The sequence below is a fragment of the Sphingomonas sp. genome, assembly GCA_019635535.1.
Taxonomy (GTDB): Bacteria; Pseudomonadota; Alphaproteobacteria; order Sphingomonadales; family Sphingomonadaceae; genus Allosphingosinicella.
Map to the genome: position 1 here is coordinate 1258749 of JAHBZH010000001.1, position 108689 is coordinate 1367437.

A 108689-nucleotide genomic window follows, 5' to 3' on the forward strand; every position below is an offset into this window, starting at 1 on the left:
TACGACCTGCCCGATGCGGCGGCGCAGTCCGGCCTCAGCCAGTATGAGTTGCTGACGACGCTCGGCTCGCGCTTCGAGCGGGTCTGGCGCTAGGTCCGTGCCCGGCCGGATTCAGCTGGCCGGGCACGGCATCGATTCGGGTGCGGAAGTTGACGAACTTCACGCTACGTCGGGGACCAGCACCCCCTCCGCAAGGGTGGTTCAGGGAGGAATGGGGGGATCGACGGTTCAAAAAGCCGGAGACCTGGACAGCGCCCGAGTCGCCCGAGGATGACAGAGGAAATCCTACATTCCAAGCGCGGGGCGGAGCACCTCAATCCCGCTCCACGCACAGCGCGATGCCCATGCCGCCGCCGATGCACAAAGTGGCGAGACCTTTCTTCGCGTCGCGCTTGCCCATTTCGTAGATGAGCGTGGTCAGCACGCGCGCGCCGCTGGCGCCGATCGGGTGGCCGATGGCGATGGCGCCGCCGTTGACGTTGACCCTGTCCGCGTCCCAGCCCAGCTCCTTGCCGACGGCGAGCGCCTGGGCGGCGAAGGCCTCGTTGGCTTCGATGAGATCGAGATCGCCGATGGTCCAGCCGGCCTTTTCCAGCGCGCGCTTCGTGGCGGGCACGGGGCCGATGCCCATGATCGAGGGATCGACACCGGCGCTGGCCCAGGAGGCGACGCGGGCGAGGATCGGGGCGCCGCGCCGCTCGGCCTCTTCGCGGCTCATCAGCACGAGCGCGGCGGCGCCGTCGTTGAGGCCGGAGGCGTTGGCGGCGGTGACGGTGCCGTCCTTCTTGAAGGCGGGGCGCAGGCCGGCAAGGCCAGCCTGCTCGACGCCGTCGCGGATATATTCGTCGGTGTCGACGACGGTTTCGCCCTTGCGGCTCTTCACGGTCACGGCGGCGATTTCGTCGCTGAACCGGCCGGCGGCACGGGCGGCGGAGGCCTTGTTCTGGGATGCGGTGGCGAAGGCGTCCTGCTCGTCGCGGGTGATCTGATATTGCTCGGCGAGGTTCTCGGCGGTGATGCCCATGTGATAGCCGTTGAAGACGTCGGTGAGGCCGTCCCTGATCATCGTGTCGATCAGCTCGAGGCCGCCCATCTTGGTGCCGCCGCGCAGATGCTGGGCGTGGGCGGAGAGGCTCATGCTCTCCTGCCCGCCGGCGACGACGATCGCGGAATCGCCGGTCTGGATCGCCTGGGCGGCGAGCGCGACGGCGCGCAGGCCGGAGCCGCAGACCTGGTTAAGCCCCCAGGCCGGTATCTCCTTCGGCACGCCCGCCGCCATCGACGCCTGGCGGGCGGGATTCTGGCCCTGCGCGGCGGTCAGCACCTGGCCCAGGATCACCTCCGAGACCTCGTCCGGCGCGACGCCGGCCTGCGCGAGCGCGGCTTCGATCGCGACCCGGCCGAGCTCGTGCGCGGGCGTTGCGGCGAAGCTGCCGAGGAACGAGCCAACCGGGGTGCGCTTGGCGGCGGTGATGACGACGTCTGTCATGGAATCGGGCCTCTTCGGATGTGAAACTTTCACGCGAGGGCTAGCACTTTGCTGCGGTGCGGGAAAGCCATGCGGCGAGCGGTTGCCACAGCGCGTCGCGGCCGCGCGATCCCACCACCATGCCGACATGGCCGAGCGCGAGGTCCAGCCGTTCGCCGGCGCGGAAGGCGCTGGCATGGGGAACGATGCGATCGGTGGTGGAGACGATGTGCAGCATCGGCGCGGGGATCCGCGCGGGATCGACCACCTCGCCCGCCACTCGCCAGGCGCCGGTGCCGGTGAGGTCGGCGCCGAACAGATCCTCCATCATCTCGCGCGCTGCCGCCTTCGGGAGGGGCGGGCCGTCATTGGCCCAGTCCTCGAGCGCGACGAAAGCGGCGGCCGCGTCGCCCGTCATGGCCGCGAACGCCTCGAACTTGGCGACGGTGCGCGCCGGGTCGAGATTCCAGAAGGCGCTTTGCAGCACCTCCATCGGCAGCACGCCGAGCGTGTCCGCCACGGCGCGCGACTGGTCCCAGAGCCGGGCGAGCGCGGCGCGCGATTCGTCATCGAACCCATTGAAATGCCAGGGCGCGGCGATCGTCGCGAGACTCCGCGCGCGGCCGGGGCGGGCGGCTGCGGCGGCCATCGTCCCGCCCAGGCAATAGCCGACAAGATCGACCGGCTCGCCCAATTCCGCCATCAGCGGCAGCAGGATGCGTTCGACATGGCCGGCGACGGAGAGGGTGCTTCGCGCCGCGTCCGGCCAGCCCCAGTCGAGCAGCAGCACGCGATGCCCGCGCGCCGCGAGCCAGCGCAGCAGGGAGCGCTCGCCGAGATCGAGCACGGTGGGCGGATTGATCAGCGAGGGGACGAACAGCACGAACGGCCCTTCGCCGCCATAGTCGCGCAGCCTCGCGCCCTCCGCCGTCGCGATCGCCGGCATCGGCGCGGGCGGCGGGATGCGTTCGGCCTGCTGATAGCGCGCCAGACCGGCCAGCGCGCGCCGCAGACGCTTCGGATTTGCTGCGGTTTCTGCCTGCAGCATGGAGAGGAAAAGCGGCAGGGGGCGCGGCCTGTGTTGCGGCGCGGCAAAAGATGGTGCTAGAGCACTGTCTCCCGCAGCAAAGGAGTTCGGCATGGCGGCTTCCCGGTCCGATGACGATATCGTCATCATCAAGAAATATGCGAACCGGCGCCTCTATGACACCGAAAGTTCGGCCTATATCACTTTGGAGCGGCTCGCGCAGATGGTCCGCCAGAAGCGCGACTTCAAGGTGGTCGATGCCAAGAGCGGCGAGGACATCACCCGCTCCGTCCTCACCCAGATCATCATGGACGAGGAAGCGCGCGGATCGGAGATGCTGCCGGTCAATTTCCTGCGGCAGCTGATCGGCATGTACGGCGATCAGATGCAGGGGATCGTGCCGCAATATCTGGAAGCGAGCCTCGATGCGCTGCAGCGCAACCAGAGCCAGCTGCGCGACGCGATGGCCGGCGCGCTGGCCGCCAATCCCTTCGCCGAGCTGGCGCGGCGCAACATGGAGATGTTCACCGCCGCCGCGTCCGGCAAGGCCGCCCCGGCGGCGCCCCGCGCCGAGGCCGGGAGCGACACGAAGAGCGAGCTGGCCGAATTGAAGGCCCAGCTCGCCGCGCTCCAGACGAAGCTCGACAAGCTGGGCGACTGACCCTTATTCCGGTTTGACGAAGCGGAGCGTCATCCGGTCGCTCTCGCCGATCGCGGCATAGCGCTCGCGGTCTTCGTCGCCGAGCCGGAAGGTGGGCGGCAGCGTCCACACGCCGCGCGGCCAATCGGCGGTGTCGCGCGGATTGGCGTTGATCTCCGAGGCTTCGACGAAGCGGAAGCCCGCCGCCTCGGCCATGCGGCGCACGGCCGAGACCTTCACATAGCCGCTGGTCCGCTCGCGCTCGTCGTCGGCGTTTTCGGGCAGGCGATGATCGACCACGCCGAGCGTGCCGCCCGGGCGCAGCATCGCGAACATCTGGCGAAACGCCTCTTCGCCATAAGGCTGGCTGTCGCGCTGATAGCCCATTCGCCAGTTGTGGACGTTGCGGAAGGTGACGACGACGTCGGCGGTGCCGTTCGGCACGCGCGTCTCGCTCGCCTCCCAGGCGGGGAAGGCGGCGGTGCGGATGTTGCCGTAGAGCCCGGCATTGGCGGCCATCAGCCGGCGCACGCCGTTATGGCCGTTCTCGCCCATCGCGGCGGCATAATAGGTGCCGCCGCCCTGAGTGACGTAAGGCGCGAGGATTTCGGTGTACCAGCCGCCGCCCGGCCAGATTTCGACCACGGTGTCGGTCGGCCGCACGCCGAAGAAGGCGAGCGTCTCCATCGGATGGCGATAGCGATCGCGCGCGACATTGGCGGGCGTGCGCGTGTCGGCGGCGACCGCGGCATGAAGCGCGTGGTGCCAGTCCTGATGGCCGGCATGGGCGGAATGGTCCTGGCCGCCATGACCGGAATGGTCCTGCGCGGCGATGGCGGCGGCGGCGGCGAGCAAGGCTGCTCCGCCCGCGAAAGCGGCGATGCGGCGAACGGGGGCCTGGCGGATCATGCGTCTCTCCCTAGATATCGGTTATGGGATAGCCCATGACGGAGCGGGCATGACGACGCAAGAATGGATGTGGGCGGGCGACATCGCCGCTTTGCTGGTCGTGCTGGTCGCAGGCCTGGCCGAATGGCGGCGGACGCGGCGCGCGAATCTGGACGATCCCGGCTGGATTCCCTGGCGCGGCATCCAGGTCGCGGCCCTGTTCGCAGCGATCGGATTCACGATTCTGGCGATGCACCGCTGAGGCGGGCGCCGTGCTAGCCCGCCGCGCGGCGGAGCGGCATGTCCTCTTCCTCTGCGCCCAGCAACCAGGTTTCGGCTTCGCGCGGATCCTCGAAAAAACGGGCGTCGCGGCCGGTAAGGGCGCGGGCGAGCTGGCCGCGTGCCAGGGTCGATGCGACGACGAAGGCGAGGCGGCGGGAGCGATAGGCCGGGTCCGACAGCAGATCGCGGAAAGCGGCGACCGATTCGCTCGGCTGAATCTTCATGCCGCGCAAGTCGTTCAGCGTCAGGTGCCGGTTCGGGCCGCAGCGCAGCCGGGCATGAGCCTGGCGCCGCGCCTCGAAAAAAGCGGCGATATCGGCCGGCGTGAAGAAACCGGACATCGCGATGCGGATCAGATCGCGATCGGGATCGCAGGTGATTTTGAAGGCGGCGCTCATATCGCGGAATTTACATTGGGAAGGTGACGGAGCGGTAAATGTGTGGACCGTGAGAGCCCGGTCTGGAGGCTCGACCTACAAACATGCTTCCAGATACGGTTGGTCGAAGCCGAACATCTTGGCCTTTTCCAGCGTGTAGGGACGCAGGCCCATGCTCCGATATTCGCCGATGATCTTGCCGTCGGGCGTCTCGTCCAGATATTCGAACTTGAACAGTTCCTGGGTGACGATCACGTCGCCTTCCATGCCGATCACTTCGGTGATGTTGGTGGTGCGGCGGGAACCGTCGCGCAGGCGCTTCACCTGGACGATGAGGTCCACGGAATCGGCGATCTGCCGGGAGATCGCTTCCTTCGGCACCTTGATGTCGCTCATCATCACCATGTTCTCCATACGCGCGAGGCATTCGCGCGGAGAGTTGGAGTGGAGCGTCGCCATCGAGCCGTCATGGCCGGTGTTCATCGCGGCGAGCAGATCGAAGCACTCGCTGCCGCGAATCTCGCCGAGGATGATCCGGTCCGGACGCATACGCAGCGCGTTGATGACGAGATCGCGGATCGTGATCGCGCCTTGCCCTTCCAGGTTCGGCGGACGCGTTTCGAGCGGCAGCCAGTGCGGCTGCTGCAGCCGAAGCTCGGCCGCGTCCTCGATCGTGATGACGCGCTCGCCCGGATCGATCAGCTTGGAAAGGGCGTTAAGCATCGTCGTCTTGCCCGAGCCGGTGCCGCCCGAGATGATGACGTTCATGCGGCTCGCGCCGGCGATCTTGAGCACCGTCGCCATCTTCTCCGACATCGAGCCGAAGCCGCGCATCATGTCGAGCGTGATCGGCTTTTCGGAGAATTTACGAATCGAGATGGCAGTGCCGCGCAGGGAGAGCGGCGGGATGATGACGTTGACGCGGCTGCCGTCCTGAAGGCGGGCGTCGGCGAGCGGCGTGGTCTGATCGACGCGGCGGCCGACCTTGTTGACGATCCGCTGGGCGATCTGGAGCAGATGCTCCTCGTCGCGGAACTGGATCGAGGCGATCGAAAGCTTGCCCTTCTTTTCGATATAGGTCTGCTGCGGACCGTTCACCATGATGTCGCTGACATCGGGATCGTTGAGCAGCTCCTCGAGCGGGCCGAGGCCCAGCAGTTCGTCCACCAGCACCTTTTCCAGCGCGAACTGCTCGCGCCGGTTCAGGTTGATCTTCAGCTCGGCGAGCACCTCGCCGATGATCGGACGGAATTCCTCGGCCAGCTCGTCCTTGGAGAGCGTGGCGGCGGCTTCCGGATCGACGCGCTCCAGCAAACGCGGGAGAACCTGCTCCTTGATCCGGTGGATCGAAGCCTCGAAGCCCTCATTCTTCGACGAGCCCTGGGCGCCCGATTGCGCCTGGCGGTCGTCGAGGCGAGCCATCGCTCCGGTCGGACTGCGGTCGAGCGGCGCTGCCGTCTCCTCGACGGCAGCTTCGGGCAGGGATTCGATCGGCGGAAACTGCTCGCCGCCCTCGCTCGTGCGCGCGGGCGCGGGCCCCTTCATCGGCGCAGCCGTGCCGAAGCTCGGCCGCCCGCCGGCGCCTCCCATGCCGTTCCGTCGTCCAAACGCACCCATAAGCCAGCGAACCTTGCCGTTCCGGAGTTGAAATTTCCCTAGGTCGAAATGGTGAATAAGTCGGAAACTTTGACAAACACCTAACCCGGCCCGAAGGGGCGGCATGGCCGCGACGACCGCCCGAACCGCTCTGCTGATGGCGTTGGCCGGCTTTGCCATGCTCTCGGTCGGCGATGCCGTGGTGAAGACGATGGCTGGGCAGTGGGCGGGCAGCGCGATCGCGGCGCTGCGCTATGTGTTCGGCGCGCTCGGGCTCACTGCACTGGTGGCGTTGCGTTACGGGCGCGCCGGCTTCGTCTTTCCCCGGCCCATGCTTCAGTTCGGGCGCGGCGCGGCGGTGGCGATGGCGACCTGCGGCTTCTTTCTGGGCGTGATGGTGATGCCGCTGGCGGACGCGACCGCGATCGTCTTCACCAGCCCGGTCTGGACGGTGGCGCTCTCCATTCTCCTGCTGCGCGAGCGGGCGCCGGGCGGCATGAAGATGTCGATCCTGCTCGCCAGCGCCGGCGTGTTGTTGATCCTCCGACCCAATGTGCTGGCCTTCGGCGCCGAGGCGCTCCTGCCGCTCGTCGCCGCCGTGGGCATGGCGGCGCTCATCATGCTGAACCGGCGCGGAGCGGGACTCGCCCCCGTCTTCGTGATGCAATGGCTTGTCGCGCTGACGGCGGTACCGGTGCTGCTCGCCATGGCGCTGGCGGGGCATCTGTCGGGCGCCCCGTCGCTGACGCTCTCCCTGCCGGACTGGACGGTGGTGACGCGTTGCGCCGTGGTGGCGGTGACCGCGACGATGGGGCATTGGTTCATCTTCCGGGCGACCGAGCTTGCGACCGCGGCCACGGTGGCGCCGATGACCTATGTGCAGCTGCTGGTGGCGACGGCGGCGGGGATCGCGTTGTTCGGCGACGTGCCGACGACGGCCATGGCGGCGGGATCGGCGCTGATCGTGGCAGGCGGACTGTGGCTGTGGCGCGCGCAAAGGGCCCCGATCATCGCCGAAACACCGGATTGAGTTGTCCCAAATATTGTCAGGCGCGCCCTATCGTGCGACATATAAGCGGACAATATCGCTAGCTAGGGGAATTCCATGCGCAGATTCGCGTTCGCATTGGCGGCTGCCGCCATCGCCGTGCTGCCCGCCGCTCCCGCATTGGCCGGTTCGTCGGCTTCGGAAAATGCGGGCAACGACCGGTCCGATGCCGGCAACAGGATGATCTGTCGCCGGATCGAGCGGTCCGGATCGCGGATGAGCACGCAGCGGATTTGCCGCACCGCGCGGCAGTGGGAAGCGGCCCGCAACGGGCAATCCATCGACCAGGAGCTGGACGAAACCGTCGGGCAGCAGATGGATGTCGTCAGCCGGGACATGAACACCGGCTGCCTGGGCGGCATGACGGAACGCGCCGGACCGAGATAATCGCCCCCGAACGGGCGGGGCCGCGGTTCGTCCGGATCAGGCCCCGGCCTTCTCCGCGAGAACGGTCAGCCCCTTGTCGTTGACCTCGGCGAAGCCGCCCTCGACGCGAATGCGTTCCGGCTCGCCCCCTTGGGTCTTGTAGACCGCCAGCTCGGCATCGGCGCGGATCGTCGACATGACCGGCGCATGGCCGGCCAGCACGCCGAAATCGCCCTCCGTGCCCGGGACGACCACCATGTGGACGTCCTCGGACCGGACCAGCTTTTCCGGGGTGACCAGCTCGAAGTGAAGGTCGGCCATCTGCCTTACGCGTCCTGCGCCAGCTTCTCGGCCTTGGCGACCGCTTCCTCGATGCCGCCGACCATGTAGAAGGCCGCTTCGGGAAGGTGGTCATATTCGCCGTTCACCACCGCCTTGAAGCTCGCGACCGTATCCTCGATCGACACGAACTTGCCGGGGATGCCGGTGAAGACCTCGGCGACGTGGAAGGGCTGCGACAGGAAGCGCTGGATCTTGCGGGCGCGCTGGACGGTCAGCTTGTCCTCCTCGGAGAGCTCGTCCATGCCCAGGATCGCGATGATGTCCTGCAGCGACTTGTACTTCTGCAGCGTTTCCTGAACCTGACGGGCGGTCTCGTAATGCTCCTGGCCGACGGTGCGCGGCTCCAGCACGCGGCTGGTGGAATCGAGCGGATCGACGGCAGGGTAGATGCCCAGCTCCGAAATGGCGCGCGACAGCACGGTCGTGGCGTCGAGGTGGGCGAACGAGGTGGCCGGGGCGGGATCGGTGAGATCGTCCGCCGGCACGTAGATCGCCTGCACCGAGGTGATCGAGCCCTTGTTGGTCGAGGTGATCCGCTCCTGCAGCGCACCCATGTCCGTGGACAAGGTCGGCTGGTAACCCACCGCCGAGGGAATGCGGCCGAGGAGCGCCGACACTTCCGAGCCCGCCTGGGTGAAGCGGAAGATGTTGTCGACGAAGAAGAGCACGTCCTGGCCCTCCTGGTCGCGGAAATATTCGGCGATGGTGAGGCCCGAGAGGGCGACGCGGGCGCGGGCGCCCGGCGGCTCGTTCATCTGGCCGAAGACCAGCGCCACCTTGGAACCGTCCGGCGTCGGATTGCCGTCCTTGTCCTTGGCGATGACGCCCGCGTCGAGGAACTCGTGATAGAGATCGTTGCCCTCGCGGGTGCGCTCGCCGACGCCGGCGAACACCGAGGTGCCGCCATGGCCCTTCGCGATGTTGTTGATCAGCTCCTGGATGAGCACGGTCTTGCCCACGCCGGCGCCGCCGAACAGGCCGATCTTGCCGCCCTTCGCATAAGGCGCGAGCAGGTCGATGACCTTGATGCCGGTGACGAGGATGCTGGTCTCGGTCGACTGGTCGACGAACAGCGGGGCCTCGGCGTGGATCGGGGCGGTGAGATCGGTGTCGACCGGGCCGCGCTCGTCGATCGGCTCGCCGACGACGTTGAGGATGCGGCCCAAAGTGCGTGGGCCGACGGGCACGCGGATCTGCGAGCCGGTGTCGGTCACCGGCTGACCGCGGGTGAGGCCGTCGGTCGCGTCCATCGCGATCGTGCGGACGGTGTTCTCGCCGAGATGCTGGGCGACCTCGAGGACGAGGCGGTTGCCGCCATTGTCCGTCTCCAGCGCGGAGAGGATGTGGGGCAGCGCGCCATCGAAGGTGACGTCGACGACGGCGCCGATCACCTGGCTGACGCGGCCGGTGGCGGTGCCGGCGGTCGCGGCCGGCGTGGCGGCGGCCTTCTTGGTCGCGCGGGGCTTGGCGGTCTTAGCGGCGGTGGCCATGTTCTCGTTTCCTGCTCAGTTCAATTCGGGGTTGGTGTCGTCGCAGCGCGTCGGGCCGTCGATCCAGACCCACTGGCCTTCGGCGCGCTGCAAAATGGCGGTCTGTGGCGCCCAGCGCCCGTCCGCGCCCTGCGCCTCGTAGCGGCAGCTATACTGGACGGAGCCTTCGTCATCGAGCGTGCAGGCGATGTTGCGCGTCGCCTGGCGCGGCTGCGGGCAGGCGTCGGCCAAAGCGGCCTGGAACTGCGCGGCGGTCGGCGCCGCCGTCTGGGCGAACGCGGCGCTGGAGACCAGCGCGAAAGCGAGCACGGAATATTTCGTCATGTTACAGGGCCTCCGCTCCGGAGATGATCTCGATCAGCTCCTTGGTGATGGCCGCCTGACGGGTGCGGTTATATTCGATGCTCAACCGGTTGATCATGTCGCCGGCATTGCGAGTCGCATTGTCCATGGCGGTCATGCGGCTGCCCTGCTCCGAAGCGGCGTTCTCGAGCAAGGCCCGGAAGACCTGGACCGCGACATTGCGTGGCAAAAGCTCGGCGAGGATCTCGTCCTCGTCCGGCTCATATTCGATCGCGGCGGGAACGCCCTCGGCGGCCTTGCCTTCGGCTTCGACCGGCGGAACCGGAATGATCTGCTGCGCGACCGGCTCCTGGACCAGGGCCGACTGGAACCTGGCGTAGAAGAGATGGACGACGTCGATGCCGTCGGTCGTGTAGCGATCGACGATGTCGTTCGCGATCTCGGCCGCGTCGGCGAAGGAGACGAACTTGATCGCGCTGGTGTCGTGCTGGTGGATGATCTGCTTGGGGAAGACGCGCTGGATCACCGCGCGGCCCTTGCGGCCGACCAGGTAGAAATAGACGCTCTTGCCCTCGGCCTGCAGCTCCTCCGCCTTGCGGCGGGCGGCGCGCACGATGTTCGAATTGAACGCGCCGGCGAGGCCGCGATCGGACGTGGCGACGACGAGCAGATGCGTGTCGTCCTTGCCGGTGCCGGCGAGCAGCTTGGGGCTTTGCGGGCCGGGCTGGATCGAACCGGCCAGGCTCGCCATCACGCCCGCCATGCGCTCGGAATAGGGACGCGCGGCCTCGGCCGCCTGCTGCGCGCGGCGCAGCTTGGCGGCGGCGACCATCTTCATCGCCTTGGTGATCTTCTGCGTCGACTTGACCGACGCGATCCGGTTCTTGAGCGCCTTGAGGCTGGCCATCTATTCCTCTGTCGTTCCCCGGCGAAGGCCGGGGCCCAGTCCTAGATAAAGAACGGCGCGGGAGCGCCGCCTGGACCCCGGCCTTCGCCGGGGAACAGGATCAAGCAAACGTCTTCACGAAATCGCCGACGATCGACTTCAGCTTGGCAGAAGTGTCGTCGTCGAGCGTCTTGGTGTCGCGGATCGTGGCGAGCACATCGGCGTGATCGCTGCGGACGTGCGACAGGAGCGCGCTCTCGAAACGGGTGACCGCGTCGGTCGGCACGCTGTCGATGAAGCCGTTCACGCCGGCGAAGATCGACACGACCTGCTCCTCGACCGGCATCGGGCTGAATTGCGGCTGCTTGAGCAGCTCGGTCAGCCGGGCGCCGCGGTTGAGCAGGCGCTGGGTCGAGGCGTCGAGGTCGGAGCCGAACTGGGCGAAGGCGGCCATCTCGCGATACTGGGCCAGCTCCAGCTTGATCGAGCCGGCGACCTTCTTCATCGCCTTGGTCTGCGCCGAGGAGCCGACGCGCGACACCGAGAGACCGACGTTGATCGCCGGGCGGATGCCCTGGAAGAACAATTCCGTCTCGAGGAAGATCTGGCCGTCGGTGATCGAGATCACGTTGGTCGGGATGTAGGCGCTGACGTCGCCGGCCTGCGTTTCGATGATCGGCAGCGCGGTCAGCGAGCCGTTGCCATTGTCGTCGTTGAGCTTGGCGGCGCGCTCGAGCAGGCGGCTGTGGAGATAGAAGACGTCGCCCGGATAGGCTTCGCGGCCCGGCGGACGGCGCAGCAGCAGCGACATCTGGCGATAGGCGACGGCCTGCTTGGAGAGATCGTCATAGACGATGACGGCATGCATGCCGTTGTCGCGGAAATATTCGCCCATCGTGCAGCCGGTATAGGGCGCGAGGAACTGGAGCGGCGCCGGCTCCGAGGCGGTGGCGGCGACGACGATGGAATATTCCATCGCGCCATTCTCCTCCAGCGCGCGGACGATCTGGGCGACGGTCGAGCGCTTCTGGCCGACCGCGACATAGATGCAGTAGAGCTTCTGGCTCTCGTCCTTGCCCGAATTGACCTGCTTCTGGTTGATGAAGGTATCGAGCGCGACGGCGGTCTTGCCGGTCTGGCGATCGCCGATGATCAGCTCGCGCTGGCCGCGGCCGACGGGCACGAGCGCGTCGAGCGCCTTGAGGCCGGTCTGCACCGGCTCATGGACCGACTTGCGCGGGATGATGCCCGGCGCCTTCACCTCGACGCGGCGGCGCTCGGTCGCCTCGATCGGGCCCTTGCCGTCGATCGGGTTGCCGAGGCCATCGACGACGCGCCCCAACAGGCCCTTGCCGACGGGAACGTCCACGATCGTCTGGGTGCGCTTGACGGTCGACCCTTCCGTGATCGCGGCGTCCGAGCCGAAGATCACGACGCCGACATTGTCGGCCTCCAGGTTCAGCGCCATGCCCTTGATGCCGCCTTCGAACTCGACCATCTCGCCGGCCTGGACGCTGTCCAGCCCGTGAACGCGGGCGATGCCGTCGCCGACCGACAGCACGGTGCCGACTTCGGAGACCTGGGCCTCGGTGCCGAAATTCGCGATCGAATCGCGAATGACCTTGGAGATTTCAGCGGCGCGGATGTCCATTTCTAGCCTTTCATCGCTTGCGCGAGCGTGTTGAGTTTGGTGCGGATGGAGCCGTCGATCATCTGGCTGCCGACCTTGACGACCAGGCCGCCCAGGATGGCGGGGTCGACGCGCGATTCGACGGCGATGTCGGTGCCGTAGCGGCTCTTCAGATTGGCCTTCAGCGCATCCACCTGGCCCGCATCGAGCGGATAGGCGGAGGTGACTTCGGCGCTGATCTCGCCGCGATGACGGGCGGCGAGGAGATTGAAGGCGCGGATGATCGCGCCGAGCTGGGCGAGGCGCCGGTTGGTCGCCAGCACGCCGAGGAACTTCGCGGTGATGTCGTTCAGCTTCATCGCTTTGGCGGTCGCGGCGGCGGCCTGCACGGTCTCCTGCCGGCCGATCAGCGGGCTGGTCGTCAGCGCCTTGAAATCATCGGATTCGTCGAGCGCCGTGCGCAGCGCGGCGAGATCGGCCGCGACCGCATCGAGCTTGTTCTCATCGCGGGCAAGCTCGAACAATGCGAGGGCGTAACGGCCCGCGAGGCTTGCCTGAATGCCGCCGGAAATATCCACGCGCGTGTCGACTCCTGGATCGGATTTTTGGCCCCGTCGGGTTGTGAGCGCGCGCAGCGCCCCCCGTGGGTCGCGGGCGCCGTAGCAGGGGCTTTGCTGCGATGCAAGGCGGCGCGCTTTGAAAGCAAGCGCCGGGACGCGCGGGGGCGCGGGATCGGGCAGAAAGACGCCCTGACCCAAGGAGATTGAACCTCATGACCTACCGAATCGAAGGGCTGGCGCCGGAGGCTTTCGAGCCGCTGTTCGCGATGAGCGACGAGGCGCTGGCGGCCCGCAGCGCGCGGCGCGTCACGGCGGATTCGCCGACCGGCTATCCATGCCGGATCACGCTGGAGGACGCTCGCGAAGGTGAGACGCTGATTCTTCTGAACCACGTCTCGCACGACGTCGGTAATCCCTATCGCGCGGCTTACGCCATTTACGTGCGCGAAGGTGCCGATGCGTCCGCCGCCTATGTCGACGAGACTCCGCCGGTCTTCGTCGGGCGCCCGATCTCCCTGCGCGGCTTCGATGCCGAAGGGATGCTGCGCGGCGCGCTGCTCGCCCTGCCGGGCGAGGCCGACGCGAAGATCAGGGCGCTGTTCGAGCGGCCGGAGATCGCGACCATTCATGCCCACAATGCCGCGCATGGCTGCTTCGCGGCGCGGATTGAGAGGGATTGAGCGATGGCGACCCTTGCAACCCGCATCGATAGATATAGATCGCCTGCCGTGAACGATCCCGCGCCCATTTCCGACGAAAAGGCCTGGGCGGCCGTGATGGCGCGCGACCGGACGATGGACGGACGCTTCGTCACCGGGGTCCTCTCGACCGGCATCTATTGTCGCCCGTCCTGCGCAGCGCGGCATCCGAAGCGCGAGAATGTCCGCTTCTTCGCGACCGGGGCGGAGGCGCGATCGGCGGGGCTGCGGCCCTGCAAGCGCTGCGCGCCCGACGATGTGAACCGCGAGGAAGCGGCGCTGGCGCGGGCCTATGCGCTTTTCCGCGCTGCCGAGGAGGCGCCTTCGCTGGACGCGCTGGCGGCAGAGGCGGGCTATTCGCCGCATCATTTCCATCGCCTGTTCAAGCGGGCCACGGGCGTGACTCCGGCGGCCTATTACCGGACGCTGCGCGCGCGCCGGGCCGAGGCTGCCTTGGCCGACAATGGCCGGATCACCGACGCGATCTACGATGCCGGTTATTCCGGCCCGGCGCGCTTCTATGCCGAGGCGAAGGGGCGGCTGGGCATGACGCCTTCCGCCTGGCGCGACGGCGGGCGCGGCGCGACGATCCGCTGGGCGACCGCCGAGACCGATCTCGGCACGATGCTGGTCGCGGCGACCGATAAAGGCATCTGTCGCTTGTCCTTCGACGAGGAGGAGGGGGAGTTGCACCGCCGCTTTCCCAATGCCGTCATCGAGCCCGGCGGCGCGGCGCTGGCCGATCTGCTGTGCCGGACGGTCGCGGCGGTGAACGCGCCGGAAAAGCCGCACGACCTGCCGCTCGACGTGCGCGGCACCGCCTTCCAGGAGGCGGTATGGCGCGAATTGACGCGGATTCCGCCGGGCGAGACGCGCACCTATGCCCAGATCGCCGCCGCGGTCGGCAGGCCGAAGGCGGTGCGCGCGGCGGGCAGCGCCAATGGCGACAACGCTGTCGCGGTCCTCATCCCCTGCCACCGCGTCATCCGCACCGACGGCACGCTCGGCGGCTATGCCTATGGGCTGGCGCGCAAGGAAAGGCTGCTGGCGAAGGAGCGAAGCGCCTAGAGTCTGTTTCAGCTTTGCTGAAACAGGAGCGGCGCCGACTCAGCGAGGCTGAAAACGACTCTAGTCGCCCCGCTGATTCTCGCACTGGTAGACCAGCCGCTCGTTCGGCAGGCTGGGCAAAGCGGTGCCGATCTCGCGCTGCTGGTCGGTCAGGATGGCGCGCGCCTCGTCGTCGGCGCCGCAGGATTTGAGATCGACGCCGCGCCGCAAGCCGCGCACCCGCTCCATCTCCACTGCGCCCAGTTGATAGCGATTGACGACATATTCGCCGCGCGCCGGACGGAATTCGAGCACCGAGACGGCCGGCTCGCCGTCCGGCACCAGGATGCGGGTCCAGACATCGCCGGCCCGGGCATATTGCGTGCGGCCGTTGACGCAGCCGCTGTCCGACCATTCCAGCGTCACGTCGTCGGTCGACGACAGCGTGACGCGGCTGCGGTCCGGCACGAGGCGGCACAGATTGCGCCCGGCGAAGCGGCTTTCCGGCGCGGCTTCGGCGCTGTCGCCTTCGCGGGCCGGCGCGGCATCCGCATCGTCACGATTCGGCCTCGCGAGGAAGACGACGATCGCCGCGACGATCAGCAGCCCACCAATGCCGGCCAGGATCGCGGCAGGGCGATTCCGGTTCTTGATCCACAGGACGCCGGCCGCGCCGAACACGATCAGCGCCAGCGCCAGCATCAGCGCGGCGACGGCGAGCCCGGTTTCGCGCGAATCCTGTATCGCCGCGAGCATCTCGGCGCGTTCGTCGCGGGCGCGTTGGGCGGCGGCATCGCGCGCGCGTTCTTCCGCTTCGGCGCGATCGCGATCCTGGCTTAGCCGATCAGCCATGCTGATGCAGGGGCCGGAGGCGGCGGCGAACGGTTGCGCCGCGCCCTGCAGGAAGGCGGTCAGCTCGCGATTGGCCACCGCGAAGGCGAAGGACGCGTCGCCTTCCTGATTGCGGGTGATGAGCGTGTTGACGCCGAGCACCCGGCCGCACGGATCGAGCAGCGGGCCGCCGCTGTTGCCGCGCGCGATATTGGCGGTGTGGAGCAGGGTGGCGATGCCGTTGATCGTGCGCGCGTTGGAGAAGATGCCGGTCGACCGGGTGGGCGGCAGCGGCGTGATATAATCCTGTGCCGACTGGGCGGTGGCGAGATCGACATTGCCCGGATAGCCCAGAGCGGTGACGGCCGCCCCGTCGGCGAGCGGACCGGTATAGAGCGGCAGCGGCGGGAAGCGTCCGCCCTCGGCGATCTCGATCAGGGCGAGATCGCGGGCGGGATCGACGGTGAGGACGCGCGCGCGAAACGCCTGACTACCTTCCGACGGGACCACGCCGACGGCGACGTTCAGCCCCTCCTGCTGCTGCGCCGCCTGCGCCACGACATGGGCGTTGGTGACGATCCGGTTGGGCGCGACCGCGAAGCCGCTGCCATGGCCGAAGCCGACCACCTCGCCATCCTCGAACGCGACCACCACGACCCGCACCACCGAGCGCCCCGCCGCCGAAATATCGTCGGCGCGCGCGGGGGTGGCAAAAGCGAGCAGCATCGCCAGCAGCAGCAGGTAACGACCCATTCGACCTCCGTCGCCGTTTCTAGAGGGGCGTCCTACAGGAAGGAATAGGGATCGACATCCACCGCCACCCGCACGCCGCGCGGGAATTGGAGGGCGCCGAGCCACTCCCGGATAATCTCCTGCACCGGCACGCTGCGCGCGGCGTGGACGAGCAGGCGGTGGCGGTGGCGGCCGCGCAGCATCGCGAGCGGGGCGGGGGCGGGGCCGAAGACGATCATATTGTCCTGCGCCGGCGCGCTTCGGCCGATCAGGCGCGCGGCCTCGGCGGCCTCGGCCTGATCCTCGGACGAGACGATGATCGCCGCCAGGCGGCCGAAGGGCGGCATGCCCGCTTCGCGCCGCGCCGCGGTTTCGGCCGCGTAGAAGCCGTCCGCGTCGCCGCCGATCAGCGCCTGCATGACCGGCGCGGCGGGATCGTGGGTCTGGACGAGGACGCGGCCATGCTTCTCGCCGCGCCCGGCGCGCCCTGACACTTGTTGAATCTGCTGAAAGGTCCGCTCGGCGGCGCGCAGATCGCCGCCCGACAGGCCGAGATCGGCATCGACGACGCCGACCAGGGTCAGGTTCGGGAAATGGTATCCCTTGGTGACGAGCTGGGTGCCGATGACGATGTCGATCTCGCCCGCTTCCATCCGCGCGACGAACTCCGCCGCCTTGGCCGGGGACCAGATCGTGTCGGAGGTGACGATGGCGGTGCGGGCGTCCGGGAAGAGCGCGGCGACCTCGTCGGCGATCCGCTCGACGCCGGGGCCGCAGGCGACCAGGCTGTCCTCCTCGCCGCAATCCGGGCAGGCATGGGGGGCGGGCATGACATGGCCGCAATGGTGACAGGCGAGCCGGTGGGTGAAGCGGTGCTCGACCATCCAGGCGGTGCAGTTCGGGCACTGGAAGCGGTAGCCGCAATGGCGGCACAGGGTGAGCGGGGCATAGCCGCGCCGGTTGAGGAAGAGCAGGCTCTGCTCCTCCGCCGCCAGATTCTCCTCCAGCGCCTTGACCAGCTCCGGCGCGAGCCAGCGCCCGCGCGGGGGCGGATCGGCGAGCAGGTCGAGCGCCGCCATGTCGGGCAGGCGCGCGCCGCCGAAGCGGTCGGGCAGGCGCAATTCGGCATAGGTGCCGCTGTCCACCATATGCCGCGTCTCGATCGCCGGCGTGGCGGAGGCGAGGATGACGGGCGCCTCCTCCAGCTTGGCCCGCATCACCGCCACGTCGCGGGCGTGATACTGGACGCCGTCCTCCTGCTTGAAGCTCGCCTCGTGCGCCTCATCGACGACGATCAGGCCCAGATTGCGATAGGGCAGGAAGAGCGAGGAGCGTGCGCCGACGGTGACCAGCGCCTCGCCGCTGGCGATGGCGCGCCAGGCGCGGCGGCGCTGGGACTGGCGCAGGCCGGAATGCCAGGCGACCGGCTCATGCCCGAAGCGCGCCGCGAAACGCTTCAGGAAGGGCTCGGTCAGCGCGATTTCGGGGAGCAGGACGAGGGTCTGGCGGCCCGCGCGGATCGCCTCCGCGATGGCCTCGAAATAGACCTCGGTCTTGCCCGATCCGGTGACGCCGTCGAGCAGGAAGGGGGCGAAGGCGCGGGCGTCCACCGCCGCGCGCAGGGTCGCGGCGGCGTCGGCCTGCGCGGCCTCCAGCGCGGGCGGATCGTGATCGGGGTCCGGCGCCGGGAAGGGATCGTCGATCGCCACCTCGACCGCCTCGATCGCCCCGGCCTTGACCAGGCCCCTTATCACCCCGTCCGACACGCCGCCGACGATCGCCAGCTCGCGCACCAGCCCCTGCCGCTCGCCGATCCGCTCCAGCGCCTGCGCGCGCTGCGGGGTGAGGCGCTCGGGGATATGGCCGGTCAGGCGATATTCGGTGATCGACCGCGCGCCCTCCAGCGCGCCGGAGGAAGGCAGGGCCATGCGCAGCACGGAGGCGATCGGCGCGAGATAATAATCGGACGTCCATTCGATCAGCCGCCTGAGCGGCGCGCCGAGCGGCGGCAGGTCATAGGCGTGGAGCAGCGGACGCAGCCGATTGTCGCCGACCTCTTCCGCCGGCAGCCGCTCCGGCTCCCACACCACGCCGACGAGCTGGCGCGGCCCCAGCGGCGCGACGACGATCGACCCCGGCGCCACCGCCATGCCCTGCGGCACCCGATAGTCGAGCGGGCCGAGGGCCGAGTTCATCACGATCAGGCGGGCGCGGGACATGGGCGCCCTAGATCGAGTTCCGCGCGGCGAAAGGCAACCGGGGATTGTGTTCGTCGCTTATTAGTGTATTATGTAAGCAATACACATGGAGAATGCCATGAGCTATCGCGCCGCGCGACGCATCCATGTGCTGCTGATGAGCTGGCTGACGCTGGGCTTCGTCACGGCCTGGCTGCCGTTCGTGCGCGGCGCGATGGACGGGGAAAGTTATCAATGGGGCGCGGGCCTGTTCGGCCTGAACTTCGGCGGCGCCGGCATGAGCGGGGATTACTGGTATGCCGCGCTCATGGCGGGAACCGGCGTCGGTCTGCTCTGGTGGGGCTGGCGGCGGCCGAACGGCGCGTTCCGGATCGTGCTGATCGCCTGGCTGGCGCTGATGCTCGCCGACACCATCTACCACGTGGCGACCGCGCCGGAGAGCTATCGCTTCCGGGGCGACACGCTCGGCATCGACGTCTCGCTCGCGCTCGTCGCGCCGGCGGTGAAGGGCGCGGTGCTGGCGCTTGCCTTGTGGTGGTTCCAGTCGGGGCCGGCATTGCCGGTCCCTCCGCTTCGCCGGGCCAATGCCACGCTGATCGCGATGGCGGTGGCGCTGCTGCCGCTGCAATATGCGTTGCTGAGCCGCGGTCAGGGGCAGGAGACGGCGGATGTCGTCGGCGTCCTGCTCACGATGGCGGGCTGGGCGATCTTCAGCGCCGGGCTCGGCCTGTGGCGCAATCCAGCCACGCAGCCGCTGCCCGCGCGAGCGATCTAGGTTGCCGTCCGGGGAAGCGTTCGGTTAGGCGGTTCGGGAACCTCCCGCAGGAAGCCCGAATCATGAAATTCTTCGTCGATACCGCCGACACCGCCGACATCCGCGACCTGGCCGAGACCGGGCTGCTCGACGGCGTCACCACCAATCCCTCGCTGATCCACAAGGCGGGGCGCGATTTCCTCGAAGTGGTGAAGGAGATTTGCGGGATCGTCGAAGGCCCCGTCTCCGCCGAGGTGGTGGCGACCGAGCATGACGCGATGATGCGCGAGGCCGAGATATTGCGGAAGATCGCCGACAATATCGCGGTCAAGGTGCCGCTCACCGTCGACGGGCTCAAGACGTGCAAGAAGCTGACGAGCGACGGCACGATGGTGAACGTCACGCTCTGCTTCTCGGCCAATCAGGCGCTGCTCGCGGCCAAGGCCGGGGCGACCTTCGTGTCGCCCTTCGTCGGGCGGCACGACGATGTCGGCTATCCGGGCATGGAACTGATCGCCGATATCCGGCTGATCTACGACAATTACGATTTCGCGACCGAGATCCTGGTCGCCAGCGTGCGCAACCCGATCCACGTCCACGATGCCGCCAAGCTTGGCGCCGACGTGATGACCGCGCCGCCGGCGGTGATCCGGCAATTGTTCAAGCACCCACTCACCGACAACGGCCTTAAGGCGTTCCTCGCCGACTGGGAGAAGACCGGCCAGAAGATCGGCTGATCTGGAGCCGGACACCTAAGCCGGGTCGAGCAGCCCCAGCCGGCGGAAGCTCGACCAGCCGCCGCGCGAGATGATGATATGGTCGTGGACGCAGATGCCCATGATCCGCGCCGCCTCGACGATCCGGCGCGTCGCCTCGACATCGCCCTTGCTCGGCTGATGATTGCCGGACGGATGATTGTGGACCAGCAGGATGCCGGTCGCGCCGACCTCCAGCGCCCTCTTGACGATCTCGCGCGGATAGGAGGGTGCTTCGCCGACCGTGCCGTCCCAGACGAGATCGTCCGCCATCAGCTCGTTCTGCGAGGTGAGGAACAGGGCGCGGAACCGCTCGGTGAGCAGGTTCGCCATGTCGGCGCGCAGATAGTCGAGCAATTGTTGCGAGGTCGTGATCACCGGGCGCTCGGCGAGCGGCAGGCGCAGGCAGTGGAGCAATGCGTCCTGCACCCGGTCGAGATAGCGCGCGGCCGCGCGGCCGATCAGGCGGGCGCGGGCGGCGGAATTGGCGGCGAGCGCGTCCGGCAGCGAGCCGTATTCGGCGATCAGCCGGTCGGCCCAGGCCCCGGCCCGGTCGGGCCAGGCGGGGCGAAAAAGGGCGTCCAGGAGGAATCGGCACCGGTCCGTTTCAGCCGCCGCCGGTGGGCGAACGTTCCCGCCGCGATCAGCGCGAGGATCGGGTAGCTCCACATCGAAAGCACGACCGCATAGGCCCACGGAATCACGAGCGGGCGCAACATCATCGCCAGATGGCCCAGCAGCCCGAGCCCGAGCAGGGCGGCGACCCAGATCGGCCAATATCTGTTCGCGCGCAGCGCGAGCGCTGTGAACGCGCAGAAGGCGGCGACATCGACCGCAAAGATCCCGAACTCGACGTCCTGAAAGCGTCCGGCCGCGGACGACACCAGCCCGTAGCTCAGGACCGCATTGGCAGCCACGATTCCCATCCCGATACGTTCGGGCGCGGCTCCCCGGATGAAGGCGTAGGCGCAGCATAGGATCAGCAGGACCAGATAATGGATGTTGACGCCCATGCCCTGACCGGACCACGCGGCGCGGGCCCGGTCAAGGCACGCCCCCTCAGGCGACCGCGCGCAGCGGCGCGGCGGCGACGGCTTCGGGATCGAGCCCGGGCGGCTTGGGGATCAAATCCCCGCCATTCACCTCGCGAAGCCCGATCTGGGCCCGCGCCGCGTCGAGCGACTGGTGCGTCTCGACGATATGGCGCCGCGCCCGCACCAGCATGACAAAGGTCTCGGCCGCCTTGTCGAGCGCGTCCTGCCCGATCATCGCGGGCAGGCGGGCTTCGCCCCGCGCCTCCGGCATCGAGGCGTTGAGCTCGGCGGCGCGGGTCAATGCGGCGTCGATGGCGTTTTCGAGCGCGAAGAGGCGGTCCGCGACCTTCTGTGCGACCGCCTGGCGTGTCCTTGGCATGATTCCCCCCTTCCGCGCGGCACGGCATGGCCGGCCGACGCGGTTCGCTGTCGGTTGTCGTTTCCGCTTTGCTGCCGACTATCGACCGAGCCGGGACAGCGCCTCGAACCCGGCGACGAACAGGCCGAAAGCGAGGGCGATCAGCAGGATCAACGCGAAGATCCAGGCCAGGCGCCAGGCCGGACCGAGCTCGCTCGGGCGTCTCCCGCCGACCGGGAGGGGAAAGGGGAGGGAGGCGGGCGGTGGCGGCGCCGAAAAGCTGCCCGGATGGGCCATGTCTTCGTGCACCGCGCCGCCGATCGCCGCTTCCCGCCGATCCCCGGTCGATGCGTCCAGTTTCTCCGGATCGACGCCCGCCGCAATGTCCGACGGCTGGTATACCAATGGCTGGGCCGCATCCGCCTCATATTCGGCGAGCATCCGCGCCGCGGCGCGGCGGTCGCCGACGCCGAGCGTGCGCATCGCCGCCTTGATATACTGATCGACGGTGCCGGGCTCGACGTTGAGGCGCGGCGCGATCTCCTTGGACGAGAGGTGCGCGTAGACGAGGCGCAGGCATGCGCGCTGCTTGTCGGTCAAGCGGGCCAGGCGTTCGCGGTCCATCGGTGCGGCACTTATCGCCCGGTTCGCCGCGCCGACTCAACCCCCGCGCGCCGGCTTTTCCTTTTGCCCATCGCTTCTTAACCATATTGGGGTTAGGCTGGCGCTCATGGGACGGGTGATCAGTTTCGAGGATCGGGCGGTCGCGACCCTGCGGGCGCGCGTCGCGGCGGCGGAGGAGGCCAATCAGGACCTCATCGCCTTCGCGCGCGGCCATTCCGGCGCCGTCGCCTCGATCCACGAAGCCGTGCTCGCCGCGATCGAGGCCGAGGGGCTCGACCACCTGATCCACATCGTGACGCAGGAATGGCCGCAGATACTGGGCCTGGACGCCGTCGCCATGGCGCTGTGGGCGGGCGAGACGGGCGTGCGCGCCGACGCCTCGGGCCTGCAATTCGTCGATCCGCGCCTGCTGCAGCGTTCGGTCGGCGATCTCGACGGCGTGCTGCTGCGCGGCGTCGAGCGCGGCCATCCTTTGTTCGGCCCGGCCTGCGAGCTGATCCGCGCCGAAGCGCTGGTCCGCCTCGCCAGCGAACCGCCCTTGCCCTCCGGCCTGCTCGCGCTCGGCCAGCGCGGACCGCAATGTTTCGAAACGCCGCACGGCTCGGAACTGCTGCTGTTTCTCGGGCGGGTGCTGACCCGCTGCATGGGCCGGTGGCTGATCCCCTGAAATGAGCCGGGTGAATGATGCCCCGCATCATTCAGCCCTGTCCGGGGGACAGGGCGGCCCGGTTCATCATCCTGCGTCGGCGCTGGTGCTGCGCTGGCACGAGCATCTGTCCCGCGAGCGCCGCCGGTCCGAGCATAGTGTGCGCGCCTATGTGGCGACGGCGCACCGGCTGATCGCTTTCCTTGCCGAGCATCTGGGCGATGTCGTGAACGCCGACGCGCTGTTGACGCTGAAGCCGGCGGACCTGCGCGCCTATCTGACGCGCCGGCGCGCGACAGGGCTGTCCAACAGCTCGGCCGCGCGCGAGCTTTCCGCGGTGCGCGGCTTTCTCGTCTTTGCCGCGAGCGAAACCGGGCGCGAGGCGAATGTGCCGCGCCTCAAGGGGCCGAAGCGGCCGCGCAGCGTGCCCCGGCCCATTTCGCCGGACGAAGCGGTGTCGCTGGCGGAGCAGGCGGAAGAGGATGCGCAAACGCCCTGGATCGCGGCGCGCGATCAGGCGGTGCTGATGCTGCTCTACGGCTCCGGCCTGCGCGTCGCTGAGGCGCTCGCGCTGACCGGCGCGGCGCTGCCGCTGGGCGAGGCGCTCAGCGTGACCGGCAAGCGCAACAAGACGCGGATCGTGCCCTTGCTGCCGCAGGTGAAGGAACTGATCGAAGCCTATCTCGCGCTTTGCCCGTGGCGGGCGGAGAAAGACGCGCCGCTCTTCCGGGGTGCGAGGGGAGGGCCGCTGAGGGGCGAGATCGTGCGGCGCGCCGTCAGGCGGGCGCGGGCGACGCTGGGGCTTTCGGAACGCACCACGCCACACGCGCTGCGCCACAGCTTCGCAACCCATTTACTGGGGCGCGGCGCCGATCTGCGCGCGCTGCAGGAACTGCTGGGCCATGCCAGCCTGTCGTCGACGCAGATCTACACGGCAGTGGATGCCGCGCATCTGATGGACGTCTATCGCCACGCCCATCCGCGCGCCTGAGCGGACTCACTTCTCCGGGTGACGGCGCCGCCAGGTAAACTGGCGCCAGACATAAGCGAGGATGATCAGCGCGATGACGGCGACGGAGAGCGGACCGAGCACGTCGTCGACATCGGCATAATGGCTGCCGAGCAGATAGCCGGCGATGGCGAGGCCGCTGCTCCAGACCGACGTGCCGATCGTGGACCATATCAGGAAGGTCTTGAGCCGCATCTTGAGCAGGCCGGCGGGAATCGAGATGACCGAGCGGATCGTCGGGATCACCCGGCCGAGACCGACGATCGCGCCGCCATGCTTGCCGAACAGCCGCTGCGCCTTTTCCACGTCCGGCCAGTCGATGGTCAGCCAGCGGCCATAGCGATCGATGAAGGGGTGGAAACGCTCCATGCCGATGACGCGGGCGAGCAGGTACCAGAAGAAATTGCCGAACATCGCCCCGGCCGTGCCTGCCGCGATCACGCCCCACAGGCTCATCTCGCCCTGTCCGGCGCGCACGCCCGCCAGCGACATGATGACTTCCGAGGGGATCGGCGGGAACACCGTCTCCAGGAACATCAATATGGCGACGCCGACATAGCCCGCTTCGTCGAGCAGGCGGAACACCCAGTCGGTCATGCGCGGCCCAGTTTCGCTTCGATCGCGTCCCAGATGCGGGCGGGCGTGTCCGTGCCGTTGAACCGGTCGATGGCGACGATGCCGGTCGGCGAGGTGACGTTGATCTCGGTCAGCCATTCGCCGCCGATCACGTCGATGCCGACGAAGAGCAGGCCGCGCGCCTTCAGCTCCGGCGCGAGCGCGGCGCAGATTTCCTCCTCGCGCGGCGTCAGCTCCGTCTTGGCCGCCTTGCCGCCGACGGCGAGGTTGGAGCGAATCTCGCCTTCGCCCGGAATCCGGTTGACCGCACCGACCACCTCGCCATCGACCAGCACGATGCGCTTGTCGCCCTCGGCCACGCCGGGGAGGAAGGCCTGGAGCATGTGCGGCTCGCGGTACGCGGTGTTGAAGACCTCGATCAGCGAGGCGAGATTCTGTCCGTCCGCCCCGACCTTGAAGATCGCCTTGCCGCCATTGCCGTGCAGCGGCTTCACCACGATCTCGCCATGTTCCGCCAGGAACTTGCGGGCGACGCCGAGCGAGCGGGTGACCGCCGTCGGCGGCATGAAGCGGGCGTAATCCAGCACCCAGACCTTCTCCGGCGCGTTGCGGACGCTGGCCGGATCGTTGACCACCAGGGTCTCGCTCTGGATGCGCTCGAGCAAATGAGTCGCGGTGATATAGCCGAGGTCGAAAGGCGGGTCCTGGCGCATCAGCACGACGTCGATGTCCTTGCCGAGATCGAGGATACGCGGCTCACCCAGCCGGAAATGATCGCCAGCGACGCGCTGGACCGTGACCGGATAGCCCATCGTCCAGAGCCGGTCATGGACCCAGCTCAGATCCTCGGCGGCATAGTAGAAGAGCTCGTGCCCCCGCGCCTGCGCGCCCAGCATGATCGCGAAGGTCGAATCGCCTTCGATATTGATGCCCTCCAAGGGGTCCATCTGGACGGCGATGCGCAGGGACATAGGTCTCGAACTCCAAAGCCGTTCGGGCTGAGCCTGTCGAAGCCCTGTCCTTCTCTTCGGCCTCAAAGGAAGGACAGCCCTTCGACAAGCTCAGGGCGAACGGTGCGGGTGATTAGGCAAATGTGGGCGCCCTGTCATCCATGCCAGATATTTTCCACATGGCGGGGCCAGCGGCCCGGCACGATGAATACCGCGTCGATGCGGATCGTATCGCCCGGACGGCCGTGGCGGGCGGCGAGGGCTTCGGCGGCGCGCGCGACCCGGCGCAGACGATATTCGTCCAGCGCCAGTTCGGCTTCGGCGGCGGTCGCCCGCGCCTTCACTTCGACGAAGGCGATGGTCCGGCGGCGGCGCGCGACGATGTCCACCTCGCCGACCGGCGTGCGGGCGCGCGTGGCGAGGATGCGCCAGCCTTTCAGGCGAAGCCACCAGGCGGCGAGCGTCTCGGCCCGCCGGCCGCCGCGCTCGGCCGCCCGCCGGCTCATTTGAGCGCCTGCGCCCGCTCGTAGGCCAGCTTGCGCGGGATGCCGAGCCGCTGGGCGACTTCCGCGGCGGCGCGCGAAGGCGACAGCGTCTGAAGCGCTTCGCGCAGCGCCGCGTCGATATCGGCTTCGCCTGCAAGCGAAGCTTCGCCGGGTGGGCCGACGACGATCGCGATCTCGCCTTTTGGCGGTGCTTCTGCATAACGCGCGGCGAGTTGGACGAGGGTGCCGGTCACAGTCTCTTCGAAATGCTTGCTGATCTCGCGCGTCACCGCCGCCTCGCGCGCGCCCAGCCCTTCGGCCAGCGCGGCGAGTGCGGAGGCAAGGCGTGGGCCGCTTTCGTAGAAGACGAGCGTGCCCCGGAATCCCGCCGCCTCGGCGATCGCGTTGGCGCGCGCGCCCGGCTTGGCGGGGAGGAAGCCCAGGAAGGCGAAGCGGTCGGTCGGCAGGCCCGCGAGCGTCAGCGCGGCGATCGCGGCGCAGGGGCCGGGAATGGTCGTCACCGTCACCCCCGCCCGGCGGGCGTCGCGGACCAGCTTGTAGCCGGGATCGGAAATGAGCGGCGTGCCGGCATCGCTGACCAGCGCCACCGCTTCGCGCCCCATCCGCGCGATCAGGCCGGGCCGCACCTTGTCGGCATTGTGATCGTGATAGGGCGTCATCGGCCGCTTCGCGCCGATATGATTGAGGAGCTTGCCCGTTACGCGGCTGTCTTCGACGGCGATCAGATCGGCGCGGGCGAGGATTTCGGTGGCGCGGGGAGAGAGATCGGAAAGATTGCCGATCGGCGTCGCGACGATATAGAGGCCGGGAGCGAGGGGTTCGGACATGAGGAGTAAGGTCATGGCATCGCTGTCGCTGCGCGCGCAAGCCGACGCAGGATTTACCTGGGCATCGCTGGGGCGGCTGCTCGTCCTGCTGCTGCTCGCGATCGTCATCGCCGGCTGCGTCCCGCGCACCCGCCCTGGCCCGCCGCCGCCCGAGCCGGAAGCTCCCGATACGCGCCCCGACACATCGCGTCTGCCGCCGGACGAGACGCGCAACCGCGTTGCCGTGCTGGTGCCGCTGTCCGGCCCCAATGCGGGAATCGGCCAGGCGCTGCTCAACGCCGCCAATCTCGCTTTGCTGGACACGGGCGGGCAGCGCATCCGGATCACCGCCTATGACACGGCGCGCGGCGCGCAGGCCGCCGCCAACGAGGCGATCGGCGACGGCAGCGGCCTGTTCCTCGGTCCGCTGCTCGCGGAGGATGTGCGCGCGGTGGCGCCGCTCGCCCGGCGCGAGAACATTCCGGTGATCGCCTTTTCCAACGATGTGAGCGTGGCCGGCGACAATGTCTTCATCATGGGTTTCAATCCCGTCCAGTCGATCGACCGGGTGGTCGGCTTCGCCCGCTCGCGCGGAGCGCAGCGCTTCGCCGCGCTCGTACCCACCGGCGTCTATGGACAGCGCACCGGGCAGGCGTTGCGCGCCGCGGTCGAGGCGACCGGCGGCACGCTGGTCGCCATGGAGAGCTATGAGCGCGGCGGCGAAAGCCTCAATGCCGCCGCGACGCGGCTCAACACGCGCGGGCGCTACGACGCGGTGCTGATCGCGGACGGCTCGCGCGTGGCGCTGCAGGCGATCCCGATCGTGCGTCAGTCCTCGCCGCAGCCGCGCATCCTGGGCACGGAATTGTGGGGCGCGGAGACCAATCTCGGCGCCAATGTCGCGCTGCGCGGCGCCTGGTTCGCGGCGCCGTCCGACGCCAATTTCGGCACATTCCGCACCCGCTACCGGGCGCGTTATGGCTCGGAGCCGTCCTACCGGCTGGCGAGCCTCGGCTATGACGCGGTGCTGCTCGCTGTGCGGGTCGCGGCGGACTGGCCGATCGGCCGGCGCTTCCCGGAACGCGCGCTGCGCGAATCGACCGGCTTCTCCGGCGTGGACGGCGCCTTCCGCTTCGGCCGCGACGGTGTGGCCGAACGGGCGCTGGAGGTGCGTGAGGTGACGGCCGGCGGGACCAATCCGGTGTCGCCCGCGCCGCGCGGCTTCAACTGACCCGGACGATCTCGGCCAGCACCGAATCGAGCAGGAGCAGGCCGGCGTGGGTGGCGCGCAGCCGCGCTCCGTCGGTCGCGAGCAGGCCCTGATCGGCCAATCGCGTGACGGCGTTCCGGTCCACGGGATCGCGGCCGGCAAGTTTGGCGATCCGGTCAATGTCCACGCCTTCGGTCAGACGCAGGCCCATCAATAAAGCCTCGATGCCGCGTTCCGATGGCGCAAGCTCGCGTTCCTCGACAATGCCATGGCCGTTGCGCGCGAGCGCTGAGAGCCAGTTTTCCGGTTTACGATGCCGCTGCGTGGAAGCGTCATTTCGCCGTCCGTGCGCGCCGGGGCCGATGCCGGCATAGGCGCCGTAACGCCAATAGGTCAGGTTGTGGCGGCTCTCCTGGCCCGGTCGGGCGTGGTTGGAGATTTCATAGGCGGGGAGGCCCGCTTCGGCGGTGAGCGCGCCGGTCAGCTCGTAGAGTGCCGCGCTCTCGTCCGGATCGGCGGGAATGAGTTCGCCTTTGGCCGCCAATGCGGCGAAGCGCGTGCCGGGCTCGATGGTGAGCTGGTAGAGCGAGAGATGGTCGGTGCCGAAGGCGAGCGCCTGTTTCAATTCGGCCTCCCACGCCACGGCGCTCTGGCCGGGCAGCGCGTAGATGAGGTCGAAGCTGACGCGCGGAAAGGCCGACTGGGCGGTGCCGAGCGCCATCAGCGCCTCGTCCACATCATGGGCGCGACCGAGGAAGCGGAGCGTTTCGGCATCGAGCGACTGGACGCCGAGCGAGACGCGGTTGACCCCGGCGCGGGCGAGATCGGCGAAGCGGCGCGCCTCGACCGAGGATGGATTGGCCTCCAGCGTGATCTCGATATCGTTGGCGATGCCCCAGTGCCGCGATGCCGCGTCGATCAGTGCCGCCACCGTGCGCGGAGACATCAGCGAGGGCGTGCCGCCGCCGAAGAAGATCGAGGTCAGGCGGCGGCCGGGTGTCTGTGCGGCTTCATAAGCGAGATCGGCGAGCAGGGCGTCGCACCACGCCGCCTGATCCACGTCGTCGCGGACATGGCTGTTGAAGTCGCAATAGGGGCATTTCGAGACGCAGAACGGCCAGTGGACGTAGAGGGCCAAATCCCCCTCCCCTTCAGGGGAGGGGTCAGGGGTGGGGCTTGTTCTTTCGAGGCGGCCGGGTGTGACAGCCCCCACCCCAACCCCTCCCCTGAAGGGGAGGGGCTTCGTCACAACAAGGCCGCCACCAGCTTGCGGAAGGCGTCCGCACGGTGGCTGATCGCGTGCTTTTCGGCGGGGTCCATCTCGCCGAACGTGATGTCGTGGCCGGCGGCGACGAACATGGGATCGTAGCCGAAGCCGTTGTCGCCGCGCGGCGGCCAGACGAGGGTGCCATCCACCCGGCCCTCGAACCATTCGCTGTGGCCGTCCGGCCAGCACAAGGCAAGCGCGCAGATGAAGTGTGCGTTGCGGCTGACATCCTCGCCCAGCGCCTCCAGCTCGTCCTGCACGCGCCGCATCGCGACGCCGAAATCGCGCGCGCCCTCGACATGGCCGGGATCGTCGGCCGGCGCGACATGCGGATCGACGATCGCCCAGCGCGCCGAGAAGATGCCGGGCCGGTCGCCCAGCGCCTCGACGATCAGGCCGCTGTCGTCGGCCAGCGCTGGGAGCCCCGACAGGTCCGCCGCCTGCCGCGCCTTGAGGTCGGCATTGTCGATGAAGGTGACGCCCGTCTCGTCCGGCTCCGGCAGGTCCAGCTCGGCGGCGGAGACCGGCTCGATCCCATGGGGGCCGAGCAGGTCGCGAATCTCGCGCACCTTGCCTTCATTGTGGCTGGCGATGACCAGTTTGCCGGGCCGGAGTTTGTGGGTCATGCGCGAGACCTTTTCCGCATTCTGAACGAGAGCCCGGATTGGATGAGCAAGGCACGGATGCGGTCGGTCATTTCCGCGCCTATTTCACTTTTTGTGATCGGAACAAACATGGCGCGGTTTATGAAGAGGATGATTAGCCGCGGCGTTTCGTCCCACTGAATGACATCTTTCCAATCCGTTCGGAACGTGCCGGAATCCTGACTGAAAACAATATCCCGATCGCTGACGGTGATCGTTCGAGACTCCGACATAGAAGGCTGCTCAGCGTAGATCGCTCGCGCTTGACGGGGGATTAGCACAAATATGAAGATGGCCAGTACGACGAGGCCGACAGGAATAGCGAGAAGAACGCTTTTCAGCCCCGAGAGCCCATCTGCTGCTGCGGCAAGAACGGCTACCAACAGGATGCCAACCGCCACCCCCAGGCCAATGCGGCGGGCGCAGAGCCGTTGGTTGTAGGCGACATAATCATCTGCCGACAAACTGTAGTGGGCGCTCGCCATGCCTTACCGCCCTGTCGCCCGGTCCTGCGCGGCGAAAATGTCGGCGCAGCCGATCCGGGCGAGGCGGAGCAGGCGCAGCAGCCCTTCCTCGTCGAACACTTCGCCTTCCGCGCTCACCTGCGCCTCCACCAGATGGCCGTCGCCGGTGAGAACGAAATTGCCGTCCGATCCCGCCGAGCTGTCCTCGGCATAATCGAGGTCGAGCACGGCGGTTCCCCGATGCACGCCGCAGCTCACGGCCGCGACCTTCTGGCGGATGGGATCGGCCACGATCAGCTTCTTGGCGATCAGGCCGTCCACGGCGAGGCGCAGTGCCACCCAGGCGCCGGAAATGGCGGCGGTGCGGGTGCCGCCGTCGGCCTGGATCACATCGCAATCGAGCGAAATCTGGCGCTCGCCCAGCGCCTCGAGATCGACCACGGCGCGCAGGCTCCGGCCGATCAGGCGCTGGATTTCCTGCGTACGGCCGGACTGCTTGCCGCTCGCGGCTTCGCGGCGGCCGCGGGTGTGAGTGGCGCGGGGCAGCATGCCATATTCGGCCGTCACCCAGCCGCGCCCCTTGCCGCGCAGCCAGGAGGGGAGATTGGTCTCTACCGAGGCGGTGCACAGCACGCGGGTGTCGCCGAACGAGACGAGGCAGCTCCCCTCGGCATGGCGGGTGAAGCCGGGCTCCATCTGAATCGCGCGCATCTGGTCTGGCGCACGGCCTGAAGGACGCATATCATTCTCCGTTCAACGACAAGGGGCGGGCCTTAGCCAAAGCGGCGGGTCCATGCCAGCCTCTTGGGCAAAGGGGAACAGCAGCATGACCGGACGCCTTCTCTTCATCCTCGGTGGGATCGTCTTCGTCCTCGGCCTCATCTTCATGGCGCAGGGCGCGGGCTATCTCGCCTGGCCGGAAGGCACCGGCATGTACGGCGTCGCGGACTGGGTCTGGCGCGGCGCGATCGTCGCGGCGATCGGCCTGATCGTCATCGTGATCGGACGCCGCCGATAGGCGGTATTTGACCGGCGCGTGCGGCCGCCTACATCTCATCCCATGACGAGCAGCATCGGCGAGATGAGCGACCGCGCGCGCGACGTGTTCCGCCTGGTCGTCGAATCCTATCTGGAGAACGGCCAGCCGGTCGGCTCGCGCACCATTTCGCGCACGTCGCTGCTCAACCTGTCGCCCGCCTCGATCCGCAACGTGATGCAGGACCTGGAGGAGACCGGCCTGCTCGCCGCGCCGCATACGTCGGCGGGGCGGGTGCCGACGGAAAGCGGCCTCCGCCTGTTCGTCGACGCGATCATGCAGGTGGCCGAGCCCCGGGCCGAGGACCGTGCCGCGATCGAGAAGCTGATCGACCGGCAGGGGCCGATCGAGGAGGCGATCAGCAACGCCACGGCGGCCTTGTCGGGCCTCTCGGCCTGTGCCGGCATCGTGCTGGTGCCCAAGGCCGAGCCGGCGCTGCGCCAGCTCGCCTTCGTGCCCTTATCGGACCGGCAGGCCGTGGCGGTGATGGTCGGCAGCGACGGCAGCGTCGAGAACCGGGTGATCGACCTGCCGCCGAGCGTCACCCATGCGACGCTCGTGGAGGCCGGCAACTTCATATCGGCGCGCCTCTCCGGCCTGACCCTGACCGACGCGCAGGCGCGGCTGGCGGCCGAGATCAAGGCGGGCGAGGCGGCGCTCGACAAGGCGGCGCGCGAACTGGTGACGCGGGGCCTCGCGCTCTGGTCGCGCGACGGGGCACGGCGGCCGGTGCTGATCGTGCGCGGCCAGGCGAACCTGATCGACGAGAGCGTGGCGGCCGATCTGGAGCGCGTCCGCCAGCTCCTCGACGAGCTGGAGGGCAAGGAGGAGATCGCCCGCCTGCTCGGCCGCGCGCGGGAGGGCGCCGCGATGAAGATCTTCATCGGATCGGAGAATGAGCTGTTTGCACTGTCCGGTTCCTCGGTTATCGCGGCGCCCTATCGCGGGGCGGACGGCCGGGTGGTCGGCGTCGTCGGTGTGATCGGCCCGACCCGGTTGAACTATGCGCGGGTGGTTCCCATGGTGGACTTCACCGCCAAGGCATTGTCGAGATTGATGGCATGAACGAAGACGAGACGAAGACCGAAGACCTGCAGGAACAGCCGGAAGGCGCGGCGCCGGAGGAGGATCAGACCGATCCGCTGGCGACGCTGGAGAGCGAGCTGGCCGAGGTGCGCCAGCAGGTGCTCTACGCCCAGGCGGAGACGCAGAATGTCCGCCGCCGGCTGGAGCAGGAGAAGATCAACGCGGCCAGTTACGCCGCCACCGCCTTCGCCCGCGACATCCTCTCGGTGAAGGACAATCTGGAGCGGGCCTTGTCCGCCGTCCCCGCCGATCTTCGGGAAGACGAGAAGATGAAGGGCCTCGTCGCCGGCATCGAGGCGACCGGGCGCGAGATCGAGAGCGTGTTCCAGCGCCACGGCATCGCCCGCATCGAGGCGATGGGCAAGGCGCTCGACCCGAACCTCCACCAGGCGATGATCGAGGTCCCGTCCGGCGAGGCCGAGCCCGGCACGATCGTGCAGGAAATGCAAGCCGGCTACACGATCAAGGACCGGCTGCTGCGCCCGGCTCTGGTCGGGGTGGCGAAGAAGCCGTGACGCCAAGCTTGACAGGACGCCCGCGCGCCTCGATCATCAGGGCGATGCGCACGACCGTCATCTCGACCGTCTATTATTATCGGACCGCCCGGGCGGGACCGATCTGATGCGCGCCTAACAGGCCAGAGTTTCACGATCGCACCCCGTCCGGATTTCCGGGCGGGGTTTTTCTTTGTGCCCGAGGAGAAACCCATGACTTCCGAAACCCATATCGGTCTCGCCGGCGCCGCTTCGCCCCCGGACGCCGCAGCGGACTGGACGATCCCGCAGGACTGGACGCGCTTCACCGCCGTGGAGCACCGGGTCTGGGACCTCCTGTTCGCGCGCCAGCAGGCCTGCCTCGAGGGGCGCGCCGCGCGCCAGTTCTTCCGGGGGCTGGACCTGCTGCGCCTGTCCAAGCCCGGCATCCCCGATTTCGATGAGCTCAACGAGCGGCTCTTCGCGCGGACCGGCTGGGCGGTGGTGTCGGTACCCGGGCTGATTCCTGACCGGGTGTTCTTCGACCATCTGAGCAAGCGCCGCTTCCCGGCCGGCAATTTCATCCGCGCGGCGACCAGCCTCGACTATCTGGAAGAGCCGGACGTCTTCCACGACGTGTTCGGCCATGTCCCGATCCTCGCCGATCCGGCGGCGGCGGACTTCATCCAGCAACTCGGCCTGCTCGGGCTGGCGGCGGACGCGAAAGGGGAGCTGGAGCGGCTCGCCCGGCTCTACTGGTACACGATCGAGTTCGGGCTCACGCTGGAGGACGGCGCGCGCCGGATCTACGGCGCGGGCATCCTCTCCAGTTTCGGCGAGAGCGTCCATGCGCTGGAGAGCGCGGCGCCGCGCCGCCGGCCCTTCGACATCGCGCGGGTGATGCGCACGCGTTACCGCACCGACAGCTTCCAGCCGCTCTATTTCGTGATCGACGGATTCGAGGCGCTGCTGAAGACGGTCGAGCAAGGGCTCGATCCGGTCTATGCGGCGCTCCGGGGAACTCCGGACTTCGATCCGGGCGAAGATGATCTCATGCGGCTCGGCGCGGACTAGAAATGATCGTGCGCCATGTCGATCTCGCGCACGCCGCGCTTCTGGCGGGCGGTGTCGACGAGGCGGCGCAGATGCTCGCGGCGCTGGCGGGCGTCGGCGACGTGGGGGATGACGAGATCGCCGTGGCGGGTGGTCTCGTCGCTCGACGAGATGGCGAGCGTGCCGATCCCGGCCCATTGGTTAAGCAGGCTGAAATTGAGCTTCACGTCCTTGATCCGGTAAAGCTCGATCTCGTCCACCGCCTTGAAGATTATGCCGGTGCGGATGTTGAGCCGCTCCTCGGTGAAATCGTAGCTGGCGGCGAGATTCTTCACCCACACCACCACGACGATGACCAAAGCGGCGAGCGTGAGCAGCAAGGGCAGCGCGCGGCTGCCGGTTTCCACTGCGCCGACGCCGAGGGCGGTCAGCACGATGCCGGCAAGGCCGAGCGCGATCGTGGCCAGCCCGGCGGCGGTGCCGCGCAGCCAGCCCAAAGTGGAGGAACGGAACGTGTCGAGCGCCGGTTCGGTCATATGCGGTCCCCGAATTTGCGGCGTGGACGCTAGCACAAGCGGACGCGAAGGGAAGCGGGTTCGCCGCCGCGGCCGCAGAGGAACAAGTTTACTAAGTTGACAGGGTGGGGGGTGTTTCCCGGGGTCCCAAGGGCCGCGCGCAGCGGCGCGAAACTTCAGCTTCACCCATATGCGCGATGGTGAGCCGCGAGATTTTTTCGCGGGAGACGGGCGATTCAAAGAGCCGGTGAGCCGAGGCCGCAACCCCGATTCGGGGCAAGCGTGACAGAGGATTTCCTACATTGGAAGCGGTGGGCGGATGCCTGCTTTCGACCCGTTGCTGCCCTTCAGCCCCTCCCTTTCAAGGGAGGGGGGATTAGCGACCGTTTCCCACCCATAGTGGACATCCAAGGCTGTCTGTCGTGCGATCGGGCGCTTAGACAGACTTAAAGGGCAAGGCCGCCTCCAGTTCAGCCAGCGTGGCGACCCCCGACAATGCGACGGCGCGGCGGCGCAGGAAGACGTGGCGGACGATCTCGGCCTGTTGCTCCAGCCCGTAGCGGTCCAGCGCGCGGCCGGGGATGAAGGTGTAGGCGTAGCGGCAGAAGGGGTGGCGCATCAGCGGGAGATACCAGCGGCCCTTCGTCTGCGCCTGCCAGACATGGGTCATTTCGTGGATGAAGAGGCCCTGGAGCGGTAGGGACGCCCGGGCATAATCCTCCGCCCACTGATCGCCCTTGGGATGGACCCAGATATGGCCGTCGGGCGCCATCACCGCGCGCTTCGGATGGAGGAAGAACCATTTGCGGCGGTGGATGCGGACCGCGTCATAATCGATCGCGCCGCCGAAGATCGACGCGGCCATGGCGCGCTCGCCTTGGGTGAGCGGGCGGGAGGTCATGTTCCCGCCCGACGGTTATCAATGCCCGGCATGGCCGCCTTGGCCGGGGGCGCGCAGTTCGGCTTCGACGGTGACGGGATCGGCGCCTTCGAAGGTGAAGGTGAGCGGCAGGGTGCCGCCGGCCGCGAGCGCGGCGTCGAGGCCGAACAGCATGGCGTGCTTGCCGCCGGGCTCGAAGACGAGCGGCGCGGCGGGGGTGACGGTGGCGTCGCCGAGCGGGCCCATGCGGCTGACGCCGTCGGTCACGGTGGTTTCGTGCAGCTCGATCCGTTCGGCCTGCGGACTGGTGATGCCGGTCAGGGTGAGAGACGGCAGCGTGGTGCGGAGCGTGAAATAGCCGGCGCCGGGGCGGCCCGGCACGGCGGGCAAAGTCACGACCGCATCGTCGATCGCGACGGGCGCGTTTTCGGCGGGTGCGGCGGCGTTCGCCTGTGTGCCATTTTGCGGCGCCTGGCCGCAGGCGGTGACGAGGGAAAGGGCGGCGAGGAGGGCGAGGGCGCTTTTCATCCGTGCCCCATAGGCCGCGTGAGTTCTTGTCGCAACGGATTCGCCTCCTATATCGCCACCCGAAACGCCCGTTCGCGCAAGTTTTGCAAAGCGAGCGGGCGCAGCAATTTACGAGGGGCCAAGAGGAACGATTATGGCACGAGTGATCGGTATCGATCTGGGGACCACCAACAGCGCGGTCGCCGTGATGGAGGGCGGGAAGCCCAAGGTCATCGAGAATGCGGAAGGCGCGCGCACGACGCCGTCGGTCATCGCCTTCACCAAGGACGGGGAACGCCTCGTCGGCCAGCCGGCCAAGCGCCAGGCGGTCACCAATCCCGACAATACCGTCTTCGCGGTGAAGCGCCTGATCGGTCGCCGCTTCGACGATCCGGTGACGAAGAAGGACACCGAGCTGGTGCCCTACAAGATCGTCAAGGGCGCCAATGGCGACGCCTGGGTCAATGCCGGCGACAAGGATTACAGCCCGTCGCAGATCAGCGCCTTCATCCTGCAGAAGATGAAGGAGACGGCGGAAAGCTATCTGGGCGAGACGGTCACGCAGGCCGTGATCACCGTCCCCGCCTATTTCAACGACGCCCAGCGCCAGGCGACCAAGGATGCCGGGCAGATCGCGGGCCTCGAAGTGCTGCGCATCATCAACGAGCCGACCGCCGCGGCGCTCGCCTACGGGATGGAGAAGCAGGACGGCAAGACGATCGCGGTCTACGATCTCGGCGGCGGCACGTTCGACATCTCGATCCTCGAGATCGGCGACGGCGTGTTCGAGGTGAAATCGACCAACGGCGACACCTTCCTGGGCGGCGAGGATTTCGACGCGAAGATCGTCGATTCGCTGGCCGACAAGTTCAAGGCGAAGGAAAATATCGACCTGCGCCAGGACCGGCTCGCGCTCCAGCGGCTGAAGGAAGCCGCCGAGAAGGCGAAGATCGAGCTGTCGTCGGCGCAGACCACCGAGGTCAACCTGCCCTTCATCACCGCGCGGATGGAAGGCGGCGCTTCGACCCCGCTCCATCTCGTCGAGACGATCACGCGCGCCGATCTGGAGAAGATCGTCGGCGATCTCATCAAGCGCACGCTGGAGCCCTGCAAGAAGGCGCTGGCCGATGCGGGCCTCAAGGCCAACGAGATCGACGAGGTCGTCCTGGTCGGCGGCATGACCCGCATGCCCAAGGTCCGCGACACCGTGAAGGATTTCTTCGGCAAGGAGCCGCACACGGGCGTCAACCCGGACGAGGTGGTCGCGATGGGCGCCGCGATCCAGGCCGGCGTGCTGCAGGGCGAGGTCAAGGACGTCCTGCTGCTCGACGTCACGCCGCTGTCGCTCGGCATCGAGACCCTGGGCGGCGTCTTCACCCGGATGATCGACCGCAACACGACGATCCCGACCAAGAAGACGCAGACCTATTCGACCGCCGAGGACAACCAGAATGCGGTGACGATCCGCGTTTTCCAGGGCGAGCGCGAAATGGCGGCGGACAACAAGCTGCTCGGCCAGTTCGACCTGGTCGGCATCCCGCCGGCGCCGCGCGGCGTGCCGCAGGTCGAGGTCACGTTCGACATCGACGCCAACGGCATCGTCAACGTCCACGCCAGGGACAAGGGCACCGGCAAGGAGCAGCAGATCCGCATCCAGGCCTCGGGCGGCCTTTCCGACGCCGACATCGAGAAGATGGTCCAGGAAGCGGAGCAGTTCGCCGAGGAGGACAAGAAGCGCCGCGAGGGCGTCGAGGCGAAGAACAATGCCGAGAGCCTCGTCCACTCCACCGAGCAGCAGCTCAAGGAGCATGGCGACAAGGTCGATGCCGCGCTGAAATCCGAGATCGACGCGGCGATCGCCGAGACGAAGGCCGCCATCGAGGGCGAGGACGCCGAGGCGATGAAGGAGAAGGCCCAGGCGCTCGCCCAGGTGGCGATGAAGCTCGGCCAGGCGATCTACGAGAAGGAGCAGCAGGCCGCCGCTTCGCCGGGCGGCGACGCCCCGGCGGATGAGGCGGGCGCCTCCGACGAGGAGGTGGTCGACGCCGAATTCTCCGAGGTGGACGAAGAGAATAAGGGCTGACGCCGTGTCCCGCTCCGTTCGTCCTGAGCTCGTCGAAGGACTGTCCTTTCTTGCGGAAGTGAAGAAGGGCAGGGCTTCGACAGGCTCAGCCCGAACGGTGTGGGTCAGGGGGCGCTGCGACCACCATGGTTGAAACGGACTATTACGAGCTGCTCCAGGTCGAGCGGACGGCGGACGCGGGGACGATCAAGTCCGCCTATCGCCGGCTCGCGATGGAATGTCATCCCGACCGCAACGGCGGCTGCACCGACGCGGAATCGCGGTTCAAGGCGATCAGCGAGGCCTATGACTGCCTGAAGGACCCGCAGAAGCGCGCCGCATACGACCGGTTCGGCCATACCGCGTTCCGCAACAGCGGGATGGGCGGCAATAATGGGGCGCAGGATTTCGGCTCCTTCGCCGACATTTTCGACAATATCTTCGGCGAATTCATGGGCGGGCAGCAGGGCCGGCGCGGCGATCACCGGCGCGGCTCCGATCTGCGCTACGATCTGGAGATCAGGCTGGAGGATTCCTTCGCCGGCCGCGAGGTCGAGCTGCAGGTGGACACGACCGCGCCCTGCGATCCCTGCACCGGGACGGGAGCCAGGCCGGGGACGGGCGCCAAGGCCTGCCAGATGTGCGGCGGCCACGGCCAGGTCCGCGCGCGCAACGGCTTCTTCGTGGTCCAGCAGACCTGTCCGTCCTGCCACGGCGTCGGCGAGACGATCGCCGATCCCTGCCGTTCCTGCCGCGGCGAAGGCCGGGTCGAGAAGCGCAAGACGCTGACCGTCACCATCCCCGCCGGGGTGGATGAGGGCACCCGCATCCGGCTCGCCGGCGAGGGCGAGGCCGGGGTGCGCGGCGGGCCGTCGGGCGATCTCTACATCTTCGTCCATCTCGCGCGGCATCCGATCTTCCAGCGCGACGGCACGACCCTGTTCTGCCGCGCCCCGGTGAGCTTCACCACGGCGGCGCTGGGCGGCTGCATCGAGGTGCCGGGGCTCGACCGGCAGGTGCACGAGATCAAGATCCCGCCCGGCATCCAGTCCGGCAAGCAGCTGCGCCAGCGCGGCGCCGGCATGCCGGTGCTGAACGGGCGGGGGCAGGGCGACATGGTGATCGAGATCGAGGTCGAGACCCCGACGAAGCTGAGCGCCAAGCAGAAGGAGCTGCTCGAAGCCTTCCGCGAGACGGAGACCGGCGAGGAATGTCCGAACGCGAAGGGCTTCTTCCAGAAGCTCAAGGACGCGATCACGGGATAGCCCCGTCATTGCGAGGCGCGAAGCGACGAAGCAATCCAGCGGGACTCGGCAGTCGCACTGGATTGCTTCCCCCGGCTTTCGCCGGGGTCGCAATGACGGCTAGGGCTTCTTCGGAATCTCCAGACCGCGCTGGACGGCGGGGCGGGCGAGGCCCCGTTCCAGCCAGGCGGGGACGTGGCGCAGGCTGGCATAATCGATCAGCTCGCCCGCTTCGTAGAAGCCGATGAGGTTGCGGACCCAGCCGAGCGTCGCGATGTCGGCGATCGTGTAATCGTCGCCCATGATCCACTGACGCCCGTCGAGCCGCTGTTCGAGGACGCCGAGCAGGCGCTTGCTCTCATTGATGTAGCGGTCGCGCGGGCGCTTGTCCTCGATCTCGCGGCCGGCGAACTTGTGGAAGAAGCCGAGCTGGCCGAACATCGGGCCGATGGCGGCCATCTGGAAGAAGACCCACTGGATCGCCTCGATCCGCGCGGCCGGATCGGGGGGAAGGAACCGGCCGGTCTTCTCGGCGAGATAGACCAGGATCGCGCCCGACTCCCACAAGGCGAGCGGAGCGCCGCCGGGACCGTCCGGATCGATGATCGCGGGAATCTTGCCATTCGGGTTGAGGGAGAGGAATTCGGGCGTCCAGGTCTCGTTCTTGCCGATATCGACCAGGTGCGGCTCGTAGGCGAGGCCCGTCTCCTCGAGCATGATCGACACCTTCACGCCGTTGGGCGTGGGCAGCGAGTAGAGCTGGATGCGGTCGGGATGGACGGCGGGCCAGCGCCGGGTGATCGGGAAGGCGGAGAGATCGGTCATGCCTGCGGGGCTCCTTGCGATGCAAAGACGGGTTGCGGGCTAGATAAGGGCCGTGCGGGACCGGGCAAGCGCCGGCGCGATTTGCGCCAATTCTATGCGCCGAACACGCGCGCGAAGATCGTATCGACCTGTTTCAGATGGTAATCGAGATCGAACTTTTCCTCCAGCTGCGCGTCGGACAGCAGGGCCGTTACCTCAGCGTCCGCCTTGAGCAGGTCGAGCAGGGAAAGCGCGCCGTCGGATTCCCAGACCTTCATCGCGTTGCGCTGGACGAGGCGGTAGGCGTCCTCGCGGCTGGCGCCGGCCTGGGTGAGCGCGAGCAGGACGCGCTGCGAATGGACGAGACCGCCCATCCGGTCGAGGTTGCGCTGCATCCGCTCGGGATAGACGAGGAGCTTGTCCATGACGCCGGTGAGGCGGGCGAGGGCGAAATCGAGCGTCACGGTGGCGTCCGGGCCGATATAGCGTTCCACCGACGAATGGCTGATGTCGCGCTCGTGCCACAGCGCCACATTCTCCAGCGCCGGGGTCACATAGCCGCGCACCATGCGCGCGAGGCCGGTGAGGTTCTCGGTCAGCACCGGGTTGCGCTTGTGCGGCATGGCCGAGCTGCCCTTCTGACCGGGCGCGAAATATTCCTCCGCCTCCAGCACCTCGGTGCGCTGGAGATGGCGGATTTCGGTCGCCAGCCGCTCGACCGAGGAGGCGATGACGCCGAGCGTGGCGAAGAACAGCGCGTGGCGGTCGCGCGGGATGACCTGGGTGGAGACGGGCTCGATGGCGAGGCCGAGCTTGTCGGCGACATGGGCCTCCACCTTGGGATCGACATTGGCGAAGGTGCCGACCGCGCCGGAAATCGCGCAGGTCGCGACATCGTCGCGCGCGGCGATCAGGCGGGCGCGGTTGCGGGCGAACTCGGCATAGGCCTGGGCCAGCTTCAGGCCGAACGTCACCGGCTCGGCATGGATGCCGTGGCTGCGGCCGATCATGGGCGTGAGCTTGTGCTCCTCCGCCCGGCGCTTCAGCACGGCGAGCAGCGCGTCGAGATCGGCGATCAGGATGTCCGCCGCCTGCTTGAGCTGCACCGCGAGGCAGGTGTCGAGCACGTCGGAGCTGGTCATGCCCTGATGGAGGAAGCGGGCCTCCTCGCCGACATGTTCCGCGACCCAGGTGAGGAAGGCGATCACGTCGTGCCTGGTGACGGCCTCGATCGCGTCGATCGCGGCGACGTCGATGGCCGGATCGGTCGCCCACCAGTCCCACACCGCCTGCGCCGCCGCCTGCGGCACGACGCCGAGCTCGGCCATCGCATCGAGCGCATGGGCCTCGATCTCGAACCAGATGCGGTAGCGGTTCTCCGGGGCCCAGATGGCGGCCATGGCGGGGCGGGAATAGCGGGGGATCATGGCCACGGCGCCTAGCAATGGCCGGGCGCGCGCGCAACGGCGACGCAATGGCTTGACTCCCGCTTGATCGAGCGTTCAACTCCGCCTGTGATGACTCCGAGCCTCGCCCTGTTCGTTGCATTGCAGGCGGCCGCGCCCGAATCCGCGCCGCCGGCGCTTGCGCCGGAGCTCCAGCCGCTGGCCTTTCTGGTCGGCTCCTGCTGGCGGGCGACCTTTCCCGGCACGGCCATCGTCAACACGCACTGCTATTCGGCGATGCATGGCGGCCGTCATGTCCGCAACCGCCATATCGTGGAAGGCGCGCCCGGCCCTTATTCCGGCGAGACCATCTTCCGCTGGGACCCGGAGCGCGCGCAGATCCGCTACGATTATTGGGGATCGGACGGGGGCTACAGCACCGGCACGGTGGTGGCGACCGACGACGGCCTCTCCTTTCCCGAGGAAAGCTATCTGGGCGTGCGCGGCCAGCGGCTGACGATGCGCGCGGCGATGCGCGATGTCGGCCCGGAAGGCTATGAGGGATCGAGCGAGATGCGCGAGGGCGAAGGCTGGCGCGAAATGTGGCGGATGCGCTTCACGCGGATCGGACCTGCGCCGGCCGGGGATTAGGCTGTATCGACATTCATCCCTTAGCCCCTCTCCCTCAAGGGAGAGGGAAAAGAAGGTGAATGCCGATCCGGCTAGATCAGGCCCATCGCCCGCAGGCTCGCATGGCCGTTGGCGCCGACGATGATGTGGTCGTGCAGGGTGACGTTGAGATGCCGCCCCGCCTCGGCGAGGTCGCGGGTGAGGCGGATGTCCTGTTGCGATGGCGAAGGATCGCCGGACGGGTGATTGTGGACGATAATGATCGCGCTCGCCTTCAGGTCCAGCGCGCGGCGCATCACCTCGCGGATATGGACCGCCGATTCGTCCACCGAGCCTTCCCACATCGGCTCGTCGCGGATGAGGACGTTCCTGGCGTTGAGGAAGAGGATGCGGACCCGCTCGATCCCCTCATGCGCCATGTCGGCGCGCAGATAATCGAGCAGGGCCTGCCAGGAGCCGAGGATCGGCCGTTCGCGGATCTCGTCCTTGAGCAGGCGCAGCGCCGCGGCATGGGCGGTCTTGAGCGCGGCGGCGGCCGTCTCGCTGACGCCGCCGACCCGGGCGATCGCCTCGGCATCCGCCGTCATCAGCGCGCCGAAGCCGCCGAATTCCCTGAGCAGCTGCCTGGCGAGCGGCTTGGTGTCGCGGCGGGGAATGGCCAAGGCGAGGAGATATTCGACCAGCTCGTGATCGAGCAAAGCGTCCGGCCCGCCCTCGAACAGGCGCTGGCGCAGGCGGGCGCGGTGGCCGCTGCCGTCAGTGGAAGCCTCCCCCATAAGGTTGGATTAAGGCCGACCATGCGGTTACGCAACGTGACGGCGCCGGAACGCGATCGGCGCAAGTAGGTTGAGCCAGAGCGTGGACGAACAGGAGATCATCGACGAGGCCGCACCGCGCCGCCCCCGCCGGCGGTTGCGACGGCTGCTGCTCGCGCTCCTGATCCTGCTGATCGCCGGGCTCGGCATCCTCTGGTCGATGCGCGAGAAGCTCGCTACCGACTATTTCGAGGGCGAGCTGGCCCGCCGGGGCGTGCAGGCGAGCTATGAGGTGAAGCGGATCGGCTTCGGCTCGCAGATCCTCGAGAATGTCGTGATCGGCGATCCGGCCCGGCCGGATGCGACGATCCGACGGCTGGAGGTCGGCATCGCGCTGGGCCTGTACGGGCCGGAAGTGGGGACGATCACGGTGCGCGGGGTGCGGCTCCGGGGCAGCATCGTCGATGGGCAGGTCAGCCTTGGCCAGATCGACCGGCTGCTGCCCGAGCCGACCGGCGCGCCGTTCGCGCTGCCCGACCAGCGGATCGACGTCGCCGACGCGGGCATCGCGCTGGAGACGCCGGCCGGGCTGGTCGCGCTGGCGCTGACCGGGCGGGGCAATCTGGCGGACGGCTTTCGCGGGCAGATGGCGATGACGGCGCGCGCGCTGGAGATTGGCGGCTGCGCGATCGAAGCGCCGCGCGCGAACGTGGCGGTGGCGGTGGACGAATTGCGGCCGAGCCTGCGCGGGCCAGCGGCGGCGCAGGCGGCGCGCTGCGGCGACATGCTGGCGGCACGGCCGCGCGTGGCGCTGGCGCTGACCCTGGCGTCGACCATCGATTCGTGGCGCGGCGGCGGCGCGTTGCGGATCGATAGGCTGGCGGCCGGTGCGAACCGGGCGGCGAACGTCGAGGGGCGGCTGACCTTCGCCGGCAATGCGGCGCGCACGCAGGGGCGGGCCGATCTCTGGGCCGGCGCGCTCGACACTGACGGCGCGCGGACGGCGCGGGCGCGGATCGCCGGGCCCTATGCGCTGTCGCTCGACCGCGGCGAGGCGCTGTTCGGCGGCGAGATCGAGGCGGCCGGGCTGCGGCTCGGCGATGCGGCGCTGGGCGGCGCCGTCGCGTCTTTGCGGGGCGCCAGCGGAACGCCGGTCGGACCCATCGCCGAATCGCTGGCGGACGCGCTGGCGCGGGCCGGGCGCGAGGGGGCGGAGGCGCGGGCCCAGGCCTGGCTGGCCTCCGGGCCCGGTTTCGGCGCGGCGCGGGTCAACACGCTGCGGCTCGACGGCGCGGGTGGTGCGCGGCTGCTGATCGACGGCGGCAGCGGCGCGACCTATTTCTGGCCGGCGGGCAGGCTGCGGCTCGACGGCGATTTCGCATTGTCGGGCGGCGGCTTTCCGGAAACGCGCTTCACCTTGCGCCAGGCGTCGGCGGACGGGCCGCTGGAAGGCGCCGGCCGGATCGCGCCGATCCGCGCGGGCGAAACCAGCCTCACCCTGAGCGAAATCCGCTTCGCCGCGTCGCCGGGCGGGGAGACGCGCTTCCGCACCGCGGCGCGGCTCGACGGGCCGTTTTCCGGCGGACGGGTGCGCGGGCTGACCCTGCCGATCGACGGGCGCTTCGGGCGCGGCGGCTTCGCGCTGGGCGAAAGCTGCGTGGCGGCGGGGTTCGAGGCGCTGGAGGTGCAGAATCTGCGGCTCGGCGCGACGCGGCTGCCGCTCTGCCCGGAGGGACGGGCGATGCTGTGGCAGGGGCCGGGCGGATCGCTGCAGGGCGGGGCGCGGATCGACGCGCCGCGCTTCGCCGGGCGGCTGGGGTCCTCGCCGGTCGCGTTCGCCGCCGCGCGGCTGCGGGTCGGGCCGGACGGGTTCGCCGCGACCGATTTCGCGGCGCGGCTGGGCGAGGCCGATGCGGTCAACCGGCTCGACATCGCCAGCTTGGACGGGCGCTTCGGCGAGGGCGTGGCGGGGGATTTCGCGGGGCTTTCCGGCGATCTGGCGGCGGTGCCGCTGCTGGTGGACGGCGGCGCGGGACGCTGGCGCTTCGCCGGCGGCGAGCTGGTGGCGGAGGGCGGCATCAATGTCGCCGACAAGCAGGACCCGGTCCGCTTCTACCCGCTTATCTCGCACGATTTCCGCCTCGCCATTTCGGGCAGCGATCTCACCGCCACCGGCGGGCTCGATCATCCGGGGAGCGGCACGCGGGTGATGCGCGCGACGATCGTCCATGACCTGTCCAGCGGCGCCGGCAATGCCATGCTGGACGTCGAGGGGCTGCGATTCCACCCCGGCTTCCAGCCCGATTTGCTGACGCCGCTCACCATCGGCGTCATCGCGCTGGTGGACGGCAGCGTCACCGGGCAGGGCCGGATCGCGTGGGACGAGGCGGGCACCCGCAGCACCGGCACCTTCGCGACGCAGGGCATGAACCTCGCCGCGCCGTTCGGCCCGGTGCAGGGGTTGACGACGCGCATCGAATTCACCGATCTGCTCGGCCTCGCCACCGCGCCGGGCCAGACGGCGACGGTCGATCTCGTCCAGGCCGGCATCGACGTGTTCGACGGCGTGCTGACCTACCAGCTCCGGCCCGATTACCGGGTGGCGATCGAAAGCGCGCGATGGCCCTTCGCCGGCGGCACGCTGACGCTGGACCCGACCGCGCTCGATTTCAGCCGCGAATCGACCAAATATCTGACCTTCCGGGTCGATGGCCTGGATGCGGCGCGCTTCGTCGAGCAGATGGAGTTCGGCAATATCGCCGCGACCGGCACGTTCGACGGCGTGGTGCCGATGCAGTTCGACGAGAACGGATCGGGCCGCATCCTGAACGGCCGGCTGTCGGCGCGGCCGGAAGGCGGCACCCTGTCCTATGTCGGCGAGCTGACCGACCGCGATCTCGGCGCTTATGGCATCCTCGCCTTCAACGCGCTGAAATCGCTGCGCTACGACAAGTTCGACCTGATTCTGAACGGTGCGCTGGACGGGGAGTTCGTCACCGTCATCGACCTGGACGGCGTCGCCCGCGATCCCGAGGGCACCGCCTTGCCGTCCGGCGGGGGCATTCCCCAGATGGTGGCGGGCCGGGTGCTCGGCCAGCTCGCCCGCATCCCGTTCCAGTTCAACATCCGCATCCAGGGCCAGTTCCGGTCGCTGATCGCGACCACGCGATCGTTCAGCGATCCGAGCCTGCTCATCCAGTCGGTCCTGCCCCGCGCCCTCTCCGGAGAGCTCGAAACACCTGTCCAAGACGTTCAGCCTGAAGAAAGCGAGCCCGTGCGATGATCCAGCCCAACTTGACGAGGAAGCTCCGCGATGCGAGCCGGACGAACATGCCAAGACTGCTTCTCGCGCTCATCGCGGCGCCGGCGCTCGGCGCCTGCGTCCAGGTGAGCGCGCCGGATCGGCCGATCGAGATCAATCTCAACATCAACATCCGTCAGGAAGTGGTGGTGAGGCTCCAGCAGGACGCGCGCGAGCTGATCCAGAACAACGAAGGGATATTCTAGCCATGACCCGCCGTACCAAGCTGATGATCGCCGCCGCGCTCGGCCTCGCCGTCGCCGCGGGCGGCACCGCTTACGCCTTCCAGGCCGACGCCGCCGGCGCGCTGCGCGCGACCGGCCAGGCGGGCGAGCAGGCCGACGGCTATATGGGCGTGGTCGGCTCCGCGCCGGCGAACGTCCGCGCGCAGGTGGAGCAGATCAACATCCAGCGCCGGGCGGCCTATACCCAGCTCGCCTCGCAGCGCGGCGCGACGATCGAGGAGGTCGCCGCCGCCACCGCCTGCCAGATCTTCGCCGCCCGCGTCGGGCCGGGCCAATATTACCGCCTTCCCGACGGCGTCTGGCGTCAGCGCAACGGCAACGAGCCGGTGCCGCGCCCGAGCCATTGCGGGTAATTTCAGGCCGCTATCCTTCACCTTCCGGCCCGCGTCTTCGCGCCCATTGCTGCGGCGCGGCACGGCTGTTGACTTGGGCATTGGCGCTTCCTAAAGGGGCGGCGCCTTGGCGGGTTCGTTCGCCGGCATGTTCCTCGCGCGCGACGGGCCGCTCAGTCGGCGGCTTGCTTCCACGGGAGACGGCATGGCGGAAGACGAATCCAGGCAGGACCCAGGCCTTCCGGAAGATGCGCGGCTGACATCGCTCGACAGGCGGTTGAAAGAGGCGCAGGCGCGGGAGGCCGCCCGAACGGGGACGAAGGGCGCGGATTCCAACCGGGGACGATCCCAGGGGATGCGCATCCTTTCCGACCTGATCGGCCTTCCGCTCGGCAGTGCGCTGATCGGCTGGCTGATCGACGGGTGGCTGGGGACCCGGCCCTGGGTGATGCTGGCGATGCTGTTCCTCGGATTCGGCGCCGCCATCAGGAACGTGCTTTGGATTTCAAGACAGCCGCCGCGATAGGCGCTGCTTTAGACAAGGGCTTAGAGACGCGTGGCGGCCGAGCAATCCTCCTCCATAGACCCGATGCACCAGTTCCAGATCGATCCGATCGTGGACCTGCATGTCGGCGGCTACAATCTCGCCTTCACCAACAGCTCGCTGTGGATGATGATCGTGCTCGGCGCGATCCTGGCGTTCATGGTGGGTGGCATGAAGCGCGAGCTGGTCCCCGGCCGCTGGCAGCTGATGGTGGAAGGGATCACCCGCTTCATCAGCTCGATGATCGACACCAATATCGGGCCGGAGGGGCGCAAATATCTCCCCTGGGTCTTCACCGTCTTCATCTTCATCCTGTTCGCGAATTTGATGGGGATGATGCCGTTCGGCGTGCTCTCCCCGCTGGCGCCCTATGTGCCGGGCGTGAGCGCGCTGTCGCATCCGTTCACGGTGACGAGCCAGTTCACGATCACCGGCGTGCTGGCGATCGTCTCCTTCTCGATCGTGCTGATCGTCGGCTTCTGGAAGCACGGCTTCCACTTCTTCTCGCTGTTCGTGCCGCACGGCACGCCGGCGGTGCTGCTGCCGCTCATCTTCCTGATCGAGCTGCTGTCCTTCCTGGTCCGCCCGTTCAGCCTCGCGCTGCGACTGTTCGTGGCGATGATCGCCGGCCACATCCTGGTGAAGGTGTTCGCCAGCTTTGTGGTCAGCGGCCTCACCGCCGACGGCGCGATGGGCCCGGCGATCGCGCTGCTGAGCTTCCTCTTCATCGCCGGGGTGAGCGCGCTCGAGCTGCTGGTCTGCGCGATCCAGGCCTATGTCTTCGCCCTGCTGACGTCGCTCTACATCAACGACGCGGAAAACCTTCACTAAGTCACGGATTTCACAAAGGAGCTTAACATGGACTTCGCATCTGCTCAGGTCATCGGCGCCGGCCTCGCCGCCATCGGTGTGGGCGCCGCCGCCGCCGGTGTCGGCAACGTCTTCGGCTCGTTCCTGCAGGGCGCGCTGCGCAACCCGGCCGCGGCCGACAGCCAGCAGGGCCGCCTGTTCATCGGCTTCGCGGCCGCCGAGCTGCTCGGCCTGATCGCGTTCGCCGTCGCGATGATCATTCTCTACGCCCGTTAAGTTCAGGCACCGGCGGGCTTCGGCCCGCCGCTAGAGAAGAAAAAGGCCCGCAATGCCTCAGATCAACCAGCTCGCGGACGTCCTCCATTCGCAGCTCTTCTGGCTCGCGATCACCCTGGCGGTGATCTATTTCGGCATCGGCAAAGCGATGCTGCCGAAGATCCTGGGGACGATCGACGCCCGCGAAAGCCGCGTCACCGGCGATCTCGCCGCCGCTCAGGCCGCGCGCGAGGCCGCCGAGGCGACCGAGGAGGCCTATCGCGCCCGGACCGCGGAGAACCGCGCCGAGGCGATGAAGGTCACCGCCTCCGCCCGGCAGGACGCGGCGCGGGCGACCGAGGCGCAGGTCGCCAAGGCGGACGGAAAGATCCGGGCCAAGGTGGAGAAGGCGGAGGCGCGGCTGAAGGCCGCCACCGACGCCGCGCTCGCCGACATCGAGAGCGTCGCCGCCGAGGCGGCGCAGGACATGGTGACGCGCCTGGCGGGCGTCGCCGTCAGCAAGGCCGACGCGGCCAAGGCAGTGAAGGCGGCGCTGGCAAATGGCTGAGGCAACGATCCCCGCAACCGATACGCACGCTTCCACCGAGGCGCCGGGCGGCTACACGCCGCAGACCGCTCTGGGCTTCGGCTCCGACGGCTGGGTCGCGCTCGCCATGGTGGCGATCTTCGCGCTGCTGATCTGGAAGAAGGTGCCGGCCGCGATCGGCCGCGCGCTCGACAGGAAGATCGGCGCGATCCGCCAGCAGCTCGACGAGGCCGCGCAGCTGCGCGCCGACGCCGAGGCGCTGAAAGCGGAATATGAGGCCAAGTCGGCCGCCGCCGGCAAGGAAGCCGAGACGATGATCGCCCGCGCCCGCGCCGAGGCCGAGGGCATCGTCGCCCAGGCGGAGACCGACGCCGCCGCTTTGGTCGAGCGGCGCACCCGCATGGCCGAGGACAAGATCGCCGCCGCCGAGCGCGCCGCCGTGGACGAGGTCCGTGGCCGTGCCGCCGCCGCCGCGACCGCCGCCGCCGAAACGCTGATCCGCGAGAAGCTGGACGCCGCCGCCGACAAGGCGATGGTGGACGCGACGATCGCGGAGCTGGGGCGCTAAACCACTTCCGTCATTCCGGCGAAGGCCGGAATCCAGTCTATTTCCATTCCTTCCTTCGCGTCTTCGCGCCTTCGCGTGAAAAAAGCAGCTTTGGTTCGCGCGAAGGCGCGAAGACGCGAAGAAGAAAAGATGGATTCCGGCCTTCGCCGGAATGACGGTGGAGAGTTAGGCGGCGATATCCTAAATCCCCCTCGTGACCGAAAAGCCCGACGCTCCCACCCGCTTCAACGAGGAGAAGGCGACCTACGCGCTGCGTGGAGCCGATGCGCCGGACCTCGAGGCGGGGATCGCGGCGATCCGCAAGGTGGTGAAGACGCTCCCCGCGCGGCCGGGCGTGTACCGGATGCTCGATGCGCGCGGCGACGTGCTCTATGTCGGCAAGGCGCGGGCGCTGAAGCACCGGGTGACGAGCTACACGCAGGTGCCGCGCCTGACGAAGCGGCTCCAGCGGATGGTGGCGCAGACCCGGGCGATGCAGATCGTCACCACGCACAGCGAGGCCGAGGCGCTGCTGCTCGAGGCGCAGCTCATCAAGCGCTACCGGCCGCCCTACAACGTGCTGCTGCGCGACGACAAAAGCTTCCCCTTCATCCTGCTGCGCGAGGATCACGGCTTTCCGCGCGTCCAGCTCCATCGCGGCGCGCGGCGCTTCAAGGGGCAATATTACGGGCCGTTCGCCAGCGCCGGATCGGTGCGCGAGACGCTGAACGCCTTGCAGAAGCTGTTCCTGCTGCGGAGCTGCTCGGACAGCTTCTTCGCCAACCGCTCGCGGCCCTGTCTGCTGTATCAAATCCGCCGCTGCTCGGCGCCGTGCGTGGGGCGGATCGACGAAGCCGGCTATGACGAGCTGGTCCGCGACGCGAAGGACTATCTGGCCGGCAAATCGACCCGGGTGCAGCAGAAGCTGGGGCGGCAGATGTCCGAGGCGGCCGAGCGGCAGGATTACGAGCTGGCCGCCGTCTATCGCGACCGGCTGCGCGCGCTGACCTATATCCAGGGCAGCCAGGCGATCCACGCCGAGAAGCTGGGGGACGCCGACCTGTTCGCGCTGGCGGCGAAGGGCGGGCAGATGTGCATCCAGGCCTTCTTCATCCGGGGCGGGCAGAATTGGGGGCATCGCAGCTTCTTTCCCGCGCACACGGCCGATGTGGCCGAGGAGGAGGTGCTGCAAAGCTTCCTTGCCCAATTTTACGAGGAGGTGCCGCCGGCGCGGCTGGTGCTGACCGACCGGGCCTTGCCTGAGGCGGAGCTACTGGCCGAAGCCTTTTCCGAGCGGGCGGGACGCAAGGTGGCGCTCAAGGCGCCGCAGCGCGGCGACCAGATGCGGATGATCCGCCAGGCGAAGCGCAATGCGGAGGAGGAGCTGGACCGGCGGCTCGCCGAAAGTTCGACGACGCTGAAGAATCTGCGCGAGATCGCCGACCTGTTCGAGCTGCCTGAGCCGCCGCGGCGGATCGAGGTCTATGACAACAGCCATGTGATGGGCACCAACGCGATCGGCGCGATGATCGTGGCGGGGCCGGAGGGCTTCGCCAAGAACGCCTATCGCAAGTTCAACATCAAGCGGCCGGAAACCGCGCCGGGCGACGATTTCGCGATGATGCGCGAGGTGCTCGGCCGCCGCTTCGCCCGGCTGGAGAAAGAGGACCCGGACCGTTCCAGGGGCGAATGGCCGGACCTGCTGCTGATCGACGGCGGCAAGGGGCAGCTTTCGTCCGTGTGCGAGGTGATGGAGGATGCCGGCGTCCATGACGTGCCGGTGATCGGCGTCTCCAAGGGGCCGGACCGCAATGCCGGGCGCGAGACCTTCCACTTCCCGAACGGGCGGGAGATCACGCTGCCGCCCAATTCGCCGGTTTTGTTCTACCTGCAACGGCTGCGCGACGAGGCGCACCGCTTCGCGATCGGCGCGCACCGCCAGAAGCGGGCGAAATCGATGGTGACGAGCCCGCTCGACGAGGTGCCCGGCATTGGCCCGGGCCGCAAGCGGGCGCTGCTGATGCATTTCGGCACGGCCCGCGCGGTGAAGGCGGCGGCGCTGGAGGATCTGGAGAAAGTGCCGGGCATCAGCCGCGCGACGGCACAGGGCGTCTACGATTATTTCCATCCGAGAGGGTGAGATCGTGAGGGAGGCAGGCCGATGGCAATGATGAAAGGCGCGCCGGTGGCGGCCGATCCCGACGCTTATGTGGCCGCGCTGAGCGGCTGGCAGCGGGAGACGGTCGCGGCGCTGCGGGCGGCGGTGAAGGCGGCCGCGCTGCTCGACGAGCGGATCAAATGGACCCATCTCGTCTATTTCTCGAACGGCCCGGTGCTGCTGATCCGCGCCGAGGAGGCGCGCGTCCTGTTCGGCTTCTGGCGCGGCAAAAGGCTGCGCGGGATCGAGCCCCGGCTGAAGGCGAGCGGCAAATATGAGCTGGCCAACATCGTCCTGCGCGAAGGCGAGACGGTATCGCCCGATATCGTCGCCGCTTTGGTGCGCGAAGCCGTCCGACTTAACGCCGAGCTCGGCGACCCGACCCGTTTGTAACACCCGCTCTCCCGTCATTCCCGCGAAAGCAGGAATCCCGCTCTTCCTCTCCGCGATCCCTGCGTCTCTGCGCGCAATAAAATATGGTTCGCGCAGAGACGCGGAGGAAAGGGAGAAGAAGATGGATTCCGGCCTTCGCCGGAATGACGGGGGGAGAGGCGGCGCGGCATTTACGATTTCTTCCGGCCCCGTCGGTAAGGGCATAGGATGGCTTCGCCCGTTCTTCTCACGGTCGATACCGAGCTGACCTGGCGCCATTACAAGCCGGGCGATGGCTGGCGCGTCAATTTCGCGCGGAGCATCGAGCCGGCGGGGGTCGGCGTCTCGCACCAGCTCGAGGTGCTGGCGCGGCACGGGCTGAAGGCCTGCTTCTTCGTCGATCCGATGCCGGCTTTGCTCTACGGGATCGCGCCGGTCCGGGCGATCGTCGCGCCGATCCTGGCGGCGGGGCAGGAGGTGCAGCTGCACCTGCACGCGCAATGGCGCGAAGTGGCGGCGGGGCGCGATCCGGCGGGGATCGAGCTGACCTCGTTCGACCGCGACGGGCAGCGCGCATTGATCGCCGAGGCCCGCGATCTGCTTATCGAGGCGGGTGCGCCGCCGCCCATCGCCTTTCGCAGCGGCAGCTATGCGGCCAATGCCGACACGCTCGCGGCGCTGGCCGAGCTGGGCTTCGCCTATGATTCCAGCCACAATGGCAGCCATCGCCCGCTGAGCGCCCTGCCGCTGGCCGACGCGCAGATCGCGCCGTTGCGGGCGGGCAGCCTCGTCGAGATTCCGGTCGGCCAGTTCGAGGACAGGGCCGGGCGGCTGCGGCATTTGCAGATCTGCGCCGCATCGCTGGACGAGATGACCGGCGCGCTGCGCCATGCCTCGGAGCAGGGTCATCCGCTGACCGCGATCGTCAGCCACAGCTTCGAGCTGGCGACGCGCGACGGGCGGCGGCCGAACCGGCTGATCGTGCGGCGGTTCGAGAGATTGTGCGCATTCCTGGCGGCGCATCCCGACGTGCATCCGACTTTGCGCTTCGGCGAGCTGGGCGACATCGCGCTAAACGCGCCGGCCCGGCCGATGCCGCCGCGCCGGGCGCGGACCGCGCGGCGGGTGGTCGAGCAGCTCTGGTCCGGCACGCGCTACGAGCGGCCGGTCGAGGCGGCGACGGCGGGGTTCGGCTCATCGGTCGGCGGCGTCGAATTGCTGTTGCCGCTGATCGGGATCTAGCCGTGACGCTCGCCGTCCGCTCCAGCACCCTGCCGCTGCGCGTGGGCCGGCGGACCCTGTGGCGGTTCGAGAAACCGCTGGCGCGGCTGCGGCTGACGCTGGCGCAGGGGCTGGCGGGGGAAATGCCCGATGCCGGGGCGCTGCCGCGCGACGCCTCCGGGCTGCTGGTGACGGCCTTGCCCGCGGCGCTGCTGCCCGCCATGCGCGCCCGATGGCCGGAACTGAAGGGCTTCGTGCGGCAGAGCTATCCGCGCGCTTATGCGGCGCTCGATACGGATTTCGATGCCTATCTCGCGGGCTTTTCGGCGAAGAGCCGCTCGACCCTGAAGCGCAAGACCCGCAGGTTCGCCGAGCGGTCCGGCGGGGCGATCGACCTGCGCGCCTATCGCACGCCGGAGGAGATGGCGGAATTCCATGCGCTGGCGCGGACGGTGTCGGCGCGGACCTATCAGGAACAGCGCTTCGGCGCCGGCCTGCCGGACGGGCCGGAGGCGCTGGCGCAACTGCGCGACCTCGCCGCGCGCGACGCGGTGCGCGGCTGGCTGCTGTTCCTGGAGGGGCGTCCGGTCAGCTACCTTCACGCGCCGGCCGAGGGTGACACCTTGATCTACGCCCATCTCGGCTACGATCCGGACTTCGCCGATCTCTCGCCCGGCACGGTGCTGCAGTTCGAGGCGATGCGCGCGCTGATGGCGGAGCGGCGCTTCCGCTGGTTCGATTTCACCGAAGGGGACGGACAGCACAAAAGACTGTTCGCCACCGGATCGCTCGATTGCGTGGATCTGCTGCTGCTGCGCCGGACGGCGGGCAATCTGGTCGCCGGCCATGTGCTGAACGGGGTGGACGGGGCGGTCGCGGCGGCGAAGGGGGCGCTCGCCCGGATCGGCGCGGAAAGGCTCGTGCGCACGGCCCTGCGCTGATAGACGCACTCCCATGCGGATCGAGGCCGAAGCCACCATCGTCGCGGTGCGCGGGCATGGCGAACATGGCGCGATCGTGCGCGCGCTCACGCCCGGGGACGGCGTGCAGGCCGGCTATGTGCGCGGCGGCAAATCGCGGCGGCTGCGCCCGGTGCTGGTGCCGGGCAACCGCATCCAGGCCGAATTTCGCGCGCGCACCGAGGATCAGCTCGCGCATCTCACCGCCGAGTTGTCGCACAGCCGCGCCTTCCTGCTGTCCGAGCCGCTGGCGGCGGCGGGGATCGAATGGGCCTGTGCGCTTGCGGCAGCGGCGTTGCCGGAGGGGCAGCCTTACCCGGCTGTCCACGACGCGCTGGAAGGACTGCTCGGCGCGATCGAGGCGGCGCCGAGCGCGCGGGGCTGGTCGGCGGCGCTGGTGCGTTACGAGCTGCTATTGCTCGGCGAGCTGGGCTTCGGGCTGGACGAGGCGGCGCTGATGGCGTTGCCGCCCGCTTTGCGAACCGGCGACCGGGCGATCGACTGGCCGGCCCTGCGCGAGGGGCTGCGGCGGTCCGGGGAGCTGCTGGCGCGCGACCTGCTCGGCGACCGGCGGGCCGACGTCATGGCGGCGCGCGAGCGGCTGGTGGCGCGACTGGCGCGGATGGCCGGTTGACCTTGCGGCCCCGCCCCGACAGGAAGGGCTCGTGAAAGAACTTTTCCCGCATGCCGCCGCCACCGGCGACATCACCGTCCGGGTGTCGGTCAGCTTTTTGCCCGAGCAGTCCGAGCCGGCACAGGGGCGCTGGTTCTGGGCCTATCATATCCGCATCGAGAATGGGGGCGCGAAGGCGGCGCAGCTGATCAGCCGCGAATGGATCATCTCGGACGGGCGCGGCGTCACGCATGAGGTGCGCGGCGAGGGCGTGGTCGGCGAGCAGCCGGTGATCGGGCCGGGCGCGTCGTTCGATTATGTCTCCGGCTGCCCGCTCGGCACCCCGACCGGCGCGATGGAAGGCCGCTATTTCATGATCGGCGAGGATGGCGACACCTTCGTGGTGGACATCCCCCGCTTCCCCCTCATCGCCCCGGCGGTGACGAGCTAGAGGTTCAATTCCGGCCAGATCAGCCTGAGGCCCCAGGCGGCGGGGATCAGCAAGGCGAGGCCGATGGCGATGTCGAAGCCGCGGATCGGCCGCATCCGGCCGCTCGTCCCGCGCATGCGGATGTCGGAGGCGGTGATCCACAGGATCGAGACGCCGCAGAAGATCGTGACCGCGAGCAGCGCCACATAGGCGTAGAGCAATCCTTCCGGCCAGATCTCGATCGCAGAGATGGCGAGGAGCGCCGCGATGCCGGTGGCGATCCCGACCGTCGCGGCGCGCTGGATGGTCCAGCGTTTCAGCATCGCCCTACCAGTCCCGGAACCAGCCGGTGATCGCGTAGCGGCCGACCGGGGCGAAGGGCGGGACATAGGTGACGGCATGCTTTTGCGGCACGGCGAACAGGTTGAGCGCGTTGAAGCGCGGCCGGAAACCGGCGACCACGTCGCCGTCCTCGTCGTAGAATTGCAGATAGCCGCCCCATTCCGGGCGCCAATCGTCGATCGCCAGATTGAGCACATAGGCGACGCGCCAGCCTTCCATCACATGGCTGTCGTCGTGCATCGCCAGGAAATGGCCGGGCCGGTAGAGAGTCGCCTGCGCGTCGGCCTTCTTGAGCGAGGGGAAGCCCGTGACCTCGCGCACCAGGCTCATGAAGGGATCGGCATTGATATGTTCCATGAGCAGATCGTGCGGCGATCCTTCGTCCCATTTTTCCTGATAGGCGTTGAGCAGCGGATATTGCCCGTAGACGAAGGCGTAGTCGCGCCCGCCCATCGCCGCCATCAGCTTCCGGCCGATCGCGGCATTGTCCTGCGGGCCGGCCTTCGCCATGTCGGCGGCGCGCAGCGCGTGCGGGCCATCCCCCGCCGCTTCCCAGGCGACGCCCCAGTCGGTGCGGCGGGAAAGGATGTTGCGGACCTCCTGCGCGGTCCGCTCGGTCAGCACGTCGCGGATCTGGATGCGCCGGTCGCGCGCGAAGCGCCGGGCCAGCGCCTTGCGGTCCAGCGCCGGATTGATCTCGAACAGGGGAACGCCTTCGCTCATGCGTCGATCGCTTCCTCGTCCAGCTCGGCCGCGCGTGTCTGGATGAAATTGAATCGATGTTCGGGGTTCTTGCCCATCAGCTGATCGACCAGGTCCTTGACCGCGGCGCGGTCCTCGTAATCGGCGGGCAAAGTGATGCGGGTGAGACTGCGGCTCCTGGGGTCCATCGTGGTCTCCTTGAGCTGGGCGGGGTTCATCTCGCCCAGGCCCTTGAAGCGCGAAACCTCGACCTTCTTTCCCTTGAACAGCTTCGCCTCCAGCTCGGCGCGATGGGCGTCGTCGCGGGCATAGGCGATCGTGCCGCCGGCGGAGAGCCGGTAGAGCGGCGGCTGGGCGAGGAAGAGATGGCCGGTCTTCACCAGCTCCGGCATTTCCTGGAAGAAGAAGGTCATGAGCAGGGTGGCGATGTGGGCGCCGTCCACGTCCGCGTCGGTCATGATGACGACGCGCTCGTAGCGCAGATCGTCCACGTTGCAGCGCTCGCGCGTGCCGCAGCCCAGCGCCTGGATGAGATCGGCGATCTCCTGATTGGCGCGGATCTTGTCGGCGGTGGCGCTGGCGACGTTCAGGATCTTGCCCCGGATGGGCAGGATCGCCTGCGTCTTGCGGTCGCGCGCCTGCTTGGCCGAGCCGCCGGCGCTGTCGCCCTCGACGATGAAGATTTCCGTCCCTTCCGGATCGTCGTTGGCGCAATCGGTGAGCTTGCCCGGCAGGCGCAGCTTGCGCGCGGAGGTGGCGGTCTTGCGCTTGATCTCGCGCTCGGCGCGGCGCTTCAGCCGCTCGTCCATCCGGTCCAGCACGAAGCCGAGCAGGGCACGGCCGCGCTCCATATGATCGGCGAGATAATGATCGAAATGATCGCGCACCGCGGCCTCGACCAGCCGCGCGGCGTCGGGCGAGGTCAGCCGGTCCTTGGTCTGGCTCTGAAATTGCGGATCGCGGATGAAGACGGAGAGCATGATCTCCGCCCCCGCCAGCGCATCCTCGGCCTGCACGTCCTTCGATTTCTTGAGCCCGACCAGCTCGCCGAAGGCGCGGATGCCCCGGGTCAGCGCGGTGCGCAGTCCCTGTTCATGGGTGCCGCCGTCCGGCGTCGGGATGGTGTTGCAATAATAGCTCTGATTGCCCTCACCCCACACCGGCCAGGCCACCGCCCATTCGACGGACCCCTGGCCGTTCGGGAAATCGTGCTTGCCGGTGAAGGGCGTGTTGGTAGCCGTCTCCTTGCCGGCGATCTGCTCGGCGAGATGATCGGCGAGGCCGCCCGGGAACTGGAACACCGCCTCGGTCGGAATCTCATCGGAGATCAGGGCCGGATCGCATTTCCAGCGGATCTCGACGCCGGCGAAGAGATAGGCCTTGGAGCGGGCGAGCCGATAGAGCCGCGCGGGCTTCAGCCTGGCGTCCTCGCCGAAAATGTCGGGATCGGGAATGAAGCTGAGCGTGGTGCCGCGCCGGTTCTGCGTCGCGCCGATCGCGACCAGCGCGCTGGTCGGCAGGCCGCGCGCGAAGCTCTGGCGGAAGAGCTGCTTGTTGCGCGCGACCTCGACGATGGTTTCGGTCGAGAGCGCGTTGACGACGGACACGCCGACGCCGTGCAGGCCGCCGGAGGTCGCATAGGCCTTGTCGGAGAACTTGCCGCCGGAATGGAGCGTGGTGAGGATCACCTCCAGCGCCGACTTGCCGGGAAATCTGGGATGCTCGTCCACCGGGATGCCGCGTCCGTTGTCGGCGATGGTGAGCCGCCCGGCCGCGCCCTCGGCGGGCTCCAGGCCGATCTCGATGCGGCTGGCATGGCCGGCGACCGCCTCGTCCATCGCATTGTCGAGCACCTCGGCGGCGAGATGATGCAGCGCGCGTTCGTCCGTGCCGCCGATATACATTCCGGGCCGGCGCCGGACGGGCTCCAGCCCCTCCAGCACCTCGATGGCGGAGGCGTCGTAATCGGTGGTCGCGCGGGCGGAGGAAGCGAACAGGTCTTCGGACATGGCGAAGACCCTAGGAGGGGGCGAGTCCGGCGGCAAGATGGGTGGGCGGGGATATTCGCGGGGGAAGAGGGGTTGCGGAGATGCGGAGGTGCGTCAACCGGTAACGGCTTGCTTGTGCTTCGCCCGCGCCAGTCGTCCAAGGCGCCAGAAGGGTGGATCGCGCCCATCCGCTGCTTGTCGAATCGGAGTAAATAAGTTGATTCGATGCAATATTTCTTATGTACTTTCGAATTGAATTCGCAAATTCGATAGATATCATTATTAATGATATAAATAAGAATGAATATTGAAATATGAAATAATTCAATATTAACCTTATTACCGTAATTCTACTGGATAATCGACTATCTGTCGACTGGACAAAAATGTCGGTTCATCGCGATATCCACTCGAATGATCGCCGAAATGGCTAGCCGTGCTGGGTTCGTTCATCTGCGCGAAAGGTTGGGCCGAACACGGACGGATTTCTATCCGGCGTCGGGTGCGGCGGCATGTCGCGCATTCCCATGAAGCCGGATGGACGGGTTCCGGCCGCGCGCCTCGCATCATTCGGCGGCCGGACGAGAGCTGCGTTCGCAGGCCCGACGATCGATTTCGAAGGAATCAGCTCCATGCGTGTCATCTCCAAAAGTCCAAGCCTTCTCCTCCTCGCCACCCTTGCCGTCGCCGGGGCGGCCCCCGGCAGCCTGGCCGCACAGCCGCAGGATTCGTCCGACGCCGACCTCTCGGTTTCCGTGGGCGACCAATCCTACGACACGGCCGAGATGACCGAAGGGCCCGAGATCGACGGCATCATCACGTCGCGCAGCGGCGATCTGATGCAGGTCACCAGCCCCGACGGCATCAGCACGACCATCGCGATCAGCGGCGACACGCGGGTCACGGCCAGCGGGGGTTTTCTGGGGCTGGGCCGCACCGCGCTTGCCGCGGATTCGCTGCTCAACGGCCTGCCGGTCAGCGTCCGGACATGGCAATCGGGCAACGGCCTGGTCGCGCGCCGGATCGATCTGAGGAATCGGGACCTCCGGACCGCGACGATGATCCATGGCGGCACCGCCCAGCAATTCGCCGAACAGACCGCGGCGACGGACGCGCTGCGCGGGCGCATCGCCAGCATCGACCAATATAATGTCCGCAGCACGACGAACGTGAATTTCGACTTCGGCCGGGCGAACCTGTCCGAGCAGGCGAAAGCCGAGCTCTGCGCCACGGCCGCTTCGGCCGAGCAGACCGAGAACGCCCTGCTGCTCGTCGTCGGCTACACCGATTCGATCGGCCCCGCCGAGGTCAATCAGGCGCTCAGCGAACGGCGCGCGGGCAGCGTCGTCAATCATCTCCAGCAGGTCTGCGGCTGGCAGCCCTACCGCATGCTGACTCCCACCGGCATGGCCATGGCGGACCCGGTGGCGAGCAACGACACGCCCGAGGGCCAGGCGCAGAATCGCCGCGTCGCGGTGAGCATCCTGGTCAGCAAGGCCGTCGACGGCCTGTGAGACGTGCGGGGGTGGGCCCCGGCCCACCCCGTTTCCGGATCGGGATCCCCGGTGTCCCATGACGCATCGCGACCACGATGGCCTGGGCGATGCCCGCGCTCAAGCCCGCCGGCGGGATGCCGCCGAGAGTATGAGAGATTCAGCCCGGTTCAGCGCACCCGGGGGCCGCCAAAGGGCAGCGGGGGCGGCGGCTTGCGGTCGCGGCGGGGGAGTTGCGCCTGATAGGCGACGCCGCAATGCTCGACGCAATAGGGGAAGCCGGGATTGGAGGGCTTCCCGCAGAAATGGAAATCCGGCTCGCCGGGATGGCCCATCGGCCATTTGCAGATCCGCTCGTTGAGATCGAGCAGGCTGGTCTTGTCGGCAACCTCGGCGCTCGGCTTGGCGGGGACGAGGCGGCGGGGCGGGGCGGGCGGAATCGGCGCCTGCTGGTCGCTCGGTCCCTGCCGCACGAAGCCGCCGGGGCCGATCGAGCGGACAAGGGGCTGGGCGGGTTCGGAAGAAGGCGGCGCGGCGGGCGCGGCCTGCGGCGCGGATCGAACCGGCTCCGGCCGAGGCTCGGCGCGGGCCGGCGCGGCGGCCTTGGGCGCGGGCACGGGCTTTTCCGCCTTGGCCTTCGCCTTGGGCGCGGGCGCCGGATCGTTGGCCTTCACCGGAGACGGGCGCGATTGCAGCCCCAACCGGTGCGCCTTGCCGATCACGGCATTGCGCGAGACGCCGCCCAGCTCATCGGCGATCTGACTTGCCGTGACGCCCTGGCTCCACAGCTCCTTCAGGCGGTCGATCCGCTCGTCCGTCCACGACATAGGATTGTCTTCCTCAACAGCTTATCGCGGGCTTGCCCGTTACGGCGTCTGCCATTAGCGACAGCGCTCGTGAACGACCAGCCTTCGAATTGGGTCCGGACCGCTCCTGGCGTCCCTGTCATCAGGAACGTCAACTGGGGCGGCCTTGCGACCCTCTATGTGAAGGAGGTGCGGCGTTTCTTCAAGGTCCAGCTGCAGACGATCTGGGCGCCGGCCGTCACCACCATGCTGTTCCTGGTCATCTTCACCGTCGCTTTGGGGCGCGAGGGGCGAATAGTGATGGGCGTGCCCTTCGCCGATTTCCTCGCGCCCGGGCTGATCGTGATGGGCATGATCCAGAACGCCTTCGCCAATTCCTCCTTCTCGCTGCTGGTCGGAAAGATTCAGGGGACGATCGTCGACTATCTGATGCCGCCGCTTTCGGTGGGCGAACTGATCACCGGGCTGATCGGCGCGGCGGTGACGCGCGCCTTCCTGGTGGGACTGGCGGTCTGGCTGGTGATGCTCGCCTGGCCCGGCGTCCATGTCGCGCCGCGCCATGCCTGGGCGATCCTGTGGTTCGGGCTGATGGGGAGCACGATGCTGGGATTCCTCGGCCTCATCACCTCGATCTGGGCGGAGAAGTTCGATCATGCCGCGGCGGTGACCAATTTCGTCGTCGCGCCGCTCGCCTTGCTGTCAGGCACTTTCTACGCGGTCGATACGCTGTCGCCGACCTTCGCGGCGGTGAGCCACGCCAATCCCTTCTTCTACGTCATTTCGGGCTTTCGCTACGGCTTCATCGGCACGGCCGATTCGCCGGTGCTGCTCGGCGCCCTGCTCCTGCTGGCGATCAATCTGGCGCTGGGCCTGCTGTGCTTCGCGCTGCTCCGGAGCGGCTGGAAGCTGAAAGCCTGAACGGAACTTCGTTCATACAAGTTGCGACATTTATGAACGGATTCTGTCGCCGGTATTCAGCCGGCGGGCAGCCGGACCCGCGTAGACCTGCTCCTGCCTTTGTAGAAGGAGTGAAGTCATGCGTAAGGTTCTTGTTTCCATCGCCCTGGCGAGCGCCACTGTGGCCTCGACCGCGGTTGTCGTGTCGCCGGCCATGGCGCAGCCCGGCCGTGGCTATCAGCAGCCCAATCGGGGCCATCAGCAGGCGATCCATCGCGAGATCCGCCAGGACATCAACGAGCTGGAGCGCCGGATCCAGCAGGCGCAGCAGCGGCGCACCATCTCCCCGCGCGAGGCCCAGGGCCTGCGGCGCGAGGCGATCCAGATCCGCCAGCTCTACAACCGCTTCTCCCGCAACGGTCTCGACCGGCGCGAGGTGCGCGAGCTGGAGCAGCGGATCAACCGGGTCCATCGCCAGCTCCGCTTCCAGCAGCGCGACTGGGATCGCCGCTGGCGGTAACCGAACCGGGCGCCGCGTTCATTGACGCGGCGCCCGCCAAATCCCTATAGCGGGGAGCAGGGAAGGCGGCCTGTCGCGGGCCGCCTTTTCCCATGGCCGCAACGAGGATCGCCAAGATGACCATCACCCCGCTCATGCCCGTCTATCCGCGTTCGCCGGTGCGGCCGGTGCGAGGCGAGGGGGTCTGGCTCTATGGCGAGGGCGGCGAGACATATCTCGATTTCGCCAGCGGCATCGCGGTCAACCTGCTCGGCCACGGTCACCCGGTGCTGACCAAAGCGATCCAGGAGCAGGCGGCGACTCTGATCCACGTCTCCAACCTCTACGGATCGCCGCAGGGCGAAGCCTATGCGAAGCGGCTCACCGACCTCACCTTCGCCGACACCGCCTTCCTCACCAATTCCGGCGCCGAGGCGGTGGAATGCGCGATCAAGACGGCGCGGCGCTATCACCACCATCACGGCCGCCCCGAGAAGCACGAGCTCATCACCTTCTCCAACGCCTTTCACGGCCGCACGCTCGGCACGATCAGCGCGACCAACCAGGAGAAACTGCGCGACGGCTTCGCGCCGCTGCTGCCCGGCTTCACCGTCGTCGCGTTCGACGATCTGGAGGCGGCCAAGGCCGCGATCGGGCCGCACACGGCCGGCTTCCTGGTCGAGCCGGTGCAGGGCGAAGGCGGCATCCGCCCGGCCAGCGATGCCTTCATGAAGGGCCTGCGCGCGCTGTGCGACGCGCACGACCTGATGCTGGTGCTGGACGAGGTGCAGTGCGGCTTCGCGCGCACCGGCAGGATGTTCGCGCACGAGCATTACGGCATCGTGCCGGACATCATGGCGGCGGCGAAGGGGATCGGCGGCGGCTTCCCGATGGGCGCCTGCCTCGCCACCGAAAAGGCGGCGGCCGGCATGGTGATCGGCACGCACGGATCGACCTATGGCGGCGGCCCGCTCGCCTGCGCCGCCGGCCAGGCGGTGCTGGACGTCGTGGCGAATGATGAATTTCTGGCTCATGTCACGCGGATGGGCGAGCGGCTGCGCGGCGCGCTCGAGCAGATGATCCCCAATCACGACCATCTGTTCGAAAGCGTGCGCGGGCTCGGCCTGATGCTCGGCCTCAGGATGAAGAGCGACAGCCGCGCCTTCGTCACGCACCTGCGCGACCACGGGCTGCTGACCGTCGCGGCCGGCGACAATGTGCTGCGCATCCTCCCCCCGCTGGTGATCGAGGATTCGCATGTGGCGGAGTTCGTCGAGCGGCTGTCGGAAGCGGCGCGGAGCTACGAGGCGCCGGCGGCGTGAATCCGTTCCGCTGAATCGCTCGGGTCAGGATTCCGGGGCCCGAGCCTCGACAAGATGCCGGCGGAAGAAGGCGACCACCTCCCGGTTGAGTTCGCGATGGAACGCCGCCCGATCGAAGCCGGGTCCGTCCTGACAGATCACGGGCGGACTTTCGGGTCCGCAGGGCGCCAGGAAGGAGAGATGCACCGCCCCGGCGACATTGCGGTAATCGACCGGTTGCGACAGTGCCTGCCGGACCAGCGCCGCATTGGTGGCTTCCGGCACGGTCCGGTCGGCGTCGCCGGACCAGAGCTGCACGGGCACGCGGACATTGGCGAGGCTTTCGGGCGCGAAGGCGAAGCCGAGGCCCGGCGCGGCGAGGACGGCGGCGGCGATACGGCGATCGTGCATCCAGGCGGGCGTAGCAGCGTCCGCCGCCGACGCCGCCATGAGCTGGCAGACGAATTCGGGGGTGCGCGCGCAATGGACGGGTATGCGCCCCAGTTCCGGCACGCCGCCGATCGAAATGAGCGCCGTCGTCCCGCCCGCCGAGAAGCCGAAGATGCCGACCCGATTCGGAGCGAGGCGCGCGCGGCCGTCCCACCGGGCGAACATGAAATCGATGACCTTGCCGACGTGCCGCGCCCGGTTCGCCATCCATTCCGGCCTTCCGACGGCGCTGTCGTCCTGGAAATTGTCGCCCGGATGCATCGGCGCGACGACCACGAAGCCGGCCTGGGCCAGCGCTTCGGCGGTATCGATGTGCGCGGTCGGGCCGGCGCCGGTGCCGTGCGAGATGACGACGAGCGGCAGCGCCGCGCCGGCGGCCGGCGCCCAGATCGCGACCGGGATCGGCGCGTGGCCCGGATCGTCGACCCGCGCCTGTTGCATTGCGACTGTCGCCGATGCCGGATCGGCTGTCTGTGCCGGCGATCCGGCGGCGGGCAGGGCGAAGCAGGCGAACGCCGTCAGAAATTTCAGCAGTCTCATCGGATGGTCCCCAGCATCCGGGCCTCGGCCAGCGATCCGGCCCGCAATTGTCCTGCGGCGGCGTAACATAACTTCCCGCCGGCGGAGAGGATAATTCGCACACCGGCGCGGCCGGAGGAATCCGTCCCTGATCGGAGGAGGGGTATGCGGCTTGAACCCCGCGCCATCGTCGCCACATCGGCGCCATGCCCGACGATTCCGTTTCCCATCCGGCCGGGACCGTTCATCTCGACGCCGCGCTCGGCTTCGCGCTGCCCGGCCGCCATGCGCGCGGGCGGCTGGTGCGGCTGGGGCCGGTGCTGGACGAGATATTGTCAGCCCATGCCTATCCGGCGCCGATCGCAAGGGTGCTCGCCGAGGCGCTGACGCTGACCGCCCTGCTCGGCGCGCTGCTGAAGGACGCGGGCGGGCAGCTCACGCTTCAGGCGCAGACCGAGGAGGGGATCGTCGACCTGCTCGTCGCCGACTATCGCGGCGGCGAGCTGCGCGGCTATGTCCGATTCGATGCCGAGCGGCTGGCCGAGGGGCCGCCGCTGCCCGTCTTGTGCGACCTGTTCGGCAAGGGCTATCTCGCCCTCACCTTCGACCAGCAGGCGACCGGCGAGCGCTATCAGGGCATCGTGCCGCTGGAGGGCGACAGCCTGGCCGAGGCGGCGGAGAATTATTTCTGCCAGTCCGAGCAGATTCCGAGCCTGGTGCGGATCGCGGTGGACGACAGCGGCCATGTCGCGGGCGGCCTGCTGCTCCAGCATCTGCCGGAGGGCGAGGAGGGGCGCGAGCGGCTGCATGCGCGCGCCGATCATCCGGAATGGGAACATGTCCGCATCCTGGCCGAGACGGTGCGCGGCAACGAACTGGCCGATGCCGGCCTGCCGCTCGACGATCTGCTGTGGCGGCTGTTTCACGAGGAGGAGGAAATCCGCACGCTCGCGGAAACGCCGCTGGCGCGCGGCTGCCGCTGCGATCCCGGACATGTGCGGGGCGTCATCGCCCGCTTCCCGCCCGACGAACGCGGCGAGATGGCCGACGCGGACGGCGTGATCCGCGTCGATTGCGAATTCTGCTCGCGCGTCTTTCCGGTCAGCCTCGCCGATCTGGAGGAATGAGCGCGCGAACGCGCATCGATTCGGCACCGTAATTTTGCTATGCGCGGCGCAGCCGGGCGCTTTGGGGGGCTGCCGGCCGCTTTTTCGGGAGTGGCTGATGACGAGAAGCATTGCGTTTCGCCGGACCGCGATCGCCCTGGGCGCGGGTCTGCTGCTGGCCGGGCCCGCCGTGCCGCAGGCGCGGCCGGCGCTGCCGTTGCTGGACCGGCTCGAAGCCGGCCAGTGGGAATTGCGCGGCGCGGGCAACGCGCTGATCGCCGCGATCTGCCTGGGCGACCGCGCGGCGCTCGCCCAGCCCTATCATCGCGGCCTCGCCTGCCAGCAGTCGGTCATCTCCAGCGACGCGCGCTCGGTGACGGTGCGCTATTCCTGCCCCGGCGTGGGCTCGGGCCGCACCGAGATCCTCGTCGAAACGCCGCGGCTCGCGCAGATCGACAGCCAGGGGCTGGATCGCGGCGCGCCCTTCGCCTTGCGCGCGGAGGCCCGGCGGACTGGTGCATGCGCTTGAGTTTTCATCGTTAACCGCTTGTTTACCAAGTCTTTGCTAGGAAGGTCTTGTGCCGTTGGGCACGCTTTCCTCCCTAGCAGGCTTTCCAGCCTGAACTGGGCCGCTCCCTTCAAAAGGAGCGGCCCGTTCTTTTTGGGCGCGGCTTCGCTATATCGCGCGCCATGAACGTCGCCCCGCCCAGTGCCGCCTTTGCCGTCGTCCTCCTGTCAGGCGGCCTCGATTCGATGGTCGCCGCCGGCCTCGCCCGCGAAGCGGGTTTCCGGCTGCTCGCGCTCACGATCGATTACAACCAGCGCCATCGGATCGAGCTGGAGGCGGCGACGCGGATCGCCGCTCGGCTGGGCGCCGAACGCCATGTCGTGCTGCCGCTCGACCTGACGCAATTCGGCGGATCGGCGCTGACCGACGCGATCGCCGTGCCGAAGGACGGGGTGGAGGAGGGCGTGATTCCGGTCACCTACGTGCCCGCGCGCAACACGATCTTCCTGTCGCTGTGCCTCGGCTGGGCGGAGGCGGCTGGCGCGCGCGATCTCTTCATCGGCGTCAACGCGCTCGATTATTCGGGCTATCCCGATTGCCGGCCGGACTTCGTCGCCGCGTTCGAGGCGATGGCCAATCTCGCCACCAAAGCGGGCGTGGAAGGGGAGGGCTTCACCGTCCACACCCCGCTGATCGCGATGAGCAAGGCCGACATCGCCCGCGAGGCGGCGCGGCTCGGCCTCGACGCGGGGATGAGCTGGTCCTGCTACGATCCGGCGCCGGGCGGACGGCATTGCGGCCTGTGCGATTCCTGCCGCCTGCGCGCCAAGGGGTTCGAGGAAGCGGGGCTGGGCGATCCGACCCGCTACGCGGCGGCGCCATGAGCTACGCAGTCAAGGAGATATTCCTGACGCTGCAGGGCGAGGGGATGCAGGCGGGGCGGCGGGCCGTGTTCCTGCGCCTGGCGGGCTGCAACCTGTGGAGCGGGCGCGAGCAGGACCGGGCCGGGGCGCAATGCACCTTCTGCGACACCGATTTCGTCGGCATGGATGGGGAAAATGGCGGGCGTTACGGCGCGGCCGCGCTGGCGGACAAGGTGACGGCGCTGTGGGCCGGGGGCGAACGTCCGCTCGTCGTGATCACCGGCGGCGAGCCGATGCTGCAGCTCGACAATGTCTTGATCGACGCGCTCCACGCGCGCGGCTTCGAGGTCGCGGTGGAGACGAACGGCACGCTGCCGGCGCCGGACGGGATCGACTGGATCTGCGTCAGCCCCAAGGCCGGCAATGCGCTGGTTCAGCGCAGCGGCGACGAACTGAAGCTGGTCTGGCCGCAGGAGGGAATCGACCCGGCGGCGTTGGCCGATCTCGATTTCCGCCATTTCCTGATCCAGCCGATGGACTGCGCCGACGGCCAGGCGGCGCTGGCGGCATCGATCGCCTTCGTCCTGGCCAATCCGCGCTGGCGGCTCAGCCTCCAGACGCACAAACTGCTGGGGCTGCCCTGAATTCGGTCTAGCGGCGCCGTGCGCTCGGCGGGCGTTCGCAGTCGCGCCGCTGGCGCCGGTCGCGGATCTGGGTGCAATCGACGGTGAAGGTCATCGATCCCAGCGCGATCGGCGTGCGCGTGAACATATAGGTGTCGTAGGCCGGTGTCAGGCTGTTGCGCAGCTCGCGCATCCGGGCCGAGGCGACGGTGTAGAAGTCGCCGCGCCGGGTGGCGAGCAGCTCGCGCCCGATCCGCGCCGCCGTCTGGCAAAAGCCCAGTTGCGCGTGGAGCGTCGAGAAATTGTTGTAGGTCTGGGTGGAATAATCGTCGAACCGGCGCGGCCCGGCACGGCCGTGAACGCGGCGGAAATAGCCTTCCAGCGCGGCATAGGCCTCGCGCAGCTCGCGCGCATGATGATCGATCACGCCGTTATAATTGTCGACAGTGCGCAGGTACGGCGAAAACTGGCATTGCAGCGCCGCGACGTTGAGCCCGGAGCGCATGTTCCACATCAGATGGGCGCGCTGTTCGGCAGGATTGGCGCCCGGCAGCGGCACGCCGACCAGCGGATCGCCGGGCTCGATCGGCCCGGACGGGAATTGCGGATCGTACAGCAGCACCTGCGCGGCGGCGGGCGCGGCGGCCAGCAGGCCCGCGAGCCCCAGAGCGGCGGCCAGTTTCAGCTTCGGCGTGAACGACATGGCCTTTACTCCCCGCGACAACTCGGGCGCGAATCTAGCAAGCCGCCGTCGCGCGCCCCATCCTTCGCCGGCCCGTCCGTCGCGCGCCGGCCACGCCTCGTCACATGCCGGCGACGTCGTTGTCGACCGTGTTGCCGCCGGTGTCGCCGCCGCTGGTCTCGCCCGTCACCTCTGCCTCGCCCAGATTGGCGACGGGCGGGGCCGACTCGACCGGCTCCACCGATTCCAGCGCGCTCGCGTCGTTGCCGGGCGCGTCGAGCAGCAAGTTGCTTTCCATGTCGTTGGCCGCGCTTTCATTGACGGCGGTCTCGCCGCCGCCGCAGGCCGCGACGAACAGGGCCGATCCGGCGATGATCGAAATGCGGGTGGTGGAAAGAAGTTCGCGCATCTGGTCCTCCTTTATGCCTCTTGCGTCGGTCGGGGGCCTTATCGTCGCCCGTCGCGCGCCGCGCAAGCCGCGCGGAGCCCAAAAGGAAGGCCGCCGGTTTCCCGGCGGCCTCCCGCAACCCAGAAGGTTGAGCGTCCGATTACTCGGCGGCGGTGGTCGCGTTGGCGTCCGTCGCGGCCGCGTCGGTCGCGTTGGCGTCCGTCGCCGTGGCGTCGGTCGCGTTGGCGTCCAGCGTCATGTTGGTGTCCATGCCCATGTCGGCATTGGCGTCATAGGTCGCGTCCGCGCCCATGTCGTTGGTGGCGGTGTTGTCCGCCGTCGTCGACGCGCCGCCGCAGGCAGCAACGATCAGGGCCGCGCCGGCAATCATCGCACCGGTGGTCGCTTTCTTGAAGATGTCACGCATGTTGGAAGGTCTCCCTAGAGTAATGATTTGGTCGGGTTGGCCCCCTTTTAGCCCAAATCGCCGCGCACATTATACGGAAAGGAGGATGCCCTCAAGCCTGTGCGGATTCCGGCGCGAGCGTCGCCAGAAAGGCCGGCAGGCCATCCTCCAGCGCGCGATCCAGCGCCGGGCCGGCGTCGGACAGCCCCATCGCCGCGAGGCTCGTCACCGGAAATTCGGCGATGCCGCACGGCACGATGCCGGAGAAGTGCGACAGGTCCGGATCGACGTTGATCGCCAGGCCGTGCAGCGTCACCCAGCGCCGCACCCGCACGCCGATCGCGCCGATCTTCGCTTCCGTGTCCCCCTGATCGACCCAGATGCCGATCCGGCCCGGCGCGCGGCGCGCGGCGACGCCGAGCGCGGCCAGCGCGTCGATCGCCCAGCCTTCCAGTGCGTGGACATAGCGGCGCACGTCGCGTCCCCGCCGGTCGAGATCGAGCTGGACATAGGCGACCCTCTGGCCCGGCCCGTGATAGGTGTAGCGCCCGCCGCGCCCGGCGGCGTGGACCGGGAATCCCCGCGGATTGAACAATTCGGCGGGATCGGCGCTGGTCCCGGCCGTGTAGAGCGGCGGATGTTCCAGCAGCCAGATGCGTTCGGCGCCCGCGCCCGCGCGAATCGCCGCGGCGCGCGCCTCCATGTCGGCGAGCGCGTTCTCAAAGGCGGTCAGGCCGGGCGACAGCCGCCACTCCACGGCTTCGGCCGTCCCGGACCGGGCCGGATCGCCCATCGGATGCGTTGCGCCGTCCATCGCGCTCGCGCATAACCGCGTGGCCAGCAGAGGGGAAGCACATGGCGAATCTGTCGATCACGACGGCCTGGAACGAAACGGCCGGATTCGTCGCGCGCGAGGCGCGGCTGCTCTTCCCGCTGGCCTTCATGCTGGTCGCGCTGCCGGTGGCGGCGCTGACGGCGCTGACCCCGGCACCCGCCGGGCCGGCGGAGCTGCCTCCCATGGGCCTGTGGACGCTCGCCGTGCCGGTGGCGCTGATTGCCAGCACGATCGGCAATATCGCGATCAGCCATCTCGCCTTGCGCCCCGGCGCGTCGGTGGGCGAGGGTATAGCCCGCGGTACGGCCCGCTTCCTCACGCTCATCGTCGCCGTGATCGTCCTGGTCGTCGCGCTGATCGCGGCCTTCTTCATCGTGGCGATGATCGTCATGGCGCTGGTGCCAGGCGCGATGGCCGGCGCGCAATCGGGCATGCCCACCCCCGAACTCGAGACGGCGACCTGGCTGATGATGGCGCTGATGCTGCCGCTGGTCATCCTGCTCGCCGCGCGGCTGCTGGTGATGACGCCGGCCGCGGCGGCGGAGCAAGGCGGGCCGCTCGCCCTGATGCGGCGCAGCTGGACGCTGACGTCCGGCCACAGCTGGAAGCTGATCGGTTTCATCCTGCTGGTCAGCATCGCCCTGGGCGTGCTCGGCACGGCGATCCAGAGCGTCGTCGGCCTCGTCGCGGCGCTGCTGATCGGCCCGCTCGCGCCCGGCAGCCTTTCGATGCTCATCGTCATCTTGGCGATGGCGGGCGTGAACACGGTGATCGGCGCCTATCTCGCCACGCTGCTGGCACGCATCTACGCCCAGCTCGCCGGCACTGCCTAACCCAGGATCGGTACCTGCGGTGCGCAATCGCGGGGGAGCAGGCCGGCGAGGCGCGGATCGGGGAAGCTTTCGTAGGCGCGCGCATAGGCCCTGAAACCGGCGCGCAGATAGGAAGGCAGGGCCGCCGGGTGATCGAGACTGCAGGTGTGGACGCGCAGGCGGTTGACCCCCGGCGCCCAGGCGAGGCGCAGGGTCTGCGCGAACAGCCACTTGCCATGGCCCTGTCCGGCCAGCGCCGGCGTCAGGCCGAGAAAGCGAATCAGGCATTCGCCGGGCGTGGTGAAATCGAGCTCGAGCAGGCCGGCCGCGTCGCCGTCCGAATCGGTGACGGCATGGACCTCGGCGACCTTCGCCAGCAAGGTCGCATCGTCCATCGCGAGGCGCGAGAACCACAGCCAGCGCGCCCCGACCCGGCGGAACAGCGCCCGGTAGCGCGCCGGATCGACCGGGTCCCACCGCTCCAGCCGCAGCGGCGATTCGGGTACGGGCGCGGCGGGTGGCGGTGCGAGCATCTCCAGATAGGTCACGATCGCCGCGACATGGCCGTAGGGCACAGGGGTGAGCGCTGCGCTCACTCCCATGTCGCCAGCGGGGGGAGGCTCATCAGGATGGCGTCGACATTGCCGCCGGTCTTGAGGCCGAACAGAGTGCCCCGGTCGTAGATCAGGTTGAATTCGGCATAGCGGCCGCGCCATTCGAGCTGGCGGGCGCGATCGGCGTCGGTGAAGGGCGTCGCCATCCGCCGGCGCACCAGCTTCGGGAAGATGTCGAGGAAGGCCTCGCCCACGTCGCGGGTGAAGGCGAAATTCTCCTCGAAGGTCGTGCCTTCGCCGGGCGGCAGGCATTCGAGATGGTCGTAGAAGATGCCGCCGACGCCGCGATGCACGCCGCGATGGGGGATGAAGAAATAGTCCTCCGCCCATTTCGAGAAGCGACCGTAATAGGTCTGGTCGTGCGCGGCGCAGGCGGCGCGCAGCCGCGCGTGGAAATCGGCCGTGTCCTCGTCATAGGGGATCGGCGGGTTGAGATCGGCGCCGCCGCCGAACCAGCTGCGCGTCGTGCGCAGGAAGCGGGTGTTCATGTGGACGGCGGGCACATGCGGGTTGGCCATGTGCGCGACCAGGCTGATGCCGGTGGCGAAGAAGCGGGGATCGTCGCCCGCGCCGTGGATCGTCCTGGCGAATTCCTCGGAAAAGCGGCCGCCGACGGTGGAGACGTTGACGCCCACCTTCTCGAACACCCGGCCCTTCATCACCCCGCGCACGCCGCCGCCGCCCGGCGATCCGTCCGGGTCCGCGCGGTCCCAGGACGTGTACTGGAAGCGCGCGTCACCACCGGCCTCGGTCTCGATCGCCTCGAATTCGGCGCAGATCCGGTCGCGCAGCGACTCGAACCAGTCGCGTGCCGCCTGCTGCTGGTCGTCGAGCTCGATCATTCGGGCCACCTTCTCGTCTGTCTGAGCGCTTCGCCGAGCGCGATGCCCGCCGCGACCGCGATGTTCAAGGACCGGGTGCCGGAAACCTGTGGAACCCGCACCCGAAGATCGGCGCGCGCATGGACATGGTCCGGCGCGCCGCCGCTCTCGGAGCCGAATAGCAAAGTGTCGCCCGCCTCGAACTGCGCTTCGTCGAGGCGGACGCCGCCCGCCGTGGTGAGGAGGGCGATCCGGCCGCGTGCGGCGGCCTCGAATCGCGCCCAGTCGGCATGGCGCGTCACATTGGCGATCTCGGCATAGTCCATGCCCGCGCGTTTCAGCGCCCGGTCGCCCCAGGGGAAGCCGCAGGGCTCGATCACGTCCACCGGCACGCCCAGGCAGGCGGCGAGGCGCAGGATCGTGCCGACATTTCCCGCCTGGTCGGGCTGGTAAAGGGCGAGGCGCATGGGGCGGCGGATAGCGCATGTGGCAAGGCGTGTCGCGCTCCGGTCAAAATCGATGTTGGCAAAATGCGCATCGCGCGGCTATCAGGCCCGCGAGCCGCTGGGCCGGAAGGCCGCGCATGGGGGCGGTGTCCGTGTATTCGGGTTCATTGGCACGCGAAGGACGTTATGGCTGCGGTTGAACAAAGCGAGGGTTTGTCCCCTCAGGGCGAAGGCGTGCGACGCCGCGATTTCATCAATATCGCCGCGGTGAGCGCGGCCGGCGTCGGTGGCGCCGCTTTGCTGATTCCGCTGGTGAACCAGATGAATCCGTCGGCCGACGTACTGGCGCTGGCCCAGATCGACGTCAATCTGTCGGCGATCGAGGAAGGCCAGGCGATCAAGACGATCTGGCGCAAGCAGCCGATCTTCATCCGCAACCTGACGGCGGCCGAGATCCAGGCGGCGAACGCGGTCAACGTCGCGTCGCTGCGCGATCCGCAGACCCTGGCCGAGCGCACCAAGGAAGGCCATGAGAACTGGCTGATCACGCTCGGCGTGTGCACCCATCTGGGCTGCGTGCCGCTGGGCGCCGCCGAGGGCGAGAATCGCGGCGAATATGGCGGCTATTTCTGCCCCTGCCACGGCTCGCACTACGACACCGCCGCGCGCATCCGCAAAGGCCCGGCGCCCACCAATCTCGTCGTGCCGGACTATGAATTCACGTCCGACACCGCTGTCCGCATCGGCTGAGGTCAAAAGAGATGAGCTTTCCCTGGGCTGAGCAATATGTTCCCAAGCACCCGTTCATGCGCTGGATGGACGAGCGGCTGCCGCTGCCGCGCCTCGTCTACAATTCGGTGGGCAAGGGCTATCCGGTTCCGCGCAACCTGAATTACGCGTGGAATTTCGGCGTGCTCGCCGGGCTGGCGCTGGTTATCCAGATCGTCACCGGCATCGTGCTGGCGATGCATTACAACGCCAATGCGGACACCGCCTTCGCCTCGACCGAGCACATAATGCGCAACGTCAATTCGGGCTGGTTCCTGCGCTATCTGCACGCGAACGGCGCGAGCTTCTTCTTCATCGTCACCTATCTCCACATCTTCCGCGGCCTCTATTACGGCTCCTACAAGGCGCCGCGCGAGATGGTGTGGATGCTCGGCCTCGTCATCTTCCTGCTGATGATGGCGACGGCGTTCATGGGCTATGTGCTGCCCTGGGGCCAGATGAGCTTCTGGGGCGCGCAGGTGATCACCGGCCTGTTCGGGGCGATTCCCCTGGTGGGCGAGCCGATCCAGACCTGGCTGGTGGGCGGCTTCGCGCCGGACCAGGCGACGCTGACCCGCTTCTTCTCGCTCCACTATCTGCTGCCCTTCGTGATCGCGGGCGTCATCATCCTGCACATCTGGGCGCTGCACATTCCGGGCTCGAACAACCCGACCGGCGTGGACGTGAAGAGCCCGCAGGACACGGTGCCGTTCCATCCCTATTACACCGCGAAGGACGGCTTCGGCGCCGGCGTCGCGCTGATCGGTCTCGCGCTGCTGACCTTCTTCGCGCCGAACCTGCTGGGCCATGCCGACAATTACATCCCGGCCAACCCGCTCTCGACGCCCGCGCACATCGTGCCGGAATGGTATTTCTGGCCGTTCTACGCGATCCTGCGCGCCTTCACGGTGGATTTCATCCTGCCGGCGAAATTGTGGGGCGTGATCGCGATGTTCGGGTCGATCCTGATCCTGTTCCTGCTGCCCTGGCTCGACAAGTCGCCGGTGCGCTCGGGCAGCTACCGGCCGACCTTCCGCATCTTCTTCATCGTCTGGCTGGTCGCGCTGGCGCTGCTCTTCGTGGCGGGCGGCAAGCCGGCCGAGGAGCCCTGGGTGATGATCAGCCAGGTCGCGACGATCTACTATTTCGCCTTCTTCCTGATCATCCTGCCGATCCTGTCGATGGTCGAGAAGACGCTGCCGCTGCCGAACTCGATCTCGGAAAGCGTGCTGGGCGCCAAGGCGAATGACGGCACCGCGGCGGCCGCGCCGGCCGCGGCCGAATAAGGGGACGAGATTCACATGGTTCGCATTCTCGGCTTTCTGGTCGGTCTCGGCTTCTGCAGCGTCGCTGCATGGTCCCTGCTCTGGGGCGCGATCTCCTACATCCAGGAGCCGCCCGAAAAGCCGGCGGAATATGCCTTCCACGAGGAACCGCATCAGCCGCTCCAGCCTTATTCGTTCACCGGCCCGTTCGGCCGTTACGACAATCAGCAGCTCCAGCGCGGCTTCCAGGTCTATCGCGAGGTCTGCGCGGCCTGCCACGGCCTGCACTATGTCGCGTTCCGCAATCTTTCGGAGATCGGCTACAGCGAGGCCGAGGTGCGCGCGATCGCCGCGCAATGGCCGATCGAGGTGCCGACCGTGAACGAGGCGACCGGCGAGCCGGCGACCCGCCCGGCCATCCCGTCGGACCGCTTCCCCGAGCCCTATGCGAACGAGGTCGCGGCCCGCGCCGCCAACAGCAACGCCTTCCCGCCGGACCTGTCGCTGATCGTCAAGGCGCGCGAGGGCGGGGCGCCCTATATCGAATCGCTGCTGACCGGCTATCAGGATCCGCCCGCCGATCTGCCGGAAGCGAGCCGGCCGGGCACGGGGCTGCACTACAATCCCTATTTCGCGAACCTCAACCTGGCGATGCCGCCGCCGATCACCGCCGACGGCCAGGTGACCTACGCGCCCGGCAATCCGGCGCCGACCCGCCAGCAGATGGCGCACGACGTGGCCGCCTTCCTCACCTGGGCGGCGGAGCCCCGGATGGACGATCGCAAGAATATGGGCGTCGTGGTGTTGATCTTCCTGCTCTTCGCCACCGTGCTCGCCTATCTGTCCTACCAGAATATCTGGCACGCGAAGAAGCACGAGGGCGAGTAAGCCGGCTTCGGCATTATGAAATGCACGGCGGCGCGGCACCCCCACCGGGATGCCGCGCCGCTCTGCGTTTCGGGACGGGGATCGGGCCGGCTAAGCCGCCGGCCGGCGCAGCATCAGGACGATCGAGGTGAAGCGCATCACCGGCACGTCGTCCTGGTTGAACACGGTGACGTTGGAGCGGATCGAGCCGAGCTGCGGCTTGGAGCGGGACGGGGTCGCGTCCACCACCTCGGTCTCCACCCGCAACGTATCGCCCGGATAGACCGGCTTCAGCCATCTGAGCTCGTCCACGCCCGGCGAGCCCAGGCCGGCCTGGGGATCGGTGCCGAGATAGTCGACCAGCATGGACATGGTCATCGCGCAGGTGTGCCAGCCGCTCGCCGCGATCCGGCCGAAATGGGTCCTGGCCGCCGCCTCGTCGGACAGGTGAAAGGGCTGCGCGTCATATTTGCGCGCGAATTCGAGCACCTCCTCGCGCGTCACCTGATAGGCGCCGAAGCGCGCCTTGCGGCCGATTTCCATGTCCTCGAGATATCTCACGTCAGGCTCCTGTATCTCCGTTCTTCTTTGCAACCGAACGAACCGAAAGCAAGGCGTCATATGGGTGACATCCCACCCGTGTCATGCAAGATGCTGATCGGCCGTCTAGGGGAGCGGGAATGGGCGTGAAGCGGAGCATGTTCGGAATGCTGGCGGCATTGGCCGCCCTGTCCGCCTGCGCGACGCCGCAAAGCGCGCCGCGCGCCCCGGCGCCGGTCGAGGTCAAGATCATCGCCTTCAACGATTTCCACGGCGCGCTGGAGCCGCCGCGGATGAGCGTGCCGGCGACGACGGATGCGGGCACCGTGCAGGTGCCGGCCGGCGGCGCGGCCTATTTCGCCACCGCTGTGCGGGCGCTGCGCGACGCCAATCCCAATCATGTCGTGGTCGCGGCGGGCGACCTGATCAGCGCCTCGCCGCTCGTCTCCGCCCAGTTCCTCGACGAGCCGACCATATTGGCGATGAACATGATCGGGCTCGATTTCAACGCGCTCGGCAATCACGAATTCGATCGCGGGCGCGAGGAGCTGCTGCGCATGCAGCATGGCGGCTGCGAACGGCATACCGCGTTGCAGCCCTGCCGCATCGATGCCGATTTCCCGGGCGCCAGCTTCGGTTTCCTCGCCGCCAATGTGCGGACCGAGGACGGCAATACGCTGTTCCCCGCTTACGCGATCCGACGCTTCGGCAGTGGCGCGGGGGAAGTGGCGGTGGGGATCATCGGCCTGCCGCTCAAGGAGACGCCCGCCCATGTGACGCCCGCCGGTGTCGCCGGCCTGACCTTCGACGACGAGGCCGACAGCATCAACGCGCTCATCCCCCGGCTGCGGAGCGAGGGGGCGGACGCGATCGTCGTCGTCATCCATCAGGGCGTTTCGACCGAGGCGGGTTATGAGGATCGCACCTGCCGGGGCATGGACGGCGAATTGATGCCGATCCTGGCGCGGCTCGATCCGGCGGTGGACCTGGTCGTCTCCGGCCACACCCACAATGCCTATATCTGCGACTATGGGCGGCTCGATCCGGCGCGGCCCTTTTTGGTGACGAGCGCGGGGCGCAGCGGCACGATGCTGACCGACATCACGCTGACCATCGATCCGGTCGCCGGCCGGGTCGTTTCGCGCCGCGCGGAGCCGGTGATCGTGCAGGGCGAAGGCTATCGCGGCAGCGCGGGCGAGGTGGCGCTGACCGACGCCCGGCCGCGCTTCGCCGCCGACGCGCCCGTCGGCGCACTGGTGCGGCGTTATGCCGCCGCCGCCGCGCCGATCGCGGCGCGCACCGTGGGACGGCTGGCCGGCCCGGCGCCGCGCGGACCCAATGACGCGGGCGAATCGACGCTGGGCTATCTCATCGCCGACGCGCAGCTCGCCGCCACGCGCGCGGCGGAGGCGGGCGGCGCCCGCATCGCCTTCATGAATATCGGCGGGGTGCGCACCGATCTCATCCCGGGGGCGGACGGCGGCATCAGCTATGGCCAGATTTTCGCGGTCCAGCCCTTCGGCAACGGCCTGGTCGTGAAGACGATGACGGGCGCGCAGATCCGCGCCTTGCTGGAACAACAGTTCGTCGCGCCCAATGGCGGGGACCGTCCCGCGATCCTGATGCCGTCGCACGGCTTCACCTACAGCTACGACATGACCCGGCCGCAGGGGCAGCGCATCGTCAGCGTCTCGTTCGATGATGCCCCTTTGCGCGACGACGCCAGCTATCGCGTGACCATGAACAGCTTCCTCGCCACCGGCGGCGACGGGCTGACACTGTTCCGCGAGGGCACGGATGCGGTGGGCGGCGCGCAGGACGTCGATGCGCTGGAAGCCTATCTGAGCGGCACCGCGCGCATCGCGCCGCCGGCCGGGGGGCGAGTCACGCGACTGGATCGCCGTTAGCGGAGCAGCCCCGCCGTGGCCGCCGCATCGCCCTGATGGGCATTGGGCGGAAAGCCGACCAGGCGGGCGAGCAGCGGATAGATATCGACCGAATTGAGCTCCGCCGGCGCCGCGCCGCGCGCGAGGCGGGGGCCGCTGGCGATGAAGATGCCGAGCATGGTGTCGTCCCGATTGTCATAGCCGTGCATCCCGCGCGTGAAGGGGGCTTCCGGCGCCCGCCGCTCGATCAGCCAGCCGGTGTCGGCCAGGCAGAAATGCGGCGGCACGCGCCGGTGCGTGCCGTACAGGAAGCGCGCCGGCAGCGTCTCGCGGGTCCAGCACTGGACATGGGCCGGTGGGACGGCGAGGCGGGCGGCGAGCTCGGCCTCGCGCCCCGGCTGCGGCGCGAGCGAGAGAAACGCGCCGGAGGAGATCAGGTGATAGGTCTCGCGGTCCAGCCAGTCGTCGATCAGGACGACCCGCTCGGAGCTGGTCTCCGCCATGCCGTGATCGGAGACGATGACGAAATCGGCCGGCTGGCCGAGTTCCGCGAGCCCGGCGACCAGGCGGCCGAGCAGCGCGTCCACATTGCGGATCGCGGTGCGCACCTCTTCGCTGTTCGGGCCATGATCGTGGCCTTCCCAGTCCACCGTGTCGAAATAGAGCGTGACGAAGCGCGGCCGGATGTCCGCCGGCCGCCGCATCCAGTCCAGCACCGTTTCGATCCGCTGCCCTTCGGTGACGTTCATGTCGTAGCGGCTCCAGGCGCTCGGCCGGATGCCGTCATGCGCCACCTCGGCGCCGGGCCAGAACATCGTCCCGGTGCGAATGCCGGCGCGCTCGGCGGTGGTCCAGGCCGGCTCGGCGTCGCGCCACCAGAAGGGATCGAGCGACATCTGCTGGTCGCCCAGCGTGAAGCGCCGCCGCGTCCATTCGGGGTCCTCCATGTTGTTGTCGACGATCCCGTGCCGGTCCGGATGCAGGCCGGTGACGATCGTGTGGTGATTGGGGAAGGTCTTGGTCGGGAAGGACGGGCGCAGCGCCGCCGAGGCGCCGGCATCGGCGAGCGCGTCCAGATGCGGCGTATCGCCGCGCCCCAGATAGGACGGATGCGCGCCATCGATCGAGACGAGAATGGTGACGGGCGCGCGCGCCTCGGCCTGGGCGGCGGGAAGCGCCAGCGCGAAGAGAGCGGCAAGCAGGCGGGCGAAAAGAAAGTCCCTCATGCCCATTCCCTTCGCACGGCTCCGTTACACGTTGAAGCGGAAGAGCAGGACGTCGCCGTCCTGCACGACATAGTCCTTGCCTTCGGAGCGCAGCTTGCCCTTGTCGCGCGCGCCGGCCTCGCCGCCGCAGGCGATGAAATCGTCAAAGGCGATCGTCTCGGCGCGGATGAAGCCGCGTTCGAAATCGGTGTGGATCACGCCGGCGGCCTGCGGCGCCTTCGATCCCTTCTCCACCGTCCAGGCGCGCGCCTCCTTCGGCCCGGCGGTGAAATAGGTGATGAGATGGAGGAGGTCGTAGCCGGCGCGGATGATGCGGGCGAGGCCGGTCTCGGCAAGACCGAGATCGGACAGGAACTCGGCCCGGTCCTCCGCCGGCATGGTCGCGATCTCCGCCTCGATCGCCGCCGAGATGACGACCGCCTTCGCCCCTTCCGCCTCGGCCCGGGAGAAGACGGCCGCGCTGTGCGCGTTGCCGCTCGCCGCGTCGCCCTCGTCGACATTGCAGACATAGAGGACCGGCTTGGCGGTCAGGAGCTGCGCCTGGGCGAGCGCGCGCGCCTCCTCGGCGTCCTTCGGCTCGGTGAGGCGGGCGGGCTTGGAGACGCGCAGCAGCTCCAGCGCCTGGCCGAGCACGCTGGCCTGGATTTTCGCCTCCTTGTCGCCCTGCGCCGCCTTCTTGGCGAGATTGGGGACGCGCTTTTCCAGGCTTTCCAGATCGGCGAGCATCAGCTCGGTCTCCACCGTCTCGGCGTCCGCCACCGGATCGACGCGGCCCTCGACATGGGTGACGTCGCCGTCCTCGAAGCAGCGCAGGACATGGACGATCGCGTCCACCTCGCGGATATTGCCGAGGAACTGGTTGCCCAGCCCCTCGCCGGTCGAGGCGCCGCGCACCAGCCCGGCGATGTCGACGAATTCGAGCTGCGTCTCGATGATCGCCTTCGATCCCGCGATCCGCGCGATCTCCTGCAGGCGCGGGTCCGGCACGGCGACGCGGCCGACATTGGGCTCGATCGTGCAGAACGGATAGTTCGCCGCCTGCGCCGCCGCCGTCTCGGTCAGCGCGTTGAACAAGGTGGACTTGCCGACATTCGGCAGCCCGACGATTCCGCAACGAAAGCCCATGATCCGTCCTGAAATGTGGGTAAGGCCGGGCGAGAGCCCGCGCGAGAGGTCCGTTAGACGTTGCGCTCGCCAAATGCCAGCTTAGTCTCCCGCGCCAACCAAGGGGGTCTTTTCATGAAGCTGCGTCTCGTCTGTCTGCTGCTCGCCACCGCCATGCCCGCCGCGCCGGCGCTGGCCATCGATCCGCCGGCGCAGGTGCTGGCGGGCACGACGGCGCAGGAGGGGCTGCTGCCGGTCCATGTCGATCGGCGGCGGGGCCGCATCCTCATCGCCTTGCCAGCGCCGGACGCGCAGGGGATTTCGGGGCGTTTCCTCTATGTGACCGGGCTGGAGACGGGCCTGGGCTCCGCGCCGATCGGGCTGGACCGGGGGCTGTCCGGCGGCTCCAAGATTCTCGTCTTCCGCCGGCTGGGCCGCAGGATCGTCGCCGAGATCGAGAATGACCGCTTCCGCGCCTCCACCGGCACGGCGATGGAGCGGCGCGGCGTTTCCGGCAGCTTCGCCTATTCGACGATCTGGATGGGCGATGTCGCGGCCGAGACGGCGGACGGCGGCATGCTGGTCGACATCTCCTCCTTCATCGCGCGCGACGACATGAACGTCGCGCAGCGGCTGCGCGGCGCGGGCGGGGAGTTCCGCTTCGCCAGCGAACTCAGCGCCGCCGATCCCAATGCGGTGCGGGTCTTCCCCGACAATATCGAGCTGAGTGCGCGGCTCACCTTCGTCGCCGCCAGTTCGACGGCGGAGGTCAACAACATCTCGCCGGTGAACGGCAATCTGAGCTTCGTCGCGCGCCATTCGCTGATCCGCCTGCCCGAGGCCGGCTATGCGCCGCGCCGCTTCGATCCGCGCGCGGGCGTATTCGGCACGCAAGTGGTGGACTATGCCCAGCCGCTGGGGCGCGAGATCGTCTACGAGCTCGCCAACCGCTTCCGGCTGGAGAAACTCGATCCGGACGCGCCGCGCTCGCGCGTGCGCCGGCCGATCGTCTTCTACATCGACACCGCCGCGCCGGAGCCGATCCGCACCGCGCTCTACGAAGGCACGGCCTGGTGGCGCGATGCCTTCGAAGCGGCGGGCTTCATCGACGCCTTCCGCGTCGAATATCTGCCCGAGGGCGCCGATCCGCTCGATATCCGCTACAACGTCGTCCACTGGGTGAACCGGGCGACGCGCGGCTGGTCCTATGGCCAGGTGATCGAGGATCCACGCACCGGCGAGATCATCCGCGGCCAGGTGCTGCTGGGCTCGCTCCGGGTACGGCAGGACATGCTGATCTTCGAAGGGCTGGTCGGCGCCGACCGGACCGGGACGGGCGGGCCGAACGATCCGATCCAGGCCGCGCTCGCCCGCATCCGCCAGCTCGCCGCGCACGAGGTCGGCCACGCGCTCGGCATCGCCCACAATTTCGCCGGCAGCTTCCACGGCCGCTATTCGGTGATGGACTATCCCGCGCCGCGCATCGGCCTGGTCGACGGCGTACCGGACCTTTCGGACGCCTATGGCGTCGGCATCGGTCGCTGGGACCGCTTCGCGGTGGACTGGCTCTATGGCGCGGGGACCGATGCCGAGGGCGACGCGCGCATGACCGCCGCCTTGACCGAGGGGCTGCGCTTCGTCGGCGACAATGACGCGCGGCCGGCCGGCGCCGCGCATCCGTTCGGCAGCCTGTGGGACGATTTCGCCGATCCGGTGGCGGAGCTGACCCGGATGATGCAGGTGCGCCGCGCCGCCGTTTCGCGCTTCGGGCCGCGCGCACTCTATCCGGGCGAGGCGGTGTCGAACCTCAGGCGCAAGTTCGTGCCGATCTGGCTGCTGCATCGCTATCAGGTCGAGGCGGCCGTGAAACTCGTCGGCGGCGTCGATTTCGCCTATTCGCGCAATGGCGACGGGCAGGAGGCGGCGCAGGTCGTCGCTCCCGCCGCCCAGGCCGCCGCGCTCGACGTCTTGCTCGCTACATTGTCGCCCGACGCGCTCACCGTGCCGGCGAACCTGCTGCCCTATCTTTCCGCCGGCTGGTCGGGCGGCCCGAACCGGCAGGAGACGATCGAAATCTTCCGCACCGCCGGCGGGTCGATCTTCGATCCGCTGGTCGCCTCGGAAACCGCAGCGGCGGTGACGCTCGCCGGCCTGCTCGCGCCGGAGCGGCTCAACCGACTCGAGCTGCAGCATCAGGCCGATGCGCGGCAGATGACGCCGCAGGCCCTGATCGAGCGACTGCTCGCGCAGGTGCTCGATACGCGCGGGCTGGACGCCGCGCAGGCGGCAGTGCAGCAGCGGGTGGCGACCACGACCATCCTCGAGCTCGCCCGCGTCCAGCGCCATGCGGCTCTGTCGCCCACCATCGCGCTGGCCCTGTCGGACCGGCTGGACCGGCTCGGCCGCCAGCTCGCCGGTGCGTCGGGGAGGGGCGTGCAGGCGGAATGGGGCCGGGGGCTGGGCCGCCTGCTCGGCGACTCCGACGCGCTCGCCGCCGCATTGGCCGACCGCAACCGCGTGCCCCAGATTCCGCCCGGCATGCCGATCGGCGGCGCGGACGAGGGCTGGCTGGGGGAATAGCCGAGCCTATCGAACGAGAGTTTACTTTCTCCGGTGCCCAGCTAGTCTTGCGCCGGACAAAGTGGTTGGGGGGGACATAATGAAGCGCAGCCATGTGCCGTTTATCGGCGCAGCCGCTTCTGCGGCGGTTCTGTTATGCAGTCCTTTACAAGCTCATGCGCAGGGCAGAGTCGAAATGACTGATGCCGGTTTCCAGAACAGGATCGATCCGGCGACAATCGATCTGCCAAATCTCGATTTCACGCCCGACCCGGACATCGAAAGCAATTACGACAAATATTATTATTTCCATCGCGCGGATGCGGATTTCGATACCGCTTATATGGATATTCTGGAATGTGACGGCTATGCGCGGGGGTTGACGCACCGCGTGCCCTACCAGCCTGTGCCCTATGCTTATGCGGGAACGATCGGCGGTGCGATCGGCGGCGCCATCGGCAATGCCCTGGCCGACGCCATATACGGATCGGCCGAACGCCGCCGCCAGCGGCGCTACAACATGCGCACCTGCATGGGCTTCAAGGGCTACCGCATCTACGGCCTTTCCAAGCCGCTTTGGGAGGCCTTCAATTTCGAGGAAGGCAACCGCCGGATCGATGAGGGCGAACGGCTGCGGCTCTTGCAGATTCAGGCCAGGGTCGCGTCGGGGCCGACGCCGCGCCAGGGGGAGATCGTCGAATGAGAAGGCTCCTTCCACTGGTCGGCGCAGTGCTGGCCCTGCTGGCCCATGTCCATGTGGCGCAGGCGCGCGACCAGCTCGGGCAGCGCGATCCGGTCGTGATCGATCCGCAGAAGGCCTATATCTTCTTCCGGTCGAATATCCGGGCGGACCTGCGCCTGTTGCGCGAAGTGACGCCGGCGCAGGCCGAAGCGCATGCCGCGGCGCGCGAGACCGCCTTCGCGCGCGCACACGACCGGCAGCAGCGCCGCATCGTGCAATGGGAGCGCCTGCAGAGCAGCTGTCGCGACAATGCGCGGCTCGCCTATTGCGCCGATCCGCGGCCCGATGAGATGATGCGGGACGCATTCGAGGCCAGCTATCCGCCGCCGGAGATGGGCAATTTCGTGGACATCATGGGGGGGCGGCTGTTCGCCCGCGACGGCGACAATCGCGGCTATTTCATGACGCTCGAACCGGGAGTCTACACCATCTACGGCGACATGATCGCAAGCGCCAATGGCGTTATCGGAACCTGCCTGTGCATGGGCAGCGTCACCTTCGAGGCGCGCGCCGGCGAGATCGCCGATCTGGGTGAAATCGGCTATCCCATCGCCGAGGCGATCAGGGCGGGGCGATCATATAATCCGGGCATCAGCAACCTCACGGCGATGTCGCTGACGCCTTATACCGAAAGCATGGCGAGCCCGGACCGGCTGGCTGGACATTCTATCGTGCCGGCGCGGTTCCGGGCGGCGGACAAGATGCCCAATTATTTCGGCATATTGGTCAGCCGCATGACGCCCGTGGCGGGCGTGCTCGGCTATGAACGCGATCGGGTGATCGATGTGGCGTCGGCCGGGACGGAGACGGCGACAAGCGACTGACGCACGATGCCGACGTGCGCCCTCAGGACCGGTAGTTGAAGCTGATGCTGATCCGGTCCCGTTTCGCCGTGCCGGGCACGACCTCGTGGCGCAGCCAGCTTTCCCAGAGGAAGACCGTGCCGGGCGCGGGCGCGGCATAGACGAAGCTCTTGAGGTCCTCCGGCGCGTCCGCCCGGCGCGGCGGGGCGGCCATCAGCATCGGCAGCCGCGGGTCCTCCAGCTTCAGCGCGCCGGCGCCCGGCGGCACCGCGACATAAAGGGTGCCGGAGACGACGCTGTGCGGGTGGATATGGCCGCTATGCGCGCCGCCGGGCTTCAGGACGTTTACCCACAGGCTGTCCAGCTTCAGTCGCCGCCCGCCCAGATCGAAGGCGCAATCTTTCGCGAAGGCGGCGACATGGCGGTTCAGCAGCTTCACCAGATCGCCAAAGCGCGGATCGCGCAGCGGCAGGTCGTTCAGCGAGGCATAGGAAGTGTAGCCGCGATAGCCGTGCGCCCGGCTCCAGCGCTGCCCGGCCTCGTCCTGTTCGGCGAGGTCGCGGCAGGCGCCCTCCAGCTCCGCGACCAAAGCGGGATCGCCCAAAGCGCCTTCGTAGAAACGGGTGGCGAAGAGCGCGCGACCGGCCACGCTCAATCCTCGTCCTGCATCCTGAGCGCCACATCGCTCATGAAACGGGCGTCGTCGCCTTGGGCCAGCCGGGGCACCTCGGCGGCGATGGCGGCGAGGAGGTCGCTGAGCGGCTCGGCCTCCGCCTTGGCGTAATTGCCGAGGACGTGGCCGGTCACCCGGTCCTTGTGGCCGGGATGACCGATGCCGATGCGCACCCGGCGGAAGGCGTTGCCGATATGGGCGTCCAGCGAGCGCAGGCCGTTATGCCCCGCCGTGCCGCCGCCGGTCTTCACCTTCACCTTGAACGGCGCGAGATCGAGCTCGTCGTGGAAGGCGGTGACGTCGCCGACATCCTTCTTGAAGAAATCCATCGCGGCGCGCGCGGCGCGGCCGCTGTCGTTCATATAGGTGGCGGGCTTCAGCAGCAGGATGCGCTGGCCGCCGATCCGGCCCTGCCGGGTCCAGCCGTGAAAGGCCTTCTTCGCCGGCTCGAAATCGTGAATCTCGGCGATGGCGTCGAGCGCCATGAAGCCGACATTGTGCCGGTGCATCGCATATTGCGCGCCGGGATTGCCGAGGCCGACCCAGATCTGCAACGGAACGAAATCCCCCCAATCCTCAACGTCCGGTGCCGAGGCGGGCTGGCCCGGCACCTCGACGGTCCGCAGACCGAAGAGGGAACCGAACCAGGAAATTCGCGACAATTACTCGCCGCCCTCGGAGGCTTCGGCTTCGGACTCGCCGACGGTCGGCACTTCGTCCGCCGCCGGGGCCTCTTCGCCGGCCTCGGCCGCCTCGGCCGCCGCGGCTTCCGCCGCCTCGGACTTGACGCCGGACGGGGCGACGATCGTGGCGATGGTGAAATCGCGGTCGGTGATCGCGCTGGCCGTGCCCTTGGGCAGGGCGACGGCGCTGATGTGGATCGAATCGCCGATATCGGTACCGGCGAGATCGACGATGACGTCTTCCGGAATCTCGGCCGCGTCGCAGACCAGCTCCAGCTCATGGCGCACCGCGTTCAGCACGCCGCCGCGCTTGATGCCCTTGGAAAGCTCGTCGTTGACGAAGCGGATCGGCACCGCGACGGTGACGGTCGCGTGCTCGGAGATGCGCAGGAAATCGACATGCAGCGGCCGGTCGGTGACCGGATGGAACTGGACGTCCTTCGGCAGGGTGCGCACCGGCTTGCCGCCGGCGTCGATCATCACCACCGAATTCATGAAGTGGCCGCCGTGCAGCATCTTCACCAGCCCCTTCTCCTCGACGTGGATCGAGAGGGGGGCTTCATTGTTGCCGTAGACGACGGCGGGGACGCGGCCTTCGCGACGCAGGACACGGGAGGCTCCCTTGCCAGCCCGTTCGCGCGTCTCGGCCGACAGCGTAAGCTGCTCGCTCATTGCATGTCTCCAAGTTGCGGGTTCGAATAAACCCCGCTCACGCCTCCAGGGATGACCATGAACGGGAAGGCGCGGCCTATAGGGGAGGAGAGGGGAAGAGGCAAGGACGGTATTTCCGCCCCGGCAAGATGCCGGGGCGGAAATCAGCGCGCCACGCGCTCGCTGGCGATGCCGCGCGCGGCGAGCATCGTCTGGACGCTGTCATTGCCCGCCAGATGGCCGGCGCCGACCGCCAGGAACACGGTGCCGGGGCGCTGCATCCGCTCCACGATCCAGTCCGTCCAGTTGGCGTTGCGCCGGGTGAAGAGGAGGTCGTGAACGGCGGGATCGTCGGCGCTCATCTGGTTGATCATCTCGACCAGCCGCTCGACGTCGCCGGCCGACCAGGCGGCGAGCATGGGTGCGAGCATCCGCGGCAGCTCGTCCAGATTGTCGAGCGCCTGCTGCAGCATGGCGAGCTGCTGCTCGGGAGGCAGGCTGTCGAACAGCGACAGCTGGAACTCCATCGTCTCCAGCGCCCCGATCGGAATGTTCCGTGCGCGCGCGGCGGCGGTGAGCAGCTTCTCGGTACCCTGCGCGGCATCGATGCCGAGTTGCTGCGCCGCCAGGTTCGCCAGCGTAATCGCCACGAACCAGGGCTTGAACCGTTCGAACGCGGCCGCCGGCGCGCCGGCCGGGGCCAGCGCGCGGGCAAGCGCCGCGTTCTGCTCGGCCGTCAGCCGTTCGGACAAAGGCGGGCCGTCCTGCGTCAGCGCATGGCGCAGGACGATCGGCTGCAATTCGGCCGGATTGTCCGGAATGATCGCCTCGATCACCAGCTCGTCCGACGCATCGAAGGCGGTGCGGATCTCGTCGTTGAACCAGGGCCGCCCGTCGAGCAGGTGGAAGGTGCCGAACAGGTAGATGGTCGTGTCGTCGTCGCGGATCACCCAGAGCGCCGGATCGGCGTCGGGCAGCGGGGCGGCGACGGGCGCCGGGGCGGGCTGCGCCTGGGCGAAGGCCGGCAGCGGGCTGAAGCCGATCAGGCCGGCGGTGAGGGTGGCGAGCAAGCGACGGATCACATCGGACTCCTGCTAAAGGGGCGACGCTATTGCGCGCGGCGCCGGAATGGCAAGCACGACTTCAGTCGATGCGCGCGACGGTGAAGCCGCGCGCTTCCAACATGGCCTGGACCGAATGTTCGCCGGCCAGATGCCCGGCCCCGACCGCGAACAGCACGGTGCCCGGCCGCTCCAGCCGGGCGATCAGCCAATCGGTCCAGGCCGCGTTGCGGCGGGTGAGCAGCGCATCGTAGAGGTCCGGGTTCATCGCCCGCATCTCCTCGGCGATCGATTCGACATCGCCCGAAACCCAGCCGCTCTCGTTGGGATCGAACGCCGCGCCTGCGCCGCTCGCATGGGCATCGACCATCTCCTCCAGCATCTCGCGTTGCGCGGTGAAGGACATGGAGCCGAAGAAGCTCATCTGCTCGCCGACGGTTTCCACCCCGGAAATCGGCTTGCCCCGTTCGCGGAAGGCTGCGGTCAGCGCGTCCTCCGCGCCCGACATGTTGGCCATCGCCTCCTCGATGCTGCCATCCTCCGCGTGCCCGGCGACCAGCTGGGCGACCGAAAGCGTCATCGTCGCGGCCCAGGTCTGCATCTGATCGAGCATCAGCGGCTGCAGGCCGCTGTCCGCGACCATCGCGCGCAGCGCCGCGCGGCGGTTGGGCGACACCCGCCATTCCAGCGGCGCGGTCTTGCCCAGCATCATGGCTTGCAGCGCGGCGGGATCGGGCTGCTCCATTTCGTCGGCGGCGATCTCCAGCACCAGCTCGTCGGCTTCCCCGATCACCCTGTCCAGCGCGGCGGAGCGCCATTGCAGCTCCGGCGGCAGGATATGAACGGTGCCGAACAGGTAGATTTTCGTGTCGCCCCGGCTGAGCAGCCAGATGGCGGGACGCGGCGCACTGGCCGTGGCGGCCGGCGCCGTGACCGCGTTCGCCCGCCCCGCTTCGTCCTGCGCCAGCGCCGGCGCGGCCTGAAAGCACCAGGCGAGGATCAGCGCGAACGCACCCGTCAGCCGCGCCCAGATCGAATCGATACGCATAACCCGCTCCGCCTTCCTTGACCCTTGCTTACCCATGCGCCAAAGCGGCGCCACCTTATTGTTGCACCCGCGAAGGCGAGAGACCGGGCTCCATGGCACTGTCCTTCCAGCAGCTCATCCTGACGCTCCATCACTATTGGAGCGATCGCGGCTGCGTGATCCTCCAGCCCTATGACATGGAGATGGGCGCGGGGACTTTCCACCCGGCGACCACCTTGCGCGCGCTCGGCCCCGATCCGTGGAACGCCGCCTTCGTCCAGCCCTGCCGCCGCCCGACCGACGGCCGCTATGGCGAGAATCCGAACCGGCTCCAGCATTATTACCAATATCAGGTCATCCTGAAGCCGAGCCCGAGCGACCTGCAGGAGCTCTATCTGGGCTCGCTGGCCGCGATCGGCGTGGATTTCACGAAGCACGACATCCGTTTCGTCGAGGACGATTGGGAGAGCCCCACGCTCGGCGCCTGGGGGCTGGGCTGGGAGGTCTGGTGCGACGGCATGGAGGTGACGCAGTTCACCTATTTCCAGCAGATGGGCGGTTTCGATTGCAAGCCGGTCGCGGGCGAGCTGACCTACGGGCTCGAGCGGCTCGCCATGTACATCCAGGACGTGGACAGCGTCTACGATCTCGCCTTCAACGATGCGGGCGTCACTTATGGCGACGTCTTCCACGAGAACGAGGTGCAGATGAGCACCTGGAATTTCGAGGTGGCGGACACCGAGCGCCTGTTCGACGCCTTTAAGAAGGCGACGGCGGAATGCGAATTGTGCCTGGAGCGCAAGCTGCCCATTCCCGCCTACGAGCAGGCGATCAAGGCGAGCCACGTCTTCAACCTCCTGAACGCCCGCGGCGTCATCTCGGTCGCCGAGCGCCAGGCCTATATCGGCCGCGTCCGCGATCTGGCGAAGGGGAGCTGCCAGGCCTGGATGGAGCATCAGGGGTGGGCGGCGTGAGCGATTTCCTGCTCGAGCTCCTCTCCGAGGAAATTCCCGCGCGGATGCAGGACAAGGCGCGCGCCGATCTGGCGCGGCTGTTCGCGGCGGAGCTGGAGAAGGCCGGCCTCAAGGCGGGCGGGATCGTCACCTATGCGACGCCGCGCCGCCTCGCTTTGGTCGCGCGCGATCTGCCGGGCGAGACCGAGGCGGTGTCCGAGGAAGTGAAAGGCCCCCGCGCTTCCGCCCCGCCGCAGGCGCTGGAAGGCTTCCTGCGCAAGACCGGCCTCGCGCAGGAGCAACTGGTCGAGCGCGATGGCGTGCTGTTCGCGCTGATCGAAAAGCCCGGCCGCGCCACGTCCGCCGTGCTCGCCGAGGCGATCCCCGCCATCGTGCGCGCCTTCCCCTGGCCGAAGTCGATGCGTTGGGGCGAAGCCTCGCTCTCCACCGAAAGCCTGCGCTGGGTGCGTCCCTTGCAGGGCATCGTCGCCCTGTTCGGCGACGACGTGGTCGATTTCGAGATCGCCGGCATCCGTTCCGGCGCCGCCACGCTCGGCCACCGCTTCCACCATCCCGGCCCGATCACGATCGGCGGCGCGCACGATTATGTCGAGAAGCTGCGCGCCTGCCATGTGATCGTCGATCAGGAGGAGCGGAAGGAACTGATCCGTCAGGGCGCGGCCAAGGCCGCCGGATATGCTGACGTGTTTCCCGACGAAGCCCTGGTGGCCGAAAATGCCGGGCTGACGGAATTGCCGGTGCCGCTGCTCGGAAAATTCGATCCCGCGTTCCTCGAGGTTCCGCCCGAAATCATCCAGCTCACGATGCGAATTAATCAGAAATATTTCGCATGCGGCAAGGACGGTGAACTTTGGTCGCACTTCGTGTTCGTCTCGAACATCGAATCCAGCGATCCTTCAGCTATCGTCGCCGGCAACGAGAAGGTCCTCGCCGCCCGCCTCGCCGACGCCCGCTTCTTCTGGGAGCAGGACGTGAAGGTGCCGCTGGAGCAGCAGGCGGAGAAGCTCTCGCAGATCGTCTTCCACGAAAAGCTCGGCACCGTCGCCGACAAGGTCGAGCGCGTCGCTAGGCTGGCGCGCTGGCTGGTCGAGGAGGGGATCGTAAAACCCTCTCCCCTTGCGGGAGCGTCAGGCCGCCCGTCCCCCGGACGGGCTGAGGGCAGCCGGGGGCTGTCCTCACCTGACGCTGGTCGACTCGCCGAAGGCGAGCGGGGTGAGGGAAAGGCGGGCGAAGGACAGGCCCTCACCCTCCCACCCGGCGCTGCCGGGCGGGCCCCTCCCTCTCCCGCAAGGGGAGAGGGGCTAAACCTCGCCGACCTCGCCGAACGCGCCGCGCGGCTCGCCAAGGCCGATCTCGTCACCGGCCTGGTCGGCGAGTTCCCGGAATTGCAGGGCGTCATCGGCGGCCACCTCGCCCGCGCCCAGGGCGAACCGCCGGAAGTCGCCGACGCGATCCGCGACCATTACAAGCCGGTCGGCCAGGGCGACGACGTGCCCACCGCGCCGGTCACGGTGGCGGTGAGTCTGGCGGACAAGCTGGATACTCTCGTCGGCTTCTTTACGGAGGACATGCCCCCTACTGGATCAAAGGATCCTTTTGCGCTTCGCCGCGCAATGCTGGCCTTGGTCCAAATCGTTGTGGCAAACGGCCTCCGGCTTCGCGCCAAGGACCTTTGGTTTGAGAGTCGAAGCCAGTTTATCGAGCAGATAAGAGACAAGGCAGTTGCAGATCTCTGGCCGGCTATCTTGGACAATCATGAGAGGGCTCGAGATGTGGCAGCCGAACTGGCAGCCATCGAAAAAGGACCTGTGCATCACGTTGCGGCGATCTGGCGCGAGATGGAAGAACAGGCCGGCACGCTGAGCCTTACGGAAGACCAGGCAAAGGACTTGGCCGCAGCGTACGTCGCTCGTGAGAGTCAGCTACTCTATGGATCAAGCATTCCCGTATACGATGAGCTGTCTCGGTTTCTCGCCGACCGCCTCAAGGTCCAGCAGCGCGAGGCCGGGGTCCGGCACGACCTGATCGACGCGGTGTTCGCGCTCGGCGGGGAGGACGATCTCGTCCGGCTGCTCGCGCGGGTGAAGGCGCTGCAGTCCTTCGTCGAGACGCCCGAGGGCGCCGATCTCCTCGCCGGCTACAAGCGCGCGGCGAATATCCTGAAGAAGGAGGGGTGGCCTTCCACACCCTCTCCCATTTCGGGAGAGGGTCGACTCGTCGAAGGCGAGCGGGGAGAGGGAATGGTGGGCGAGGAACAGGCCCTCACCCTCCCACCCGGCGCTGCCGGGCGGGCTCCTCCCTCTCCCGCAAGGAGAGAGGGGCAAAAAGGGAACAAATCCCTTTCCTACACGCCCGAAAATGCGGAAGCTGCCCTCATCGCCGCGCTCGATTCGGCCGGGCCGCGTGCCGAGGCAGCGGTGGCGGCAGAGGATTTCGAGGGGGCGATGGCGGCGCTGGCTTCGCTGCGCGCGCCCGTGGATGCGTTTTTCGACAAGGTGACAGTCAATGATCCCGATCCCGACAAGCGCGCCGCGCGCCTCGATCTGCTCGCCCGGATGCGCGACGCGGTGCATCGCGTCGCCGATTTCTCTCGGATCGAGGGCTGAGTCCATTTGGGAAAGAGGGGCCGCCCCCCGACGTAGCGTCAGGTTAGTCAACTTCCGGAGGGCCACGGGCCGATGAGCCAATATGTCTACCGCTTCGGCGGCGGCGTCTCGGACGGCAAGGCCGGCGACAAGGCTTTGCTCGGCGGCAAGGGCGCGAATCTCGCGGAGATGGCCTCGATCGGCCTGCCCGTCCCGCCCGGCTTCACCGTCTCGACCGAGATGTGCGACCGCTATTATGCCGAAGGCGAGCGCATCCCGGACGATGTCCGCGCCGAGATCGCCGCCGGCATCGCCCATATCGAGCAGGTGACGGGCAAGACGTTCGGCGATCCGGCCGATCCGCTGCTCGTCTCGGTCCGCTCCGGCGCGCGCGTGTCGATGCCGGGCATGATGGACACCGTGCTCAATCTCGGCCTCAACGACGAGACGGTGGCGGGCCTCGCCGCCGCGTCGGGCGATCCGCGCTTCGCCTGGGACAGCTATCGCCGCTTCGTGCACATGTACGCCAATGTCGTGATGGGCGTGCCGCACGACATGTTCGAGGAGGCGCTGGAGATCGCCAAGGAGGACAAGGGCGTCCATCTCGACACCGATCTGGGCGCCGCCGACTGGGAGAAGCTGGTCGCGCGCTACAAGGAGATCGTCGACGAGGAGCTGGGCCGGCCCTTTCCGAGCGATCCCAACGACCAGCTTTGGGGCGCGGTCGGCGCGGTGTTCGGTTCCTGGCAGGCCGACCGGGCGAAGACCTATCGCCGGCTGCACGACATCCCGAACGACTGGGGCACGGCCGTCAACGTCCAGGCCATGGTGTTCGGCAATATGGGCGAGACGAGCGCCACCGGCGTGGCCTTCACCCGCGATCCCTCGACCGGAGAGCGGGCCTATTATGGCGAATATCTGATCAACGCGCAGGGCGAGGATGTCGTCGCCGGCATCCGCACGCCGCAATATCTGACGCTGGCGGCGCGCGAGAAGGCCGGGGCCAGGGCGCCGTCGATGGAAGAGACGATGCCGGAGGTGTACGGCCAGCTCGCCGAGGTGTTCGACCGGCTCGAGCGCCATTATCGCGAGATGCAGGACATCGAGTTCACCGTCGAGCGCGGCAAGCTGTGGATGCTCCAGACCCGCACCGGCAAGCGCACCGCCAAGGCGGCGCTGAAGATCGCGGTGGACATGGCGGGCGAGGGGCTGATCTCCGAGCCCGAGGCGGTGCTGCGCGTCGATCCCGCGGCGCTCGACCAGCTTCTCCATCCGACGCTCGATCCCGACGCCCCGCGCGAGGTGATCGCCAAGGGGTTGCCCGCCTCGCCGGGCGCGGCCTGTGGGCGTGCGGTGTTCGATGCCGATACGGCCGAGAAATGGGCGGAAGCCGGCGAGAAGGTGATCCTGGTGCGGGTCGAAACCTCGCCGGAGGACATTCATGGGATGCACGCGGCGCAGGGCATCCTCACCGCGCGCGGCGGCATGACCAGCCATGCCGCCGTGGTCGCGCGCGGCATGGGCCGCCCTTGCGTCTCCGGCGCCGGTGGCCTCGCGATCGATTACAAGGCGAAGCTGATGCGCGTGGGCCAAGGCGAATCGGCCCGCGAGGTGAAGGAAGGCGATATCGTCACCCTCGACGGCGGCACCGGCGAGGTGATGCTGGGCGAGGTCCCGACCGTGCAGCCCGAGCTCAGCGGCGATTTCGGCACTTTGATGGCCTGGGCCGATGCCAGGCGCCGCCTGCGCGTGCGCACCAATGCCGAAACCCCCGCCGATTGCCGCGCCGCGCGCGAGTTCGGCGCCGAAGGGATCGGCCTGTGCCGCACCGAGCATATGTTCTTCGATGCCGAGCGGATCGCCAATGTTCGCCAGATGATCCTCGCCGACAGCGAGGCCGGCCGCCGCGCCGCGCTCGACAAATTGCTGCCCGCCCAGCGCGGCGATTTCGCGGAGATTTTCCGGATCATGGCGGGCCTGCCCGTGACCATCCGCCTGCTCGATCCGCCGCTGCATGAATTCCTGCCGCATCATGAGGAGGAATTCGCCGAGGTGGCGCGCGCCTCCGGCCTCGACATCGAAACGCTGCGCCGCCGCGCCGGCGAGCTGGCGGAGAGCAATCCGATGCTCGGCCATCGCGGCTGCCGGCTGGGCATCACCTATCCGGAAATCTACGAAATGCAGGCCCGCGCCATCTTCGAGGCCGCCGTCGCGGTGGCCGGGGAGGGCGGGGAGGCGCCGATCCCCGAGGTGATGGTGCCGCTCGTCGCCACGAAGGCGGAGCTGGCGATCATCAAGGCGCTGATCGACAGGACCGCCGAGGCGGTGTTCGCCGAAGCGGGCAGGCGCCTCGACTATCTGGTCGGCACGATGATCGAGCTGCCCCGCGCCGCCCTGCGCGCCGGGGAGATCGCCGGGGAGGCGGAGTTCTTCAGCTTCGGCACGAACGATCTGACGCAGACCGCCTTGGGCGTCAGCCGCGACGATGCCGGGCGGTTCCTCACCCATTATGTCGACAAGGGCATCTTCGCGCGCGACCCCTTCGTCAGCATCGACGTGGAGGGCGTGGGCGAGCTGATCGCCATCGCCGCCGAGCGAGGGAGGGCCGTCCGCCCCGGCCTCAAGCTCGGCATTTGCGGCGAGCATGGCGGCGATCCGGCCAGCATCGCCTTCTGCGAGGCGACGGGCCTCGATTACGTCTCCGCCTCGCCCTACCGCGTGCCGATCGCGCGGCTGGCGGCGGCGCAGGCGGCGCTCAGGGCGGGTTAGAGCGGCTCCTCGTCCCGGCGTCGGCGGGCTTCGGCTTCGTCGGCGCGCGCTTCGGCGGCATCGCGCTCGGCCTCGGTCTCCAGCCGCCGCCGCTCTTCGTCCTTGGCGGCGGCGTGGCGCAGCGTATCCATCTCGGCGCCGTCGCGCCGGAGACGCTCGTTCTCGGCCTCCACTTCCTCGCGCCGCGCCGCCTCCTCGCGGTAGCGTCGCTTCCATTTCGGGCTGGCGAGGAAGGCCATGCCGAGGAAGAGGCCGAGCAGGAAGACGAGCAGCAGCACCAGCCACTGGTCGGGCGTGAAGAAGGTCATCGCGGTCGCTCCGTCGATCGTTACGCACGATCAACGGCGCGGGCGGCGCGAGGTTCCTAGCCCGAAAGCAGCGCGTCGTTGATCGAGCAGGCCGCCGGGCCGAGGATGACGATGAACAGCACCGGCAGGATGAACAGGATCAGCGGCACGGTCATGATCGCCGGCAGGCGCGCGGCCTTCTCCTCGGCGCGCATCATCCGCTCGTTGCGGAATTCGGCCGAAAGCACGCGCAGCGCGCTGGCCAGCGGCGTGCCGTATTTCTCGGTCTGGATCATCGTGGTGACGACGCCCCGGATCGAATCGAGGTCGATGCGCGCCGCCAGATTCTCGAAGGCCAGGCGCCGTTCGGTGAGGAAGCCCAGCTCGATCGAGGTCAGCGCGAATTCGTCGCCCAGCTCCGGATAGGCCTTGCCTAGCTCCTTGGCGACACGGCCGAAGGCGGCGTCGACGGTAAGGCCCGCTTCGGCGCAGATGACGAGCAGGTCGAGCGCGTCGGGCAGGCCCTTGCGGATCGCTGCGGTGCGCTTGTCGACCTTGTTCTTGATGTAGAGATCGGGCGCCTTGTAGGACAGCAGCAGCGTGCCCGCGACGAGCGCATATTTCTTGAACGCGCCCCATTCCGGAAACCAGTCCAGCACATAGACGCCGACAATGGCGACGCTGCCGAACACGATCGGCAGCACCAGCCGGCCGAAGATCACGACAAAGGCGAGGTCCTTGGAGCGGATGCCGGCCTGCATCAGCTGGCGCTGCGCCTTCAGCACCTGCTCTTCTTGGAGCATCTGCAGCGAGGACAGGAAGTTGCGGACCTTGTCCGCGACTTCGTTGCGGTTGGTGATATTCTTGCGCCGCTTGGAGGTGGAGGCGACGATGCCGGCCTTCAGCTGCTCGCGCCGCTCGTTAAGCGCGCGCACGCGCTTGGCCATCGGATCGCGCACCGTGGTCGCGGTGTAGAGCGCCACCAGGACGAAGAAGGTCGCCACGGCGGCGAGCCCGCTCGCCACCATCGTGATGTCGATGCCCATGATCGTCGGACCGGTCGCAGGTGCCATGATCTTCGCGCGCCCCTCAAATCTCGAAATTGATCATCTTGGCCATGATGAACGCGCCGATGCCCATCCACACGATGCCGCCCGCGCCGGTGATCATCAGCCGCGGATCGACGAAGAAATTCTGCATGTAGCTGCCGTTGATGAACCAGATCAGCCCGAACACGATGAAGGGCAGCGCGCCGATAATGTAGGCGGATGCCTTGGATTCCGACGACATGGCGCGGATCTTCAGCTTCATCGCGGCGCGCTTGCGCAGCACGTCGGCGAGGTTCGACAGCGTTTCGGCGAGGTTGCCGCCCGTCTCGCGCTGGATCTGCAGCGAGATGACGAAGAACTGGAATTCCGGCGTGCCGAGCCGGTCCGCCGTATCCTGGAGCGCCGCTTCCATCGTCCGCCCGATCTTCATCTTGTCGGCAACGGTACGAAACTCGATCCCGACCGGATCGGGCAGCTCGTTGCCGACGACACCGATCGTTTCTGAGATGGGCAGGCCCGAGCGCAGGCCGCGCACCATCAGCTCGATCGCGTCCGGGAAATTGTTGGTGAACTGCGCGACCCGCCGCTTGATCAGGAAGCCGACGACCATGTGCGGCAGGCCGACGCCGGCGAGCAGCCCGACCGGCAACGCAAATGTCGCCGGCAATCCGCGCAGGACGAGAAACAGCAGCACCGCAATGGCGATGCCGGCCGAAGCGATCACATATTGGGCCAGTGTCCACGGCCGCCCGGTCTGCTCGAGCCTGAGCCGCAACAGCGCCGGATTGGGAATGAACCGCTGGGCGAAGCTATCGACCTTGTTCTGGCGGGCGGCGAAGATGCGCTTCATCTGCGCCTGGGCGGCGACCTCGGACGATTTGGAATAACGCTCGCGCACGCCTTCGAGCCGCTTGGCCTGCGCGCGCGCCGCCGACGGCCCGGAAAAGGCCGCGACCAGCATCAACAGCGTCACCGCCGCGCCGCCGAGCAGGACCAGCATCGAGAAACCGGGCATCATGCCTCCTCGCGTCCAGGGCCGTCCGCCGACGTCAGGCGGCCGCCGCGTCCTTGGGCTTCTTCGCCATCAGCGCCTTGATATTGCCGAGCTTGCCCAGCAGCGAACCGCCAGCGGCCGCCTCCGAACTCTCCTCGCCGCCAGCCTGTTCAAGCGTAAACGTGAGAATCTGATTGAGCGGCTGCGACAATTTCGACGCATTGGTGGCCTTGGCGAGCGGCTGGCCGAGCTTGGCGGCCTGCATCGCCGCCTTGGGATCGAACGGGATGACCACATCCACCTTGCGCTCGATCGAATGTTCGAAATCCTTGCGGGTCACCTCCTGGCCGGACGACAGGGCCTTGTTGGCGACGACGACGACCTTCGCCTGCGGCGCGTTCGTCTTCAGCCAGGACAGAATGCGGATCGCATCGCGCGTCGCGGCGAGCGTGAACTCGACGACCAGCACCACCACCTGCACGTCATTGAGAAGGTGCGGGAACTGGACCAGCATCGCACGCGGCATGTCGATCACCGTGCCTTCGAAAGCATGGCGAATCTCTTCCTCGAGCTGGAAGAAGGCGGAGCCGTCGCTCAGCATCGACTGGTTGATCGGCGCCTCGGCGGAGAGCACGCAGAGCTTGTCATTGGCGCGCACCATCGCGCGTTCGATGAACAGGCCGTCGATACGGCTCGGATTCTCGATCGCGTCGGTGAGGCCGCGACCCGGCTCCAGATCGAGCCCGAGCGCGCCGGTGCCGAAATGCAGGTCGAGATCCAGCAACGCCGTCGAGCGGCCGGCCTTGTCGCCCATCAGCCAGGCCAGCGACGAGGCGATGGTCGATGCGCCGACGCCGCCGCGCGTGCCGACAACGGCGGCCATGACGTTCGGCTTTTCGCTCACCGCTTCGTTGAGCCGGGGCCCCGAGATGGTGAGCTGGGCATTGGCGAAGGCATCGCGCAGCTGATCGGGCGAAAAGGGCTTCAACAGATAATCCTGGATGCCGCTGGCGACCAGATCGCGATAGAGGCGCACGTCGTTGACCTGGCCCGCCGCGATGACGACGGTGCCCGGCTCGCACACTTCGGCGAGCGCGTTGATGTCGCTCAACGGATCGCCGCTTTCAGAAAGATCCACGAACAGGATGCTGGGACTCGCCGAGACGGACAGCGTCTGCACGGCGTTCCTGAGACCACCCTTGTTGACCTTCTCCGGCGACCAGCCGTGCTCGACCGCGATCGGCCGCAGCAGATCGGCGGTGGCCTCGTCGCAGACGAAAGCGGTGAAGGGATCGCGAAGCGATGCCGCGCGCGCGGCGCTGAAGGGCGCGTTCATTACTGGTTCCCACCCTGCGTTGTGGAGGTTTGCTGAAGACCCTGGGTGCCGGTCGGCTGGCCTTCGCGGTAGACGCGAATGGCGCGCGACGCGGTCCGGCCGGTCCCGTTGGCCGAAGCATCGCGGCCGACCACCAGATCGTCCGGATTGGCGATCATCGCCGCCAGGTTCGAATTGACCGCGCAACCGAAGTTGCTGGACGTGCCCTGCGGCGCCAGCATGCCGTTGCCTTCCGCATCCCAATTGGGACAGCCCGGCACATTCGCCGTCGAACGGCTGGCGACCACGCGGACCGATCCGGCCGGAACGGCACCGGCGGTCACCGGTGCGCCATCGGCGAGCAGCAGGCCGTAGCGGGCGGCCACGCGGGCAACGTCCGCACGGGCGTTCGGCGCGGCGTAGCCGGTGCCTTCGTCGACGGCGATGCTATCTCCGTAGCGCAGCCCGATCGAGCGAAACCAGCCATCGAGTCGATCGAGCTCCCCGGCGGAAACGCCATTGCCGGCGACGGCCACGTCGAACACGAAATCGGTGCGCTGCACGATCGGTTGATGGACCGAATAAATGCTCGGATTGTTGGTCGCCGAGAGCGGGCCGGTGGTCGGCGCGCAGGCGGCGGCGCCCAGCCCGAGCACTGTAATGGCAGCGAAGGTCGTGAGGCGAGACATGATCGTTACGTCCTTTCGAGCGCGGGCGGTCATCAGAAATCGAAGCCGGGCTGGGCCGACGGGGCGGAAGCCGCCGCGACCTGCTGGCTGGGCTGAACGGGGGCGGTGCTGCCGGTGACGACGCCATCGACGCCGGGCGTCACGGTGCGCGGCTCGGCGGCGCGGGGCTCGGGACGGCGTTCGCCGGTGCGGCCGTCATGCTCCTGGCCGAGCAGCAGGCGTTGCGGATCGTTGGCCGAGCGATAGCCGTCGGTCGGCAGCGCGATCTGGTTGGCCGAGACCGGCCGCACCAGATAGGGCGTGACGATGATGACCAGCTCGGTCTCCGCGCGGCGGAACCGGTTCGACCGGAACAGCGCGCCGATGATCGGCAGGTTGCCGAGGCCAGGGGCGCGATCGATCGTGTTGGAGTTCACGTTGCGCAGCAGGCCGCCGATCATCAGGCTCTGGCCCGAGCCGAGCTCGACCGTCGTCTCCGTCCGGCGAGTGGTGAGCGCCGGCACGTCGAAGCCGTTGAAGCGGATGCTGCCCTCGGTCGTCAGCTCCGACACTTCCGGACGGACACGCATCGAGATGCGGCCGTCCTCGAGCACGGTGGGCGTGAAGGCGAGACCGACGCCATATTGCTTGTACTCGATCGTGACCGAGCCGAGCGACTGGGAGATCGGGATCGGGAATTCGCCGCCGGCAAGGAAGCTCGCCGTTTCGCCCGACAGCGCGGTCAGCGTCGGCTGGGCGAGCGTGGTGGCGAGGCCGTTATTTTCGGCGAGATCGAGCGCGCCGGCGATGTCCAGGCCGAACAGGCGGCCGGCGCCTTCGATCGCCCAATTGCCGTCGGCGATCCGTTCAAAGGCGTTGATCGGCAATTCGGTGAGCGGATCGGTCGCCGTGCCGCGCACGCCGCGGAAGACGCCGAAGTTGAAGCCGCCGGTCGTGTCCTGCGTGATCAGGTTCATGCCGACATTGCGGACGAAGGAACGGTTCACCTCCGCGATGCGAACTTGCAGCATCACCTGCTGCGGCGTCGCCGTGCGCAGACGGCTGACGACCTGGGTTGCCTCGCCGACGAACGTCTGGACCAGCCGCTCCGCCTCTGCCGCGTCATCGGGCTGCGCGACCGTACCGGTCAGCAGCACCATGCCGGACAGGGTCGTCGCACGGATATCGGCGTCGGGCATGGCGAGCTGCAGCAGCTCGTCCACCGAGCCCAGATTCTGGCCGACCCGGACATTGGCCGAATAAACCACGCGCCCCGCGCGATCGGTGGCGTAGACGGTGGTGTTGCCCGCCGCCTTGCCGAAAATGTAGATCTGGCTGGGCGAGCGCACCTGCACGTCGGCGATCGAGTCGTTGGCGACGAACAGGTCGGTCATCGTGCCGTTGAGGCGGACGAGCCGACCGGCGCCGACGGACAGGGTCACGTCGTTGGTGGGGGCGACGGCACCAGCAGGCTGGGCATGCGCCGGGAAGGGCAGGGCGGCGGCGAGTCCCGCCGCCAGCGCGGCGGCCAGCGCAGTGCCGAGCGTGCCCCGCTTGATCGCGTTGATCGTCATCATCTTATCGTGCTCCCACCGGAACGAGCGTCACGCTGTTACCGCGCGCCACCCGAACGACCGGACCGGCCGGCCGGCCGTCCACGCCGGACGACACGCCGCCCTGCGCATTGTTGTTGCCGCCGCTCTCGCTGCGCGCGCGGCCAGGCACTGTGCTGCGCTGGAAGCGCGAGACATCGGCGCCAACCGTATAGGTCGAGTTGGTGTCGATCGGACGATTGGCGATGGCGAGCAACATGCGCCGCTCGGCACGCGGATCGTCGCTTTCCGGCACCTGCACCTCGCCGGACGCGATCGCGCGCTCCAGCTCGGCGGTATTGTCGGCGAGGCTGCGCAGCGACAGCGACAGCTGGCCGATGGTCTGCGCGACCGCGATCTTCTCGGCGATCCTCGGGGTCGCTTCGAATGTGACCGTCGAGGTGTTCTGGGCGACCTGATTGCCCTCGGCGTCGCGCGCATCGAGGCGCTGATCGACGGCAAGGACGCGGATGTTGCGAACGAAGGTTTCCGAGACGCGCAACGGCGCACCGTCGCCGCCGCCAGCCACTTCCTGCGCGAGTACGAGATCGACGCGGTCGCCCGGGAAGATGAAACCGGCGACGCCGCTGGTCGAGGACACGCCCACCGTCACGGCGCGCATGCCCGGCCCCAGCGCCGCGGCGAGGAAGCCGCGCTCGCCCGGGCGAATCAGCGAGCCCTGGGTGACGGGCTGGCCGGCGGTGATTTCGGTGCGCACGACCGTGCCGATCAACGTGGCGGGATCGGTCTCGCCATCGCCGCCACGGATGAAATAGGCGTCCTGCACGAGGCCTTCGGGCCAAGGCTGATAGCGGAAGGCTTCCGCGTCAATGATCGTTCCGACTGGCAGGGTGCGGGTCGCGACCAGCACCTGCGGTCCGGCGGGCACGGTGGCGGGCCCGGCGACGGCCTGCGGCGCCGAGGCGCCGGTGAACATGTTCTTGGCCATCACGGCGGTGACGACCGCGATGAGCAGCGCGCCGACCAGCAGCACGATTTTCTTGACGTCCATGGCGGTCTTCGCCTCCCCACTGGGCACAAAGAGAAAAGTCAGCGCTTACTCTTCAGCCAAATTGGTAAAGAAACCGTTCGCTAAGCAGCCAGAGACCACCGAAGGCGATCGCGACGCCATAGGGAACCTCGATCGGTTCCTCCCGTTTCGCGAGTCGACGGCGGATCACCATCGCGGCGGTCAGGGCGCCGCCGGCCAGCGACATGATCACCAACAGCATCACCACCGCCTGCCAGGGCAGCCAGAGCGCCAGCGCGCCGATCATCTTCACGTCGCCGCCGCCCATGGCGCCGAATGCGAAGGCCGCGGCGAACAGGGCGAAGACGAACAAGGCGACGCCGATCTGCAAGGCGATGTCCGGCCAGACTGCCAAGCCGATGGCCCACCAGAATGGAATGGCGAGCAGTGCGATGGCGAGATTGAGGCCGTTGGGAATGTTGCGCGACTTGAGATCGCACCAGGCTGCGGCCAGCAGCAAAGCCGCCAGCGCGCCGAGCAGAATCCAGGAGAGTGTCGCGGTCATCGCGTTAACCCTCTAGACGGCGTTGCTTTCCAAACCGTAACCGTGGCCGCGATGATGAGCGGGTTCGATATTCGCAGGGCACATCCGCCGGGCGCGGTCTTCTCGACCTGGCGGGCGCCGGACGGCTGGCCGTTGCGGCGTATGGACTGGCGGCAGCCGAACGGGCGGCCGGCGCGCGGCAACCTGTTCTTCGCCGCCGGGCGCGGCGACTTCATCGAGAAATATCTGGAGAGCCATGCGCACTGGCACGCGGCGGGCTGGAACGTCACGACCTTCGACTGGCGCGGGCAGGGCGGATCGCGCGGCGATATCGTCGGCGGCAATCATGCGAGCTTCGATCCGCTGGTGAACGACCTGGGGGCGTTGATCGTCGATTGGCGCGGGGATTCGACGGGGCCGCACGTCGCGATCGGCCATTCGATGGGCGGGCATCTGCTGCTGCGCACGCTCGTGGACCGCGCCCCGGCGCTCGACGCCGCCGCGCTGATCGCGCCGATGCTGGAGGTGAACGCGAAGCCGATGCCGCCCGGCCTGGCGCCGTGGATCGCCGCCGTGATGTGCCGGCTGGGCCGCAGCGACGCGCGGGTCTGGAAGGCGCCGCCGCCGGGCGACCGGCGTCAGCGCGCGCTGACCGGCGGATCGCCCGAGCGCTATGCCGACGAAGGTTGGTGGTGGGAGCGCGAACCGGGCTTCAACATCGGCCCGCCGAGCTGGGGCTGGCTCGCCGCCGCCTATCGTTCGGCGGCGCGGGGCTTCACGCCGGAAAAGCTGGCAGGAGTGAAGCTGCCGGTGCTGCTGCTCGCCAGCGCGACCGACCGGCTTGTCGGCCTTGAAGCGATCGAGCGGGCAGCGGGCCTGCTGCCCGATGCCACGCTCCACGTCTATCCGCGCGCCGGCCACGAAATCCTGCGCGAGGCCGATCCGATCCGCGACGACGCGCTGGCGCGGATCGCCGCTTTCTTCGACGAGCATGCGCGGTGAGGCGCTACGACGTCGCCATCATCGGCGCCGGCATGGCGGGCGCGAGCCTGGCGGCGGAAATCGCGGGCCAGGTTTCGGTGCTGCTGCTGGAGGCCGAAGCCCGGCCCGGCTATCACAGCACCGGACGTTCGGCCGCCTTCTGGTCGGAAAGCTATGGCGGGCCGCTGGTCCAGCCGCTGACCACCGCCTCCGGCCCTTTCCTGGCCGCGCCGCCGCCGGATTTCGCGGCCGCCCCGCTTCTCGCGCCGCGCGGCGCGATCCATCTCGCCGATGCGGGCGGCGAAGGCGCGCTCGACGCGCTGGCGGCGGAATTCGCCGCCTCGGCGGTGCCACTGCGCGACATGCGACGCGACGCACTGGCGGCGGCGATCCCGAACCTGCGCGCCGGCTGGGATCGCGGGCTGGCCGAGCCGAGCTGCGCCGACATCGACGTCGCCGCCTTGCACGCAGCCTATTTGCGGCGCGCGCGGTCGCTTGGTGCGAAGCTCGTGACGGATGCGCACGTCGCAACGGCCGCGTTCGATGGCGCCTGGCGGATCGAGACGATCGCGGGCGGCTTCGCGGCCGGCCTGCTGGTCAACGCGGCGGGCGCCTGGGCGGACGAGGCGGCGGCGCGTTGCGGCGTGACCCCGCTGGGCATCCAGCCCTATCGCCGCACCATCGCGCAGCTGCGTATCGATCCGCCCGCGCCAGCCGGGTTGCCGCTGATCGTGGACGCGCGCGGGCGCTTCTATTTCAAGCCGGAGGCGGGGGGGCGACTGTGGCTCAGCCCGCATGACGAGACGCCCTGCGATCCGGGCGATTGCGCTGCCGAGGAGATCGACGTGGCGGTGGCGATCGACCGGCTGGAGCAGGTCGTGGACTGGCGCGTGAAGCGGGTCGAACGGCGCTGGGCGGGGCTCAGGAGCTTCGCGCCGGACCGGTTGCCGGTCTATGGCTTCGATCCGCGCCAGCCCGCTTTCTTCTGGTGCGCGGGTCAGGGCGGCTTCGGTATCCAGACCGCGCCGGCGGCGGCGAAGCTGGCGGCCGCTCTGTTGCTCGGCCAGGCGCCCGACCCGCTGGTCGCGCATATCGATCCGTCACCTTATGCGGCGGCCCGGCCGGCCCTTCGACCGGACTCGCCTTGAGGCGGGGACGGCTTTGCCGTTACTATCCCGCCCGATCTGTCCCGCCGAATAAGGGGGAGGGGATGCAGGCGCGACTATCGACGGGACGCCGCCGCGCGACGATCGTCTTCGCCGCGGCGCTGGCGCTGGGCGGTCTTGCTCCGGCCGCGGGTCAGGCTGATGTGCCGCCGGTCGAGGAACCGGGAGAAGACGCCATCACGGTCACGGGCGCGCGCGACGAGCCCGTGCGCACGGACGCGACGGGGTCGCGCATTCTCCGGAACGACGAGGGCATCGGCTTCCTGAACGTGGCGACGCGGACCGGCGTGGCGGGGCTGGTGCCGGGCAGCGGGATGGACCCTTTCGCAGGGGGGACGCGCGTCATCCGGGAAATCTCCTGCCGGGCCGACGATCCGCGCATGTCGCCGGACGCCGCCTGTCGCCTTCATGCCGTGCAGCAATTGCTCGCGGCCGGCGCTCATGACGAGGCGCGGTCGGCGCTCGACCGCTTCCTGGCGTCCGAAGACGTCGCCGACGAGGAGCGTTATATCGCGGCGGGCCTCTGGTACCGGCTCGGCGAATTGACCGGCGATCCGCTGGACCGCGAAGACGCGCTGCTGGCCATGCTGCGCACGGCGGCCATGCCCGGCGAGGAACGAGTCGCCGCCTTGCGGACGCTCGCCGCGCTGGCCCTGCGTCGCGACCGGCGGCTGGACGCGGCCGGCTATTTCGAGCAGGTGCTCCCGCTGGCGCGCGACGACGCGCGTAGCCGCGCCAATCTCGCGGGCATTTACGCCGAATTGGGCCGCGCCGAGGAAGCCGCGGGGCTGGTGGCGGAAGCCATCGCGATCGTTCGCGCGCGCGGCGAGCCGGTGCCGGACGAGTGGCTCGCCTTCGCGGCGGGCGGCTGAATCCCGCGCCCTATTCGGCGTCGCGCTTCGCCTGATCCAGCGCGGCGGCGCAGGCCAATGCGTCGGCACGCTCGTTTTCGGGGTGGCCGGCATGGCCTTTCACCCAATGCCATTCGACCCGGTGCGGCTCTGCGGCGGCGAGCAGCTCCTGCCACAGATCGACATTCTTGACCGGCTTCCTGTCCGCCGTCTTCCAGCCGTTGCGGCGCCAGCCGTGTATCCATTTGGTGATGCCGTCGCGGACATAGGCGCTGTCGGTATAGAGCTGCACCCGGCAGGGGCGCTTCAGCGCCTCCAGCCCGCGGATCGCCGCCATCAGCTCCATCCGGTTGTTGGTCGTCTCGCCCTCGCCGCCCGACAATTCCTTCTCGCGCCCGCCCGCGCGTATAACGACGCCCCAGCCGCCTGGCCCCGGATTGCCCTTGCAGGCGCCGTCGGTGAAGAGCTCGACTTCGGTCACGCGCAGAGAATCAGGCGGCTTCGAGCCCGGCCGGGAGCTTGAACACCATCCGCTCCTCGACGCCGTCGACCGGCTCCTCGGTCACGTCATAATGCTCGGCGAGCCGGGCGACGACTTCGCGCACCAGCACTTCCGGCGCCGAGGCGCCGGCGGTGATGCCGAGCGTGCGCACGCCGGCCAGCCAGCCGAAATCGACATCGGCGCCGCGCGCCACGAGCATCGAACGGGCGCCCTCGCGTTCCGCGACCTCGACGAGACGGAGCGAATTGGAGCTGTTGGACGCGCCGATCACCAGCACCGCGTCGCAGCGCGGCGCGATCGCCTTCACCGCCGCCTGCCGGTTCGACGTGGCGTAGCAGATGTCCTCGCTGCGCGGCACCTGGATGGCGGGGAAGCGGCGGCGCAGGATGGCGACGATCTCGGCGGTGTCGTCCACCGACAGGGTCGTCTGGGTGAGGAAGGCGAGATTGTCGGGATCGGCGACCGCGACATTCTCCGCATCCTCCGCCGATTCGACCAGGGTCATCCGCCCCTCCGGCACCTGGCCGAACGTGCCGATCACCTCGGGATGGCCGGCATGGCCGACGAACAGGATGTGGCGGCCGCCCGCGATCAGCCGTTCGGCCTGGCGATGCACCTTGGAGACGAGCGGGCAGGTTGCATCGAGATAGTTGAGGCCGCGCTCCTCCGCCTTGGCCGGCACCGCCTTGGGCACGCCATGCGCGGAGAACACGACCGGCACGCCGTCCGGCACTTCGTCCAGCTCGGGCACGAAGACCGCCCCCTTCGCCTTTAGCGTCTCGACGACATATTTGTTGTGGACGATCTCGTGACGGACATAGACCGGCGCGCCATAGCGTTCCAGCGCCACCTCGACGATGCGGATGGCGCGATCGACGCCGGCGCAGAAGCCGCGCGGTGCGGCGATCAGCAAGGTCAAAGGCGGCTTGGCCTGGGTCACGCCCGGCGCTCTACGCCGAACCGGCCGCCGCGTCCACCGGCCGCCGGTCTTCCCGGCCATTGCGGAGATCGAGCGCGGCCCGTAAAGCAGTGGCGTTAAACCGCCATCTCACGTTCGAGGGTATCTTGCGCCTGTCCCAATCCAAAGCGGCCGTCGCCGCGCTCATCGCCCTCGGCCTCGCCGGCTGCGCCCGTGAAGGCGATATTTTCCAGACCGGCATCCTGACCAGTTACACTGCCTGCCCGCCGGTCGCGATTCCCGCGCCGACCGGGGATCTCACCCTGTTCGATCCGGCCGGCAGCACGGATGCCGCAGCGATCGACGTGGTCGCCAGCATCACCAATGTACGTGCCACCTGCGACGAGACGGGCGAATATATCGTCACTACCGCGACCTTCGAGGTGCAGGCACGCCGTCGGGACAATCGCGGCGCACGCGACGTCTCGCTGCCCTATTTCGCGACCGTCGTGCAGGGGAACAACAATGTCGTCGCCAAGCGGGTGAGCCGGGTCGGCCTGCGTTTCGAGGATGGCCAATATCGCGCCTCGACCACCGGCCAGGCGACCTCGCAGGTGTTGCGCTCCGCGGCGACCCTGCCCGAGGATATCCGCCGCGAGATCACCCGCGAGCGCCGCCCGAACGATCCACGCGCCGCGCTCGACCCGCTCTCCGATCCGGCGGTACGCGCCGCCGTCGACCGCGCGAAGTTCGAGCTGTTCGTCGGCTTCGAGCTCACCGAAGACCAGCTCCGCTACAACGCGACCCGGTAACAAGCAGAAATTGTCACCCCGGACTTGATCCGGGGTCCACCTTTTCTTTGTCCTGACGTATCGGTTAGGCTCATCGCATGGAACGCGATCCGGCCGTCTATATCATGGCGAGCGGCTTTCACGGGACGCTGTATACGGGCGTGACCTCGATCCTTTTGCAGCGCATCGCACAGCATCGCGCGGGCGCATTCGGCGGCTTCACCGCTGAATATGGCTGCAAGCGGCTGGTTTGGTTCGAAATGCAGGGGACGATGGAGTCGGCCATCTTGCGCGAGAAGCAGATCAAGGGCTGGAAGCGGGCATGGAAACTCGCGCTGATCGAGGAGGGGAATCCGACCTGGCGCGATCTCGCGGAGGATTTCGGATTCGAGTCGCTGATTGAGAAGAGCAAGAATGGCCACTCGTAGTCTCTTGAGCATCCAAATGTATGGGTTTTGAATTGTCGCCATAAGAAACATAAGAGGGAGGGCGTAATGGGTGGATTCTCATTATGGCATTGGCTGGTCGTCATAATGGTGGTTGCTTGGGCGTTCGCCGTTGGCAGAATTCTCAAGCGATTAGGTTTTAGCCCGTGGTGGGCTGTGTTGGCAGCTTTCCCCCTTATCAGCTTTATTGGAGCCTGGATTGTCGCTTTGATTGATTGGCCACTCGAGCGGCGAGCCAATTCAATTCAGGAAACCTTCGAGTAGATGGTAAAGGCTAAAGATTGAAGGTGGACCCCGGATCAAGTCCGGGGTGACGAGTGGGGGCTGCTCCGGCTTGAGATTCTCGCGTTGACTCGGGCCATTCGCCCGGCCACAGCAAGGGCGTCCGGGCGGTCGCGGAGACGAGACCGCCGGGGACGCGCGGGAGAGGCTTCGGATTCGTCCGGAGCGCCGAAGGAGCAACCGCCCCGGAATCTCTCAGGCAGAAGGACCGCGCGTTCGGGACGCTCTGGAAAGCGTCCGCCAAAGCCTCGGGCGGCGGCGGGCCACCGAAGGGGTAACCCGCCATAGCCTTGCGCGAAGGTGGGGAAAGCTCTCAGGTCAAAGTGACAGAGGGGGCATTGGCGGAAGGCGCGGGGAGTCCCGCGCGTTCCGGACGATGCCTTTCTGGAGCCGGCCATGAGCGACACCGAAAAGACCCTCCCCCTGGATGGCTGGCACTGCGCGGCGGGCGCGCGGATGGTGCCGTTCGCCGGCTACCGGATGCCGATCCAGTATGAAGGCATCCTCGCCGAGCATCGCTGGACCCGCGAATCGGCCGGCCTGTTCGACGTCAGCCATATGGGCCAGATCCTCATTGCCGGCGCCGAGGCCGAGCAAGGACTGGAAGCGCTGCTCCCCACCGATTTTTCCATCCTCAAGGATGCCCGGCCCAAATATTCGCTGCTGCTCAACGACGAGGGCGGCATCATCGACGACCTGATGGTCACGCGGCGCGGCGACCATTTCTACCTGGTGGTCAACGGCGCGACCAAGGACGGCGACATCGCGCACATGGAGGCGAAGCTGCCGCGCGGCGCGGTGCTCGATCATATGAAGGAGCAGGCGCTGCTGGCGCTGCAGGGGCCGAAGGCGGTGGACGCGCTGGCGCGGCTGGTGCCCGGCGTCGAGGAACTGACCTTCATGACCGCGGGGAGCTTCGAGCTGCTCGGCGGGCCGGTGTGGATCAGCCGCTCGGGCTATACGGGCGAGGACGGGTTCGAGATTTCGGTGCCCGCGCGGGCCGTCGAGGATGTCGCGACGCTGATCGCCGACCAGCCCGAGGTGAAGCCGATCGGCCTCGGCGCGCGCGATTCGCTGCGGCTGGAGGCGGGGCTGCCGCTCTACGGCCATGATCTCGATCATGACACGACCCCGGTCGAGGCGGACCTCGTTTTCGCGCTCTCCAAGCGGCGGCGCGAGGAAGGTGGCTTCCCCGGCTGGCATCGCATTGCGCAGGAACTGGCCGACGGGCCGGTGCGCAAGCGGGTCGGGCTCGCCGTCGAAGGGCGCCAGCCGGTGCGCGAGGGCGCGCTG

General features: G+C 68.3%; 118 protein-coding genes and 2 riboswitches (2 of these 120 cut by a window edge). Of the genes, 58 read left to right on the forward strand and 60 right to left on the reverse strand.

Features of this window, described 5'->3' with window-relative positions; translation table 11 throughout:
• Positions 1-93, forward strand: the final stretch of a protein-coding gene (alr, locus tag KF780_06455; protein MBX3561439.1) for an alanine racemase. The gene continues 942 nt to the left of window position 1, outside the view; the window shows 93 of its 1035 coding nt (coding positions 943-1035); its start codon lies off the left edge, out of view; its stop codon occupies positions 91-93.
• A 220-nt stretch (positions 94-313) separates the two neighbouring features.
• On the opposite strand, the gene KF780_06460 is transcribed toward alr, so the two are convergent.
• On the reverse strand, positions 314-1489 hold the full coding sequence (locus KF780_06460) for an acetyl-CoA C-acetyltransferase (protein ID MBX3561440.1): 1176 nt from the start codon (positions 1487-1489) through the stop codon (positions 314-316).
• A 40-nt stretch (positions 1490-1529) separates the two neighbouring features.
• Positions 1530-2516 (reverse strand): alpha/beta fold hydrolase, encoded by a 987-nt coding sequence (locus tag KF780_06465; protein ID MBX3561441.1) that lies wholly within the window; start codon positions 2514-2516, stop codon positions 1530-1532.
• 91 nt (positions 2517-2607) lie between these two features.
• On the opposite strand from KF780_06465, the gene phaR reads away from it, so the two are divergent.
• The gene (gene phaR / locus KF780_06470; protein MBX3561442.1) at positions 2608-3156 is read left to right on the forward strand and encodes a polyhydroxyalkanoate synthesis repressor PhaR; all 549 of its coding nucleotides are present in this window, start codon (positions 2608-2610) and stop codon (positions 3154-3156) included.
• 3 nt (positions 3157-3159) lie between these two features.
• Here phaR and KF780_06475 read toward each other — a convergent pair whose 3' ends face one another.
• On the reverse strand, positions 3160-4044 hold the full coding sequence (locus tag KF780_06475; protein ID MBX3561443.1) for a class I SAM-dependent methyltransferase: 885 nt from the start codon (positions 4042-4044) through the stop codon (positions 3160-3162).
• A gap of 49 nt (positions 4045-4093) precedes the next feature.
• On the opposite strand from KF780_06475, the gene KF780_06480 reads away from it, so the two are divergent.
• Positions 4094-4285 (forward strand): hypothetical protein, encoded by a 192-nt coding sequence (locus KF780_06480; protein MBX3561444.1) that lies wholly within the window; start codon positions 4094-4096, stop codon positions 4283-4285.
• A gap of 13 nt (positions 4286-4298) precedes the next feature.
• Here the strand turns inward: KF780_06480 and KF780_06485 are convergent, their stop codons facing one another.
• On the reverse strand, positions 4299-4703 hold the full coding sequence (locus tag KF780_06485; protein MBX3561445.1) for a hypothetical protein: 405 nt from the start codon (positions 4701-4703) through the stop codon (positions 4299-4301).
• Positions 4704-4778: 75 nt separating this feature from the next.
• Entirely contained in the window at positions 4779-6299 is a 1521-nt protein-coding gene (locus KF780_06490; protein MBX3561446.1) for a CpaF family protein, read from the reverse strand.
• A 103-nt stretch (positions 6300-6402) separates the two neighbouring features.
• Here KF780_06490 and KF780_06495 point away from each other — a divergent pair, with 103 nt between their 5' ends.
• Positions 6403-7308, forward strand: coding sequence for a DMT family transporter (locus KF780_06495; protein MBX3561447.1), 906 nt, complete (start codon positions 6403-6405; stop codon positions 7306-7308).
• 75 nt (positions 7309-7383) lie between these two features.
• Positions 7384-7713, forward strand: coding sequence for a hypothetical protein (locus KF780_06500; protein ID MBX3561448.1), 330 nt, complete (start codon positions 7384-7386; stop codon positions 7711-7713).
• 36 nt (positions 7714-7749) lie between these two features.
• On the opposite strand, the gene KF780_06505 is transcribed toward KF780_06500, so the two are convergent.
• The 6 genes from KF780_06505 to KF780_06530 form a co-directional block, all read right to left on the reverse strand.
• The gene (locus tag KF780_06505) at positions 7750-8013 is read right to left on the reverse strand and encodes an ATP synthase F1 subunit epsilon (protein ID MBX3561449.1); all 264 of its coding nucleotides are present in this window, start codon (positions 8011-8013) and stop codon (positions 7750-7752) included.
• Positions 8014-8018: 5 nt separating this feature from the next.
• Positions 8019-9524: a F0F1 ATP synthase subunit beta gene (gene atpD, locus KF780_06510; protein MBX3561450.1), complete on the reverse strand. Its 1506-nt coding sequence runs from the start codon at positions 9522-9524 to the stop codon at positions 8019-8021.
• Between the two features lie 15 nt (positions 9525-9539).
• A complete protein-coding gene (locus KF780_06515; GenBank protein ID MBX3561451.1) occupies positions 9540-9848 on the reverse strand; it encodes a hypothetical protein in 309 nt (102 codons plus the stop codon).
• 1 nt (position 9849) lies between these two features.
• Entirely contained in the window at positions 9850-10734 is an 885-nt protein-coding gene (locus KF780_06520; protein MBX3561452.1) for a F0F1 ATP synthase subunit gamma, read from the reverse strand.
• A gap of 100 nt (positions 10735-10834) precedes the next feature.
• Positions 10835-12364 carry a F0F1 ATP synthase subunit alpha gene (gene atpA / locus KF780_06525; GenBank protein MBX3561453.1) on the reverse strand — a complete coding sequence of 510 codons (1530 nt, stop codon included), beginning with the start codon at positions 12362-12364 and terminating at the stop codon, positions 10835-10837.
• A gap of 2 nt (positions 12365-12366) precedes the next feature.
• Positions 12367-12921, reverse strand: a complete 555-nt coding sequence (locus KF780_06530; protein MBX3561454.1) for a F0F1 ATP synthase subunit delta — start codon at positions 12919-12921, stop codon at positions 12367-12369.
• Positions 12922-13115: 194 nt separating this feature from the next.
• On the opposite strand from KF780_06530, the gene KF780_06535 reads away from it, so the two are divergent.
• A complete protein-coding gene (locus KF780_06535) occupies positions 13116-13583 on the forward strand; it encodes a DUF1203 domain-containing protein (GenBank protein MBX3561455.1) in 468 nt (155 codons plus the stop codon).
• A gap of 3 nt (positions 13584-13586) precedes the next feature.
• Positions 13587-14669 (forward strand): bifunctional DNA-binding transcriptional regulator/O6-methylguanine-DNA methyltransferase Ada, encoded by a 1083-nt coding sequence (gene ada / locus KF780_06540; protein MBX3561456.1) that lies wholly within the window; start codon positions 13587-13589, stop codon positions 14667-14669.
• Positions 14670-14729: 60 nt separating this feature from the next.
• Here ada and KF780_06545 read toward each other — a convergent pair whose 3' ends face one another.
• A complete protein-coding gene (locus KF780_06545) occupies positions 14730-16232 on the reverse strand; it encodes a trypsin-like peptidase domain-containing protein (protein MBX3561457.1) in 1503 nt (500 codons plus the stop codon).
• A 32-nt stretch (positions 16233-16264) separates the two neighbouring features.
• Entirely contained in the window at positions 16265-18430 is a 2166-nt protein-coding gene (locus tag KF780_06550) for a primosomal protein N' (protein ID MBX3561458.1), read from the reverse strand.
• A gap of 97 nt (positions 18431-18527) precedes the next feature.
• Between KF780_06550 and KF780_06555 the strand changes: the two genes are divergently transcribed.
• On the forward strand, positions 18528-19184 hold the full coding sequence (locus tag KF780_06555; GenBank protein MBX3561459.1) for a hypothetical protein: 657 nt from the start codon (positions 18528-18530) through the stop codon (positions 19182-19184).
• Positions 19185-19246: 62 nt separating this feature from the next.
• Positions 19247-19900, forward strand: a complete 654-nt coding sequence (gene fsa / locus KF780_06560; GenBank protein MBX3561460.1) for a fructose-6-phosphate aldolase — start codon at positions 19247-19249, stop codon at positions 19898-19900.
• A 15-nt stretch (positions 19901-19915) separates the two neighbouring features.
• On the opposite strand, the gene radC (KF780_06565) is transcribed toward fsa, so the two are convergent.
• The 3 genes from radC (KF780_06565) to KF780_06575 form a co-directional block, all read right to left on the reverse strand.
• Positions 19916-20587 (reverse strand): DNA repair protein RadC, encoded by a 672-nt coding sequence (radC, locus tag KF780_06565; protein MBX3561461.1) that lies wholly within the window; start codon positions 20585-20587, stop codon positions 19916-19918.
• 390 nt (positions 20588-20977) lie between these two features.
• Entirely contained in the window at positions 20978-21331 is a 354-nt protein-coding gene (locus KF780_06570) for a hypothetical protein (protein MBX3561462.1), read from the reverse strand.
• A gap of 78 nt (positions 21332-21409) precedes the next feature.
• Positions 21410-21934, reverse strand: a complete 525-nt coding sequence (locus tag KF780_06575; protein ID MBX3561463.1) for a helix-turn-helix transcriptional regulator — start codon at positions 21932-21934, stop codon at positions 21410-21412.
• A gap of 106 nt (positions 21935-22040) precedes the next feature.
• Here KF780_06575 and KF780_06580 point away from each other — a divergent pair, with 106 nt between their 5' ends.
• Both KF780_06580 and KF780_06585 read left to right on the forward strand, forming a co-directional pair.
• A complete protein-coding gene (locus KF780_06580) occupies positions 22041-22601 on the forward strand; it encodes a DUF484 family protein (GenBank protein MBX3561464.1) in 561 nt (186 codons plus the stop codon).
• Position 22602: 1 nt separating this feature from the next.
• Positions 22603-23571 (forward strand): tyrosine recombinase XerC, encoded by a 969-nt coding sequence (locus KF780_06585; GenBank protein ID MBX3561465.1) that lies wholly within the window; start codon positions 22603-22605, stop codon positions 23569-23571.
• A 6-nt stretch (positions 23572-23577) separates the two neighbouring features.
• On the opposite strand, the gene KF780_06590 is transcribed toward KF780_06585, so the two are convergent.
• From KF780_06590 to rsmI, 4 genes are all read right to left on the reverse strand, one after another.
• The gene (locus tag KF780_06590) at positions 23578-24186 is read right to left on the reverse strand and encodes a DedA family protein (GenBank protein MBX3561466.1); all 609 of its coding nucleotides are present in this window, start codon (positions 24184-24186) and stop codon (positions 23578-23580) included.
• Positions 24183-25136: a glutathione synthase gene (gene gshB, locus KF780_06595; protein MBX3561467.1), complete on the reverse strand. Its 954-nt coding sequence runs from the start codon at positions 25134-25136 to the stop codon at positions 24183-24185. Before gshB ends, KF780_06590 begins: the two co-directional genes overlap by 4 nt.
• 134 nt (positions 25137-25270) lie before the next feature.
• The gene (locus KF780_06600) at positions 25271-25621 is read right to left on the reverse strand and encodes a YraN family protein (GenBank protein MBX3561468.1); all 351 of its coding nucleotides are present in this window, start codon (positions 25619-25621) and stop codon (positions 25271-25273) included.
• Entirely contained in the window at positions 25618-26448 is an 831-nt protein-coding gene (rsmI, locus tag KF780_06605; protein MBX3561469.1) for a 16S rRNA (cytidine(1402)-2'-O)-methyltransferase, read from the reverse strand. The genes KF780_06600 and rsmI overlap by 4 nt, the downstream gene beginning before the upstream one ends.
• A gap of 13 nt (positions 26449-26461) precedes the next feature.
• Here rsmI and KF780_06610 point away from each other — a divergent pair, with 13 nt between their 5' ends.
• The gene (locus tag KF780_06610; GenBank protein ID MBX3561470.1) at positions 26462-27658 is read left to right on the forward strand and encodes a penicillin-binding protein activator; all 1197 of its coding nucleotides are present in this window, start codon (positions 26462-26464) and stop codon (positions 27656-27658) included.
• Here the strand turns inward: KF780_06610 and KF780_06615 are convergent.
• The 4 genes from KF780_06615 to rph all read right to left on the reverse strand — a co-directional run bounded on the left by KF780_06615 (position 27651) and on the right by rph (position 30753).
• Complete coding sequence (locus KF780_06615; protein MBX3561471.1) at positions 27651-28775, reverse strand: coproporphyrinogen III oxidase; 1125 nt, start codon at positions 28773-28775, stop codon at positions 27651-27653. The two genes, KF780_06610 and KF780_06615, sit on opposite strands and share 8 nt — an antisense overlap.
• A 107-nt stretch (positions 28776-28882) precedes the next feature.
• Positions 28883-29530 carry an RdgB/HAM1 family non-canonical purine NTP pyrophosphatase gene (gene rdgB / locus KF780_06620; GenBank protein ID MBX3561472.1) on the reverse strand — a complete coding sequence of 216 codons (648 nt, stop codon included), beginning with the start codon at positions 29528-29530 and terminating at the stop codon, positions 28883-28885.
• Positions 29527-30033: a YcxB family protein gene (locus tag KF780_06625; protein ID MBX3561473.1), complete on the reverse strand. Its 507-nt coding sequence runs from the start codon at positions 30031-30033 to the stop codon at positions 29527-29529. Before KF780_06625 ends, rdgB begins: the two co-directional genes overlap by 4 nt.
• 3 nt (positions 30034-30036) lie before the next feature.
• The gene (gene rph / locus KF780_06630) at positions 30037-30753 is read right to left on the reverse strand and encodes a ribonuclease PH (protein MBX3561474.1); all 717 of its coding nucleotides are present in this window, start codon (positions 30751-30753) and stop codon (positions 30037-30039) included.
• 85 nt (positions 30754-30838) lie between these two features.
• Between rph and KF780_06635 the strand changes: the two genes are divergently transcribed.
• The 4 genes from KF780_06635 (at position 30839) to KF780_06650 (ending at position 33681) form a co-directional block, all read left to right on the forward strand.
• A complete protein-coding gene (locus tag KF780_06635; GenBank protein MBX3561475.1) occupies positions 30839-31030 on the forward strand; it encodes a hypothetical protein in 192 nt (63 codons plus the stop codon).
• Between the two features lie 63 nt (positions 31031-31093).
• On the forward strand, positions 31094-32113 hold the full coding sequence (gene hrcA / locus KF780_06640; GenBank protein ID MBX3561476.1) for a heat-inducible transcriptional repressor HrcA: 1020 nt from the start codon (positions 31094-31096) through the stop codon (positions 32111-32113).
• Positions 32110-32649: a nucleotide exchange factor GrpE gene (gene grpE / locus KF780_06645; GenBank protein ID MBX3561477.1), complete on the forward strand. Its 540-nt coding sequence runs from the start codon at positions 32110-32112 to the stop codon at positions 32647-32649. The genes hrcA and grpE overlap by 4 nt, the downstream gene beginning before the upstream one ends.
• 192 nt (positions 32650-32841) lie before the next feature.
• Positions 32842-33681, forward strand: a complete 840-nt coding sequence (locus KF780_06650) for a phenylalanine 4-monooxygenase (GenBank protein ID MBX3561478.1) — start codon at positions 32842-32844, stop codon at positions 33679-33681.
• On the opposite strand, the gene KF780_06655 is transcribed toward KF780_06650, so the two are convergent.
• The 3 genes from KF780_06655 to KF780_06665 all read right to left on the reverse strand — a co-directional run bounded on the left by KF780_06655 (position 33678) and on the right by KF780_06665 (position 35583).
• Positions 33678-34196: a PH domain-containing protein gene (locus KF780_06655; GenBank protein ID MBX3561479.1), complete on the reverse strand. Its 519-nt coding sequence runs from the start codon at positions 34194-34196 to the stop codon at positions 33678-33680. The genes KF780_06650 and KF780_06655 overlap by 4 nt on opposite strands.
• A gap of 415 nt (positions 34197-34611) precedes the next feature.
• Complete coding sequence (locus tag KF780_06660; protein MBX3561480.1) at positions 34612-35076, reverse strand: vgr related protein; 465 nt, start codon at positions 35074-35076, stop codon at positions 34612-34614.
• 18 nt (positions 35077-35094) lie between these two features.
• Positions 35095-35583, reverse strand: coding sequence for a copper chaperone PCu(A)C (locus KF780_06665; GenBank protein MBX3561481.1), 489 nt, complete (start codon positions 35581-35583; stop codon positions 35095-35097).
• Positions 35584-35716: 133 nt separating this feature from the next.
• Here KF780_06665 and dnaK point away from each other — a divergent pair, with 133 nt between their 5' ends.
• Both dnaK and dnaJ read left to right on the forward strand, forming a co-directional pair.
• The gene (gene dnaK / locus KF780_06670) at positions 35717-37645 is read left to right on the forward strand and encodes a molecular chaperone DnaK (protein ID MBX3561482.1); all 1929 of its coding nucleotides are present in this window, start codon (positions 35717-35719) and stop codon (positions 37643-37645) included.
• A 125-nt stretch (positions 37646-37770) separates the two neighbouring features.
• Positions 37771-38889: a molecular chaperone DnaJ gene (gene dnaJ / locus KF780_06675; GenBank protein MBX3561483.1), complete on the forward strand. Its 1119-nt coding sequence runs from the start codon at positions 37771-37773 to the stop codon at positions 38887-38889.
• 99 nt (positions 38890-38988) lie between these two features.
• Here the strand turns inward: dnaJ and KF780_06680 are convergent, their stop codons facing one another.
• On the reverse strand, positions 38989-39693 hold the full coding sequence (locus KF780_06680; GenBank protein ID MBX3561484.1) for a glutathione S-transferase N-terminal domain-containing protein: 705 nt from the start codon (positions 39691-39693) through the stop codon (positions 38989-38991).
• Between the two features lie 92 nt (positions 39694-39785).
• Positions 39786-41099, reverse strand: coding sequence for an adenylosuccinate lyase (locus tag KF780_06685; protein ID MBX3561485.1), 1314 nt, complete (start codon positions 41097-41099; stop codon positions 39786-39788).
• 90 nt (positions 41100-41189) lie between these two features.
• Here KF780_06685 and KF780_06690 point away from each other — a divergent pair, with 90 nt between their 5' ends.
• Positions 41190-41708, forward strand: coding sequence for a hypothetical protein (locus KF780_06690; GenBank protein ID MBX3561486.1), 519 nt, complete (start codon positions 41190-41192; stop codon positions 41706-41708).
• 71 nt (positions 41709-41779) lie between these two features.
• On the opposite strand, the gene radC (KF780_06695) is transcribed toward KF780_06690, so the two are convergent.
• On the reverse strand, positions 41780-42463 hold the full coding sequence (radC, locus tag KF780_06695) for a DNA repair protein RadC (protein MBX3561487.1): 684 nt from the start codon (positions 42461-42463) through the stop codon (positions 41780-41782).
• Positions 42464-42533: 70 nt separating this feature from the next.
• Between radC (KF780_06695) and KF780_06700 the strand changes: the two genes are divergently transcribed.
• The 14 genes from KF780_06700 (at position 42534) to apaG (ending at position 54797) form a co-directional block, all read left to right on the forward strand.
• Entirely contained in the window at positions 42534-45725 is a 3192-nt protein-coding gene (locus tag KF780_06700; protein MBX3561488.1) for a YdbH domain-containing protein, read from the forward strand.
• A 47-nt stretch (positions 45726-45772) separates the two neighbouring features.
• A complete protein-coding gene (locus tag KF780_06705) occupies positions 45773-45949 on the forward strand; it encodes a YnbE family lipoprotein (GenBank protein MBX3561489.1) in 177 nt (58 codons plus the stop codon).
• Between the two features lie 2 nt (positions 45950-45951).
• On the forward strand, positions 45952-46341 hold the full coding sequence (locus KF780_06710) for a YdbL family protein (protein MBX3561490.1): 390 nt from the start codon (positions 45952-45954) through the stop codon (positions 46339-46341).
• Positions 46342-46525: 184 nt separating this feature from the next.
• Positions 46526-46846, forward strand: coding sequence for an AtpZ/AtpI family protein (locus KF780_06715; GenBank protein MBX3561491.1), 321 nt, complete (start codon positions 46526-46528; stop codon positions 46844-46846).
• Positions 46847-46909: 63 nt separating this feature from the next.
• Positions 46910-47695 (forward strand): F0F1 ATP synthase subunit A, encoded by a 786-nt coding sequence (locus KF780_06720; protein MBX3561492.1) that lies wholly within the window; start codon positions 46910-46912, stop codon positions 47693-47695.
• Between the two features lie 27 nt (positions 47696-47722).
• Positions 47723-47950 (forward strand): F0F1 ATP synthase subunit C, encoded by a 228-nt coding sequence (locus tag KF780_06725; protein ID MBX3561493.1) that lies wholly within the window; start codon positions 47723-47725, stop codon positions 47948-47950.
• A 52-nt stretch (positions 47951-48002) separates the two neighbouring features.
• Positions 48003-48497: an ATPase gene (locus KF780_06730; GenBank protein ID MBX3561494.1), complete on the forward strand. Its 495-nt coding sequence runs from the start codon at positions 48003-48005 to the stop codon at positions 48495-48497.
• Entirely contained in the window at positions 48490-49044 is a 555-nt protein-coding gene (locus KF780_06735) for a F0F1 ATP synthase subunit B (GenBank protein MBX3561495.1), read from the forward strand. Before KF780_06730 ends, KF780_06735 begins: the two co-directional genes overlap by 8 nt.
• A 193-nt stretch (positions 49045-49237) precedes the next feature.
• Positions 49238-51163, forward strand: a complete 1926-nt coding sequence (gene uvrC, locus KF780_06740; GenBank protein ID MBX3561496.1) for an excinuclease ABC subunit UvrC — start codon at positions 49238-49240, stop codon at positions 51161-51163.
• Positions 51164-51193: 30 nt separating this feature from the next.
• Complete coding sequence (locus KF780_06745; protein ID MBX3561497.1) at positions 51194-51574, forward strand: DUF1801 domain-containing protein; 381 nt, start codon at positions 51194-51196, stop codon at positions 51572-51574.
• A gap of 207 nt (positions 51575-51781) precedes the next feature.
• Positions 51782-52795 carry a polysaccharide deacetylase family protein gene (locus KF780_06750; GenBank protein ID MBX3561498.1) on the forward strand — a complete coding sequence of 338 codons (1014 nt, stop codon included), beginning with the start codon at positions 51782-51784 and terminating at the stop codon, positions 52793-52795.
• Between the two features lie 2 nt (positions 52796-52797).
• Complete coding sequence (locus KF780_06755; protein MBX3561499.1) at positions 52798-53715, forward strand: GNAT family N-acetyltransferase; 918 nt, start codon at positions 52798-52800, stop codon at positions 53713-53715.
• 13 nt (positions 53716-53728) lie between these two features.
• Positions 53729-54367 (forward strand): recombination protein O N-terminal domain-containing protein, encoded by a 639-nt coding sequence (locus tag KF780_06760; GenBank protein ID MBX3561500.1) that lies wholly within the window; start codon positions 53729-53731, stop codon positions 54365-54367.
• A 31-nt stretch (positions 54368-54398) separates the two neighbouring features.
• Positions 54399-54797: a Co2+/Mg2+ efflux protein ApaG gene (gene apaG / locus KF780_06765; GenBank protein MBX3561501.1), complete on the forward strand. Its 399-nt coding sequence runs from the start codon at positions 54399-54401 to the stop codon at positions 54795-54797.
• Here the strand turns inward: apaG and KF780_06770 are convergent.
• From KF780_06770 to parE, 3 genes are read right to left on the reverse strand one after another with little or no spacing between them, the layout of a single operon-like run.
• On the reverse strand, positions 54794-55099 hold the full coding sequence (locus tag KF780_06770; protein ID MBX3561502.1) for a hypothetical protein: 306 nt from the start codon (positions 55097-55099) through the stop codon (positions 54794-54796). The two genes, apaG and KF780_06770, sit on opposite strands and share 4 nt — an antisense overlap.
• Positions 55100-55103: 4 nt before the next feature.
• Positions 55104-55841: a 2OG-Fe(II) oxygenase gene (locus tag KF780_06775; GenBank protein ID MBX3561503.1), complete on the reverse strand. Its 738-nt coding sequence runs from the start codon at positions 55839-55841 to the stop codon at positions 55104-55106.
• Entirely contained in the window at positions 55838-57829 is a 1992-nt protein-coding gene (parE, locus tag KF780_06780) for a DNA topoisomerase IV subunit B (protein MBX3561504.1), read from the reverse strand. Before parE ends, KF780_06775 begins: the two co-directional genes overlap by 4 nt.
• Before the next feature lie 611 nt (positions 57830-58440).
• On the opposite strand from parE, the gene KF780_06785 reads away from it, so the two are divergent.
• Positions 58441-59322 (forward strand): OmpA family protein, encoded by an 882-nt coding sequence (locus KF780_06785; GenBank protein MBX3561505.1) that lies wholly within the window; start codon positions 58441-58443, stop codon positions 59320-59322.
• A gap of 149 nt (positions 59323-59471) precedes the next feature.
• Here the strand turns inward: KF780_06785 and KF780_06790 are convergent, their stop codons facing one another.
• On the reverse strand, positions 59472-60128 hold the full coding sequence (locus KF780_06790; GenBank protein MBX3561506.1) for a GcrA cell cycle regulator: 657 nt from the start codon (positions 60126-60128) through the stop codon (positions 59472-59474).
• Positions 60129-60197: 69 nt separating this feature from the next.
• Here KF780_06790 and KF780_06795 point away from each other — a divergent pair, with 69 nt between their 5' ends.
• The 3 genes from KF780_06795 to KF780_06805 all read left to right on the forward strand — a co-directional run bounded on the left by KF780_06795 (position 60198) and on the right by KF780_06805 (position 62825).
• Positions 60198-61025, forward strand: a complete 828-nt coding sequence (locus KF780_06795; protein ID MBX3561507.1) for an ABC transporter permease — start codon at positions 60198-60200, stop codon at positions 61023-61025.
• Between the two features lie 118 nt (positions 61026-61143).
• Positions 61144-61524 (forward strand): hypothetical protein, encoded by a 381-nt coding sequence (locus tag KF780_06800; protein ID MBX3561508.1) that lies wholly within the window; start codon positions 61144-61146, stop codon positions 61522-61524.
• 116 nt (positions 61525-61640) lie between these two features.
• A complete protein-coding gene (locus KF780_06805; protein ID MBX3561509.1) occupies positions 61641-62825 on the forward strand; it encodes an aspartate aminotransferase family protein in 1185 nt (394 codons plus the stop codon).
• Between the two features lie 24 nt (positions 62826-62849).
• On the opposite strand, the gene KF780_06810 is transcribed toward KF780_06805, so the two are convergent.
• On the reverse strand, positions 62850-63794 hold the full coding sequence (locus KF780_06810) for a dienelactone hydrolase family protein (GenBank protein MBX3561510.1): 945 nt from the start codon (positions 63792-63794) through the stop codon (positions 62850-62852).
• A 185-nt stretch (positions 63795-63979) separates the two neighbouring features.
• Between KF780_06810 and KF780_06815 the strand changes: the two genes are divergently transcribed.
• The 4 genes from KF780_06815 (at position 63980) to queE (ending at position 66894) form a co-directional block, all read left to right on the forward strand.
• Positions 63980-64900, forward strand: a complete 921-nt coding sequence (locus KF780_06815; GenBank protein ID MBX3561511.1) for an Hsp33 family molecular chaperone HslO — start codon at positions 63980-63982, stop codon at positions 64898-64900.
• A gap of 97 nt (positions 64901-64997) precedes the next feature.
• Positions 64998-65408, forward strand: a complete 411-nt coding sequence (locus tag KF780_06820) for a hypothetical protein (GenBank protein ID MBX3561512.1) — start codon at positions 64998-65000, stop codon at positions 65406-65408.
• Positions 65409-65569: 161 nt separating this feature from the next.
• Positions 65570-66271 carry a 7-cyano-7-deazaguanine synthase QueC gene (gene queC / locus KF780_06825; GenBank protein ID MBX3561513.1) on the forward strand — a complete coding sequence of 234 codons (702 nt, stop codon included), beginning with the start codon at positions 65570-65572 and terminating at the stop codon, positions 66269-66271.
• A complete protein-coding gene (gene queE, locus KF780_06830; protein ID MBX3561514.1) occupies positions 66268-66894 on the forward strand; it encodes a 7-carboxy-7-deazaguanine synthase in 627 nt (208 codons plus the stop codon). The genes queC and queE overlap by 4 nt, the downstream gene beginning before the upstream one ends.
• A 7-nt stretch (positions 66895-66901) precedes the next feature.
• Here the strand turns inward: queE and KF780_06835 are convergent, their stop codons facing one another.
• From KF780_06835 to lipB, 4 genes are all read right to left on the reverse strand, one after another.
• Positions 66902-67576: a hypothetical protein gene (locus KF780_06835; GenBank protein ID MBX3561515.1), complete on the reverse strand. Its 675-nt coding sequence runs from the start codon at positions 67574-67576 to the stop codon at positions 66902-66904.
• A gap of 100 nt (positions 67577-67676) precedes the next feature.
• A complete protein-coding gene (locus tag KF780_06840; protein ID MBX3561516.1) occupies positions 67677-67964 on the reverse strand; it encodes a hypothetical protein in 288 nt (95 codons plus the stop codon).
• Positions 67965-68103: 139 nt separating this feature from the next.
• Positions 68104-68370, reverse strand: a complete 267-nt coding sequence (locus tag KF780_06845) for a hypothetical protein (protein MBX3561517.1) — start codon at positions 68368-68370, stop codon at positions 68104-68106.
• Positions 68371-68461: 91 nt separating this feature from the next.
• Positions 68462-69142, reverse strand: coding sequence for a lipoyl(octanoyl) transferase LipB (gene lipB / locus KF780_06850; protein MBX3561518.1), 681 nt, complete (start codon positions 69140-69142; stop codon positions 68462-68464).
• A 62-nt stretch (positions 69143-69204) separates the two neighbouring features.
• Here lipB and KF780_06855 point away from each other — a divergent pair, with 62 nt between their 5' ends.
• Positions 69205-70017 (forward strand): glycerophosphoryl diester phosphodiesterase membrane domain-containing protein, encoded by an 813-nt coding sequence (locus KF780_06855; GenBank protein ID MBX3561519.1) that lies wholly within the window; start codon positions 69205-69207, stop codon positions 70015-70017.
• Here KF780_06855 and KF780_06860 read toward each other — a convergent pair.
• Genes KF780_06860 through KF780_06870 form a run of 3 tightly spaced genes read right to left on the reverse strand, consistent with a single transcriptional unit; the run spans position 70014 to position 71898 of the window.
• Entirely contained in the window at positions 70014-70598 is a 585-nt protein-coding gene (locus tag KF780_06860; protein MBX3561520.1) for a GNAT family N-acetyltransferase, read from the reverse strand. The genes KF780_06855 and KF780_06860 overlap by 4 nt on opposite strands.
• On the reverse strand, positions 70589-71452 hold the full coding sequence (hemF, locus tag KF780_06865; GenBank protein MBX3561521.1) for an oxygen-dependent coproporphyrinogen oxidase: 864 nt from the start codon (positions 71450-71452) through the stop codon (positions 70589-70591). The genes KF780_06860 and hemF overlap by 10 nt, the downstream gene beginning before the upstream one ends.
• Positions 71449-71898: a tRNA (cytidine(34)-2'-O)-methyltransferase gene (locus KF780_06870; protein ID MBX3561522.1), complete on the reverse strand. Its 450-nt coding sequence runs from the start codon at positions 71896-71898 to the stop codon at positions 71449-71451. Before KF780_06870 ends, hemF begins: the two co-directional genes overlap by 4 nt.
• Before the next feature lie 165 nt (positions 71899-72063).
• Between KF780_06870 and petA the strand changes: the two genes are divergently transcribed.
• From petA to KF780_06885, 3 genes are read left to right on the forward strand one after another with little or no spacing between them, the layout of a single operon-like run.
• Positions 72064-72627 (forward strand): ubiquinol-cytochrome c reductase iron-sulfur subunit, encoded by a 564-nt coding sequence (petA, locus tag KF780_06875; GenBank protein MBX3561523.1) that lies wholly within the window; start codon positions 72064-72066, stop codon positions 72625-72627.
• Between the two features lie 11 nt (positions 72628-72638).
• The gene (locus KF780_06880) at positions 72639-73931 is read left to right on the forward strand and encodes a cytochrome b/b6 (protein ID MBX3561524.1); all 1293 of its coding nucleotides are present in this window, start codon (positions 72639-72641) and stop codon (positions 73929-73931) included.
• A 15-nt stretch (positions 73932-73946) separates the two neighbouring features.
• A complete protein-coding gene (locus KF780_06885; protein MBX3561525.1) occupies positions 73947-74798 on the forward strand; it encodes a cytochrome c1 in 852 nt (283 codons plus the stop codon).
• Positions 74799-74888: 90 nt separating this feature from the next.
• On the opposite strand, the gene KF780_06890 is transcribed toward KF780_06885, so the two are convergent.
• Positions 74889-75338 (reverse strand): MaoC family dehydratase, encoded by a 450-nt coding sequence (locus tag KF780_06890; protein ID MBX3561526.1) that lies wholly within the window; start codon positions 75336-75338, stop codon positions 74889-74891.
• Positions 75339-75457: 119 nt separating this feature from the next.
• On the opposite strand from KF780_06890, the gene KF780_06895 reads away from it, so the two are divergent.
• Positions 75458-77224, forward strand: coding sequence for a bifunctional metallophosphatase/5'-nucleotidase (locus KF780_06895; protein ID MBX3561527.1), 1767 nt, complete (start codon positions 75458-75460; stop codon positions 77222-77224).
• Here the strand turns inward: KF780_06895 and KF780_06900 are convergent.
• A complete protein-coding gene (locus tag KF780_06900) occupies positions 77221-78435 on the reverse strand; it encodes an alkaline phosphatase family protein (protein ID MBX3561528.1) in 1215 nt (404 codons plus the stop codon). The genes KF780_06895 and KF780_06900 overlap by 4 nt on opposite strands.
• 18 nt (positions 78436-78453) lie before the next feature.
• On the reverse strand, positions 78454-79554 hold the full coding sequence (gene ychF / locus KF780_06905; GenBank protein ID MBX3561529.1) for a redox-regulated ATPase YchF: 1101 nt from the start codon (positions 79552-79554) through the stop codon (positions 78454-78456).
• Positions 79555-79668: 114 nt separating this feature from the next.
• Between ychF and KF780_06910 the strand changes: the two genes are divergently transcribed.
• From KF780_06910 to KF780_06920, 3 genes are all read left to right on the forward strand, one after another.
• The gene (locus KF780_06910) at positions 79669-82113 is read left to right on the forward strand and encodes a zinc-dependent metalloprotease (GenBank protein MBX3561530.1); all 2445 of its coding nucleotides are present in this window, start codon (positions 79669-79671) and stop codon (positions 82111-82113) included.
• Between the two features lie 175 nt (positions 82114-82288).
• Positions 82289-82795: a hypothetical protein gene (locus KF780_06915; GenBank protein ID MBX3561531.1), complete on the forward strand. Its 507-nt coding sequence runs from the start codon at positions 82289-82291 to the stop codon at positions 82793-82795.
• A complete protein-coding gene (locus KF780_06920) occupies positions 82792-83658 on the forward strand; it encodes a hypothetical protein (protein ID MBX3561532.1) in 867 nt (288 codons plus the stop codon). The genes KF780_06915 and KF780_06920 overlap by 4 nt, the downstream gene beginning before the upstream one ends.
• A gap of 22 nt (positions 83659-83680) precedes the next feature.
• On the opposite strand, the gene KF780_06925 is transcribed toward KF780_06920, so the two are convergent.
• The 5 genes from KF780_06925 to KF780_06945 all read right to left on the reverse strand — a co-directional run bounded on the left by KF780_06925 (position 83681) and on the right by KF780_06945 (position 87753).
• On the reverse strand, positions 83681-84286 hold the full coding sequence (locus KF780_06925; GenBank protein ID MBX3561533.1) for a hypothetical protein: 606 nt from the start codon (positions 84284-84286) through the stop codon (positions 83681-83683).
• Positions 84287-84288: 2 nt separating this feature from the next.
• Positions 84289-84864 carry an aminoacyl-tRNA hydrolase gene (gene pth, locus KF780_06930; GenBank protein ID MBX3561534.1) on the reverse strand — a complete coding sequence of 192 codons (576 nt, stop codon included), beginning with the start codon at positions 84862-84864 and terminating at the stop codon, positions 84289-84291.
• 108 nt (positions 84865-84972) lie between these two features.
• A complete protein-coding gene (locus KF780_06935; GenBank protein ID MBX3561535.1) occupies positions 84973-85665 on the reverse strand; it encodes a 50S ribosomal protein L25/general stress protein Ctc in 693 nt (230 codons plus the stop codon).
• A 143-nt stretch (positions 85666-85808) separates the two neighbouring features.
• Positions 85809-86726: a TraB/GumN family protein gene (locus KF780_06940; GenBank protein MBX3561536.1), complete on the reverse strand. Its 918-nt coding sequence runs from the start codon at positions 86724-86726 to the stop codon at positions 85809-85811.
• A gap of 61 nt (positions 86727-86787) precedes the next feature.
• Positions 86788-87753 carry a TraB/GumN family protein gene (locus tag KF780_06945; protein MBX3561537.1) on the reverse strand — a complete coding sequence of 322 codons (966 nt, stop codon included), beginning with the start codon at positions 87751-87753 and terminating at the stop codon, positions 86788-86790.
• A 92-nt stretch (positions 87754-87845) separates the two neighbouring features.
• On the opposite strand from KF780_06945, the gene KF780_06950 reads away from it, so the two are divergent.
• The 3 genes from KF780_06950 to ppdK all read left to right on the forward strand — a co-directional run bounded on the left by KF780_06950 (position 87846) and on the right by ppdK (position 94060).
• Complete coding sequence (locus KF780_06950; protein MBX3561538.1) at positions 87846-88706, forward strand: glycine--tRNA ligase subunit alpha; 861 nt, start codon at positions 87846-87848, stop codon at positions 88704-88706.
• Complete coding sequence (gene glyS, locus KF780_06955; protein MBX3561539.1) at positions 88703-91312, forward strand: glycine--tRNA ligase subunit beta; 2610 nt, start codon at positions 88703-88705, stop codon at positions 91310-91312. Before KF780_06950 ends, glyS begins: the two co-directional genes overlap by 4 nt.
• Positions 91313-91384: 72 nt before the next feature.
• Positions 91385-94060, forward strand: coding sequence for a pyruvate, phosphate dikinase (gene ppdK / locus KF780_06960; protein ID MBX3561540.1), 2676 nt, complete (start codon positions 91385-91387; stop codon positions 94058-94060).
• Here the strand turns inward: ppdK and KF780_06965 are convergent.
• From KF780_06965 to KF780_07000, 8 genes are read right to left on the reverse strand one after another with little or no spacing between them, the layout of a single operon-like run.
• A complete protein-coding gene (locus KF780_06965) occupies positions 94057-94368 on the reverse strand; it encodes a hypothetical protein (protein MBX3561541.1) in 312 nt (103 codons plus the stop codon). The two genes, ppdK and KF780_06965, sit on opposite strands and share 4 nt — an antisense overlap.
• Before the next feature lie 56 nt (positions 94369-94424).
• Complete coding sequence (locus tag KF780_06970; GenBank protein ID MBX3561542.1) at positions 94425-95420, reverse strand: type II secretion system F family protein; 996 nt, start codon at positions 95418-95420, stop codon at positions 94425-94427.
• A 16-nt stretch (positions 95421-95436) separates the two neighbouring features.
• Positions 95437-96411: a type II secretion system F family protein gene (locus KF780_06975; GenBank protein MBX3561543.1), complete on the reverse strand. Its 975-nt coding sequence runs from the start codon at positions 96409-96411 to the stop codon at positions 95437-95439.
• A 34-nt stretch (positions 96412-96445) separates the two neighbouring features.
• Positions 96446-97726 carry a pilus assembly protein CpaE gene (locus KF780_06980; protein MBX3561544.1) on the reverse strand — a complete coding sequence of 427 codons (1281 nt, stop codon included), beginning with the start codon at positions 97724-97726 and terminating at the stop codon, positions 96446-96448.
• Positions 97726-98367, reverse strand: a complete 642-nt coding sequence (locus KF780_06985; protein MBX3561545.1) for a pilus assembly protein CpaD — start codon at positions 98365-98367, stop codon at positions 97726-97728. The genes KF780_06980 and KF780_06985 overlap by 1 nt, the downstream gene beginning before the upstream one ends.
• A 59-nt stretch (positions 98368-98426) precedes the next feature.
• Positions 98427-99947 (reverse strand): type II and III secretion system protein family protein, encoded by a 1521-nt coding sequence (locus tag KF780_06990; GenBank protein ID MBX3561546.1) that lies wholly within the window; start codon positions 99945-99947, stop codon positions 98427-98429.
• A gap of 4 nt (positions 99948-99951) precedes the next feature.
• Complete coding sequence (gene cpaB / locus KF780_06995; protein MBX3561547.1) at positions 99952-100977, reverse strand: Flp pilus assembly protein CpaB; 1026 nt, start codon at positions 100975-100977, stop codon at positions 99952-99954.
• 52 nt (positions 100978-101029) lie between these two features.
• Positions 101030-101500: a prepilin peptidase gene (locus KF780_07000; protein ID MBX3561548.1), complete on the reverse strand. Its 471-nt coding sequence runs from the start codon at positions 101498-101500 to the stop codon at positions 101030-101032.
• A gap of 42 nt (positions 101501-101542) precedes the next feature.
• Here KF780_07000 and KF780_07005 point away from each other — a divergent pair, with 42 nt between their 5' ends.
• The 3 genes from KF780_07005 to KF780_07015 all read left to right on the forward strand — a co-directional run bounded on the left by KF780_07005 (position 101543) and on the right by KF780_07015 (position 104498).
• Entirely contained in the window at positions 101543-102481 is a 939-nt protein-coding gene (locus KF780_07005; GenBank protein MBX3561549.1) for an alpha/beta hydrolase, read from the forward strand.
• Positions 102478-103608, forward strand: a complete 1131-nt coding sequence (locus KF780_07010) for an FAD-binding oxidoreductase (protein ID MBX3561550.1) — start codon at positions 102478-102480, stop codon at positions 103606-103608. The genes KF780_07005 and KF780_07010 overlap by 4 nt, the downstream gene beginning before the upstream one ends.
• 62 nt (positions 103609-103670) lie before the next feature.
• Positions 103671-104498: a tetratricopeptide repeat protein gene (locus tag KF780_07015; GenBank protein MBX3561551.1), complete on the forward strand. Its 828-nt coding sequence runs from the start codon at positions 103671-103673 to the stop codon at positions 104496-104498.
• Positions 104499-104508: 10 nt separating this feature from the next.
• Here KF780_07015 and rnhA read toward each other — a convergent pair whose 3' ends face one another.
• Complete coding sequence (rnhA, locus tag KF780_07020) at positions 104509-104964, reverse strand: ribonuclease HI (protein ID MBX3561552.1); 456 nt, start codon at positions 104962-104964, stop codon at positions 104509-104511.
• Positions 104965-104968: 4 nt separating this feature from the next.
• Positions 104969-105979, reverse strand: coding sequence for a 4-hydroxy-3-methylbut-2-enyl diphosphate reductase (gene ispH / locus KF780_07025; GenBank protein MBX3561553.1), 1011 nt, complete (start codon positions 105977-105979; stop codon positions 104969-104971).
• A gap of 71 nt (positions 105980-106050) precedes the next feature.
• Between ispH and KF780_07030 the strand changes: the two genes are divergently transcribed.
• The 3 genes from KF780_07030 to gcvT form a co-directional block, all read left to right on the forward strand.
• Complete coding sequence (locus tag KF780_07030) at positions 106051-106689, forward strand: hypothetical protein (GenBank protein MBX3561554.1); 639 nt, start codon at positions 106051-106053, stop codon at positions 106687-106689.
• Between the two features lie 77 nt (positions 106690-106766).
• Positions 106767-107096: a GIY-YIG nuclease family protein gene (locus tag KF780_07035; GenBank protein ID MBX3561555.1), complete on the forward strand. Its 330-nt coding sequence runs from the start codon at positions 106767-106769 to the stop codon at positions 107094-107096.
• Positions 107097-107525: 429 nt separating this feature from the next.
• Positions 107526-107617: riboswitch (glycine riboswitch) on the forward strand.
• A gap of 3 nt (positions 107618-107620) precedes the next feature.
• A riboswitch (glycine riboswitch) is annotated at positions 107621-107728 on the forward strand.
• A 64-nt stretch (positions 107729-107792) separates the two neighbouring features.
• Positions 107793-108689: the 5' portion of a glycine cleavage system aminomethyltransferase GcvT gene (gene gcvT / locus KF780_07040; GenBank protein ID MBX3561556.1), read on the forward strand. The gene runs 216 nt beyond the window's last position; 897 of the gene's 1113 nt are visible here — the first part of the coding sequence; it begins with the start codon at positions 107793-107795; the stop codon falls past the right edge of the window.

What these genes read in the sequence shown, in the direction of transcription:
- KF780_06460 (MBX3561440.1), bottom strand. Translation starts at nt 1,489, where the DNA reads ATGACAGACGTCGTCATCACCGCCGCCAAGCGCACCCCGGTTGGCTCG.
- KF780_06465 (MBX3561441.1), bottom strand. Translation starts at nt 2,516, where the DNA reads ATGCTGCAGGCAGAAACCGCAGCAAATCCGAAGCGTCTGCGGCGCGCG.
- phaR (MBX3561442.1), top strand. Translation starts at nt 2,608, where the DNA reads ATGGCGGCTTCCCGGTCCGATGACGATATCGTCATCATCAAGAAATAT.
- KF780_06475 (MBX3561443.1), bottom strand. Translation starts at nt 4,044, where the DNA reads ATGATCCGCCAGGCCCCCGTTCGCCGCATCGCCGCTTTCGCGGGCGGA.
- KF780_06480 (MBX3561444.1), top strand. Translation starts at nt 4,094, where the DNA reads ATGACGACGCAAGAATGGATGTGGGCGGGCGACATCGCCGCTTTGCTG.
- KF780_06485 (MBX3561445.1), bottom strand. Translation starts at nt 4,703, where the DNA reads ATGAGCGCCGCCTTCAAAATCACCTGCGATCCCGATCGCGATCTGATC.
- KF780_06490 (MBX3561446.1), bottom strand. Translation starts at nt 6,299, where the DNA reads ATGGGTGCGTTTGGACGACGGAACGGCATGGGAGGCGCCGGCGGGCGG.
- KF780_06495 (MBX3561447.1), top strand. Translation starts at nt 6,403, where the DNA reads ATGGCCGCGACGACCGCCCGAACCGCTCTGCTGATGGCGTTGGCCGGC.
- KF780_06500 (MBX3561448.1), top strand. Translation starts at nt 7,384, where the DNA reads ATGCGCAGATTCGCGTTCGCATTGGCGGCTGCCGCCATCGCCGTGCTG.
- KF780_06505 (MBX3561449.1), bottom strand. Translation starts at nt 8,013, where the DNA reads ATGGCCGACCTTCACTTCGAGCTGGTCACCCCGGAAAAGCTGGTCCGG.
- atpD (MBX3561450.1), bottom strand. Translation starts at nt 9,524, where the DNA reads ATGGCCACCGCCGCTAAGACCGCCAAGCCCCGCGCGACCAAGAAGGCC.
- KF780_06515 (MBX3561451.1), bottom strand. Translation starts at nt 9,848, where the DNA reads ATGACGAAATATTCCGTGCTCGCTTTCGCGCTGGTCTCCAGCGCCGCG.
- KF780_06520 (MBX3561452.1), bottom strand. Translation starts at nt 10,734, where the DNA reads ATGGCCAGCCTCAAGGCGCTCAAGAACCGGATCGCGTCGGTCAAGTCG.
- atpA (MBX3561453.1), bottom strand. Translation starts at nt 12,364, where the DNA reads ATGGACATCCGCGCCGCTGAAATCTCCAAGGTCATTCGCGATTCGATC.
- KF780_06535 (MBX3561455.1), top strand. Translation starts at nt 13,116, where the DNA reads ATGACCTACCGAATCGAAGGGCTGGCGCCGGAGGCTTTCGAGCCGCTG.
- ada (MBX3561456.1), top strand. Translation starts at nt 13,587, where the DNA reads ATGGCGACCCTTGCAACCCGCATCGATAGATATAGATCGCCTGCCGTG.
- KF780_06545 (MBX3561457.1), bottom strand. Translation starts at nt 16,232, where the DNA reads ATGGGTCGTTACCTGCTGCTGCTGGCGATGCTGCTCGCTTTTGCCACC.
- KF780_06550 (MBX3561458.1), bottom strand. Translation starts at nt 18,430, where the DNA reads ATGTCCCGCGCCCGCCTGATCGTGATGAACTCGGCCCTCGGCCCGCTC.
- KF780_06555 (MBX3561459.1), top strand. Translation starts at nt 18,528, where the DNA reads ATGAGCTATCGCGCCGCGCGACGCATCCATGTGCTGCTGATGAGCTGG.
- fsa (MBX3561460.1), top strand. Translation starts at nt 19,247, where the DNA reads ATGAAATTCTTCGTCGATACCGCCGACACCGCCGACATCCGCGACCTG.
- KF780_06570 (MBX3561462.1), bottom strand. Translation starts at nt 21,331, where the DNA reads ATGCCAAGGACACGCCAGGCGGTCGCACAGAAGGTCGCGGACCGCCTC.
- KF780_06575 (MBX3561463.1), bottom strand. Translation starts at nt 21,934, where the DNA reads ATGGACCGCGAACGCCTGGCCCGCTTGACCGACAAGCAGCGCGCATGC.
- KF780_06580 (MBX3561464.1), top strand. Translation starts at nt 22,041, where the DNA reads ATGGGACGGGTGATCAGTTTCGAGGATCGGGCGGTCGCGACCCTGCGG.
- KF780_06585 (MBX3561465.1), top strand. Translation starts at nt 22,603, where the DNA reads ATGAGCCGGGTGAATGATGCCCCGCATCATTCAGCCCTGTCCGGGGGA.
- KF780_06590 (MBX3561466.1), bottom strand. Translation starts at nt 24,186, where the DNA reads ATGACCGACTGGGTGTTCCGCCTGCTCGACGAAGCGGGCTATGTCGGC.
- gshB (MBX3561467.1), bottom strand. Translation starts at nt 25,136, where the DNA reads ATGTCCCTGCGCATCGCCGTCCAGATGGACCCCTTGGAGGGCATCAAT.
- KF780_06600 (MBX3561468.1), bottom strand. Translation starts at nt 25,621, where the DNA reads ATGAGCCGGCGGGCGGCCGAGCGCGGCGGCCGGCGGGCCGAGACGCTC.
- rsmI (MBX3561469.1), bottom strand. Translation starts at nt 26,448, where the DNA reads ATGTCCGAACCCCTCGCTCCCGGCCTCTATATCGTCGCGACGCCGATC.
- KF780_06610 (MBX3561470.1), top strand. Translation starts at nt 26,462, where the DNA reads ATGGCATCGCTGTCGCTGCGCGCGCAAGCCGACGCAGGATTTACCTGG.
- rdgB (MBX3561472.1), bottom strand. Translation starts at nt 29,530, where the DNA reads ATGACCCACAAACTCCGGCCCGGCAAACTGGTCATCGCCAGCCACAAT.
- KF780_06625 (MBX3561473.1), bottom strand. Translation starts at nt 30,033, where the DNA reads ATGGCGAGCGCCCACTACAGTTTGTCGGCAGATGATTATGTCGCCTAC.
- rph (MBX3561474.1), bottom strand. Translation starts at nt 30,753, where the DNA reads ATGCGTCCTTCAGGCCGTGCGCCAGACCAGATGCGCGCGATTCAGATG.
- KF780_06635 (MBX3561475.1), top strand. Translation starts at nt 30,839, where the DNA reads ATGACCGGACGCCTTCTCTTCATCCTCGGTGGGATCGTCTTCGTCCTC.
- hrcA (MBX3561476.1), top strand. Translation starts at nt 31,094, where the DNA reads ATGAGCGACCGCGCGCGCGACGTGTTCCGCCTGGTCGTCGAATCCTAT.
- grpE (MBX3561477.1), top strand. Translation starts at nt 32,110, where the DNA reads ATGAACGAAGACGAGACGAAGACCGAAGACCTGCAGGAACAGCCGGAA.
- KF780_06650 (MBX3561478.1), top strand. Translation starts at nt 32,842, where the DNA reads ATGACTTCCGAAACCCATATCGGTCTCGCCGGCGCCGCTTCGCCCCCG.
- KF780_06655 (MBX3561479.1), bottom strand. Translation starts at nt 34,196, where the DNA reads ATGACCGAACCGGCGCTCGACACGTTCCGTTCCTCCACTTTGGGCTGG.
- KF780_06660 (MBX3561480.1), bottom strand. Translation starts at nt 35,076, where the DNA reads ATGACCTCCCGCCCGCTCACCCAAGGCGAGCGCGCCATGGCCGCGTCG.
- KF780_06665 (MBX3561481.1), bottom strand. Translation starts at nt 35,583, where the DNA reads ATGAAAAGCGCCCTCGCCCTCCTCGCCGCCCTTTCCCTCGTCACCGCC.
- dnaK (MBX3561482.1), top strand. Translation starts at nt 35,717, where the DNA reads ATGGCACGAGTGATCGGTATCGATCTGGGGACCACCAACAGCGCGGTC.
- dnaJ (MBX3561483.1), top strand. Translation starts at nt 37,771, where the DNA reads ATGGTTGAAACGGACTATTACGAGCTGCTCCAGGTCGAGCGGACGGCG.
- KF780_06680 (MBX3561484.1), bottom strand. Translation starts at nt 39,693, where the DNA reads ATGACCGATCTCTCCGCCTTCCCGATCACCCGGCGCTGGCCCGCCGTC.
- KF780_06685 (MBX3561485.1), bottom strand. Translation starts at nt 41,099, where the DNA reads ATGATCCCCCGCTATTCCCGCCCCGCCATGGCCGCCATCTGGGCCCCG.
- KF780_06690 (MBX3561486.1), top strand. Translation starts at nt 41,190, where the DNA reads ATGACTCCGAGCCTCGCCCTGTTCGTTGCATTGCAGGCGGCCGCGCCC.
- radC (MBX3561487.1), bottom strand. Translation starts at nt 42,463, where the DNA reads ATGGGGGAGGCTTCCACTGACGGCAGCGGCCACCGCGCCCGCCTGCGC.
- KF780_06705 (MBX3561489.1), top strand. Translation starts at nt 45,773, where the DNA reads ATGCCAAGACTGCTTCTCGCGCTCATCGCGGCGCCGGCGCTCGGCGCC.
- KF780_06710 (MBX3561490.1), top strand. Translation starts at nt 45,952, where the DNA reads ATGACCCGCCGTACCAAGCTGATGATCGCCGCCGCGCTCGGCCTCGCC.
- KF780_06715 (MBX3561491.1), top strand. Translation starts at nt 46,526, where the DNA reads ATGGCGGAAGACGAATCCAGGCAGGACCCAGGCCTTCCGGAAGATGCG.
- KF780_06720 (MBX3561492.1), top strand. Translation starts at nt 46,910, where the DNA reads ATGCACCAGTTCCAGATCGATCCGATCGTGGACCTGCATGTCGGCGGC.
- KF780_06725 (MBX3561493.1), top strand. Translation starts at nt 47,723, where the DNA reads ATGGACTTCGCATCTGCTCAGGTCATCGGCGCCGGCCTCGCCGCCATC.
- KF780_06730 (MBX3561494.1), top strand. Translation starts at nt 48,003, where the DNA reads ATGCCTCAGATCAACCAGCTCGCGGACGTCCTCCATTCGCAGCTCTTC.
- KF780_06735 (MBX3561495.1), top strand. Translation starts at nt 48,490, where the DNA reads ATGGCTGAGGCAACGATCCCCGCAACCGATACGCACGCTTCCACCGAG.
- KF780_06745 (MBX3561497.1), top strand. Translation starts at nt 51,194, where the DNA reads ATGAAAGGCGCGCCGGTGGCGGCCGATCCCGACGCTTATGTGGCCGCG.
- KF780_06750 (MBX3561498.1), top strand. Translation starts at nt 51,782, where the DNA reads ATGGCTTCGCCCGTTCTTCTCACGGTCGATACCGAGCTGACCTGGCGC.
- KF780_06760 (MBX3561500.1), top strand. Translation starts at nt 53,729, where the DNA reads ATGCGGATCGAGGCCGAAGCCACCATCGTCGCGGTGCGCGGGCATGGC.
- KF780_06770 (MBX3561502.1), bottom strand. Translation starts at nt 55,099, where the DNA reads ATGCTGAAACGCTGGACCATCCAGCGCGCCGCGACGGTCGGGATCGCC.
- KF780_06775 (MBX3561503.1), bottom strand. Translation starts at nt 55,841, where the DNA reads ATGAGCGAAGGCGTTCCCCTGTTCGAGATCAATCCGGCGCTGGACCGC.
- parE (MBX3561504.1), bottom strand. Translation starts at nt 57,829, where the DNA reads ATGTCCGAAGACCTGTTCGCTTCCTCCGCCCGCGCGACCACCGATTAC.
- KF780_06785 (MBX3561505.1), top strand. Translation starts at nt 58,441, where the DNA reads ATGCGTGTCATCTCCAAAAGTCCAAGCCTTCTCCTCCTCGCCACCCTT.
- KF780_06790 (MBX3561506.1), bottom strand. Translation starts at nt 60,128, where the DNA reads ATGTCGTGGACGGACGAGCGGATCGACCGCCTGAAGGAGCTGTGGAGC.
- KF780_06800 (MBX3561508.1), top strand. Translation starts at nt 61,144, where the DNA reads ATGCGTAAGGTTCTTGTTTCCATCGCCCTGGCGAGCGCCACTGTGGCC.
- KF780_06805 (MBX3561509.1), top strand. Translation starts at nt 61,641, where the DNA reads ATGACCATCACCCCGCTCATGCCCGTCTATCCGCGTTCGCCGGTGCGG.
- KF780_06810 (MBX3561510.1), bottom strand. Translation starts at nt 63,794, where the DNA reads ATGAGACTGCTGAAATTTCTGACGGCGTTCGCCTGCTTCGCCCTGCCC.
- KF780_06815 (MBX3561511.1), top strand. Translation starts at nt 63,980, where the DNA reads ATGCCCGACGATTCCGTTTCCCATCCGGCCGGGACCGTTCATCTCGAC.
- KF780_06820 (MBX3561512.1), top strand. Translation starts at nt 64,998, where the DNA reads ATGACGAGAAGCATTGCGTTTCGCCGGACCGCGATCGCCCTGGGCGCG.
- queC (MBX3561513.1), top strand. Translation starts at nt 65,570, where the DNA reads ATGAACGTCGCCCCGCCCAGTGCCGCCTTTGCCGTCGTCCTCCTGTCA.
- queE (MBX3561514.1), top strand. Translation starts at nt 66,268, where the DNA reads ATGAGCTACGCAGTCAAGGAGATATTCCTGACGCTGCAGGGCGAGGGG.
- KF780_06835 (MBX3561515.1), bottom strand. Translation starts at nt 67,576, where the DNA reads ATGTCGTTCACGCCGAAGCTGAAACTGGCCGCCGCTCTGGGGCTCGCG.
- KF780_06840 (MBX3561516.1), bottom strand. Translation starts at nt 67,964, where the DNA reads ATGCGCGAACTTCTTTCCACCACCCGCATTTCGATCATCGCCGGATCG.
- KF780_06845 (MBX3561517.1), bottom strand. Translation starts at nt 68,370, where the DNA reads ATGCGTGACATCTTCAAGAAAGCGACCACCGGTGCGATGATTGCCGGC.
- lipB (MBX3561518.1), bottom strand. Translation starts at nt 69,142, where the DNA reads ATGGGCGATCCGGCCCGGTCCGGGACGGCCGAAGCCGTGGAGTGGCGG.
- KF780_06855 (MBX3561519.1), top strand. Translation starts at nt 69,205, where the DNA reads ATGGCGAATCTGTCGATCACGACGGCCTGGAACGAAACGGCCGGATTC.
- KF780_06860 (MBX3561520.1), bottom strand. Translation starts at nt 70,598, where the DNA reads ATGGGAGTGAGCGCAGCGCTCACCCCTGTGCCCTACGGCCATGTCGCG.
- hemF (MBX3561521.1), bottom strand. Translation starts at nt 71,452, where the DNA reads ATGATCGAGCTCGACGACCAGCAGCAGGCGGCACGCGACTGGTTCGAG.
- KF780_06870 (MBX3561522.1), bottom strand. Translation starts at nt 71,898, where the DNA reads ATGCGCCTCGCCCTTTACCAGCCCGACCAGGCGGGAAATGTCGGCACG.
- petA (MBX3561523.1), top strand. Translation starts at nt 72,064, where the DNA reads ATGGCTGCGGTTGAACAAAGCGAGGGTTTGTCCCCTCAGGGCGAAGGC.
- KF780_06880 (MBX3561524.1), top strand. Translation starts at nt 72,639, where the DNA reads ATGAGCTTTCCCTGGGCTGAGCAATATGTTCCCAAGCACCCGTTCATG.
- KF780_06885 (MBX3561525.1), top strand. Translation starts at nt 73,947, where the DNA reads ATGGTTCGCATTCTCGGCTTTCTGGTCGGTCTCGGCTTCTGCAGCGTC.
- KF780_06895 (MBX3561527.1), top strand. Translation starts at nt 75,458, where the DNA reads ATGGGCGTGAAGCGGAGCATGTTCGGAATGCTGGCGGCATTGGCCGCC.
- KF780_06900 (MBX3561528.1), bottom strand. Translation starts at nt 78,435, where the DNA reads ATGGGCATGAGGGACTTTCTTTTCGCCCGCCTGCTTGCCGCTCTCTTC.
- ychF (MBX3561529.1), bottom strand. Translation starts at nt 79,554, where the DNA reads ATGGGCTTTCGTTGCGGAATCGTCGGGCTGCCGAATGTCGGCAAGTCC.
- KF780_06910 (MBX3561530.1), top strand. Translation starts at nt 79,669, where the DNA reads ATGAAGCTGCGTCTCGTCTGTCTGCTGCTCGCCACCGCCATGCCCGCC.
- KF780_06915 (MBX3561531.1), top strand. Translation starts at nt 82,289, where the DNA reads ATGACTGATGCCGGTTTCCAGAACAGGATCGATCCGGCGACAATCGAT.
- KF780_06920 (MBX3561532.1), top strand. Translation starts at nt 82,792, where the DNA reads ATGAGAAGGCTCCTTCCACTGGTCGGCGCAGTGCTGGCCCTGCTGGCC.
- KF780_06935 (MBX3561535.1), bottom strand. Translation starts at nt 85,665, where the DNA reads ATGAGCGAGCAGCTTACGCTGTCGGCCGAGACGCGCGAACGGGCTGGC.
- KF780_06945 (MBX3561537.1), bottom strand. Translation starts at nt 87,753, where the DNA reads ATGCGTATCGATTCGATCTGGGCGCGGCTGACGGGTGCGTTCGCGCTG.
- KF780_06950 (MBX3561538.1), top strand. Translation starts at nt 87,846, where the DNA reads ATGGCACTGTCCTTCCAGCAGCTCATCCTGACGCTCCATCACTATTGG.
- ppdK (MBX3561540.1), top strand. Translation starts at nt 91,385, where the DNA reads ATGAGCCAATATGTCTACCGCTTCGGCGGCGGCGTCTCGGACGGCAAG.
- KF780_06965 (MBX3561541.1), bottom strand. Translation starts at nt 94,368, where the DNA reads ATGACCTTCTTCACGCCCGACCAGTGGCTGGTGCTGCTGCTCGTCTTC.
- KF780_06970 (MBX3561542.1), bottom strand. Translation starts at nt 95,420, where the DNA reads ATGGCACCTGCGACCGGTCCGACGATCATGGGCATCGACATCACGATG.
- KF780_06975 (MBX3561543.1), bottom strand. Translation starts at nt 96,411, where the DNA reads ATGCCCGGTTTCTCGATGCTGGTCCTGCTCGGCGGCGCGGCGGTGACG.
- KF780_06980 (MBX3561544.1), bottom strand. Translation starts at nt 97,726, where the DNA reads ATGAACGCGCCCTTCAGCGCCGCGCGCGCGGCATCGCTTCGCGATCCC.
- KF780_06990 (MBX3561546.1), bottom strand. Translation starts at nt 99,947, where the DNA reads ATGACGATCAACGCGATCAAGCGGGGCACGCTCGGCACTGCGCTGGCC.
- cpaB (MBX3561547.1), bottom strand. Translation starts at nt 100,977, where the DNA reads ATGGACGTCAAGAAAATCGTGCTGCTGGTCGGCGCGCTGCTCATCGCG.
- KF780_07000 (MBX3561548.1), bottom strand. Translation starts at nt 101,500, where the DNA reads ATGACCGCGACACTCTCCTGGATTCTGCTCGGCGCGCTGGCGGCTTTG.
- KF780_07015 (MBX3561551.1), top strand. Translation starts at nt 103,671, where the DNA reads ATGCAGGCGCGACTATCGACGGGACGCCGCCGCGCGACGATCGTCTTC.
- ispH (MBX3561553.1), bottom strand. Translation starts at nt 105,979, where the DNA reads ATGGCCGGGAAGACCGGCGGCCGGTGGACGCGGCGGCCGGTTCGGCGT.
- KF780_07035 (MBX3561555.1), top strand. Translation starts at nt 106,767, where the DNA reads ATGGAACGCGATCCGGCCGTCTATATCATGGCGAGCGGCTTTCACGGG.